This is a genomic window from Geobacillus uzenensis (assembly GCF_002217665.1).
Lineage (GTDB): Bacteria > Bacillota > Bacilli > Bacillales > Anoxybacillaceae > Geobacillus > Geobacillus subterraneus.
In genome coordinates this window covers 57,672-168,426 of sequence record NZ_NEWL01000007.1, presented here as the reverse complement: position 1 = coordinate 168,426, position 110,755 = coordinate 57,672, and the positions used below count along the sequence as shown (strand labels likewise).

Here is a 110,755-nt window from a genome sequence, read left to right as displayed (position 1 = left end):
TGAGTGTCTTATGCTCTAGCGGCGAAGTGGACACGCCTCAAAGAATAAGGATTGCTTGAAGCAGTCAAACTTCTTTGGAAGCCCCCACTTCAAATTTTCGCTAGAAAATTAAGTGGGGGTAGTTCACGGGCGTTTTGGGATCCGTACGGCCATTTAGATCAGTTGCCGGTCGCGGTCGTCAATGAAGATGAAGGGGCAGTGCTTGACGGCGAGAACATTCAGCTTGGCGACGACGTGGTGAAGCGGCTGAAGGAAAACGGCACGTTTGATTGGCGGTTCGTCAGCCGCAAGCAAGCGGACGACGGCTTGAAGAACCGGGCGTATTACATGGCCGTCATCATTCCTAACGATTTTTCCGCTAACGCAGCAACGGTGCAAAGCGGCAACCCGAAGCCGCTGAGACTCGTATACATCCCGAACGAAGGGGCGAACTATTTAGCTGGAAAGATTGGCGATTCCGCCATCGAGGCAATAAAAGAAGAAATTGCCAAAAACGTGACGAAAACGTACGCGGAAGCCATGTTAACGAAGATGAAGACAGCGGCTGACGGGTTTGGTGAGGCAAGTCAAGGAGCTGCCCAACTGCGCGATGGGCTCCAAACAGCAGAACAAGGAAGCCGTTCGCTTTCCGGCGGGATGGAGGAGGCGAAGAAAGGGAGCGCCCGTTTAGCCGCCGGAGCGGAAAAAGCCAAAGACGGGGCCGCTCGTTTGTCCCGTTATTTAACCGAGCTGGCTGAGCAATCATTGTCGTTTGAAAACGGCTTGCAAGCGGGAAACAATGGAGCGAAACAACTGCAAACTGGCGCAACAGCGCTGCAGGACGGGCTTGGAAAACTGGCTGCCGGCAGCCAACAGCTCGCTTCTGGCGCTCTAGCCGCCCAAAATGGGGCGACGTCGCTCACGAATGGATTGCATGCTTCGCTCAATAGCATGAAAGCACTGCAAGAGCGATTGCCGTCCCTAACTAGCGGGGCGAACGAGCTTCATGACGGGGTGGCTGAGTTGGAGAAGGGGGTGCAAGCGTGGCAACAAAAGGCGGGCGAAGCGGCCGCCGGAGCGGACGAAGTGAACAAAGGGCTGCAGCAATATGCCGCCCAACTCGAAAGGATGATCGAACAAACGGATGACCCGCAGCAAAAAGCGACGTTACAGATGCTGTATGAACAGCTTCAGCCGCTTGTAGCGGGAAGCGGGAACATAGCGACCGGCGTCCGCGGGCTAGCCGGCCAAGCGGGGCAGGTCCAAAACGGGGCTTCCCGCCTCGCTGACGGCGCAGCTGCGCTCGCTTCCGGGCAGCAGGCGGTGCAAGACGGCATCGAAAAACTCGTTAACGGGCAACAGCAGCTTGCTGATGGCGCCGCTCGCTTAGCGGACGGCCAACAAACAGTAGCGGATGGGGCGAAAGAGCTTGAGAACCAGCTTCAGGCTGCTTATCAAGGAGCACAAACGGTCGCTGACGGCAGCAGCAGACTGGCTGAAGGAATCAATCAGCTTGCTTCCGGTTCGAGCCGGCTCGTCTCGGGGACGAGCAAACTGGCGGATGGGGCAAACGAACTTTCCGACGGCGTGTCTGCTGTTGCCAAAGGAGCGGATTCACTCCACCAAGGATTTGACAGACTCCTTGGCGGCGGACGATCGTTGTCGGCGGGGCTTGCGCGTCTTGAACAAGGGGCGGGCGAGTTGGCTGACCGTTTAAGCGAAGGGGCGGAAAAGGCAGATCGTATTCAGGCAAACGAGCTTGTATCTGAGATGATCGCCGATCCGGTACAAAACGATAAGCGGCCGCTTCATCACGTGCCCAACTACGGAACTGGCTTTGCCCCGTACTTTTTATCGCCGCCGCTATGCGGTATGGACGGAAAGTGAAACCGCGGCTTAAGCGCGATTGTTTTCGGCCTGAAGCGTCTGACAACGTACCACCGATTCATTTCACGGACAAAGGGCTGGTCCCAAAAGGTTGTAAACATCCTTTTGAGATCAGCCCTTTTGTTTTTGTTTGACTTGAATGGTTTCTCGAGGGAATTCCCGTCCTGTTTTGGGTCGCCGACTTGTCTTTCTTTTTTGCGGCTGCATTGCGGTGTCTCAAAGTGCGTCAGAGATGCGAGGTGTGCATGGTGCAAAAAAAATGCCCCCTCAGTGGGAGGCGGTAAGAAAAAAGGCAGGCTGCATCGGGGAACAGCCTATCGCCGGCGGGGCGGCCGGCGAACGTGACGCAAGGGCAACGTCCGCTCACCTATTGGCGGTAAGCGGCGCCAAGGCAGTCAGAACACGTGTTGCCGTAACATTCATGCTGTTCATCCATTTCTTTGCCGCAATGCATGCATTTTTTGGGTGGCAGGTTTTTGAAAAATTCCAACACTTTCGTCAACATTTCGATCCCCTCCGTTGTCTTGGTAGTTTTATTGTATTATAACACAAAACAAAATGTCAATATGTGTTTTAAAACAAAAAATCGATAAAGATGAAAAAATGGACGCGATTGTGTATGATGAAGACAAAATGAATGAAAGGAGAGAACAGGAAATGAAAGTAACGGTCATCGGCTATTGGGGGGGATTTCCGGCCGCCAATGAGGCGACATCGGCGTATTTGTTCGAGCATGACGGCTTTCGCTTGCTCGTTGATTGCGGGAGCGGAGCGCTCGCCAAACTGCAAAACTACACAGCCGTGGAAAATTTGGATGCGGTCATCCTCTCTCATTACCACTACGACCATATCGCTGATATCGGCCCGCTTCAATACGCCCGCCTCATCTATAAAAAATCGGGAGTTGACTTGCCGGTGCTTCCGGTTTATGGCCATGCGGAAGATGAGGAGGCGTTTGCCCACCTGACGCATAACGGCATTACGGAAGGGATCGCCTATGATCCGAAAGGGACACTTGCTGTTGGACCATTTTCGCTTACGTTCCTAAAAACAGTTCATCCGGTGCCGTGCTATGCGATGCGCATCACCGCCGGCGGCAACACGATCGTGTACACGGCCGATTCGAGTTATATGCCGGAGTTTGTGCCGTTTGCTAAAGGAGCTGATTTGCTTATTGGCGAGTGCAACTTTTATGCCGGACAAAATGCGGCGCCCGCCGGGCACATGACGAGCGAAGAGGCGGCAATGATCGCTGAAGGGGCAGGCGTCGGCGAGCTATGGTTGACGCATTTGCCGCACGTTGGCCGCCATGGGCAGCTCATCGAAGAGGCGGGGAGGACGTTTCAAGGCGTCATTCGCCTCGCTCAAACTGGCCTCGTCTGGGCACGATAAGCCGGCCACCGAAAAAAGAACAGCAAAGGAAACGCTTTCTCTTGTCCTTTGCTGTTCTTTTTTTTATAATAAGTATAGTTCGAATTTTTTTACTTATAAAATGAATGGTCATTCATTCATTTTTTGGGGGGATGATGATGAATTTAACGGCGCGGTTGGCACAAGTGGCGCAACAACTGCCGGACAAAGATGCGTATGTGTTTATGGGGGAACGATGCACGTATCAACAATTGAATGCCGCCGTATCGAAGTTTGCCGACGGACTGGCGCAGCTTGGCGTCCGCCAAGGCGACCATATCGCCCTGCTGCTTGGCAATTCGCCTCAGTTTGTCATCGGTCTATACGGAGCGCTGCGGCTCGGGGCGACTGTGATTCCGATCAACCCGATTTATACGCCGGAGGAGATTGCCTACATTTTGCATAATGGCGATGTCAAAGCGGTGGTCGGCCTCGATTTGCTCGCGCCGCTGTTTGACGAGGCAAAAAAGCGGCTGCCGCTTTTCAAGCACGCCATCGTTTGCGAAACCCCGCAAGGGAAAGAAAAGGGCATTCCATTGTCAACAGAGATGAAACCGTTTGCAGAAGTGCTGGCTGCCGGCAGTCCGGATTTCACAGGGCCGGAGCTTAATGATGATGATGTCGCTGTTATTTTGTATACGTCCGGAACGACCGGCAAGCCAAAAGGGGCGATGCTTACGCATAAAAACTTGTACAGCAATGCGCAAGACACGGCTGATTATTTGGGCATCAATGAAAATGACCGCGTCATTGCCGCCCTGCCGATGTTCCACGTCTTTTGCCTGACGGTGGCGTTAAACGCCCCGCTTATGAATGGAGCGACGGTACTGATTATGCCGAAATTCAGCCCAGCGACCATGTTTGCGTTAACCCGCGAGGAAAAGGCGACGATTTTTGCCGGCGTGCCGACAATGTATAACTTTCTCTACCAGCATGAGGAAGGGAGCGCGGACGATTTACGCACGCTTCGGCTTTGCATCTCGGGTGGCGCTTCTATGCCGGTCGCACTACTGGAAAACTTTGAGAAAAAATTCAACGTGATCGTCTCGGAAGGGTACGGGCTGTCGGAGGCGTCGCCAGTTACGTGCTTCAACCCGCTTGACCGGCCGCGCAAGCCCGGCTCGATTGGGACGAATATTAAAAACGTTGAAAACAAAGTTGTCAATGAATATGGGGAAGAAGTGCCGGTCGGAGAAGTCGGCGAGCTTGTCGTCCGCGGCCCCAACGTCATGAAAGGGTATTACAAAATGCCGGAAGAAACGGCCGCCGCTTTGCGCGACGGTTGGCTGCACACCGGCGATTTGGCGCGCATGGATGAGGACGGCTATTTCTATATCGTCGACCGAAAAAAAGAGATGATCATCGTCGGCGGCTACAACGTATACCCGCGTGAAGTCGAGGAAGTGCTATACAGCCATCCGGATGTCGTTGAAGCTGCGGTGATCGGCGTGCCGGATCCAGATTACGGCGAGGCGGTGCGGGCGTTTGTCGTCGCGAAAAATCCGGAGCTGACTGAGGAGCAATTAATTGCCTACTGCCGCGAGCGGTTGGCGAAGTATAAAGTGCCGGGCGAAATCAGCTTTTTAAAGGAACTGCCAAAAAATGCGACAGGAAAAATTTTGCGGAGAGCCTTAAAAGAACGGTTAACCGCCTCCCATGCTTAACAGTGCTGAACATTCAGCACTTTTTCTTTTTTTTGAATAGTATATTGAAAATGAAGAAATAAACTTATATAATTTGACACATAAAAGCATAAACGTTCAAAAGGACTAAACTAATCTACATAGGGGGAATCGGATGATGGGCAAACATATGCGGCGGCTTGCCATGTTGTGCGCAGCCAGCTTTTTGCTGCTTAGCGGCTGCGGTGGAGCGAACGAAACAGGAAGCAGCCAAGGAAACGGCGGCGGGCAGGAAGCGAAGGAAAAGACATACAAAATCGGGGTGACACAAATCGTCGAGCATCCGTCGCTTGATGCGGCGCGCAAAGGATTTGAGCAGGCGTTAAAGGACAAGGGGTTGTCCGTCGAGTATGACGTGCAAATCGCCCAAGGAGACCAAAGCAACAACCAAACGATCGCCAACAATTTTGCCTCCGATGGCGTTGACTTGATTTTCGCCAACTCGACGCCAAGCGCGCAGGCAGCGCTCAATGCGACAAAAGACATTCCGATCGTTTTTACGTCAGTGACCGATCCGGTCGGCGCCCAGCTTGTCCAATCGATGGAGAAGCCGGGCGGCAATGTGACAGGCACGACGGACACGCATCCGGAGGCGATTCCGAAAACGGTGCAGTTTATTGATAAATATATCCAAGGCAACCGCGTCGGAATGGTGTATAACGCCGGCGAACAAAACTCGGTCGCACAGGTGGATCAAGTGAAAAAGGCGATGGAAGGAACCGATTTGAAAATCGTTTCCGCCTCGGTATCCACGTCGGCCGAAGTGAAGCAGGCGACCGAATCGCTGATCGGCAAGGTCGACTGCCTGTATATCATTACCGATAATACGGTTGTGTCAGCGCTTGAGTCAGTCATTCAAGTGGCCAATGAACACGACATTCCTCTGTTCGTCGGCGAGCTTGATTCAGTGAAGCGCGGCGGGTTTGCGGCGTACGGGTTTGATTATTATGACATCGGCTATGAAGCCGGTGAGATGGCGGCGCAAATTTTGCAAGAGGGGAAAAAGCCGGCCGATCTGCCGGTGCAATACCCGCAAAAATTGAAGCTGGCCATTAACAAAAAAGCAGCACAAGAAATGGGAATTGAACTCAACCCGGAATGGGATTCGATCGCTGAATATATCGAATAAACGGCCATCCCTCCTTCGGTGAAGGGGGGCGCCAAAAGGCAGGTGAGAATGGTGTGGGCAGCGATGTTTAGTTCTGTGGAAGCCGGCTTGATTTATGCCATCATGGCGCTTGGCGTCTACATGTCGTTTCGCATTTTGGATTTTCCCGATTTAACGGTCGATGGCAGCTTTGTCACCGGCGCGTCGGTCGCTGCCGTGATGATTGTCGGTGGAGCGAATCCGTTTGCCGCTTCGGCTGCAGCGCTGGTGGCCGGCTTTGCGGCTGGAGCGGTGACCGGGCTTTTGCACACAAAAGGGAAAATCAACCCACTTTTATCCGGCATTTTGATGATGATCGCTTTATATTCCATTAATCTGCGCATTATGGGGAAATCGAACGTGCCGCTGCTGCAGCAGGAGACGGTCATTACGAAGATCACAGCTGTCTGGCAGCAAACGGGATTGGATGCGGTGCTCAGTCAGCTGTTTTCCTTTACGGGCTTTGCGCCGCGGACATGGGCGATTTTATGTTCGATGGCGGTGCTGACGTTCGTGATCAAAGGGGTTCTCGACTGGCTGATGAAAACAGAGTTCGGAATCGCATTGCGGGCGGCCGGAGACAACAAACCGATGGTGGCGAGCTTTTCCGCCAACACGGACTGGCTCATTGTCTTCGGGCTCGGGCTGTCGAATGCGCTCGTCGCCTTTTCCGGGGCGCTTATCGCCCAGTACGGGGGGTTCAGTGATGTCAACATGGGGGTCGGGATGATTGTCATCGGTTTAGCTTCGGTGATTATCGGAGAGGCGTTGTTTGGTGCCCGTTCGGTCGTGCGCGCGACGTGGGCGGTCATCGGCGGCGCTGTCGTTTACCGCCTCATTTTGGCGATCGCCTTGCGCGTCGAGTTTTTGGAGACGGGCGATGTGAAATTGATTACCGCATTCATTGTCATGGCGGCGCTCATCGTGCCAAACGTGTGGGCGGCACAAAAAGAAAAGCGGCGGAAAAAGCGAAAAGCGCAGCAGTTGGAGAGGGGGGAGTCCATTGCTGGAGCTAAGACGAATTACAAAAGTATTTAACGAAGGGACGGCCGATGAGAAAATCGCTTTACAAGGCATTGATTTAACGCTTTCCCCCGGCGATTTCGTCACCGTCATCGGCAGCAACGGCGCCGGAAAATCAACGTTGATGAACATCATCGCCGGTCGGTTGTCTCCTGACACGGGCGAAGTGTGGATCAACGGCCGCAACGTGACCGCGCTTAAGGAGCACGTACGCGCCCGCTACATCGGCCGCGTCTTTCAAGATCCGATGGCCGGCACCGCACCGCATATGACGATTGAAGAAAACTTAGTGCTCGCCTACAATCGGACGAAGCGGCGCACGCTCCGCCTCGGCGTGACAAAGCAAAAGCGCGAATGGTTCCGGGAAACGCTGCAAACGCTCCATTTAGGGCTCGAAAACCGGCTTACCGCCAAAGTGGGGCTTCTCTCCGGTGGAGAGCGGCAAGCGCTCTCGTTATTGATGGCGACGTTTACGAAGCCGGATGTGCTTTTGCTTGACGAGCATACCGCCGCTCTCGATCCGGCGCGGGCCGAGCTTGTGACTGAACTGACGAAACAAATCGTCGCCCAACACAACTTGACGACGCTGATGGTGACGCACAATATGGAGCAGGCGATCCGCCTTGGCAACCGGCTCATTATGATGGACGGCGGACAAATCATCTTTGCCGCCGAAGGAAAGGAAAAGGAAGAGTTGACGGTCGAGCGGCTGCTTGAGGAATTTCAGCGCATCCGCGGCAGCCAGTTCGCCAGCGACCGCGCTGTGCTTAGCTCATAAATAAGGCGAGGTGTCCCAAAGGAGAATGATGGGACACCTCTTTTGTGTGGCGAAGCCGGTCAAGCGTTGCTTGCGGCCGGCTGCGTCGCCTTTTGATAGGCGGCTTGCAAGGATTTCGTCACCGCTCCTGGCCGGCCGTCGCCGATTGTTATGTCATCCACTTGGACGATCGGAGTAATAGCCGAGGTTGTGCTCGTCAAAAACAGTTCATCCGCCCTAGCGAGGTCGTGGACCGAAAACGCTTCTTCAATGAACGGGATGCCAAGCTCTCCACAAAACTGCTTCACTCTCGTGCGGACGATGCCGTTTAAAATCCGCTCCGTCGCTGGATGAGTGTACACCGTTTCGTCTTTGACAAGAAAAATATTCGATGAACTGCCCTCGGTCACGATGCCGTCGCGGTGGAGAATCGCTTCAAACGCACCGCGCTCGGCCGCTTCTTGTTTCGCCAGCACGTTTGGCAGCAAGTTCAAACTTTTAATATAGCAGTATTCCCAACGAACATCTTTCGTTAACGTGGCGTGCACACCGTGTGCTATTTCGTCTGTTTTCCGCGCCATCGGCTGGATGTAGGCGTACAAATTCGGCCGATTTTCCGTCGGGAACGTATGGCTGCGCGGAAAGCTGCCCCGCGTCACTTGCAAATACAAAATCGCATCTTCACGCACGTCGTTCATGCGGCGAAGCTGCTCAAGCCGCTCGGACAGCTCTTCGGGAGCGAACGGGACGGACAGGCGAATAGCGGCCGCCGAACGGTATAGGCGATCGAGATGCTCTTGGAGCCAAACGTACGCTCCGCTGTATAGGCGAACTACCTCATAGACGCCATCGCCAAACTGCAAGCCGCGTTCTTCCATCGGATACGTCACTTGCTCATAGCGAAAAATGCCACGTTCGGTCAATACGTGCGGTTTTACTGACATGATAGTGCACTCCTTTTCAATTGCGCAAATAATGAACCAATTCGATTATATCATAGATTGATTTTCTCCCCTACTCCCGCTTTGTGCCAAAGCGGGAGCTTCCTAGAAGGCCGGGCATTGAAAAGGAGAGGCCGCTTTCACGGAGCAGTTTTTAAATTGAGAAGTTTTGCGCCGCTGTAACGTTATTCCTTTCCATCTCCTGCAAATTAAGCGAATCCGTTGTTTTCGCTAGCCTCCTAGTTAAGAGGATAAAAGAACTGACCTATGTTCGGGTTGCGAAATGACAGCGATTTTTAGACAATAAACATATCAAACTAGTGAAACGGGGGAATGGATGGATGGAAACAACATGGACGGCTGGTAAAATGGCGCCGTTTCGCCAAGGAGTGCAGGCGGGGGTGGCGATCGCCATCGGTTATATGCCGATCGCGCTGACATTTGGCCTGCTCGCTAAGACGACCGGGCTGACGCTTGCAGAAACGGTGCTGATGAGCGTCGTCGTTTTTGCCGGCGCCTCGCAATATATTGCGCTCAGCTTGCTTTCCGTCGGTACCGGTATATTTGAAATCATTTTAACGACATTTATTTTAAACATTCGCCATTTTTTAATGTCCGCTTCGCTCAACGAAAAAGCGGAGGCGGATGCGCTTTGGAAAAAGGCGCTGTATGCGTTTGGCATTACGGATGAAACGTTTTCCGTTGCGGCCATGAAAGAGGGGACGGTTAGCGCTTCGTATATGTTTGGGCTGATCATGATGGCGTACGGCAGCTGGGTCGTCAATTCCGGCATCGGTTATGCTGTCGGGGCAAGCTTGCCGGAAAGCTTACAAGAGAGCATGTCGGTCGCTTTGTACGCCATGTTTATCGGCTTGCTCGTCCCAGCGCTGAAAAAGCAGCGGAAAACGGTATGGCTGGCAGGGTTAGCTGCCGTGTTCAACTCGCTCGGCACGCTTGTCTTTCATCTGTCTAAAGGCTGGTCGATCGTGCTGGCGACGCTTCTTTCGGCAGTCGTCGTCCAGTGGCTGGCGAAGAAGGGGGAGAATGAGGATGAATAACGCGATCGTTTGGATGATTCTCGGCATGGGGATCGTCACGTATTTGCCGCGCATGTTGCCGCTCGTGCTGCTTGGGCGCGTCCAGCTGCCGCCGTTTTGGCAAGGGGTGCTGAAAAATGTGCCGTATGCTGCACTTGGCGCGCTGATTATCCCTGATATTTTTTTCATTCAAGACGACATTCTCTTTGGGGTGATCGGTTTTGCGGCGGCGGTGACTGCCGCCTGGCTCGGTGCGAATGTTATTGTTGTCGTGCTTGCTGCGGTTGTGGTGCTTAGTTGCTATTCGATGCTGATGTAAAAGGTTCGGCAGTCAATGAAAAAAAGGGCAGACAATGCCCTCTTTTTTCTTTCCGCACGTTACACCTATTACCAAATCATCACGACAATTCATCCATAATCGTTTTGTATACTTCATCAACACGAAATCGTGACGCTCCCCCCATGTCGATCTGTTCGATGACCCGTCCGTCCCGATTGAGCAAGTAAGCGAGCGACGTATGCACAATCATGCCGTTTCCCGGGTCACGGTATTGGAAGTTGAAAGCGTCTGCCGTCGCTTTTGTCGCTACTTCGCTGCCGCGCAAAAACACCCATCCTTGCCCATCGCCAGTCACCCCAAACGTATTTGCGTATGTTTGCAGTTTTTCTTTCGTGTCGCGCGCGGGGTCAATAGTGATCGTGACGAATTCCACATCGCGCCCGAACACTCCGGCTTTTTGCAGCCGGTCGCGCAGCTTTGCCATCTGCATCGTCGTATTTGGGCAAATATCCGGGCAGTTCGTATAGATGAATTCGACGAGTCGAACTTTTGGCGGCAAGTCGTCAAAGGAATAAGGAGCTCCCCACGCTGTTTCCATCGTCACGTCATCCGGCAGACGCATAGCAGACGGCTTGTAGACGGCGAAGTAAAAGATGCCGGCACCGATGCCAACGAGCACAAGCGATGCGGCGATCATATACCATTTTTTCATCATCATCACTCCTCTACTATTGATCATACCAAAATGATGGACAGAAAAAATGCCGTTTTTATGAACGTTATGCGTCCATTTTCTTAATTGAGAAAAGTTTCAAAAAAAGGCTTGCATTTTTTCTTGTCTGTTATATAATAAAACCGTAAACAAAAATAATGTAATATAACAAGAGATGGGGGAAGGAAAAATGGCGTCATTTGCTGAACGTGTCCGACAATTAGAGGAAAGCTGGAAAAATGAAGAGCGTTGGAAAGGCGTTACCCGCCCGTACAGCGCTGAAGATGTCATTAAACTGCGCGGCTCGCTTGATATTGAGCATACGCTCGCTCGGCGCGGAGCCGAGAAGTTATGGCAGCTGTTAAATACGGAAGATTACGTTCATGCACTCGGTGCGCTGACTGGAAATCAAGCGGTGCAACAAGTGAAAGCAGGGCTGAAAGCCATTTATTTAAGCGGCTGGCAGGTGGCGGCCGACGCCAACCTCGCGGGGCACATGTATCCGGACCAAAGCTTGTATCCGTCCAACAGCGTTCCACATGTTGTCAAACGCATTAACCAGGCGTTGCAACGCGCAGATCAAATCCAATATTTAGAGGGCAGCGGCGATGTCGACTATTTTGTGCCGATCGTTGCTGATGCGGAGGCTGGATTCGGCGGCCAGCTGAACGTGTTTGAGCTCATGAAAGCGATGATTGAAGCGGGAGCGGCTGGCGTCCATTTCGAAGATCAGCTGTCGTCAGAGAAAAAATGCGGCCATTTAGGCGGCAAAGTGCTCTTGCCGACGCAAACGGCGGTGCGCAACTTGATCGCCGCGCGGCTTGCCGCTGACGTCATGGGTGTCCCGACGGTGCTCATTGCCCGCACCGATGCCAATGCTGCTGACTTGATCACAAGCGACATTGACCCGCGCGATCAACAGTTTATTACCGGCGAACGGACGTCGGAAGGGTTTTATCGCACGCGGGCAGGTCTCGACCAGGCGATCGCTCGTGGGCTTGCCTACGCGCCGTATGCCGACCTTATTTGGTGCGAAACGAGCGAACCGAATTTGGAGGAAGCACGCCGGTTCGCGGAAGCGATTCACGAGCAATTTCCAGGCAAGCTGCTTGCGTACAACTGTTCGCCGTCGTTTAACTGGAAGAAAAAACTGGACGACGAGACAATCGCCAAATTCCAGCAAGAGCTCGGTAAAATGGGATACAAGTTCCAATTCGTCACTCTCGCCGGCTTCCATGCGCTCAACTACAGCATGTTTGAGTTGGCGCGCGGCTACAAAGAGAGAGGCATGGCGGCATACGCTGAACTGCAGCAAGCTGAATTTGCCGCCGAAAAGTACGGCTACACAGCCACGCGCCATCAGCGCGAAGTCGGTACCGGCTACTTCGATGAGGTCGCCCAAGTGATCTCTGGCGGCCAATCGTCCACCGTCGCCTTAAAAGGATCAACCGAAGAGGAGCAGTTTACAACTGCTTAATATGAAATAACAGCGGACGCAAATGAAAGCCTGGCCTCCCCGGGCTTTTTTTTTTATGTATAAAAGGAAAAAGATGGCGCATCCTATAGGCGTAGGGAGGCGATGGGATGGAAAAGAGAAACGACGATCTGCCGGAGTTGATGCCCGCTGAATTTCGCGTCAGCACAGACCTCCACTTTGAGCAATGGTGGATGAATGAAGAAACGTATGCGGGCAATTCGGTCGGTGAACATACCGCGCTTGAGCAGGCCAATGAATATTTAGCGGCCAAGGAGATCGGCCAAACATTTGAAAACTCATAACACCCCCATGACGATTGTCATGGGATTTTTTTGTGCTAAAAAGCCCACTAATCTTTTTCAAAATATAGAAAAATATAACTTCTAGTGGTATGATAGGAATAGTGATCCAGTTGATAGGAAGGGGATGAACCGATGAAAGTGAATGAGTTTATCGTGTTGAAACATTTCGTCGTGAGCCGTTATACTATGGCGATTCTCCCGTACCTGTTGAACAGTGATGTCTATGCAAAGGTCATTGAGGAAGACGGCGAATATATTGTCAAAAAAACGCCAACCGATATCATTAAACATAGCTGCGACTATTACGGCTGCAGCTTCCAAGGCAGAAAAGAAGGAACAAAGGCGTTGATCGGCATCACCCACAAAGCGCCGATTGCCATCGAACCGGCCAATGGAATTTACGTCTTCCCGACTTCTTCCCCAAGAGATTCCGGCTGCGTTTGGCTGTCCCATATGCACGTCTATCAGTATGAACCTGCCAAATATGAGCGAACCGTCGTCTATTTCCGCAATGGAAAAAGCGTATCCCTCGATGTTTCCTATAAATCCTTTGTCAATCAATTATATCGAACAGCCCAACTGCGGACGAAATTGGCGGATCGAATGGAGGCGAGAGAACGCAAACTCCAATACCTATTCCGCATGCAGCAGGAAAAAGATGTGACAGAGCATGAATGATAAAAAATGGGTTTTCACAAAGAAGAGTTCAAATGGCACGGCCGGGCGTGTAAAATAAAAGTATAAACGGCATTTGAATGGAGAAAGATGCATGAATATGGAAACGCTCAAACAATGGTTCACGCTCGATCACGTGCTTTCCTTGCTTGAACATTACCGCTCATTTGGCGTGTTTCCCGGCATTGCCGCGACGCTGCTCGAGTCGTTTTTTCCGATTTTGCCGATGGTCGTTTTTGTGATGGCGAACGCCGCTGCATTCGGATTGTGGAAAGGGTTTTTCATTTCATGGCTCGGCGCCTCGCTCGGTTCGCTCATCGTGTTTTGGCTGACGCGAAGAATCGGCCAGCAGCGTTTCTTTCGTTTTGTCCGCCGCCACCAAAAAGTCCGCCGGTTCATGCACTGGATCGAACGGCACGGATTTGGCCCGCTGTTTTTGCTTTATTGTTTCCCTTTCACCCCATCGGCGCTCGTCAATATTGTCGCCGGGCTGTCGGGCATCAGCCGCCAGCAGTTTGTGCTCGCGGTGTTGCTCGGAAAGATGATCATGATTTTTACAATCAGTTTTATCGGCTATGACATCGTGGCGCTCGTTCGGCAGCCGTTGCGCACGGCTGGCATTGCCGCGGTCGTCTTGTTGCTTTGGTACGCAGGAAAACGGGTAGAGGCGAGATTTTCGCTGACGGAAAAACAAAGCAGCGAGGGGGGCGGGGAGTGACGAAAGAAAAGAAAAAGGAAAAACGAAGGCAGCGCTGGCCATGGCTGGCCGCCATTTGCTTCATCGCTGCGCTCCGTTTTTTTGTTTTCAGCAGCTATATGGTAGAGGGAAAATCGATGATGCCGACGCTGCAAAGCGGCAATTTGCTCATTGTCAATAAGCTGCGTTACGAAATCGGGTCGATCCACCGATTCGACATTGTCGTTTTTCATGCCAACCAAAAGAAAGATTATGTAAAACGGGTGATCGGGCTGCCAGGGGATCGAATTGAATATAAAAACGATATATTGTATATCAATGGAAAACAAGTGGAGGAACCGTATTTGCGGCCGTATAAGCAAACATTGATCAGCGGCAAGCTGACGGGCGATTTTACCCTTGAAGAGGTAACTGGGGAAAAACGGGTGCCGGCCGGCTGCATTTTCGTCCTCGGCGACAATCGGCTCGGCAGCTGGGACAGCCGCCATTTCGGCTTTGTCAAAATCAGCCAAGTCGTCGGTAAGGTCGACCTCCGTTATTGGCCGTTTGGACAGTTTGCTTTCCGCTTCTAGGGCAACGGCTTACTTTGGCACGGTAGCATTTTCGTGCTCAAAAGCCGGTGAGAGGAAAGCTTTTTTCTTTGCAGAAATTTGCCGTCCGGAGCTTGCGGTTGGCAACGAGGGGGAGGGCGGAGTTGCCTTGGGATCTTTTTTTGCTGTTTCATTGTTGTAATAGATGAGCGGGGTGGAAATCACTCGTCAAATACGAACGTTTGTGCTAAAATGGAATAAATATGAAGGAAATGAATGGTGGTGATTGCGATGTCGCTGCGGTTTTTGCTTGGGCGGTCGGGAAGTGGAAAAACGGCTTTCTGCCTTGAAGAAATTCGCCGCCAGCTGCAGGAAGATCCAAAGGGAAGGACGGTCGTCTATCTTGTCCCGGAACAAATGACGTTTCAATGTGAATACGCGCTAATACATACGGACGGAACAGAAGGGATGATCCGCGCCCAAGTGTTCAGCTTCCCGCGTCTCGCCTGGCGCGTGCTGCAAGAAACAGGAGGCATGAACCGTTACCACGTTCACGACGTTGGCGTGCAGATGATGATTCGAAAAATTATTGAACAGCGCAAACAAGAGCTGAAGCTGTTTGGACGTGCGGCAGAGAAAAGCGGTTTTGTCGAACAGATGCACGAGATGATCACAGAATGCAAGCGGTATTGCTTGACGCCGGATGAACTCCGCCGCCATGCCGGCGTGCTCGAGGGCGGATCAGGCCAGCCCGGCCGCCGGCTGCTAGCCGATAAGTTAAGCGATGTGGCGCTCGTTTATGAGGAGTTGGAACGAAGTCTTCTCGGCCATTATCTTGACTCAGAAGATTATTTGCGCCTGCTCGCCGAGCACATCCCCCGCTCCGGCTACTTGCACGGCGCCGACATTTATATCGACGGCTTTCATCATTTTTCCCCACAAGAATATATGGTTATTGAACAGCTGCTTCACCGCTGCCGGCGCGTCACCGTGTGCTTGACGGCTGACCGCCCTTACGATGAAGGGATGCCGGATGAGCTCGATCTTTTTTACTTGCCGGCGCAGACGTACCGCCAGTTGCGCGAGCTCGCTTTGGCCAATGATATTATGATCGAGCCGCCGGTCGTGCTTTCCGCAAACCGCCGCCATCAAGACGGGGCGCTCGCCCATCTTGAAGCGCAGTTTCACCGCCGTCCGCTGTTGCCGTATGAAGCGGAGACCGATGCGGTCCGCCTTTACGAGGCAGCCAACCGCCGCGCGGAAATCGAAGCGGTCGCCCGGGAAATCATCCGCCTCGTCCGCGATGAAGAGGCGCGCTATCGCGACATTGCGCTTATCATCCGCCAGACAGAAGCGTATCGCGACCTTGTGAAAACAGTGTTTTTTGACTTTGACATCCCGTATTTTATGGATGAAAAAGAGCCGATGCATCATCACCCGCTCATTGAACTCGTGCGCGCTGCTTTGGAGACGGTAGTGACGCGCTGGCGTTATGAGGCGGTTTTTCGTGCTGTCAAAACGGATTTGCTCTTTCCGGTTGACGGTGACTTGGCCATGTGGCGCGAGGCGGCTGACAAGCTCGAAAACTATGTGCTCGCCTATGGGGTGAAAGGCGAAAAGTGGACAAGCGGTGAACGTTGGACATACCGGCGCTATCAGGCGCTTGACGGGCTGAATGCGCCGCAGACGGATGAGGAGCGGCAGTTTGAGGACAAGCTTAATGAATGGCGTGACGCGCTGGCGGCCCCGCTCCGCCGGCTTGAGCGCCGTCTGCGCCGGGCTGCCGACGGGCGCGGTCTTTGCACGGCGTTATATCTCTTTTTAGAAGAGTTGCAAATTCCGAAAAAACTAGAACAAATGAGCGCGCAGGCGGAAGCGGACGGACGCCTTATCGAAGCGCGCCAGCACGAACAAGCGTGGAATGCGGTCGTCGACTTGCTCGACCAATACGTCGAAATGCTCGGGGCGGAACCGCTGCCGCTTGCCGAGTTTGCCAAAATTATCGAAGCCGGGCTCGACCGGCTGGAATTCGCCCTCGTTCCGCCAGCGATCGACCAAGTGATCGTCGCCCAGCTCGACCGTTCGCGCTTGATTGATGTCAAGTATGCGTTTATCATCGGCGCCAATGACGGCGTCATCCCGGCTAAAGCGAAAGAAGAAGGACTCATGGCCGAGGTTGAGCGGGAGCAATTGCGCGAACTCGGGGTAACGCTTGCGCCGGGAGGGCGGGAGCAGCTGTTTTACGATCCGTTTTTTGTTTACTTGGCTCTTGCCTGTCCGAGCCGACGGCTATACGTTACATATCCGCTTGCCGATGGCGAGGGGAAAGCGCTCATGCCGTCCCCGCTCATCAAGCAGCTCGTTCAATTGTTTCCACGTGTATCTGTTCATTTATGCGGCAATGATCCGTTCGATGCCCCCGAAGAGAAGCCGGAGGCGTTTGTCACCGCGCCGCGGGCGACACAGACGTATCTCATCAGCCAGCTGCGGGCGTGGAAGCGAAATTACAGCATCGCTCCGCTTTGGTGGGATGTATATAATGTGCTGATCAGTCATCCGGAATGGAAGGGGCGAGTAGGGCAGGCGGTGTCAGCGCTATTTTATACGAATCAGGCGGCGGCGCTCAAAAAACAATGGAGCCGGCGGCTGTACGGAAAAAAAATTCAGGCGAGCGTCTCGCGCATGGAGCAGTTTCAAAAATGCCCGTACGCTCATTTCGCCTCACACGGGCTGCGCTTGAAAGAGCGGAACGTCTTCCGCCTTGAGGCACCGGATGTCGGGCAATTGTTCCATGCGGCCATCAAGCAAATTGCCGACCGAGTGCGTGAACAGCATCTTGACTGGAAAAAGCTATCCAGATCGGAATGCGAGCGGCTGTCGGATGAGGCAGTCGAGCGGATCGCCCCGCTCATCCAGCAACAAGTGTTATCGAGCTCGAGCCGCTATGAATATATGAAACGGAAGCTGAAAAACGTTGTCTCTCGCACGGCGCACGTATTGAGCGAACATGCGCGGGCGAGCGGCTTTGCCCCGGTCGGATTTGAGTTGGCGTTCGGACCGGGCGGCGACTTGCCGCCGCTTCGCTTTCAGCTTCGCGATGGAACGGTGATGGAGCTTGTCGGGCGGATCGACCGCGTAGATCAGGCGGAAAGCAGCCAAGGCGTGCTCCTTCGCATCATCGATTACAAATCGAGCGCCAAAACGCTCGATTTGACGGAAGTTTATTACGGTTTAGCGCTGCAAATGTTCACGTATCTTGATATTGTGCTGACGTATGCTGAACAGCTTGTCGGCAAGCCAGCGTTGCCGGCCGGGGTGCTTTATTTTCATATTCACAATCCGATCATTCAAGCACGGCAATGGCTGGACGACGAAATGGAACTGGAGAGAAAGCTGCTTGAACCGTTTCGGATGCGCGGGCTGCTGCTTGCCGATGCCGAGGCGATCCGGCTGATGGACAGCCAAGCAGCAAACGGGCAATGGTCGCTTATTGTGCCCGCTCAGCTAACAAAAAACGGGGCGATCCACTCGCGTTCTTCGGTGGCCAGCGCCTCTGATTTTGCTGCGCTCCGTCAACATGTTCGCCGCTTGTTTACCGACATCGGCGAACAGATCGCCGACGGTGTCGTATCCATCGCCCCGTATAAGCTGAAAAACAAAACGGCGTGCGAGTTTTGCGCCTTTAAGCCAGTATGTCAATTCGATGAGGCGTTGCCTAGCAACGAATATCGGAAGCTTGCTCCGCAGACGAAGGATGCGGTGATCGAAACATTAGCGGAAGGGAAGGACGAAAAGTGAACGCTACGATTCGCCCGAAACCGGCCGGAAGCCGGTGGACAGATGAACAATGGAAGGCGATTGCGGCCGGCGGCCGGGACATTCTCGTCGCGGCGGCGGCCGGATCCGGAAAAACGGCCGTTCTCGTCGAGCGAATCATTCAAAAGGTGACGGCGGAAGAAGGAGCGGTCGATATTGACCGCCTGCTCGTCGTCACGTTTACGAATGCAGCGGCAGCCGAGATGAAAGCGAGAATTGGTGAAGCGCTCGAACGGGAGCTTGCCAAGCGTCCGCATTCGCTCCATTTGCGGCGTCAGCTCAGCCTGCTCAACCGCGCCTCAATTTCGACGCTCCATTCATTCTGTTTGGATGTGATCCGCAAGTATTATTACTTGCTCGATTTAGATCCGTCGTTTCGCATTGCCGATGAGACGGAAATCGAGCTGTTGAAGGAAGACGTCCTTGAGGAACTGCTCGAGGAACAATACGGGAAGGCGGACAACGAGCGCTTTTTCGCCGTTGTCGATGCTTACACTAGTGACCGGAGCGATGCCGAGTTGCAGGAGATGATTTTGGCGCTCTATGAATTCTCTCGTTCCCATCCGGCGCCGGATGAATGGCTGGCTAATCTAGTATCGATGTATGATGTCGATGAACAGACGCCCATCGAAACGCTGCCGCCGGCGCGCTATATCGCCCAGCACGCGGCGATGGAGCTGGCGGCGGCCAAGCGGCTTATCGGCTTGGCTTTGAAGCTTGCCGAGAAAGAAAGAGGACCGAAGCCGTACAAGAAACGGTTGGACGAAGATATGGACTTGATTGCCGATTTGGAAAAACGGCTGGCTGGGCCGTGGGATAGGCTGCATCATGCGCTGCAATCGCTGTCGTTCGGGCGGCTCCCGGCTTGCCGCGGCGACGGGTATGAGGCGCGGCTCATCGATGAAGCGAAATCGCTGCGCGATCAGGCGAAAAAGAAAATCGAAGCGCTGCGCGACAACGTGTTTTCGCTTCGCCCGTCTACTTGGCTTCGTCACATGCGCGAGATGAAGCCGGTCGTCGAAACGATCGTCGCTCTCGTCCGCCGCTTTTCCGCCATGTTTGAAGCTGCGAAACGGGAAAAAGGGATCGTTGATTTTTCCGACCTGGAGCATTACTGTTTGCGCGTTTTGCGGCAGCGCGACCCGGAAACAGGCGAATGGCAGCCGTCATCGGCCGCTTTGGAGTACCAGGCGCAGTTTGATGAAGTGCTTGTTGATGAATATCAAGATACGAACCTCGTCCAAGAAACGATGTTGCAGCTCGTCAAAAAAGGAAGCGAGCGAACGGGCAACTTGTTTATGGTCGGCGATGTCAAGCAATCGATTTACCGGTTCCGCCTTGCCGAGCCGATGTTGTTTCTTGATAAGTACAAGCGGTTTACCGGTGATGGGGAAGCAGGGGGAATGAAAATCGACTTGGCGAGCAACTTCCGCAGCCGCGCCGAGGTGCTCGATGGGACGAATTTTCTATTTGCACAAATCATGGGGGAAGCGGTCGGAGAAATGGCTTACGATGAGGCGGCGCAGCTTACGTACGGCGCCGATTATCCGGATGGGACGGATGCCGTTCCGGAGGTGATGATCATCGACCGGCAGCGCGCATCGGAAGAGGAAGAGGAGGAAGCGGCCGAGCTTGAGGCAGCGGAGCTTGAGGCTCGCCTGATGGCCGAAAAAATAAAGGAGATCGTTTCGCGTCCGTTTTATGTGTATGACCGTTCGAGCGGGCAACCGCGGCGTGCCATGTATCGCGATATCGTCGTGCTCGTCCGTTCGATGACAAATGCGCCGCAACTCATTGAACAGCTGCAGGCGCATGGCATTCCGGCAGCGGCTGATTTGTCATCCGGCTATTTCCAAGCGACGGAAATTTCGGTTATGTTGTCGCTGTTGAAAGTGATCGATAATCCATATCAAGATATTCCGCTGGCGGCTGTGCTCCGCTCACCGCTATTTCGGTTTGATGAAAACGAGCTCGCTATGATCCGCCTCAGCGACCCGAAAGGCGCATTTTTCGAGGCGCTGCAAGCGTTTTGCCAGAAGTCGGCGGAAACGGAGGAGGAGGAGAATGCCAAGAAAAAAGCCATGGCTTTTCTCGACCGGTTGGAAGAATGGCGAACGATGGCGCGCCGCCGTTCATTAGCGGATCTGATTTGGCAGCTGTACCGCGATACGCAGTTTTATGATTTTGTCGGCGCTTTGCCGGGCGGGAAGCAGCGGCAAGCCAATTTGCGCGCCCTATATGACCGCGCCCGGCAATACGAGTCGACGTCATTCCGCGGGCTGTTCCGCTTTCTCCGCTTCATCGAGCGGCTGCAAGAGCGCGGCGACGACTTAGGGGCGGCCCGTCCGCTCGGCGAGCAGGAAGATGTCGTGCGCGTCATGACGATCCATAGCAGCAAAGGGCTCGAATTTCCAATCGTGTTTCTTGCCGGACTCGCGCGCCCGTTTTATACGCGCGACTTGCATTCCCCGTATTTGCTTGATAAAGAGCTCGGATTTGCCGCCCGGTTTGTCCATCCGCGGCTGCGCATCAGCTATCCGACGCTGCCGCTGTTGGCCATTCAAGTGAAAAAGCGGCTTGAACTTCTTGCGGAGGAAATGCGCGTTTTGTACGTGGCGCTCACAAGGGCAAAAGAGAAGCTGTACTTGCTTGCTTCGGTCAATGATGCGGACAAGGAGATTGAAAAATGGAAAGGCATTGCCGCTGAAAGCGGCTGGCTCCTTCCTGACGATGTGCGGGCGTCGGCCCGTTCGTACTTAGATTGGATCGGCCGGGCGCTCATCCGCCATCGAGACGGGCGCGCCTTAATCGAAGTGGATGCGTCAGCGCCGCCGGAGATTGCCTCCCATCCGTCGGTGTGGCGTCTTGCGATCGTGCCGGCAGCCAATTTGCGCGGCGGGGAGATGTCAGCCGACCGGGAGGATGGTGGCACGCTTGCCGCGCTCGAACAAGGCCGCCCCGTTTCAATCGGCGGGGAATGGGAGGAGGAAGCAAGGCGCCGCCTGTTATGGCGGTATCGCTACGAAAAGGAGACGGCCGTGCGCGCGAAACAGTCAGTCTCAGAACTGAAAGAACAGCGGGTGCTGTTTGGCGAACAGGCGGACGAATGGCTGCCGCGCAAAGGGACGGCACCGCTGTTTGTCCGGCCGCGCTTTATGCAGGAAAAAACGTTGACACCCGCTGAAAAAGGAACCGCGCTTCATGTCGTCATGCGCCATCTCGATTTGCACGCACCGCTGGACGAATCGTCGATCCGCAACCAAATCATTCGACTTGTCGAAAAAGAACTGCTGTCGGCCGAGCAAGCTGAAGCGGTCGATGCCGCCGCGATCGTCGCCTTTTTCGCAACGGACATCGGCCGGCGCCTCTGCGCCGCCGGCGAAGTATACCGCGAAGTGCCGTTCAGCTTAGGGCTTCCGGCTGACGAACTCTACGGCGGCGAAGGGATGGATGGCGGCCGCCGCCTGCTCGTGCAAGGCGTGGTCGACTGCGTGTTTGCCGATGAACGCGGCTATGTGGTGATCGACTATAAGACGGATGAAGTGACGGGCCGCTTCGCCGGTCAAAAAGAGGCGGCCGCCCGCTTTTTGCTTGGCCGCTACGGGGCGCAAATGCGCCTCTATCGGCGAGCCATTGAGCAAATTTGGCGCGTGCCGGTGGCGGAATGTTACTTATACTCGTTTGACGGTGGATATTTTCTCGCAGTGGAGTGAAGCGGAGGGGGAGAGACGATGCGCATTTTGCATACGGCCGACTGGCATCTCGGGCGGACGCTCGAGGGCCGAAGCCGGCTGGCTGAGCAGGAAGCGTTTATCGACGAGCTTGTCGAAATCGTTAGGAACGAACAAATTGACGTCATCTTAATGGCCGGCGATGTGTTCGATTCCGTCAATCCGCCGGCGGCGGCGGAGCAATTGTTTTACGAAAGTTTAGCCCGCCTGTCCGACAAGGGACGCCGGCCGGTCGCCGTCATCAGCGGCAACCATGACCATCCGGACCGCATCAGCGCGGCTCGGACGCTGCTTTCCGATTATCATATTTTTCTTTTCGGCCGCCCGGAAGCTTCCGTTTGTCAGATTGACGTCCCATCGTGCGGAGAAACGATGATGCTTGCGCCGTTGGCCTATCCGTCTGAATCACGCCTCGCCGAACTGCTGTCGTCCGACCATCGGGAAACGGCGCTGCGCGACCGGTATGATGACCGCATCCGTGCGCTGTTAACGGCGATGGCCGCCTCATTCACCGAGAAGACGGTCAATATCGTGATGAGCCATCTTTACGTCGCCGGCGGCCATACGTCCGATTCCGAGCGGCCGATTGAAGTGGGCGGCGCTTATACAGTGGCGGCGGCGAGTTTGCCGAAGGCCGCCCAATATGTGGCGCTCGGCCATCTGCATCGGCCGCAGGACGTCAAACGGGCGGAGACGGCGGCGCGCTATTCCGGTTCTCCGCTTGCCTATAGCTTTTCTGAAGCGGGGCATGCCAAGTCGGTCACGGTTGTTGATGTCCATCCGGGCGGGGCGGCCAGCGTGACGGAAATTCCGCTTGCCGCCGGAAAGCCGCTCGTCCGTTGGAAAGCGACGGAAGGGCTCGCCCAGGTGTACCGCTGGTGCGAGGAAGGAAAAGACCCATCGTGCTGGGTTGATTTGGAGCTTCATGTGACCGAACCGCTAACCATGGAAGAAATTTATCGGCTGCGTAAACTTCATGCGGGTTTTGTCCATATCCGTCCGGTGTTTCCGCAGCGGGTGGAAGAGACGGCCGAAATGAGCCGCGAAACGCTCTCGCTCGAAGAGATGTTCTGCCGTTTTTACAAACGGCAAACCGGGGGGCAGACGCCGGATGAAGAGCTCGTCCGCCTCTTTTTAGAGCTGGCGGCGGAAGAAGAGAAAGAGGGGGGAGAGGAGTGAAGCCGATTTCACTGACGATCGCCGGGCTTCATAGCTTCCGCGAAAAACAGACGATCGATTTCACCACGCTATGTGATGGCGGCGTATTTGGCATTTTTGGTCCGACCGGAAGCGGCAAGTCAACGATTTTAGACGCCATTACGCTGGCGTTGTACGGCAGTGTTGTGCGGGCCGCCAACCGCACCCAAGCGATCATCAACCATGCTGAACAGGAGTTGTTCGTCTCGTTTACATTTGAGCTTGAACATGCGGCGGGGGCCAAACGGTATACGGTGGAGCGCAGTTTAAAAAAAGTGGATGAATGGCGGACGCGAAGCGCTGTCTGCCGGCTGATCGAGCATCGGCCGGAGCCGGTCGTGCTCGCTGACAAGCTGTCCGATGTGGACAAGGCGATTGGACAGTTGCTCGGTTTGACGATGGAGGATTTCACTCGGGCGGTCGTCTTGCCGCAAGGTAAATTTGCTGAATTTTTATCGCTGAAAGGGGCGGAGCGGCGGCAAATGCTGCAGCGCCTCTTCCACCTTGAGCGGTACGGCGACCAACTAAACAAAAAGTTAAAAGATCGGCTTGCCGTAGCTGAGCAAGAAGAGGAAAAAATCAAAGCGGAGAAGGCAGGGCTTGGCGATGCGTCAAAAGCCGCGCTCGAACAAGCGGAAGCGGAGGAGCGGGAGTTGACCACACTGCTTGCCAAGCGGAAAAAAGAGCTCGAGGACGTCGAAGCGGATGTTGAACGGACGAGACAGCTTTGGGCGTGGCAGCAAGAAAAAGAAGCGGTCGAGCGGGAGCTGGCCGAGCTGCGCCGGCGTGAGCCGGAAATCCGTGCGCTCGAAGAAAAAAAGGAACGCGCTGAGCAGGCGGAGCGCATTTGGCCGTACCGGGAACAATACGAACAGGCGCGGCGCTTGCGGGCAGAGGCGTCCAAGCGCTACGAAGAGCTGGCGCGAAAGCTCGAGGAAGCCAAGGCCGGCTACGAGGAAGCGGTGCGCCGCTACGAACAGGCGCGGCAGGAAAAAGCGAGCCGCGAACCGGAGCTGCTGGCGCAAACGGAGCGGCTGCGCCAGGCAGAACAGCTCGAGCGGCAAATGGAGGCGCTCACGCATGAGCTTGCTGCCCTCAATGAGGAACGAAATCGGCTAGCGGTTCGCGAGAAAGCGGCGCAACGCCGGTTCGAAGAAGCGGCTGCCTGGTATGAACGCGGCATGAAGCGACAGCAGGAGCTAAAAGAAGAATTGCAGCGGTATGCGGAGGCGCTAGCCGGTAAAGACGAAGTGGAGCAGGCGCATGGGGAGAAGCGGCAAATCGAGCAAGCGGCAGCCGCCATCGCCCGTGTTGATGCACAGCTCCGGCAAAAGGAAGCGATGTGGCGCCAGGCGGAAGAGGAACGGGCAAAGAGGGAACACCAGGCTGCCGCCGTCGGCGCCCGGCTTCAGCAGCTGTTTCGGCTCGTAGAGAAAACATACCATTCCGTCTGTCAGCGGCAGCAGGACGTCGAAAAACGGCTGTACGCGCTGCAGCAAGACATGGAGGCGGAGCGGAAGCGGATGGAAGAGGCGCGAACGGCGGAACTGGCGGCTGTGCTGGCCGAACGGCTCCGCCCTGGTGAGCCGTGCCCGGTGTGCGGGTCGCGCGAACATCCGCATTCGTCCACGATGCCGCATTCTTCCGGCCACGGGCAATTGCCTAACCTCGAGCAGGAGCGCCGGCAGTGTGAGCAAGATTTACAAGTCTTGTTCTCGCTAAAGGCGCAGCTTGAACAGCTCGCGGGGCTGGCCGCCGGCCATGGGGCGCCCCCTATCTTTGCCGCCGGCCGCCCGGCAGAAGAGGTGGACGATGTCACCGTTGAAGTGCGGGCGCTCGAGCAAGATGTCATTGAGCAAAAAGAATCTGTTTATCGGGCGCTCGCCCAATGGAACGAAGCGGAAACGGCGCGGCGCGAAGCGGAAAACGCCTGCCGGTGGGCGACCGCTGACAGGGAAGCGTTGCAAGCGGAAAGACAGCGTCTCGAAGAGGAGCGGCAGCAGCTTGAGCAGCAGTGGAGACACGCCTACCCTTCGTTTTCACTCGAGACGATCAATGCGGTATACGAGCAGCTGCGCGAACAAGAGAAAAGGTGGCGCGACGTGCAAAAACGGCTTGAGGATAGCGTGCCGTTTTTAGAAGAAAAACAGCGGGCCAAAGAAGAAGCGGCCGAAGAACAGCGCCGGATGGAGACGGAGCGCATACGCCTTGATTCGCTTATTAACGCTAAACAGCAGTTATCGGAAGAGTATGCACGGCAGCGGCGCGAGAAAGCCGGCCCCAGCCCGGCGGCTGTGCAGCTTCGGGAAGCGGAAGCTGAATGGCGCCGGCTGCAAAGCGGCGAGCAGCAGGCGTATGATGAATGGCAACGTGCGCAAAAACAGCACCAGACGCTAGAAAGCGAGACAAAGGCGGCCAAGCAGGCGTATGAAGAAGGGGTTCGCCGCGAAGAAGAGGCGCTCGCCCGCTGGCGCCGCGCCCTTGCCGATACGGCGTTTACCGATGCGGAAGAAGCTGAACGGGCGAGGGCGACAAAAGAGCAATGCGGTGAGTGGGACGAAGCCATCCGCCGCTATTGGCGCCAAGTGGAACAGGCGGAGCACCGCCGGGCTCAACTTGCGGCCGCCCTCGGCGAGGCGGTGGTGAGCGCTGAACAATGGGAGATGCTGCAGCGCGTATACGCCGAGCGAAAAGCACAAATGGAAACGATGACGCAACAACTTGGGGCCATTCAAGCCAAAGTGGCGGAGTTGAGAAAAAAACATGCCCGTTTTGTTGAACTTGAGGCGAAGCAAGCGCAGCTCAGCCGGCAGATCGAGCGGTATAAGCAACTGCAGACACTGCTTCGCGGCAATAGTTTTGTTGAGTTTATGGCGGAAGAGCAACTCGAACAAGTGACAGCCATCGCCGCGGAGCGGCTGCAACGGTTAACCAGGCACCGTTACTCGCTTGAACTCGATTCGCAAGGCGGATTTCTCATCCGCGATGATGCCAACGGCGGCGTCAGACGGCCGGTGGCGACGCTCTCCGGCGGGGAAACGTTTTTGACCTCACTGTCACTGGCGTTGGCGCTGTCGGCGCAAATTCAGCTGCGCGGCGAATATCCGCTCCGGTTTTTCTTTTTGGATGAAGGGTTTGGCACGCTTGATGCCGAACTGCTCGATATGGTCATTTCCGCTTTGGAAAAGCTGCATACACAACGGCTGGCGGTCGGCGTCATTAGCCATGTTCAAGAAATTCGCACGCGTCTGCCGCGGAGGCTCATCGTTGAGCCGGCTGAGCCGTCCGGCCGCGGCACGCGCGTCCGGCTGGAAACGATGTAAGGAGTGAACCGTTGAACAAAAAAACAAGTGCTCGGTAAAGAAAACAGGGGGCGATCTGCCCCCTTGTTTGTTTTTGACAATGTTCAGTTGTTAGCGGCGACGTTTTGGTCAAACACATCTGGGTCAAACGCGTTCGTAAAGCTAATGGCGTTGTTTGTCATCACAAAGTCGCCGGTGTTGAAACCGCCGGATCCGGCTTGTGTTTTTGTGGCGACTTTCGGCGCAATATACAGGCAATCCCCCATTTGGACGACGGCGCCGCTTCCAACGTTATTGATTTTAATCGGACCGACGAACGAAGGCATTATGAATCCCTCCCTCTTGGTTGCGCGCCCGGTGCAAAGTCAGCCAGCTGGCGAATATGTTTAATTCGTGCCTCCCCCTCTGCGGTGGAGGTTGAGCCGATATGGACGACAGCTGACGAAGAAATCCCAAGCACGCGAACTGACCGGACCGAAATGACCGGAGAGTGATGGAGCGTCCGCCGGGAAGCGACTGGCGGCGGGGAAGACCAGCGCGGGATCGGTTTTGTAAAAATCGGGAATGTTTGTTCTCCTTCCGGGCCAAAAAACAGCTCATATTGGCGCTGGACGGCCAAGGCGCGCGTACGGGCGGAAATCCGTTCCGAGTCACCGATTTGCAGTACGGAGCTAATGATCAGCGTTTCCGCATGAAATGCCTGCACTACTGACGTCCGTTTCACGGTGCTTCCCCTCGAGCTGGCACGAGCGGGACGAACGGGCCGATAATAAGCGATTCCGGCGGTGTGTCAAACGCTGATGACAAGTTGATCACATCAGCGTCGCCGATTAAAAACAGCGAGGCGCTGGCGACCGCTACGAGGCGGATATCGCCGACATGCACATCGCGGTTGATGACCGTATAATTCATGGTTCTTCTCCCCCCGTGGGCAAATGTTTGAGAAACGCGTCAAGGGATTGTTCAATATCAGCCTTTACCTTCTGGAAAATTTCATTTTCGACTGCTTCGTCGCGGCCGTCGGACGGAACGTAGCCTTGGTTCGCTTTTTCCTGCAAATAAAAGCGAATGCGGTCATCGGTCTGGCGGGCAATGTCTTGCAAAATAAATTGCCGATACGTGTCGTCAAGGCGGCGGCCGTATTGACGTTCAAGCTGTTTTAACGTTTCTGGCGCTTCCTTGTTGAGATAGGCGGCCACTTTTTCTTGAATGGGGCGCATCAGCACCGGTTCCGGTTTTGGAATCACCGTTTTTACCGGTTCAACGGCAAAGTCCTCAATCGTTCCCCCGGCTCCCGGCGGGGCAATCCCAATGTTTAATGTTCCTTCTAGCGTTTCCACTTTTAATTGATCAAACTTATATTCGATTCGTTCGATCGATGTGCGCGGTTGGGCCTCGATTTCCCGAAGCCGGACTTCGAGAAGGTGAAGGCGTTGTTCAAGCGCCTGTATTTTTTTTGTTTGCCATGATAAATAGCGGTGCAGCTTGACGAAATACTCGTATAAACTCATCGTGCACCATCATCCTCTCCCCAGAGCCCTCTTACTTCAATATATGGACGGCCTCTGGTCCTCATCACTGTTTTCTGTTGAATTTAGCGAGTGGCTGAATGGAGAGGGACGAGAGGGGCGGCCGCCTGCGCTTGCGGACCGAGCGGCACGGTCGCCTGCGGGACCGGGCCGGTGAATCCGCCGGTGTTGGCGAGCGTGGACAGCGCCTGAATGCTGCCGGCGCTGCCGATTTGCAAAACGGATGAATTCGTCACCGAACCGATCCGCAATTGATGGATGCAAATGCTTTGGCTGATATAAACGTTCAACCTCCTTCCCCTCCTCTATACGTTTCCGACGACATTTTCATCGGCGACATCAGCGTCGTTCGTATTTGTGTTGCTGTAATAGTTATAGACATGAAGCCCGTCGCCGGTGTTAAACGAACCGGCGCCAGCGAACGTTTTCGTCACGCTTTGTGGGGAAATCGCAAACACATCGCCAATATGGAACACGCCGCTGCTCCCGACGCTGTTCAGTTTCACGATTCCGACAAAAGCCGGCATGGGGGCATGCTCCTTTCCCTGCTTCGTAGTTACTACTAATGTATGGGCACAAGCCGGAAAACGTTCGCTCTAATTGTTCGCTGCATTATTCGAGTCCAAAATGTCAGGATCGCCGGTGTTGGTAAAGCTGACAAACGTATTCGTCTGCAAGAAATCCCCGTTGTTGCTGCCGCCCGCGCCGGTATGCGACTTGGCCGTGCTCTTTGGCGCGATTTGCAATACATCGCCAAAATTGACGGTTCCGTCTCCGCTCACATGGGTAATTTTAATCGGGCCGCTAATAAATGAAGGCATCAGAGCTCCTCCTTCCCCCCGTATCGTTACTGCATTGTATGAATGCGGAGAAAAATCGGTTCAATGCGGGACGGGTGTCCAAGTGGCAGACGGCTTGACAGCATATGATAAAAAAGAATGGCCAGAAAGGAAGGGGAAGGCGATGCCAGCGATCGTGATTGGCGGGATTAAGGTTACGAGCGTGGGCGGCAACGGCACCGTAAACATGGGGGATGTGTTACAAATCGCTCCAAAAAGCACATCAAAAACGAACTCCGGTGCCGGCGGCGGCAATACAGGTGACTTTTTGCAAACAAATACGTTTTGCAGCGTCACGAATACGGTGGATCCCGATGTGTTTGATGCGGGGGCGAAAGGAAACAACTAGACGGTCGATACGGGAAAAGGCCGTCTTTTTCTTTTGCCCATCTTCCTATATAATATAATTGTGAATTTTCTAAAATATATAGCCGGGGGGAGAGGGAGATGAACGTACCGCTTGTGCTTACCCATTTTTTAGACCGCGCTGTGGCCCTGTACGGGGACAAGCCGGCAATGATTTGTTCGGGGCGGACAGTGACGTACCGACAGCTTGGCGAGCGGGTGCGAAGGCTCGCCAATGGGCTGCGGGGACTTGGAGTTCGTAAAGGGGATCGCGTGGCATATTTAGCTCCTAACACGCTCGAAATGCTCGAAGGGTTTTATGGCGTATTTGAAGTGGGAGGAGTGATGGTGCCGCTCAATACGCGTTTGAAACCGGACGATTATGTTTTCATTTTGAACCATAGCGAAAGCAAAGTGTTGTTCGTTGATGAAGAGCTGTACGGGTTGATTGCGCCTGTCAAAGATCAACTTGAGACGGTCGAGGAGATCATCGTTCACCATAAAACAGATGCGGCAATCGCTGAAACCGCTTACGACGAATGGCTCGCCGCCCAATCGGCCGCGCCCGTTCCGCGCCCGATGATCGACGAAAACGACGTATGCAGCTTGCTGTATACGAGCGGGACGACGGGCAATCCGAAAGGAGTGATGTTGACCCATCGAAACAATTATTTGCATGCGCTCGTGACGATGCATCATCTATTTGTATCCGACCGTGATACGTATTTGCATGTGCTGCCGATGTTCCATGTCAACGGCTGGGGTTCGCCGTTTTACTACACCGCTAACGGAGCGACGCAGATCGGTTTGCGCAAAGTCGATCCGAAAACCATTTTTGACCTTGTCAACGAGCATCGTGTGACCGTTATGCATATGGCTCCGACCGTGCTTAACATGCTGCTGCAATATTACGAGCAACATAAGCCGGACGTTCCGGAACAGGTGCGGGTCGTCATTGCCGGTTCCGCACCGCCGCCCGCGTTTGTTGCGCGCGTCGAAGAAAAACTCGGCTGGAAATTCGTTCAAGTATACGGCATGACGGAATCGTCTCCGCTCAGCACCATTTCACTTATCCGCCCGCAGCTTGACGGGCTGCCTGCCGAACAAAAGCAGCGGCTGAAAGCGAAAGCCGGCTATCCGATGATCGGCTGCGAGGTGAAAGTCGTCGACGAGAATGGAGAGGAAGTGCCGAAGAATGGACGGGCGATCGGTGAGGTGATCGTCCGCAGCCACGGCGTCATGAAAGGGTATTGGAAAAACGATGAAGCGACGGCTGCAACGATTCGTGACGGTTGGCTGTATACAGGGGATATGGCGACAGTCGATGAATACGGGCATATTGATATCGTCGACCGGAAAAAGGATATTATTATTAGCGGAGGAGAAAACATTTCCTCGATTGAAGTCGAAGGGGCGCTTTATGAGCATCCGGCTGTGCTTGAAGCGGCCGTCATCGCCGTGCCGCATGAAAAATGGGGGGAAACGCCGCATGCGTTCGTCGTCGTTCGACCGGGGCATACGGTGAGCGAAGGGGAGCTGATCGCCTTTTCGCGGGAAAAGTTGGCCCATTTTAAAGCGATCACGGGTGTAACGTTTGTGGATGAGCTGCCGAAGACCGCGTCTGGAAAAATTCAAAAAGTGCATTTGCGCCGCCAATATTGGGATTCAATAGGAAAAACGGGGCGCTATGTCAACTGATGGCGTGACGTGCGCGCTTGCTGCTCTGACAACAGAGACAGAAAGCGAAAACGGCAGAAGGGCGGATCATGATATGTGGCGGAGGGCTTGGCGGTGCAAGGCTGACGACTGTTCCGTAATGGGGCGAAACGTTTGGCGATGACATGAGGGTGCCCGCTGAGTGAGCCGCCTCCTTCGGCATAGCGAAAAGATAGAAAGAAGGGGTTGTGTGACATCTTTATCGGCAGAACGGATCGCGGCGATTGACGTCCTGCGCGGGTTTGCCTTGTTTGGCATTTTGCTTGTCAACATGCGCTATTTCTCGTCGCCGGCGTTATATGTGGAAGACGTCGGCGGCAGCGCCCTCAACCGCGCGGTTGCCGCGGTCATCGATCTTTTGTTTGAAGCGAGCGCCTATCCGCTGTTTGCCTTTTTATTCGGATTCGGCACGGCCATCCTTTGCCACCGATTGCGCGAGCGCGGGAAGCGGCCGATTCCGATTTTGCTGCGCCGCTTCCTTCTTTTGTTGATGTTCGGCGCCATTCATGCGTTCGGCCTTTGGTTTGGTGATATTTTAATTCCGTACGCGCTTGCTGGGCTGATGTTGCTTTTGTTCATAAACGCCCCGCCGCGCTGGTGGCGGACGGCGGCGCTGGCCGGTTTTTTCCTTTTTCACAGCCTCGTAGCGTTGTTGCTGGCCATAAGTATGATGGCCGGATGGACGGGGGCAACTGAGGGCAAAGAGGCAGAGGCAGCTGCAGCCCTCCGCCATTACCAAAGTGGAACGTTTCGCGATGTGTTTTGGCAGCGATGGCACGATTGGTTGTATCTCAATAGCGATGGCGGGCTTCTATTTACGCTCTTGGCTGTATTGCCGTTTTGCCTTCTCGGCGCCTACGCCGCCAAAGAGCGTTGGCTTGAGGCCGAACGCTATCCGGCCGCGACGTTGCGCCGCTTCATGGGCGTGGCGCTATGCCTCGGCTTGGCGCTAAAAGCGATTCCGTACTGGATCGGGGCCAACACGTTGACGATGTATATCCAGGACAACGTTGGCGGCGCGGTTTTGGCGGTGTTCTACGCTGCTGCTGCTGTGTTTGTTTGCGGGAAAGCCAATGGGCGGCCGGCGTGGCGATGGCTGCAAGATGCTGGGAGAATGTCGCTCACCCACTATCTCGCTCAGTCGCTCATCTGCACGTCGCTTTTTTACAGCTATGGGCTCGGGTGGTACGGGCGGTTGAACGAATGGCAAGGAGCGCTATTGGCGATCGGGATCTATGCCGCTAGTTTATGGGCAAGCCGCCGCTGGTTCGCCCGATTTCGGTTTGGCCCGGTCGAATGGCTGTGGAGATGGGGAACGTACGGGATGCGTCCGCCTTTTCGGCGCCAGCCGGGCCAATAAAAAATCCGTCGCTTATTGGACGGATGGAGCAGGCGGTTCAAAAGCCATTGTTTGCCGCAAATATTGGTTGATCAATTGATCAAGTTCTTGGCTGCAGTGGATCGTTTCTTTTGCTGTAAACCCATGAGTGAGCGCCAATTCGATCATTTGTTGCCGTTTTTCTTCAATTAGCAAGAGAACCATTTCCTTCACCATCAATTCTATTGAAATGTTGGTTGAGGCTTGCTGCTGGGAGTGACCGAAGCAAGACCTTTGTTGTATGGCTAAGGTCGCAACCGACAGCCATAGTGGAAACTAAACATTATTATACATAGAACGACGGAAAAAGGAAGCGATTCGGGAAAATAAGTGGTAAATTTCCTAATTCAGACAAAATTCTACAAAAAACAGGACTTTTTCGCTTGGACGGCGAATAGAATGGGCGATGCGCCGCAATGGGGAGGGATGGACGGGTGCGGCCTGTATGCCCGTCCCTGTGTGCAGCGGAAGACTTAGGTAGAGAGGGAGAGGAAGCAATGAAATTCATTACGGCGGTTTTCAACGGAGAAACATGGGTCGGAGCGGTGCCGGAAGGGGAGGAGACGGCTATCCATTTGCGTCGTGCCGAACGAGCGATGGACGGCAAAGAGACGATTCCAGCGTCGATGCTAGAGGCCATCGCCCAAGGGGGCGCTTTTTTGGATCGGGCCCGGAAAGTCATCGATTGGGCGCTTCGCCACCCGGGGCCGGACTACGTCTATCGCCTTGGCGATGTTCGCCTCCTTGCCCCGATCCCACGGCCGGCGAAAAACGTTTTTTGCATCGGCAAAAACTATGTTGACCATGCGCTTGAATTAGGAGATGCCGCCGATGTGCCGAAACATGTAATCGTCTTCTCGAAAACGCCGACGACTGTCATTGGCCATGAGGAAACGATTTTGCGCCATGCGGATGTCACTGATGAAGTAGACTACGAAGGGGAGCTCGCCTTGATCATCGGCAAAAAAGGGCGGGCCATTCGCCGCGAAGAAGCGCTCGATTACGTATTTGGGTACACGATCATCAATGATGTGACCGCTCGTGATTTGCAGGAACGGCATCAACAATATTTGCTCGGCAAAAGCTTGGATACATTTTGTCCGATGGGGCCATGGATCGTGCCGAGCCAATGGGTTCCAAATCCGAACGATTTGCGCATCGAAACGCGGGTGAACGGCGAAGTGCGCCAGCAGGCGAGCACAAAACAGTTGATTTTTCCGATTGAATCGATCATTGAGACGATCTCAAAAGGCATAACGCTTGAGCCAGGCGATATTATTGCGACAGGAACGCCGGCTGGGGTCGGCAAAGGAATGCGTCCGCCGCGTTTTTTGCAAACGGGCGATGTCGTCGAAGTGACGATCGAAGGAATCGGCACGCTACGCAATAAAGTAGGGGAATGAGCCAAGGGAAAAGGAATCGTATGCAGATGAAAAGCGCCATCCAAAACGGAGGCGCTTTTCGCATTTCGTAATGTTTGTCAACGGCTCGCTGCCCATGCTATGATGAGGATGACCATGGAAAAGTTGGAGGGATCTCAATTGACGCATGTCCATATTACGAGCTGGATCATTATGATTATCTTGTTTTTGATCGCTGTGTCGATGCAGCGCTCAGGGGCGGCTAAAGCCAACATCGTACAAATGATTTTGCGGCTGTTTTATATTATAACGATCATCACCGGTTTGCTTTTGTTACATAGCATCGCCACGATTTCCGGACTTTACTTGTTGAAGGCGCTCGCTGGATTATGGGTAATCGGAGCGATGGAAATGGTGTTGATGGCGGGGAAAAAAGGAAAAAGCGCGGCGGCAGGATGGACGCAATGGGTGATTGCGCTCGTTGTGACGTTATTCCTCGGTTTGCTATTGCCGCTCGGCTTTGATGTGTTCTAAACAAAGCGGCAGCCTAACAGCGGGTTGCCGCTTTTTCTTGCGCAAAAAATGTGGTATGTTAAAACCAACGGTACTTTTCGAATGTTCAGAATGGTTTGATTAATAGAAGGAGGCGTCAATGGTTATGCGTTCGCTGCGCTGCCGCCATGCCGAGGAACTGCACCGGCTAGTCGAAGATGATTGTTCTGTGCCGCCCGAGTCGTTGTTCATCCAAGTCGCCGCTGACGATGAAGAAAAGGTGCGCCGCACGGTCGAGTTAGCGGCGCGCCGTTGGCCGGGCGCCCATCTTGTCGGGATGGCGGGGCCGTTGCCGATCATCGGCGAAACGACGTTTTTAGCCGACGTGATGTCAATGACGGAATCGAGCATTTCGTCGGTGGCATTCCCGGCGGTTGATGATGTCCATCCAGCCGAGCTGGCTGCAAAGATCGAAGAGGCGGCCATTCACGAAGAGACGGCATTGCTTTTGTTGTTTACCGATTGCCGTGCCGCTTTGCTCCCTCTTCTCCGCCATTTGCCGCTTGTGAACGAGCGGATGACCGTCGTCGGCTGCACCCTTCCGGACGGCTGCATTTTATTTTCGCGCGATGGCCGGCTTGATCAGGGAGTGGTCGCTGTCTCGTTCAGCGGTGCGTCACTTCGGGTTCGTTGTTTCTCCCCGTTTTTATGGGAACCGATCGGGTTGGCGTTTTTAATAACGAAAAGCGCTGGCCAACAGATTGACGAACTCGACGGGCAAAAAGCATCACTTTGTTTGGAACGGTATTTAGGGAAAGAGTTTATGGAGCGCTTACCGCTTTCCGGAATGGAGTTTCCGTTTGTTGTCGAGAGAAATGGGCAGTATGTTTGCCTGCCGATCACACGGGTGCGTGAAAACGGGGCGGTCGCGGTCAACGGTCATGTCAGCGAAGGGGAAAAAGTGAGGTTTGCCTACGTTCATGCTCCGTCGTTTTACTGGAGCATGCACGATCTGGCGGCGCAAGCGGCTAAGCAACCGATAGAAGAAATGATATTTTACTATAGTACGGCATTAGGAGGGTATACGCGCCCAATGCTCGAGGGGATGGTTTCAGCGTTCGGACAAGCCGCCCTCTTTCCGGCGATGGAAGTAATGGTCAAAGACGCGTATACAACCGTGCGGCTAGGGGCGTTTGCTGCCGTTTCGCTAGCGGAAGAGGCGGCGTCGGGACAGGGAGGGCCAGCTTTCGAAATGCCGCTGCCGCCGGAAGGGATCACGACATTAGCGCAGCTGATGTCGACATCGTCGCGCGATATGGAGCGGCTTTACGCCCGCCTGCAAATGTCTGAGCAGCGATATAAGTCGCTGTTTGAACATAATACCGATATCGTCTATTCCACCGATTTGCACGGCCGTTTTACGAGCGTCAATCCTGCTTTTGAACGAGTGCTTGGCTATAGGAAAGAAGACATTTTATATACCAATTCGCTCAAGTACGTTCACCCAAGTGACATTCCCCGCGTCACCCGCTATTTTTACCGGGCGCTGCGCGGAAATGTGCAAACATACCAGTTGGAAATTCCGACGAAGTCAGGAGAACAACTTCTTTTTCAAATGAAAAACATCCCGATTATTGTGGATGGAAAAAAAGTCGGCATTTACGGGATTGGGCACAACGTTACGGAGCAAAAGAAAGCAGAGGAGAAAATCGCCTACTTAGCGTACTACGATCCGGATACAAACTTGCCAAATCGGACGAAATGGATGGAGCTGTTTTCGAATCAACTGGAAAAAGCGAAACGGAAACAGCGGAAAGTAGCGGTCGCTTTCATCGATCTCGACCGGTTTAAATGGATTAACGACAGCGTTGGCCATTACGCCGGCGATGATATTTTGCGCCAACTAGTTGAGCGCATGAAGCGCGTACTGCCGGTCGGGGCGCAGCTCGGCCGGTTTCATGGCGATAAGTTTTGCTTGCTGTTTCCGTTAAAAACGAGCGCCGAGACGGCAGCCGAAACGGCGCTTCACCTCGTGCGCGAAGTGGCGAAACCGACAGTGTATGGCCAAAAAGAATTTTTTGTTACAGCCAGCATCGGGTTAGCCGTGTTTCCAGATGACGGAGCGGATGAACATACGCTGTTGCGCCATGCCGACATTGCAGTGAACAACGCGAAAAAAAGCGGCGGCAACCGGGTGGAGCGCTATTGCACACACATGAATGAGGAAGCAGTTCACCGGTTTGAAATGGGCAGCTCTTTGCGCAAGGCGATTGAAAAAAATGAACTGTTTCTTTGCTACCAGCCGATTGTCGATGTGCGTACCGGCGCGGTCATCGCCACAGAGGCGCTTATTCGTTGGCGGCACCCGGAGCTTGGACTGGTGCGGCCGGATGAGTTTATCCCGCTGGCTGAAGAGACCGGATGGATTCATGAAATCGGCCGGTGGGTGCTGCAAACCGCTTGCCGGCAGACGAAGCGGTGGCAGGACATAACGGGCAATGATCAATTAGCTGTTTTTGTCAATGTTTCTGCTGTACAATTTCAGCATGAACGATTTATTGATGATGTGAAACGAGCGCTCAAGCGGTCAACATTGCCGCCGTCATGCTTGCATCTCGAACTGACCGAACATTCAATGCTCCGTCATCTATCGAGCACGATGCGGACGCTCGATGAGCTAAAGCGGCTCGGCGTTGGCATCGCCGTTGATGATTTCGGGAGCGGTTATTCTTCATTCCATTATCTAAAGCAGCTGCCGGCGACCATTTTGAAAATTGACCGGGCGTTTATCGAACATTTGCATGCCAACGCGTCCGACGCAGCCATCGTTAGCGCGATGATTACAATGGGGCGCGGGTTAGGGCTGGAAACGATTGCTGAAGGGGTTGAGACGCCGGAGCAGCTCGAACGGCTCCGCGATTTGCAATGCAGCTACGCCCAAGGGTATGCGCTTTGCCCGCCGCTTGTGGCTGAAGAGGTGATGGCGTATATGTCAGAGAGGCAAAAAGAGCGGCAATAAGTAGTTGTTTCGACTCGACCAATGAAGGCTAAGCCGCCGCAGCATCCGGTAACGCAGTTGAGGCGAACGATCCGGTCAGCAGCAAAACGATGCAGCTGCCGACCGCTTTCGCCTTCAGCCGATTTGAGCGCAAATCGCTCGTTCACCGCTGTTAAACGTGATTTCAAATCGGTCGCTTGGCGCGTGGCCGCGCTCATAATAATGGTGGACATTGCCGATTTGCTCGGTGTTGTCATAAATGATGAAATTGACGCCGGCCGATTTGGCAAACAATAGACCGTTGTAGCAGTACAGGCAATCGTAAAGCGAAAACCCGAGGCTGTTCAGCCATTGAACGAACTGGAAAAAAGACGGATCAGGAAGCGAGGCAAGCCATTGCCGATACGCGTATGTCAGCCGTTTGCGGAAGCGGATACGGTCGCCGTTTGTCAGGGGAAAGATGCCGAGATCAGTAGCGATCGTGCCGGTGTCTTGCCATTGTCCGGACAGCCAGTGCCCATAGCGGAACAGCTCGATGCCTTGCTCGGCCATTTCTTCGACGAGAGCCGCTTCTTCCGCTTCTTCATCAAAAAATATCCATTCATTGTTCACAAACTCGACGGTTCCTTGCACGTAAGCTCGGGGCTGCTCCGCAATACATTGCAAGCGCTCTTCAATGCCCAATTTCTTTCATCCTCCTTGTATTTCTCTTTTTTTCCACTTTTTTGTTTGTTTATTCGTGTGGTTGTTGTCTTCGGACAATTCATCGAAATTACTGATAGTGCATAAAATGGAATCATGCCGATGCGGGGAGGGCTATCGCCCTGCTACGGAGAACGATAGCCGGAGATCGCCGCAAGGAAACAGAGGAACGGGCGATCGAAAGAACAATGTGAACAGTTCGGGCGAACAATCGTTATCTGCCATTTTTGATAAAGAAAGGATTGGTTCGTATGTGTGGCATCACTGGCTGGGTGCATTTCGGGCGCGATTTGCGCCGTGAGCAAGCGATTATTACCGGGATGACGGAGACGCTCGCCAAGCGCGGGCCGGACGATACAAATACATGGCTTGACACCCATGCCGCGTTCGGCCATAAGCGGCTCGTCGTTGTTGACCCGGCCGGCGGCAAACAGCCGATGATCCGGAACAAAAACGGACACCGCTACACGATCGTTTACAACGGTGAGCTGTACAATACGGAGGACATCCGTAAGGAGCTGCTGCGCAAAGGTTATCGGTTTGACGGCCATTCGGACACGGAAGTGCTGCTCGCCGCTTATATAGAATGGAAAGAACAATGTGTCGATTGGTTAAACGGCATTTTTGCCTTCGCCGTTTGGGATGAGGAGCGGGAGCTGGTATTTATGGCGCGCGACCGCCTCGGAGTCAAGCCGCTGTTTTACTGCCAACATGAAGAGGAACTGTTGTTCGGTTCTGAAGTCAAGGCCATTTTAGCCCACCCAGGCGTAAAAACGGAAGTCAGTTATGAAGGATTGGCAGAAGTGTTCGGGCTTGGACCGTCGCGCACCCCGGGGCACGGGGTGTTTTGCGGCATCCAAGAACTGCGCCCAGCACACGCGTTGACTTTCTCCCGCGCCGGGCTCCGCATCTGGCGGTACTGGAACGTTGAAAGCGACGTCCATCGCGATTCGCTCGAGGAAACGATCGAAAAGCTGCGCTTTTTATTGACCGATGCCGTCACACGCCAGCTCGTTTCCGATGTGCCGGTATGCACGTTTTTATCAGGCGGAGTCGATTCAAGCGCCATTACGGCGATTGCCGCCACCGCTTTCGCCGCCGACGGAAAAGGGCCGCTCCATACGTACTCGATCGATTATGAAGGGAACGATCGATATTTTCAAGCAAATGATTTTCAGCCAAATACGGACGCACCGTTTATCGAGCAAGTATCAAACAAGTTTCAAACGATCCACCACCGCTGCGTGATCACCCAAGAAGAGCTGTTCCATCATTTGCATGACGCGGTAATCGTCCGCGACGTTCCGGGCATGGCTGATGTGGACTCGTCGCTTCTTTGGTTTTGTAAACAAATTCGCGAGCAGTTTGTCGTCAGCTTATCCGGAGAATGCGCCGATGAAATTTTCGGCGGTTATCCGTGGTTTCATCGTCCGGACGACTTAGCGAGAAAAGGATTTCCGTGGATGCGTTCGATTGAAGCGCGCATCGGCTTGTTAAAAGACGAATGGCGGCAAAAACTGCGCCTTGACGACTACGTGCAAATGCGTTATGAAGAAACGCTTGCCGAAGTGCCGCGTCTTGAAGGAGAAAGCGCTGAGGCGGCGAAGCGGCGTGAGCTGTTTTACTTAAATATGATTTGGTTTATGACGACACTGCTTGATCGGAAAGACCGGATGAGCATGGGGGCAAGCCTCGAGGTGCGCGTGCCGTTTGCTGACCACCGGCTCGTTGAATACGTCTGGAATATCCCGTGGGAAATGAAAATGTACGGCGGACGCGAAAAAGGCATTTTGCGCAAAGCGCTGGAAGGGCTGCTCCCAGAGGATGTGCTCTACCGGAAGAAAAGCCCGTACCCGAAAACGCACCATCCGCAGTATACGAAGCTGGTGAAACAATGGCTCGAGCAGCTGCTTCGCGACCGTTCTTCCATCTTGCACGAGTTTTTCGATCAAGAAAAACTGACGGCGCTCGTCGAATCGGAAGGGAAGTCGTTCCAAGTGCCGTGGTTCGGGCAACTCATGACCGGGCCGCAGCTGCTTGCGTACCTTGGCCAAGTGCACGTTTGGTTTGACCATTACGGCATCCATATTAAAGAATAAGAGCTGCGCTGCAAGGCGCAGCTCTTATTCTATTTGATAGCGTGGAAAGTGGGATTACGCCATTTTTGCTTCCGGCGCCACCGCTTTTTTCATCCAGGTGCGCGACCGCCAGCGCCAAAGCATCAATAGCCCGCGCAGCCATTCATCAGCGATGAACGACAGCCAAATGCCGACAAGGCCAAAGCCGAAGGCAATGCCAAATACATACGCCACGGTCACACCGACTCCCCACATGGACAAAATGCCCATATAGACGGGGAATTGCACATCCCCGGCCGCTCGGAGCGAGCTGATGATGACTAAATTAAAAGAGCGCCCCGGTTCTAGGATGATCGTCAACAGCAATAGCTTGCGACCAAGGTCAATCATCGATCGGTCATCAGTAAAGAGCGAGAGCAGCGGCTCGGCGAACCAATAGGAAGCAGCGGCCAACAGCACCGAGATAGCGATCGCGCTATATAAACTTTTTAAGCAGCGGTCGTACGCTTCTTCGTATCGTCCGGCGCCAACGAAATGGCCGACAAGAATTTGCGTCCCTTGGCTGACGGCGATGCCGAACAAAAACACGAACATCATAATGTTTTGTGTATACACCCTAACGGTCAGCGCCTCGGCGCCGAGCCATGTGATGAAATAAGTGATGGCCATTTGCGCGGTATTGTAGGAAAGATGTTCCCCGGCTGCCGGAACACCGATTTTCAGCAGTGATCGCAAATGATAAAACGGCAGTGCGCGAAACGCTCGTGGGGCTAGGGAAATGCCCGTTCGTTTGTACAATAAAGCAACCAATACCGCCAAACCAATCAGCCGGCTTACTGCCGTGGAAATGGCCGCCCCTTCCGCCCCGAGGGGAGGAAGGCCAAACGACCCGAAAATAAGGAAATAGTTCCCAATGATATTCAAGATGTTCATGCCGATCGTGACATACATCGTGTCGCGCGTAAAGCCATAGCTTTTTAAGACAGCGCCGACCGTCATCATGAGCGCCTGAATGAATAAAAACCCGCCGACAATGGCCAAATAACGGTTCCCTTCATCAAGCAGCTCCGCCGGCAAATCCATCATTCGCAAAATCGACCGGCTAAACGCAGCTAAACTAGCGCTCAACAGCAGCCCAAACAACAAGTTCGCAGCGATGGAGACAAGCGATACTTCGATCGCTGCCTGTTCTCGCCGGGCGCCTAAATATTGCGCGACGAGAACTGCCGTCGCTAAGGCGACGAAGTTGAACAACACGATCGTCAAGGCGATAATTTGATTGGCGACCCCGACGGCGGCGACCGCATGATCCGAGTACTGGCTGAGCATGAGCGTGTCGGCGTTTCCCATCACCATATACAACATCGTTTCAATAAAAATAGGCCACGTCAATGAAAACAGTGACCACGTTTTGGCCTCACGGCGCATGTTGAGACAACTCCTTTTTCTTATTCCGACTTGAACGATATATCAAGTTTAGCCAGTTTGTTGCATAATGGAAAGAGAAAGAAACGATTTCACTTGTACTTTTCCGATAAGAAAAGAGGGACGATGATGGACTATGTCGCGTTTTCGCTGCCGCCGTTGCCTGTGTTCATTAAAGGGGCGGAAAGTGTATTCCCGACAGGAAAGCGCCATTTCCGCCGTACATTTACGGTCTTCGATTTGCTTTACGTCAAACAAGGCTGCTTATATATGACGGAAAACGGGCGTGAATTTGCTGTTGGCAGTGGGCAATATTTGTTGTTGATCCCGGGTCGGGAACATTACGGACATCGCCCGTGCCGTGAACGGACGGAACTCGTTTGGCTTCACTTTTCACTCCCGGATTATGACATTGTCGCTGATCATATCGCAAGTCGGCAAACGGTGGTGGAAAAAGAGGCAACGTACACTGAGCCGATCCAATATCGGCTCTCGATTCGCCAATATGGGGAACTAAAACAGCGGGAGCGGGCCGAACAGCTGCTCAGCCAGATCGTTGAGCCGAACGTGGAACGGGATCTCGACCGGCCGCTTCGGCAGCTGCTTTTGTTCGTTGAATTCCTTTGGCACTTGCAAAAGCAAGAGCTTTCCGTCCCGAACGCTTCCGAACAAGTCAGCGCCGCAGCGGTTGCGTATATCGAAAAGCACTTTCACGAGTCAGTGACGTTGGAGAGGCTCGCTCGCGAGCTTCGCTTTCACCCGGATTACATCACCCGGTGCATGCAGAAAACGATCGGGATGGGCTTCAGCCATTATTTGGCGTATTATCGGTTGTCAAAGGCGAAACAATGGCTGGCGGAAACGAATGAAACGATTGAGGCCATCGCGAAACGGGTGGGCATTGATGACAGTGCTTATTTTTCACGTTTATTTAAAAAAATGGAGGGGATGACGCCGACTGAGTACCGGCGCATCGCCCAGCGCGTGTAACGCCGGTACTCAGTCGGCAGCTGCACCGGTATTCACTGATTGGCTGCGGATCTTAGTTGCCTGCGAAACAGGCTCACCAGTGCTCCACCGCATAGAGGACAAACCCGTATGGCGGCAAAACGGCGCAAAGCGTTTCCGCCTCAGCCGCAAACCGTTCCCCGGTCAAGAGGTTGACGAGCCATTTTCCTCTTACGTCAAGCGGGATCGGGATATCGGCTTTTTCGCCGCTCCGATTAATAATGACCAACACGGTTTCGTTGCCATCTGTTTTTTCATAAATAAGAGAGTTTGTTTCGTCATCGGCATGAAGAAAGGTGATTTCCCCGCGCCGCAGCGCCTGATGCTGTTTGCGCAGCGCGATCAGCTGCTTGACGTGCTGGCGCAGTTCTTTGTTTTGTTGCTCCGGATCCCACACCATGCATTTCCGGCACTCTGGGTCGTTTCCGCCCGTCATGCCGATCTCGTCTCCATAATAAATGCACGGCGAACCTGTGAACGTCAGCTGAAACAAAAATAACAGTTTTGCTTTGCGGACATCGCCGCCGCAAACGGTGAGGATTCTTGGCGTGTCATGGCTGCCGAGCAAATTGAACGCGGCCTCATTGACGTTGTTTGGGTACGAATGAAGCACACGCACCATTCGATCGGCAAACTGGCGCGCGCCCATCTCTTCTTTGGCGAAAAAACGGAGCGCCCCGTCCGTAAACGGGTAGTTCATGACGGCATCAAACTGATCGCCGCGCAACCATGGCATCGCGTCATGCCAAATTTCCCCAAGGATGTATATGTCCGGTTTCTGCGCCTTCACCACCCGGCGGAACTCGCGCCAAAACTCGTGATCGATTTCATTGGCAACATCCAACCGCCAGCCATCAATATCAAATTCGCGAATCCAATATGTCGCGACATCAAGCAAATAACGCTTCACTTCCGGATGGGCGGTGTTCAGCTTTGGCATTTGCGGAACGAACGCGAACGTGTCGTAATTCGGCCGCGGCTCGGTTTGCAGCGGAAATTCACGAATGTGAAACCAATCCTTATATGTTGAGGACTCGCCGTTTTTTAACACATCTTGAAACGGGGCGAACTCGTAGCCGCAATGGTTGAATACGGCATCAAGCATGACGCGGATGCCTTTTTCATGGCAGCGTTGGACGAGTGTTTTCAACGTTTCTTTGTCCCCAAAATGCGGATCGATCTCAAAATAATCGGCGGTATCGTATTTATGGTTGGACGGCGCGCGAAAAATCGGCGTCAAGTAAATGCCGGTCACACCAAGGTCAACAAGGTAATCGAGATGGTCGATAATCCCCTGCAAATCGCCGCCAAAAAAGCTCGTCGGCGTCGGATCTTCGCTCCCCCATGGGCGCGCTCCTTCCGGGCTGATCGCCGGATTGCCGTTGGCGAACCGCTCAGGGAAAATTTGATACCAGACTGTATCCTTGACCCAATCCGGCGCCTCAAACAAGTCGCCCCGATGAACAAAGGGAAAACAAAAGTAGTAAGCCGTGTCATCGATTGGCGCCTCAACGTAAAACCCTTTTTCGGTATAAATGAGCTTCTCCTCTCCTGAGTGCAGCATAAACCCGTAGCGCAGCCGGCGGTATGGCGGTTTGACTTCGGCGAACCAATAGTCAAACAACTCGTCGCTTCCCGTTTTTCGCATCGGCATCGTTTGAAACTGCCAAGCGCCGTTCCGCCATTCGTATGGGTCGCCGTGCAGCAGCTCCACCTTGTCGACATCCCCTTTTTTGGTCCGAAGCCGAAGATGAAGCGTTTCGCCATCATAGGCATAGGCGAAGTTATCGGTCGGTCGGTGGTGGATTGCTTCTTTCCTCATTTGGCCTCTCCTCCTTCATATTTTCAAAAGCAATCGTTTGCATCATTATTATCCTCTGATTCAAGAGTACGAAAAGGGAGGGGAAAAGTCAAATTTAGTAGAAAAAAAGCTTGTAAAATGAAAATTAGGAGGTATAATAGAGATAAGCAGTGCAATCGTTTTCATAGAAATGGTTTTGGTTTGTTTGTGCAAACGATTTCCTTATGATTGGACTGCGAAGATTCTGTCATGGTAAATAGGAGGGGGATTATGAGAAAAGCGTTGTCGTTGTTTCTCATGGCGGTGCTCTTTGTCGGTCTGCTTTCCGCCTGCGGGCCGAAGCGGGATGCGGAGCAGCCAAAACAGACCAACAATGGGACCGAAGAAGCGAAGAAACCGGAAAAGCTGGTCGTTTGGGTGAACGATGATGAAAAACAAAAACAAGCATTGAAGGATATTTTCCAAAAGTACACGGAAAAAACCGGAATCAAAATCGAAATGGTCGCCGTCAACATGCTTGACCAAACGAAAAAATTGGCGCTTGACGGCCCAGCCGGCAAAGGGCCGGACGTGTTCTACCAGCCGCATGACCGCATCGGCGACATTGTGCTGCAAGGCTTGGCCGATCCGGTTGATCTTGGCGATGCGAAAGACGAGTACAGCGAGACCGCTGTCAATGCGGTGACGTATGACGGCCAAACGTACGGTGTGCCGGCGGTCGTGGAAACATACGGCGTGTTCTATAACAAAAATTTAGTGCCGGAAGCGCCGAAAACGATGGATGAGTTGATGAAGATCGCCAAAGAAAAAACGAATGCGGCCAAAGACCAATACGGCTTTTTAATGGAAGCGACGAACTTCTACTTCGTTTATCCGTTCTTCGCCGGCTATGGCGGCTATGTGTTCAAAAATGAAAACGGCAAATACGATACGAGCGACATCGGCTTGGCCAACGACGGGGCGGTTAAAGGAGCGGAGCTTGTCCAATCGTGGTTTAAAAACGGATACATTCCGAAAGAAATTACCGGCGATATTATGAACGGGCTGTTTACGAAAGGGAACGTAGCGGTCGCCATCACCGGCCCGTGGAACATTGCTTCGTACAAGGAAGCGTTAGGCGACAAGCTGGCGACAGCGCCGCTGCCGGTGCTCGACAACGGCGAACATCCGAAATCGTTTGTGGGTGCCAAAACATGGATGTTGTCCGCTTATTCGAAAAACAAAGAGTGGGCAGTCGATTTCATGAAGTTTGTGACGAACGAGGAAAATTCACTTCATTACTATGAAGTCGCCGGGGAAATGCCGGCAAACGAAAAAGCGTTGACGAACGAAAAAATCACGAACGACCCGCTGATCGCCGGCTTTGCCGAGCAAATCCAATACGGCGAGCCGATGCCGAACGTGCCGGAAATGTCGCAAGTATGGGAGCCGATGGGCAACGCGCTGCAATTTATCGCGAAAGGCGATAATCCGAAAGCAGTGCTCAGCGAAGCGGTCAAAACGATTCAAGACAAAATCGCGGCTAGCGGTGCTGGAAAATAATACGTCATATGGCGGTGGATAGGATCATCCCTATCCACCGTTCTTATCCATCGATAGGAGGGAGTTCCGATGCCGGAAGCGAACGTCCGTCATCGGCCGGCGGTGGCGATGGCGCTGTCATTGCTGTTTGCCGGCCTTGGACAATTGTACAACCGCCGCTATATCAAAGGAATTTTGTTCCTCATCATCGAAGCGGCGTTCCTTATCACCTTTTATAACTTTTTGAACATCGGGCTGTGGGGACTGGTGACCCTCGGCGAAATTCCGATGCTCGATCATTCGATTTTCTTGTTGATTCAAGGGCTTGTTTCCGTGATCATCATCGCTTTTGCCGTTGCGTTGCACGTTGCCAACGTCATTGACGCCCGCAACGACGCCCGCCGGCGGCAGCGCGGCGAGCCGTTTCCCTCGCTTGTTGAATCGTGCCGGAACGCATGGGACCGAGGGTTTCCGTACATCTTTGTCACGCCTGGGCTTGTCATGCTTTTGTTTATCGTTGTGCTGCCGCTGTTGTTCATGGTGTCGCTCGCCTTTACGGACTACAACTTGTATCATTCGCCGCCGCGGCATTTGTTGAATTGGGTCGGATTTGAAAACTTCAAAAACTTAGTCTCCATCCCGATTTGGAAAAGCACGTTTTTCAGCGTCCTTGCATGGACGATCGTCTGGACGGTCGTAGCGACGACGATGCAAATTGCACTTGGGCTGTTTTTGGCGCTGCTCGTCAACGATCCGCGCATTAAGTTTAAACGATTCATCCGCACGGTGCTCATTTTGCCGTGGGCCGTGCCGGCGTTTGTTACGATTTTAGTGTTTGCCGCGATGTTTAACGATAAATTCGGGGCGATCAACCGTGAGGTGTTGAGCTTGTTCGGGTTGTCGGTTCCGTGGATGACTGACCCGTTTTGGACGAAAGTGGCGCTCATCTTGATTCAAACATGGCTTGGTTTCCCGTTTGTCTTTGCGTTATTTACCGGTGTCTTGCAAAGCATTTCCCGCGATTGGTACGAAGCGGCCGATATCGACGGGGCGACGCGCTGGCAAAAGTTCAAATCGATCACCTTGCCGCATGTGCTGTACGCCACCGCACCGCTGTTGATTATGCAATACGCGGGGAATTTTAATAACTTTAACATCATTTACTTATTTAATGATGGCGGTCCGGCGGTGCGCGGACAAAATGCCGGCGGAACGGACATTCTCATTTCGTGGGTGTACGATTTGACGTTTACGACGAACAACTACAATATGGCAGCTGCGATCTCGCTCATCATCGGCTTGATCGTCAGCGGATTTGCTATTTACCAATTCCGGCGCACCCGTTCCTTTAAAGAGGAGGGGAACATGTAATGAACCGCAAATGGAAATCGCATATTGAAGTCACGCTCATTTACTTGTTTATTGCGTTTATGTTTGTTGTCATTGCCTATCCGCTTCTTTGGACCATCAGCATGTCGCTCAATCCGGGCACGAGCTTGTACTCGGCGTCGATCATTCCGGAAAAATGGACGCTCGAGCATTACAAGTGGCTGTTTACCAGCCCGCAAAGCGATTACTTGCTTTGGTATAAAAACAGCTTGTTTGTTGCGGCGGTGAACGCGGTGTTGTCCGTTTTCTTTACGGCGCTCATCGCTTATGCGTTTTCACGCTACAAATTCGTCGGGCGGAAAACGGGGCTGTATTTGTTTTTAGTCTTGCAAATGTTTCCCTCGCTTATGGCGATGGTGGCGCTGTATATTTTGCTGAACATGCTCCACCTGCTTGATTCGCTTTGGGGGCTCATTCTCATTTATGTCGGCGGGCAAATCCCGTTTAACGCCTGGCTTGTGAAAGGCTATTTTGACACGATCCCGCGCGAATTGGACGAGGCGGCACGCATGGACGGAGCCGGCCATTTCGGCGTCTTTTTCCGCATCATGCTGCCTCTAGCCAAGCCGATTTTGGCCGTTGTCGCCTTGTTTAATTTCATGGCGCCGTTTACGGACTTTTTGCTGCCGTCGATCGTCTTGCGCGATCCGGACAAATTTACACTGGCGGTCGGATTGTTCAATTTCATCAGCGACCGGTTTGCCAACAATTTCACCCGCTTTGCCGCCGGTTCGATTTTGATTGCCGCTCCGATTGCCATCGTCTTTTTGTTCTTGCAGCGATATTTGATTTCCGGCTTAACAGCAGGTGGCACAAAAGGGTAAGAACCGCTATCATAAATAGTGGGCTTACCCGTTTCCAAGCGGACAAACGGACAGTAAAGGAGGGAAACGGAAATGGGGAACCGTCTTGTTGTACTGTTCATCCTTCCGTTCCTTCTTTTTTATGCCATGCCGGCTACGGCGGCGGAAAAAGAAGAACGGACGTGGCAAGATGAAGCGATTTATTTCATTATGGTCGACCGTTTCAACAATATGGATCCGACGAACGACCAAGACATCAATGTCAACGACCCAAAAGGATATTTTGGCGGTGATTTAAAAGGGGTGACAGCGAAGCTCGATTATATTAAGGAAATGGGGTTTACCGCCATTTGGCTGACGCCGATTTTTGAAAACATGCCGGGCGGCTATCATGGGTATTGGATCAAAGATTTTTATCGCGTTGATCCGCATTTCGGCACGCTGGATGATTTGAAGACGCTTGTCAAAGAAGCGCACAAGCGCCATATGAAAGTCATCTTGGACTTTGTCGCCAACCATGTCGGCTACGACCATCCATGGCTTCGCGACCCGGCGAAAAAAGATTGGTTCCATCCGAAAAAAGAGATTTTCGACTGGAATGATCAAACACAACTAGAAAACGGATGGGTGTATGGGCTGCCGGATTTAGCGCAGGAAAATCCAGAAGTCAAGAAATATTTAATCGATGCGGCCAAATGGTGGATCAAAGAAACGGACATTGACGGCTATCGCCTCGATACGGTGCGCCATGTGCCAAAATCATTTTGGCAGGAGTTCGCCAAAGAAGTGAAATCGGTGAAACAAGACTTTTTCCTTCTTGGCGAAGTGTGGAGCGACGATCCGCGCTATATTGCCGAGTACGGCCAATACGGCATCGACGGTTTTGTCGATTATCCGCTGTATGGCGCGGTGAAGCAGTCGCTTGCTAGGCGCGATGCATCGCTCCGGCCGTTGTATGACGCCTGGGAATACAACAAAACGTTTTACGACCGCCCGTACTTGCTCGGGACGTTTTTGGACAATCACGATACCGTGCGGTTTACGAAACTTTCGATTGACAACCGCAACAATCCGATTTCGCGCATTAAGGTAGCGATGACGTATTTGTTCACTGCTCCGGGCATTCCGATCATGTACTACGGAACGGAAATCGCGATGAACGGTGGTCCGGACCCGGATAACCGCCGATTGATGGACTTCCGGGCTGATCCGGAAATTATCGATTATTTAAAGAAAATCGGCCCGCTCCGCCAGCAGCTGCCGTCGTTGCGGCGCGGCGATTTTACGCTCTTGTATGAGAAAGACGGCATGGCGGTGTTTCAACGCCGGTACAAAGAGGAAACGACGGTCATTGCCATTAACAACACGGGCGAAACGCAGCACGTCCATTTAACGAATGACCAGCTGCCAAAAAACAAGGAATTGCGCGGTTTTTTGCTCGATGACCTCGTCCGCGGCGATGAAGACGGCTACGATCTTGTATTGGAACGCGAAACGGCGGAAGTGTACAAGCTGCGGGAAAAAACGGGGGTGAACGTGCCGTTTATCGCCACGCTAGTCGCGGTTTACGCGCTATTCATCTTGTTTTTATACATGGTGAAAAAACGAGCCAAACGGGCAGATGAATAAGGAAAGCCGCGATGCATCAACATTTCTAGAGAGGAGGGAGTCTATGACCGTTACGATTAAAGATGTCGCCAAGCGGGCCAATGTCGCGCCGTCGACCGTATCGCGGGTGATCGCTGACAGCCCGCGCATCAGCGAGAAAACGAAGCAGCGAGTGCGCGAGGCGATGAAAGAGCTCGGCTACCATCCGAATTTTATCGCCCGCAGCCTCGCCAGCCAAGCGACGCAAGTGATCGGCATCGTCATGCCGAGCTCCGCCGACCAAGCGCTGCAAAACCCGTTTTTCCCGGAAGTCATCCGCGGCATCAGCAAAGCCGCCCATGAAAAGCGGTACGCCTTGCAAATGTCGACCGGGGAAAAAGAGAGTGACATTTACGAGCGGGTTGTCGAGATGCTGCAAGGGCGGCGCGTTGACGGCGTCATTTTGCTTTATTCAAGGCAAAACGACAAGCTGATGAAATACTTGCAAAAACATGACTTCCCATTCGTCGTCATCGGCAAGCCGCACCAAAAGGCGGACCAAGTGACCCATGTCGACAACGACAACGTGCAGGCAGGAAAAGACGCCACGACCTATTTAATCGCCCACGGCCATGAACGCATCGCCTTTGTCGGCGGCAATCCGCAATATTTGGTGACCATCGACCGCCAAACCGGCTATGAAGAGGCGCTCCGTGAAGCCGGGCTGCCGTACCGACCGGAATATGTTGTTCATGAAGAGTTTTTGCAAGAAGGCGGCCAAGAGGCGATGAAAGAGCTGCTTTCTTTGCCTGAGCCGCCGACCGGGCTGGTGGTCGCCGACGATCTCATGGCGCTCGGGATGGTCAAAACGCTCGATGAAATCGGCCTGCGCGTTCCGGAAGATGTGTCGATCGTCAGCTTTAACAACACCTTGCTCGCCGAAATGTCGCGCCCGCCGCTTACATCCGTTGACATTCACATTTTCCAGCTCGGTTATGAAGCAACAAAAAGTTTAATCGAAAAAATCGCCAACCCAAATGAACCAGTCAAGCGCATTATTATTCCGCATCGCATTGTTGAGCGTTTTTCGTGCAACGATGGCAGGAAATAAAGCTTCCCCTAGCCGCGAAAAGGCGGTTAGGGGGGATAATATGCTCAAAACGGGAGTTACCTATAAGGTAAAAATCTTGAACGGGGTTAGCGGGTGGCTGCCCTTAGCAAAAAAATCGATTTCGATACTTACTAGATAAAGTAAATTGTCGATCGTTTCTTCACTCACAAGATATAGCGATTGGACGTACTTCATCACGTGTATCTCTATAACTTAAGAAGCTTATCGCTCCCTCTTTATTGGGATACAGAAAAGATGGACCAATAAAATAGATAAGGTTTTAAGTCATTGGAGAAATTTAGTTGGTTACGTACAAAATCGAAAAATGAAAAAATCGTTTTGATTATTTTCTTATATTTTAAAGGTCAATCTGCAAAACAATCCTTTTTATTGGTAATTGGTTCCCACTATAGAGTCTGGTGCCATAAACAATGATTCGCATGCGCTCCTCATAGGTGTTGATAAGAACTCCCTTTTCCCTTGGTACATGAACACCATTTGAAATGAATCATCAACATTAGCCAGGTTGACAAAAGTCTTTGATGTGAACACGGGTTCCTTATGACGGAATCTCGTGATTGAAATCCCGCCTTCTTTGCAAGAGAGTCCAAAATGGCAACCGAAAATTTAAATGGATTTTCAGCCGTATCTGCTTGTTTGAATCTCACATTTCGCACCCTAACAAGGTCAAAACAAAGGATTTTTTATTTAGTTTTTCAGAATAACTTTTTGACCAACACGACGAGCGATGGCTATCCTTTTTTTACCATCGCTGGTCGTTCCGTATGACTTGTAGATGATGGCCTGAACGGCATCGCTGACTCGAGTCTGGCACTGTGGATCAACGGGAACGAGATGGTCAATCAATTGGGGCAGGCCCAGTTTCTTGAATAGGGCACTTATTATATTCAAATAATCATTACGATAGACCTTTTTGACTTGAACGTTCATGAGAGAAAAACTCCTTCACTTTCCTTGTGTGTCAAGGATTCATTCGACATCGGAACGAAAAAATCCTCCCGATTTTCGTTGGGAGGGTGCGAAATGTGAGTTGAATGTAGAGATCATGGGTATATCGATTATTAGTGATATCTAAGTGATTGGCTTTGATGGATTGTCATCGAGTCAATGCAGATTCCTGCCTTTATAATTTTTAGTCAGAATATTATAACAAATTAACGAGTGACGGTTAGTTTATTGACTTCTTAAATAGATCAAAATGAGATGCTCAATGAATAGGAGGTGGTGTTGCCCATAGAAATGTCATAAGAAAAAGTATATCAGTAAGAAGGTAGTTTTTTTACGTCATATTATTTTAAAAGAAAGGAAGAAATGGCATGTGGAAGGTTCCAAAATTCATTAAACAATCATATCTCGTTTTTCTTCTTGCTCTATTGCTCTATTCTTCATTTGGTTTTTCGTTTTCCAGGACTGAGGCGACTACATCTACAGGAGCTTTAGGACCAGTTACCCCGAAAGACACAATATATCAGATCGTGACGGACCGTTTTTTTGATGGCGACCCATCAAATAACAAGCCTCCTGGTTTTGATCCTACCCTGTTTGATGATCCGGACGGCAATAACCAGGGGAACGGAAAAGATTTAAAGTTGTATCAAGGCGGTGATTTCCAAGGAATCATAGATAAAATTCCTTATTTAAAAAATATGGGGATAACTGCCGTTTGGATTTCCGCTCCTTATGAAAATAGGGACACTGTGATAGAAGATTATCAATCAGATGGAAGTATTAATCGTTGGACCAGTTTCCACGGTTACCATGCAAGAAATTATTTTGCAACTAACAAACATTTTGGTACTATGAAAGATTTTATTAGACTACGCGATGCTTTGCATCAAAATGGAATTAAACTAGTGATAGATTTTGTATCCAATCATTCGAGTCGTTGGCAAAACCCGACATTGAATTTTGCGCCTGAAGATGGTAAATTATATGAACCTGACAAGGATGCGAATGGCAATTACGTATTTGATGCTAATGGAGAGCCTGCGGATTACAACGGTGATGGAAAAGTTGAGAATCTCCTGGCGGATCCACATAACGACGTGAATGGTTTTTTCCATGGTCTGGGTGACCGGGGCAACGATACTTCTCGTTTTGGCTACCGTTACAAAGATCTAGGTTCTTTGGCTGATTATTCTCAGGAAAATGCACTAGTGGTTGAACATTTGGAGAAAGCAGCTAAATTTTGGAAATCAAAAGGGATCGATGGTTTTCGACATGATGCCACTTTGCATATGAATCCTGCATTTGTGAAGGGATTTAAAGATGCAATTGATTCAGATGCAGGTGGCCCGGTTACCCATTTTGGTGAATTTTTCATTGGAAGACCGGATCCCAAGTATGATGAGTACCGGACATTTCCTGAACGAACAGGAGTCAACAACTTGGATTTTGAATATTTCCGTGCGGCCACAAACGCATTTGGGAACTTTTCTGAAACGATGAGTTCCTTTGGTGATATGATGATCAAGACAAGTAATGATTACATTTATGAAAATCAAACAGTTACTTTCTTGGATAATCATGATGTAACAAGATTTCGCTATATTCAACCAAACGATAAACCTTATCATGCAGCTCTCGCTGTCTTGATGACATCACGTGGGATTCCTAACATTTATTACGGAACAGAGCAATATCTGATGCCGTCAGACTCAAGTGACATTGCGGGTCGGATGTTTATGCAGACTTCTACTAACTTCGATGAAAATACCACTGCATATAAAGTCATTCAAAAGCTTTCAAACTTAAGAAAAAATAATGAAGCTATTGCCTATGGAACCACAGAAATTTTATACAGCACAAATGATGTACTGGTCTTTAAAAGACAGTTCTATGATAAACAAGTAATTGTAGCGGTAAACCGACAACCGGATCAAACGTTTACCATTCCGGAGTTAGATACGACTCTTCCAGTAGGAACCTATAGTGATGTACTGGGTGGACTGTTATATGGGAGTTCAATGAGCGTAAATAATGTCAACGGTCAAAACAAAATTTCTAGCTTTACCTTGTCTGGAGGAGAGGTCAATGTCTGGTCGTATAACCCATCATTGGGGACTTTAACTCCAAGGATTGGCGACGTTATTTCCACCATGGGACGTCCCGGTAATACCGTTTACATTTACGGTACTGGATTAGGAGGAAGCGTAACAGTCAAATTCGGTTCTACTGTTGCTACTGTGGTGTCAAACAGCGATCAAATGATTGAGGCTATAGTTCCAAACACTAATCCTGGAATTCAAAATATTACAGTTACAAAAGGATCTGTAACCAGTAATCCTTTCCGATATGAGGTCCTATCCGGCGATCAGGTGCAAGTAATTTTTCATGTGAATGCCACAACGAATTGGGGGGAAAACATTTATGTTGTCGGAAACATTCCAGAGTTGGGAAACTGGGATCCGAACCAATCGTCTGAGGCGATGTTAAATCCGAACTATCCAGAATGGTTCTTGCCAGTGAGTGTGCCCAAGGGAGCTACTTTTGAATTCAAGTTTATCAAAAAAGATAACAATGGAAATGTCATTTGGGAAAGCAGGAGCAACAGAGTATTTACCGCACCGAACAGTTCGACCGGTACTATTGACACCCCTTTATATTTTTGGGATAACTAAAAGCTGAATTAAGGTAATATATTGGATCCGGCATAGTTGTCGGCTCCTTTTTTTGTGACATAAAATTTAATTAGCAATCAGCATAGTTACAAAAACTGTTATGTAATATTGATTTGTAGGATGATGTATAAAATTTTGTGTAAAGCATTTTGCTAGAACAAAAGAAAAAAGGTAGGGTATTCTCTGATTTGGCCATAACACATTCCAGAGAAAGGAGAACCCTACCTATGTCTAAAAGTATACCGAATGTAGACTGGGCTCATCAACTGGAAAGTGCGATTCGCCAGTTTATAAAGGAAAAATTAGAGCTGATTATGCGTGAAGAAATAAAAAATTTCCTCGAAATAGAACAGGCTGGAACGTCGAATACGAGAAACGGCTACTATCAGCGAAATCTAGATACGCAATACGGTCGGATTGAAGGTCTTTTGGTCCCTAGAGACCGAAACGGAGAATTTCAAACCCAATTGTTCGCTCCCTACCAACGCCACACCGGCTGGCTCGAGGAAGCGATCATTAAGATGTATCAAAGTGGCATGAGTACGCGTGAAATTGGCAAGTTTATTGAACGAATTCTAGGAAATGCCTACTCCCCAACAACGATTAGTCATATCACGGATGTGGTAAAGGAAGACATTGTGAAATGGCATACACGTCCCCTACCCAAGCGATATTCGGTCTTATATTTGGATGGCTTGTACGTGAAACTTCGTCGCGATACCGTGGAGAAAGAGGTTATTTATGTGGTGTTAGGTGTAAACGAAGAAGGGTATCGTGAAATTCTCGATTTCTTCGTAGGTGGACAAGAAAGTGCCTACGGATGGCAAGAGATTCTTCAACAGCTCTACAAAAGAGGGGTACAAGAAGTGCTTCTGGGCGTATTCGATGGCCTTCCGGGCCTGGAGGAGGCCTTTAAAGCCGTTTATCCGAAAGCCGATGTACAGCGCTGTGTCGTTCACAAAGTCCGTAATACCTTAAATCGTGTTCGGAAAAAAGATCAATTTGAAGTGGCAGAGGATCTCAAACTGATTTATCGCGCACCGAATAAGGAAATTGCGTTACAGATGTTTCAACAGTTTGAGTCGAAATGGTCCAGCAAGTATCCGAGAGAAGCTCAATCTTGGGCCAATGAGTTGGATGTCCTCCTTACATTTATGGATTATCCAAGCAGTATTCGAAGTGTGATTTATACGACGAATGCCATCGAACGAACAATCAAGGAGATTCGGAAACGTCTAAAGCCGATGAACAGCCTGAGTAGTTTAGAAGCCGCTGAAAAAGTCGTGTATTTGACCATCCAAGACTTTAATGAGAAATGGGCAGGACGAAAGTTAAGAGGATTTGCCGAAGCACAGGAAGCCCTCCAGCGAATGTTTGAAGAACGTTACAATTAACCATATATTGTAAATAAGGGGATTCACCCTTTCCACACAGGAGACTGAATATTCAGTCTCCTGTGTGGAGGAAACAGCCCCACTCTATTCTAAATCCATTTCAGAGATACCCTATCTATCTTACATTACACAAAATTCTTGACGGTACCATTTGTAGACTAGAATTTAATTTTTTTAATTTAATTTTTTGTAAATTTATCAAACGTTTGCACTTCATTGACTATATAAAAAATTATTGCTTTTTTGTTTCTAGGCTTTTATAATTAAGGTAAAATACCATTGAAACCCCTTACATATACGTATTATTTTTTTAAATATATATGCAAACGATTGCTCAAAAGTATTTGTTTATGGGTTTTATTATGGGTTTTAATGGTATGAATGATTTAGCCATATGGAAGGAGAGGGAAAATGAAGAAAAAGAGAAGGGGTATCTCAATTTTGGCAGTGATGGTGCTGGTATTCAGTTTGCTGGCGGCTTGCGGACCAACATCATCCCACAAAAGTGTCGGGAAGAATGAACCGGCAAGTACAAATGAAGGAGATAGTAAAGAAATTAAACCAGAAAAAGGTGCTAAACTGAAAGTCTGGGAATCTGGCGGAGCAATTGGTGAATGGACCAAATATGTGGCTGAAGAATTTACCAAAAAGTATGGGGTGCCGGTAACTTTTGAAGAAGTAGGACATACTGATGCGCCTGAAAAGCTCAAAACGGATGGTCCGGCTGGACTTGCGGCAGATGTGTTTGCTGCTCCACACGATCATCTAGGATCTATGGTATCAGCAGGATTGGTTTTAGAAAACTTTTTCCCAGAAGAGTATCAAGATAAGTTTATGAAATCTGCTATTGAGGGGACGACAGTTGATGGAACTCTTTACGGCTATCCTACGTCTATTGAAACATATGCTTTATTCTACAACAAAGATCTGGTAAAGAAATTACCTAAAACCATGGATGAACTGATTACACAAGCTAAAGAATTGACTGATATTAGAAACAATAAATATGGATTCATGATGGAAGTAGCGAACTTGTATTTTGTATACTCATTTATCGGCGGATACGGTGGTTATGTATTCGGTGATAACAATACCAATCCGAAAGACATTGGTTTGAATAATGAAGGAGCTGTAAAAGCAGGAAAGTTAATGCAACGTATTCATAAAGAAATCTTGCCTTTGAAGGTGGAAGATATTACTTATGATGTGAAACAATCTTTATTTAACGAAGGAAAACTAGCTTTCAATATTGATGGACCTTGGGCTGTAGCGGGCCATCGCGATGCTGGCGTGAACTTCGGTGTCATACCGTTGCCTAAATTGGAGAACGGTCAAACACCTACAAGTTTTTCTGGTATTCGCACATTTTATGTAAATGCTTATACAAAGTATCCGAACGCAGCCTCCTTATTCGCCAAATTTGCAACGAGTGAAGAAATGCTACTAAAACGTTTTGAAATGACTGGGCAATTGCCACCGGTTCAATCTCTTCTAGACAATGAAACTATAAAAAATGATGAAATTGCATCGGCATTCTTGGAGCAAGCAAAATATGCAGTGCCAATGCCAAACATTCCACAAATGCCAATGGTCTGGGAACCTATGGCATCTGCTCTCACTACGATTTGGAATGATGGAAAAGATCCAAAAGAAGCTCTGGATGCGGCGGTTGACCAGATTAAAGCGGGAATTGCCACTCAGGGTCAGTAGCAACGAGATAGAAAATTGAATCAATGCTCTCTGTTTCGGAGGGCATTGATTCTTAATGTGAAAAAAAACGGAAAGGGGATCTTTGCATGTCTCCAACACCCAATTTAGTTGCAGAACCAGAACGCCGCCAAACCAAGAAAGCAAGTACAGCTGCGGTATTATCCTTCCTTTTTATGGGTCTGGGACAAATTTATAATCGGCAGTACATCAAAGGAATTTTATATGCTCTGGTAGAAATATATGTAATTGTTTTTTTGACAAACCCGATTGTGAACGGTTTATGGGGCTTGATCACCTTAGGTGAGCAAGCTCAGGTTCGAAGAAGGGGAAGGGTAGTCATAGAAGGAGATCATTCCATCTTCTTGATGATAGAGGGATTGATAATTGTTATAGTCCTTGTTATTTTCCTGTTATTTTATATCTATAATATTCGTGATGCCTATAAAACAGGCAAACTTCACGAGACCGGAGAAAAAGTAAACAGTTTTATAGAATCATTGAAAAAATCATGGGAGTATGGATATGCTTACATTCTTTTGACTCCTGCTGCAATCTTTACTCTCTTTCTTTCCGTTCTTCCATTGACTTTTGGTATTCTGATTGCATTTACTAACTTTTCTTCCCCCAATCATTTGCCTCCAAAAAACCTAGTGGATTGGGTGGGGTTCCAGAATTTTATTGATTTATTTAGATTACAAGCATGGAGCAAGACATTTTATGGGATAGCGACTTGGAACATCATATGGGCTATTCTAGCTACTTTCACCACGTTTTTTGTGGGGATGTTCTTTGCTTTAATTATTAATCATAATAAAGTTCGCCTGAAACGAATGTGGAGAACAATATTCATATTGCCCTGGGCTGTTCCCCAATTTATTTCTATCCTTGTTTTTCGAAATATTTTCAACGGTCAATTCGGTCCTTTGAACCAGTATTTATCCACTTTAGGAATTGATCCTATTCCTTGGCTGTCCGATCCATTTTGGGCAAAAGTAGCTCTAGTGACCATAAATATTTGGTTGGGATTCCCGTTCTGGATGGCATTAATTGCAGGTGTGTTGACGAATATTGACAAGGAATTATACGAAGCGGCAGAAGTAGACGGAGCAAGCACATTTCAAAAATTTCGCTCAATTACTTTTCCTTTATTAATGTACTATACTTCTCCACTTTTAATCATGAGCTTTGCTGGAAACATCAATAACTTTAACGTCATCTACCTCTTTACCCAAGGGGGACCTGCCGATGGCAAATATACTTATGCAGGTTCAACTGATTTGTTAATATCTTGGATCTATAAGCTGACTTTGAACCATAGCCAATTTTATATGGCTTCCGTACTTTCCATTCTGATTTTTATTGTAGTAGCAGTATTTTCAATTTGGAACTTCCGACAAACAAAAGCATTTAAAGAAGAGGAAATGATGTAAAGATGAGTGCAAAACCATTACGTACAAAAAAATTGTCCGGTGCAAAGTTCAAGGAAGCTGTGGTTACCGTTCTAATCTATGCTTTTCTGATCATTTCAGCTATTTTGGTTTTGTATCCAATCGTCTGGATTTTCATTGGGGCGTTAAATCCAGGAGACACATTGTATAGTTCAACTCTTATGCCTGAGAAAATTACAATGAAGCATTACACACATCTATGGTATGAAACTGATTATGTCAAATGGTTTAAAAATACTTTATTCGTTGCAACGATGAATATGATCTTGTCCACGTTTTTAATCGTGTCATCGGCTTATGCTTTCTCACGTTTTCGATTTCCTGGCCGCCGCCAAGGTTTGATGGCGATGCTGATTCTGCAGATGTTTCCTAGCTTTATGGGAATGATTGCTATATATATTCTTCTTCTCCAGATTGGCCTATTGGACAATTTGTGGGGATTGATTCTTGTATATGCAGGCGGTTCTATACCATTTGGAGCATGGCTGGTCAAAGGATATTTTGATGGATTGCCAAGAAGCTTGGAGGAAGCAGCTAAAATCGACGGTGCATCCCACACCACCATCTTTTTCAAAGTGATGATGCCTCTGTCAGTGCCTATTTTAACCTTTATTGCGATTAACAATTTTATCGGGCCATGGATGGATTTTATTTTCGCCCGATTGGTTCTACGCTCCAACGAAAATAAAACTCTAGCAATTGGGTTGTTTGAGATGGTTACCGGTCGCGGAAATACTGAATTTACAACTTTTGCGGCAGGAGCCATTATTGTAGCGATCCCGATCACTATTCTGTTCTTGTTACTGCAAAAATACATTATTGCAGGCTTAAGCGCAGGTGCAAACAAGGGGTAATCGAAGTACGGAGATGAGGTGCAGAGCATTGAGTAAAAGAATAATATCTGATCCAGCTGGATGTTTATGAGGATGTGATTTTAGTTTAAAAAAAGGAGTCGTCATCATGCATACATTAACCGATTTAAGAGAAGTTACCATTACGGAAACAGCAGTTGAACTGTACTATGCATTTCAAGCCAAGGTTCTGATTCGCTCCCCACAGGAAGGAACCGTCCAGGTCCAGTTCCTGAAAGTGACCGATTGGAGCGAAGAGGTTCCGGAACCTTCCTATTCGGTTCTGCTAAAAGAGTTTCTTCCGCTTCAGGCGGAAGAGAGAGAAAATGAGATTACTGTTTCCATCCCGAAGGGGAGAGCGGTAATTTCCAAAGTGCCCTTCGGAATTCGCTTTTTTAATGAAACAGGCCGGGAGGTAACGAGAAGCGCTGATACTGCGGCGTATCAGTTTGACGGTTGGAAGAGCCGCATTTCCTTTCAATTTTCCGGTGACGAACGCATCTACGGGTTGGGGGAATCAGATCTCAATCAGGATGATGTTCGCCTCAATCACCGTGGTACAATCCGACCGATCTGGAACAAACATCTGCCTTCGCCTTCACGATTGATGATACCAGTTATCTACAGTTCAGAGGGGTACGGTCTCTTCGTTGATAATCCTTGGGTCGCCCGTTTTGATTTCGGTGTGGAGAAGGAAGATATCTGGTTCTATGAAGCCGAGGGTGGGACGATCACCTATTATCTATTCTTGGGGCAAGAGCTGAAAGATTTGGTCAGTCAGTATGTGGAATTGACGGGTCGCCCGGAGATTCCTCCACTCTGGACTTTTGGTTATTTGCAGTCCAAATTTGGATACAAGAGTCGTCAGGAAGTGGAGGAATTGGCAGAAACTTTCCGTCAAAAACGGATTCCGTGCGATTCAATCATTCTAGATCTCTACTGGTTTAAGAAGATGGGGGATATGTGCTTTGACCGTATCGCCTTCCCGCAGCCGGAAAAGATGATTGCGGGATTGCGCGGCAAAGGGTTTCATCCCATCGTAATTGAAGAGCCTTATGTGACAAAAGAAAGCCGTTTGTTCCCAGAAGGAGACAGGATTAAAGTATTTGCCAAAAAGCAAAATGGAGAAACCTATCTATTCCCATTTTGGGCAGGAGAATCGGCGTTGGTTGATTTCACAGATCCGCTTGCCAAACAGTGGTGGGCCGACCAACACAAGGAATTGATTGAGATGGGTATAGAGGGTTGGTGGACCGACTTGAACGAGCCGGAGGTTCACTTCCCGGATATGGTCCATCACGACGGCCCTGCTCAAAAGGTCCATAACATTTTTGCCTTGGAAATGCATAAATCATTGGCCTTGGCGCATGAACAAAACTGTCCAGAGCGCCGACTGTTTATCATGAGTCGCTCGGGATGGGCAGGCAGTCAGCGTTATGGCGTGGGGGTCTGGTCCGGCGATGTGGAGAGCACTTGGACCGACTTGAAGAAGCAACTGTCTGTAGCTTTAAGCATGAGCCTTGTCGGCCTCCCACTCTGGAACAGCGACATCGGTGGATTTAAAGGGAATGAACCGTCACCTGAACTCTATGTGCGCTGGATACAATTTGGAGCCTTTACCCCTATCATGCGCCCCCATGGTGCTCATCAAAATCGTGAGCCTTGGGCTTTTGGTGAAGAAACGGAAAAAATCGTAAAGAATTTCATCGAGTGGCGTTACCGCTTTCTGCCTTACATCTATTCCTGTGCATTTGAAACCTATCGCACCGGGATACCTTACATGCGTCCAATGGTTATGGAGGTGCCGGAGGATCTCAATTGTACCGAGATCTGTGATCAATTCTTCTTTGGATCCAATTTGCTGGTGGCTCCCGTTTTGGAAGAAGGAGCAACATCCCGCAAGGTTTACCTGCCAGAAGGTCTTTGGTATGATGTTTGGACGTGGCAGTCGGTTGAGGGGGGGAGAACGATCGAAGCTGATGCGCCTCTGGATCGTATTCCTATCTATGCCAAAGCGGGGTCGATCATCCCTACATTGCCTGTAATGCAACATGCAGAGGAACGATCATGGGATAAGATGACCATTATCGTCTATCCCGGTCGGAATGGTGAGTTCCTGCTATATGAAGATGATGGAAAGACAACAGCTTATAAACGGGGAGAATACCGCACTATGTTGTTCAGTCAGAAGAACTTGGACGGCAAGATAATTGTAAATATTGGAGCAGGAACTGGTTCCTATCCTGAGTCGGTTGAACAACGGACCTACCACATTCTGATACCAGGTGTCACCGCTTCCGAGGTAAGAATGAACGGGAAATCTGTACATTCTATCAAGCAAGAAGAAGGTTGTTTGGCGTTTACTTTGGAGGATCAGCCCGTAAAATGCGAGATTAATGTAGAGATAGTGATAAATAAGTAAGGAACTTTCGATAAATATGAAATTCCAAATGTCATCAATTTCTCCTGTATTGTTGACATTATGTTAAGAATTTTCCAGCTCGGCTATGAAGCGACGAAAAGTTTAATCGAAAAAATCGCCAACCCGAACGAACCGGTAAAACGAATCATTATTCCACACCGAATCGTCAAACGGTTTTCATGTGATTATTATCGGAAATAAAAAGCTGACACAAGCGGTCACCTTGCATGTGATCGTTTGGAGTCGGCTTTTTTTATGGGAAGTTCGTTTACCATGAACCGATAGTTTGGAAGTTTCTGATCGTAGCTGAAAACGGTCTGCATGCGAAAAAAGATTATCATCAAATTCAGGAAAAATGAAACTACCTGTCTCCTGTAGAGTTCAGGAAAACAGGTAGTTTGGATGTAGAGCCGCATTTTAAGATAGCTGATCGCTAACAGGCAAGAAAACGTTATTTAGATAACCGTTTCATGAGAGCTGCTTTTTCATCTTCAAACCCCGGTTTGCCAAAACGGTTTATTTCTTCTCATTTTTTTCTACAGCATGTCCGCCAAATTCGTTGCGGAGGGCGGCTACCACTTTGCCTGTAAATGTATCGTTTTCTAATGAACGATACCGCATCAATAAGGCCATGGCGATGACAGGAGTGGCAGTTTGCAGATCTAAAGCTGTTTCGACCGTCCATTTCCCTTCGCCGGAAGAATGCATAATTCCTTTGATTTCCTCTAATTTTGCATCTTTTGAAAATGCGCGTTCGGTTAATTCCATGAGCCATGAACGAATAACCGAACCATTATTCCACACTCTTGCTACTTTTTCATAGTCATAATTGAATTCGCTTTTCTCTAATATTTCGAATCCTTCGCCAATGGCAGCCATCATTCCATATTCAATCCCATTGTGGACCATTTTTAAGAAATGTCCGCTACCTGCTTTTCCTGTATATAAATACCCATTTTCTACAGCGGTATCTCGGAAAAGAGGCTCGACAATGTTCCAAGCTTCAGAATCCCCTCCAACCATGTAACACGCTCCGTTGCGAGCGCCTTCCACCCCGCCAGAGGTTCCAGCATCCATAAAGTGAATTCCCATCTCCTTTAGCTCGTTATAACGCCGAATCGATTCTTTATAGTTAGAATTGCCCCCATCAATTACAATGTCGCCTTTGCTTAAAAATGGTGTAATTTCATTAATCACCGAATCAACAACGGTGTGTGGAACCATCAGCCAAAGAATTCTAGGGGTTTCTAATGATCGAACGAGTTCCTTTAAACTGGATGCGCCTTTGGCCCCGTATTTTTTTATTTCTTCAACCGCATTTGCGTTTATATCGAATGCCACTACTTCGTGCTTATGGTCAATGAGATTTTTACCTAAGTTTAACCCCATTTTTCCTAAACCGATTAAACCGACTCTCATGCTGACTACCTCCTAAAAATATCTTGATCCAAAGAAGACTTGCTGGTAAAATAATATATTCCTATTTCATATATTGACAACTTCATCTAGAATTATGAAGTGCTTACCTATCGCCAATAAAATCCGTCTTCTTTCAATAATTGATAAGAAGCATCTGGTCCCATCGAGCCTGAACGATATGAGTGAAGAGGAAGGAGATTTTCCGCAAACGCCTCTAAAACAGGCTGCACCCATTTCCAAGATAGTTCAACTTCCTTCCAATGGGCAAAGAAAGTCGAATCGCCATGCAAAGCGTCAAAAATTAAGAGTTCATAGGCTTCGGGCGTCTCTTTCTGATTAGTCGCAAAGTGCATACGGACAGGTTCCATCTTTCCATTGAGGAATACATTTTTACTATTGAATTGCAGCGAAACGCCTTCGTTCGGATTGATTTGAATCACCAAAAGATTAGGAGCTGTTTCCTCATTTTTCGGTAAATACCATTCCTTTAGCGGATTTTTGAATTCAATCACAATGCGTGTGGACTTTTCCTTCATTCTTTTACCTGTACGGATATAGAATGGCACTCCGCTCCAATTTTCATCATCAATCCACAAACGAGCAGCAACAAATGTCTCTGTTGTTGAAGAAGCATCGATTCCAGGTTCTTCTTTATATCCAACAACTGGTTTGCCATTGATTTCTCCAGGACCGTATTGGCCGCGAACGACGTGCAAGCCTACTTCTTCTTTCTGTATTGGCCGAAGAGATTCCATGATTTTTCTTTTCTCATTACGGATGTCTTTTGCGCTAATCTGTTTTGGCAGGTGCATGGCTGTCATCATCAACAATTGCAGCATATGGTTTTGAAACATGTCGCGAATGGCTCCTGCCTGATCATAATAGCTTGCTCTTTGTTCTACTCCAACCGTCTCACTTGCCGTAATTTGCACATTGGCTATATATTGATTGTTCCATATTGCCTGAAACACAGGGTTGGCAAATTTTAAAACTTCAAGGTTTTGGACCATCGGCTTTCCAAGGTAATGATCTACCCGATAAATTTCGTCTTCTGCGAAAGCTTGGCTTAACTTTTCGTTTAAATTTTGGGCCGATTTTATATCGCGCCCAAACGGTTTTTCGATAATCAGACGTTTCCATCCCTTGGCGGATCCTAATCCACTTTCTTTGATGTTCGACGCGATCACATCAAAAAATTCCGGCGCAACCGATAAATAAAACATACGGTTTTCAGGAATATTCAATTCTTTTTCACGTTGTTGAACCATTTCAAGCAACTTTTTATACCCTTGTGCATTCGTTACATCTAAAGAGGTATAACGAAACGCACGGAGAAACTCTTTCATTTTGGAACGGTCATTTGTCAAACGTCTGGAAAAGGTTTTGATCGAATTTTCCACATATATTTGAAATTCATCATCGGATAATTCTCTTTTGCTTACGTGTTTTCTGCAAAGAAAAAATACAGAGTTTCGCAACGAAAAGTGCAGAGAATTACAACTTGACATGGAGCCTCTGGGGGCGTGATGAAAAAGCCAGGAAGCCAGCAATATCAAGGGCTGGCTATGCCTAAAAAGGCTATCACGCCCCCCTCTCCATGTAAAGTTGGCCTAAGCCAAATTCTCTGCAGATCTCTGCATTTTTATTTTGCAATAAACACTTACGCCAATAATGGAAAATGGCTGAGGCATTTTTTGATCGAGAAATAAATTATATAATGCAGGGAAAATTTTTCGTTTCGCTAAATCACCTGTAGCCCCAAACAAGACAAAGGTCATCGAATCCAATGTGATTCCCCCCTGTCTTTTCGAATCATTTTTCAAAAGCAGATACGTTTACTACATTGCGCGAATTGGTATTTTTATGAATAATGCACATTTCAGGGAGAAAGTCTTGTTCTTGTATTTTTTCGTTCATGAAAGCTCAACCAAATCGTCCACTAAAAACTGTTTTTCTTGACGGCGCCGCCAATGATGAGGGCAGCTTTTGTTCCTTCCAGCGTTTTTAAAGCAGCGAGAGCATTCTCTCCGAGATAAATATCGCGTGGAATAGCAAAACGATTCATGCCGCTCAGTGCTCATGATTTGGTTCACAGATGCTAGTATAATGCGTATAAAATTTATTGAGAAGTACGCACTTTATTATCATGTAGTGATAAAAATATAATATAGTGCAAAAAAATATACTTAATGATATAAAAGGTATTGTAGATACAATGAACGGGATGAATCATGAAAAGGCCTTTACCATCCAGAAGGAATGAATGGGGTCTGCTATGTGTGAGAATAAATATGTATAACATTTATTTGTGGGTATGTGCTTTATTAGTGTGAGTAAAATATTTGTGGGTGACATTCCGAAATGATCCCCGACGAGGGTTGCGAACTTTTGTTCGCGACGCTCGTCGGGGCCACCAAGCGAAGCGCGGTAGAAAAAGCAAATGTCGTGAAAAAAGGACTCTCTCCCTGCTATGATGGTGATTGGCAAACCAACCGAAAACAGGAGGGAGAGAGTCCATGAAACATCTTACCACAGAATGGCTTTTATTAAAAGAGCTGGAGGAGCAATTAGTAAGAACTCTTCAAAAGGTGTTCGCTGTCTTGTTGGCGGCCCTTTTGGAGGAGATTGATCAACAACTGGCGGAAGCGCGGGACAAGCGGCGGTATCAGCTGAAAGATAAACGGCCGACCACGATCCAAACGCTGTTTGGAGAAGTGACGTTTCGACGGAACTACTACTATGATCGGCAGGCGGGGGCCTATACCTTCTTGCTGGATGCCGAACTGGGCTTTGATGGAGCGCAGTCGATCAGTCCGTGCCTCGAGGAAACGGCGGTCGAGTTGGCCGTGGAGTGCTCTTCCTACCGCAAAGCAGCTCGCACACTCGAGTCGATCGTGGGGTATGCGGTCCTCAGCCATGAGGCGATTCGCCAGTTGGTGCTCGAGGCCCCTGTCTCGCTGCATCGCCCTGTTTCTCAACGGCACGGCCGAGTGCTGTTTGTCGAGGCGGATGGACTCTGTTTCCCGCCAGGGGAAAGGGAAACGAGCGAAAGAAGAGAAAATCCTGGCGATTCACGAGGGATGGAAACGAAACGGTTCGCAGCTCGAGCTCGTGAACCGGCGCTGCTGCCTCCATGAAGGGGAGGGAGACGTGTGGGAACGGTTTGAAGAGTGGCTGATGAAGGAATATGCCTATGACCCGTGCCGGGACCTGTTGATCATCAACGGCGACGCGGCGCCATGGATCACGGCCTGCTGGGAGTATTTTGGAAAGCGAGCCTGCTTTCAGTTGGATCGATTTCATGTGGCGCGGGAGCTGCGCCAATGCCTCTCCGGCCATCCGCGTTGGCGGGAGGTGCGGAGGAAGCTGGCGAAACAAGACGAAGAAGGACTTTTGGTCGAGCTGAACAGCGCGGTCGGCACGTTGGGGGACGAAGGCAAAGAACAACAGCTGGCCGCCTTGATTCGCCGGATCGAGTCGATGCCGGGATGCATCCGGGACTACCGGGAGTGGCTGTCGGAGCAAGGGGTGGAGACGACCGGCATGCGTCCGATGGGCCACGCCGAGAGCGTGATGAGCCGGTTTGCGCATCGGGTGAAATCCCGCCGCAGCTGGAAAGACCAAGGGCTTCGGGCGTTTCTGAGGGCGATGGCGGCCCGAATCGACGGGATCGGGTGGAGAAAGGGACGGTGGGAGGAGCAAGAGCCCCAGTCGGCCGTCTCGGCCTCAACAAAGTCCAAGCGGATCGAACAGGCCAAACGGAAGGCCGGACGGTTATGGGCAGATGTGGTGCGTCAGAATCTACCGTGTCTGCAGCGGTCATCCGGGACGCCGATCCATCAAGCGTTGTCGGCGCTCCGGGATGGTGGTTGGGTGTAAAAAAATGGAATATCGTATCATCGCCTCAAGATGAGGGATGAGAGTCCGAAAGCGCTTACGATATTAATTCCTGAAAATGGTTCGCTAACTAGTGATTGACAACGCCCGTAGTGAACCGAAAAAATGTTCTCCACAAAGTCTTGACTGACTCGCTTTATTATCATAAAGTGACAGAGAGTATACTATAGGTTATAATCAGCATGGGGGGTGAAACGATGGGACACGTTTGTGGCAAGACGTATAACTGTGAAAAAGAATTAACACTCGCTGTTATTGGCGGTAAATGGAAAATGCTTATTTTATGGCATCTAGGAAAAGGGGGAAAGAAGCGGTTTAGCGAACTAAAAGCTCTCATGCCGGGGATCACCCAAAGAATGCTGGTTAACCAGTTGCGAGAGCTGGAGCAAGATCAAATTGTTCATCGCGAAGTCTATCCTGTTGTTCCGCCAAAAGTGGAATATTCACTGACCGAGCATGGAAAAAGCCTGATGCCAATTCTTGATGCCATGTATGAATGGGGCAAAAACTATATGGAGACGGTCGTAAAAGGTCAAGTAAAAATCAATGAGGCCGCCAAATAGAAAAGCTCTTCCTCCGTTAAAGCTTCGCAAACTCCCTGCTTGCCTTATTACTGGCAGGAAAAATTTTATAGAAAATATACGCTCATTAAGATGCAAGTTAAAACCAACGGACAACAATCTTTTATGAAAGATCCGCTGTCCGTTGGTTTTTCTGTATGTACGTTGATGACTGTTTGGATGTGAGACCGGTCTGACAGAAACTCTCCTGAAATTTCGTCAGTAGGGGATTCATTTACATAAGTTAAGGAGAGAAGACTCCTGCTTCTAATGTGCGGGGGATTCCCATAGAAGCGGCAGTAGGTTAAGAGTGGTTGCAGCTCACAAAACATTATCTCCATCATTAGATCCCTCATCGTTTCTGCAGACTTCTTTTTTTATTCTCCTTTTTCGTTTATCCTCTTTTAGTATACTTTTTCACACTATGTAACAAGAAAGTGTGTACTTGTTAAATTGAATGATGTGTCTAATAATATCAGTAACGCCACATGACTGAGGCGAAACGTTACTAGATGGATAACAAGAGAGGGGGATACTATGAAACTGAGGGTTTCAGCGGTTCAATATCATCTCCATACCATCCAATCGTTTGAGGAATTTGCCAAACAAGTAGAACATTATATTAAAACAGCGGAAGAGTTTGGAGCGGATTTTGTCTTGTTTCCAGAATTTTTTACCACCCAGCTAATGTCTATTGGCAACCAGCAAGGGCAGCCTTTGACCATTCAAGATCTTCCTGATTTTACAGAACAATATCGGTCTTTATTTATTAATTTGGCTAAACAAACAAAGATGCATATTATTGGAGGAACCCATGTCATCCGTAAAGGCGGACGATTATACAACGTGGCTCATTTATTCTATCCAGACGGAAGAGTCGCCGAACAGCCAAAGCTTCATATCACTCCGACGGAAGTAAAAGAATGGAACATGTCTCCTGGAGAAAGCCTGCAGGTGTTCGAGACCGACAAAGGAACCATTGCGATGTTGACTTGCTATGACATCGAATTTCCAGAAATTGTTCGAATGGCAAAGGCCAAGGGTGCTGATGTCATTTTCTGTCCTTCTTGCACCGATGATCGTCACGGATTTCATCGTGTCCGTTACACCAGTCATGCGAGAGCAATCGAAAATCAAGTCTATGTCGTCACCACTGGTACGGTAGGTTCCCTTCCTACGGTTGATTTTATGCGGGCAAATTTTGGGCAAGCGGCGGTGATTACACCGAACGACATCCCGTTTCCTCCACGCGGCATCTTGGTAGAAGGGGAAATCAACCATGATATGATTGTAACCGCTGATCTCGATTTAGAGCTGTTATATCAGGTTCGCGAAAGTGGTTCCGTCACTACGTGGCGTGATCGGCGCACGGATCTTTATCCGGACTGGAAATAAGATGTGACTAGCTGCTCTATGAGGAGGGTGAAGAATGTATCGAAAGGAGTTTTACGTCTTTGACCAAGATCGTCCTGTCCCAGCGGTAATCCGAAATTATGAAGAAAAGGACTTCCCTGGCTTAATCCGCATTCAACAGGAAAGTTTTCCTCCGCCATTCCCGTCTGAATTATGGTGGAATACGGAACAGCTGAAAAATCATGTTACACTGTTTCCAGAGGGAGCCTTATGTGTTGAGGTGAATGGTGAAATTGCGGGGTCGATGACGGGACTTATTGTTGACTTTGATCCCAGCCATCCGGATCATACATGGGAAGAGATCACGGATAATGGATATATCCGTAACCATAACCCAAACGGGAATACGCTCTATGTTGTTGATATTGGCGTGCGTCCTGCCTACCGCAAATTAGGGCTGGGAAAATGGCTGATGTTATCCATGTATGAAGTGGTTGTTCATTTGGGATTAGAACGGCTGTTAGGCGGAGGGAGAATGCCTGGCTATCATAAAAAAGCTCATGAGATGACAGCGGAACAATATCTCGAAGCTGTAGTAAAAGGCGAATTGAAGGACCCTGTTATTACCTTCCTGCTCCGTTGCGGCCGTACACCTGTTAAAGTGGTGGCGAACTATTTAGAGGATGAAGAATCGTGCAATTATGCAGCACTGATGGAATGGAAAAATCCTTTTTATAGACCAAAATCTTAACAAGGAGAATGATGAAGATGGAATATCGCAGAATTACGAGTATTGAAGACCCTTTGTTTAAAAAAATGCACCAATTGATGCAAAATGTATTTCCTCCTGAAGAAGTATTAGCATTCGATTTATGGAAAGAGCCTCTGGAAGATCCGGGAATTCGTGTTTGTGTTGCCGTTCACGAAGGAGAGGTAGTAGGCGCGACTGAGTACCGCTATTATGAAGATTTAAATGTCGCGATGACAGATTTCACCATTATCGGCCAAGCAGGACTAGGGATCGGCCGGTTTTTAGCCAAAAAGCGGTTAGAGGATTTGAACAACTGGGCTGGAGCAAATGGAAAGCAGTTATATGGCATGTTCGCCGAGATTTATGATCCTTACCGGGTAGAGCATTATGAATTTGGCGGGATTAAGCCGATGGATCCATATGTTCGTCGTGAGGTATTATCTCATTTGGGATATAAGCGGCTTGACTTCCCTTATGTCCATCCATCTTGGAACAATGATGGAGAAGCCGTAACTGGTCTTGATCTTTGTTTTCTTCCGATGGACGATAGCGTGAATGAACTTCCAGCAGATCTTGTTGTGAAGTTTTTGAAACGTTATTATTCTGTCTTATCGAATAAACCGAATTCTTGGTATGAAATGATTGAAAATCTGGAAGCGAAAGATACCGTCACACTATTACCGATTTAAACCCTATAGAAACGCAATGCTCATGAAACCTTAAAAAATTTTTCCGGATTTAGCGGCATCCTTTATTGTTTCTCTATCGAAAGCAGCAAGAATGCTATTCGATATCTGAAAGATGAAGGATGCTTTATCTTAATAGCACATTACAACTAGAACTTATTTCAAAATTCGAATAAAGGAGAGAGGACTTTTACAGGATGGAGATGGAACTGTGGTATACAGAAAAACAAACTCTCGATCATGGAATCACAACCAAGATTCGTCGTACTTTACACCATGAAAAAACGGAATTTCAAACCCTTGATGTAATTGAAACAGTCCAATTTGGCAACATGCTTGTTTTAGATGGCATGGTAATGACTACCGATGTTGATGAGTTTGTATACCATGAAATGATTACCCATGTGGCGATGAATACCCATCCTAATCCGGAACATGTGCTTGTTGTTGGCGGTGGAGATGGGGGAGCCATTCGTGAGATTTTAAAATATCCTTCGGTAAAAACAGCTACTTTGGCAGAGATTGATGGCAAAGTGATCGAAGCTTCCAAAACTTATTTCCCCAAAATCGCGGGTGCTTTAGATGATCCACGCGTCAAAATTGAAGTAGTTGACGGAATTAAACATGTTGAAGAAAACAAAGGAAAATATGATGTGATTTTGGTGGATTCCACCGAGCCTGTGGGACTAGCTGTTGGCTTGTTCCAAAAGCCGTTTTATCAATCGATTTTTGAAGCACTAAAAGAAGACGGAATCATGGTTGCACAAACGGAATCTCCTTGGTTTAACCGTGATCTGATTCGTCGAGTATTTAAGGATATCTCTTCGCTCTTCCCAATTACGCGCCTTTATACTGCGAGCATTCCTACCTATCCAAGCGGGTTGTGGAGCTTTACGATTGGTTCTAAAAAGTATGATCCTATGGAAGTGGATGAGACGAGGTTCCATCAAGTTGATACCCGCTATTATCATCCGAGAATGCACAAAGCCCTTTTCCAGTTGCCTGTGTTCGTGCAAGAGTTGATCACTGTGGAGAGAAAATAAGTGCGCTTTGATGAGACATGCTCGGGAAACGTATATATTGATGCTAGCAGCGACTTAGAGCGGTCGCAAGCAGTTTTATGGAAAAATGATCTGAATGGGAATCGTGATGGTCACGAAGAAAAAACCATTGAAGACATGTAGCCGGATGCTTGTTAGACCCACACTAAGAAGACAACAGACAAACATTCCAAAAACGTTTGAACCACCACGTATGTTTTCTCGGCGATCGCTGAAAACTAAGGAAGTCGTGGCGAAATGCGTCTCTACTCTTTTACTCTTTTAGAGCGAAAGGAGTGGTACCTATGTCGACAATAGGTATTGCTGCGGAAAACCGTCGGATCGACGCGCTTCTGCTTCGTGCACTCTACTTCGGTCCCAAATCTTACTGGGAGCTGATGCGGGCAGCGCAAGCCCAGACCCACCAGGTGCTGAAGGCCCTGCAGTCGCTCCTGGAGGGCGAACTGGTGGTCTACGACGGCGATCGCTTCGTGATCACCGAGGCGGGGCGTCAGCAGGCGGAAACTCTGAGTCTGGAACGGGTGGCCGAACAGCGTTGTGAGGCTTGCGCGGGGCGCGGCATTGTTCTGAGGCCGCCTTTTGACAGCGTCCTTGCTGCTTTCCAAGATATCGCAGCCATGCGGCCCAAGGCGACGCCCGACTTTGATCAAGGGTACGTGACGCCCGAGACAACCGTGCGACGGCTGGCCCTGATGGCCCAACAGGGAGATCTGATGGGACGAGACATTCTGCTACTGGGCGATGATGACCTTACAAGCATTGCGGCCGCGCTCTCGGGGCTGCCGCGGCGCATCTGCGTCCTGGATGTGGACGAGCGCATCATCACCTTCATTCGCGACGTGGCTCGGGACCGTGGTTGGGACCACGTCCACGCTGAGGTCTACGACGTGCGGGATGAATTGCCGTCCCATCTCCGCGGCCAGTTTGATGTGTTCTTCACGGACCCGGTCGACACCGTCAAGGGCCTCCTGCTTTTTTTAAGCCGCTGCACAGAGGGGCTGCGTGGGCCCGGTGCCGCGGGCTACTTTGGCCTCTCTTACCTGGAGGCCTCTTGGCGGAAATGGCGGCAGATCCAGCAGGGCATTCTCGACATGGGCTATGCCATCACTGACATGCTGGGCGCCTTCCAGGACTACCTGTTGGAGGACATTGTGGCCCTAGACTGGGCACGCATGGCACCGGTGCCGGTCAAGGAGCCCGATATCCCCTTCTACGTCAGCACCGTCTACCGCCTGGAGCTGGTCGAGGAGCCTCAGCCCCTCTTTTTCGGCCGAGTGGAGCTTGGGCAGGACCTCTACTACGACGAAGAGTTCTGCGTTCCCCTGCAAGAATAGCCTCCAAAGGCTGCGCGCCCCCGGTAGCGGGTGTTCCCGCCGCCGGGGGCGCTTGCGTTCGGGCGCCGTTTTCCGACACCCACAACAAGGAGCTGCGTTCTTCAAGGTTAATGAATGAACCTTATCACAGGCTTTTACTGATGTATTATGGCAGGCAACAGACTTTTTAAAGTACTTGGATGAAAGGTTAATCTCCGCTGACTAATTGGGAGAGAGATCCTAAAAGTTATTCCCGGGATGAGCTCCTTCTTTTTACAGGTGAGTTCGTACTTGCTGTTGTACAATGTCCCTTAGTTTCTGCGTATACGTTGTAGGTTAGTGTTAACAACATAATATGTTTTACTATCCCATTTCCAAAAGTATGACTTCAAAGATAAGATGTTTATGGATACAACTTCACACATGAAGATATGATCATCTCCATTCTAAACCTCTCTCGTTGTGTAATTCCATAGTTACTTAAGGGAGTGATCATCGATTTTGAAAGAGTTCTGACAAAAGATCGTTCCAACTGTAACCGATTTTATTTGCATCCTTTAAGAATGCAGGTGATGATGGAGGTACCGCTGATCGAGGGAGAGCGATCTTATGTATACGCAGAGAATGATGATGATCAAACTGTTGGAAATGGTTGATACTATATGATCACACATGGTTGGCATTGGCATGAATCCAATCTCCCGCTCAAAAATCAGTTCATAAAAAGACCGCAAAGCGTTTTTTAAGGAAAGCTCTGCGGTCTTTTCCCCTTTCCCCCGTGGTTTTTAAGTTGAAAATTCAGTTTGAATAGTTTAAAATTTTAAATGGTTTAAGATTGTCTGCGCAAGAGTCCTTATACTCTATTCCAGATTGGCATGTCTTTTAAACATGGTATTGGAGTCCAATCCTTTTTTCTCCATACATCTTAATATGATAGCATCATAGAATAGTAAGAGGGTTTGCTCAAATAGTGATCCCATCGGCTGTATGGTTTTGTATCCATTGTCTGATTGGTCTTTAGGTGAGCCAGGTAATTTGACCGTGATATCAGCTAATTGTCCAATGGTCGATTCAGGGGAAATGGTCACTAACGCTATTGTTGCACCTAATCTTTTGGCTTTTTCGGCCATGGAAACTAAACTTCTCGTTTCCCCTGAACCCGATCCGATGATCAAAATGTCATCTTGTTCTAGGTTAGGGGTTATGGTTTCGCCTACTACATAAGCGTCTAACCCCATGTGCATCATTCGCATCGCAAAAGATTTGGACATAAATCCAGATCTACCTGCGCCGGCTACAAAAATTTTCTTTGATTCGAGAATCGCATTTACCAATTTTTCAGCTTCTTCATCAGCGATGAAATCGACTGTCCGATTTAACTCTTTTATGATTTCACCTAAATATTGCGTAGTCTGCATAATTTCATTCACCTTGTTGGATCATTTTTTTCATTTCAGCAGCTACAGCTCGTTTATCTTCTTGACCAGTAATACCGCCACCTACAATGATAAGATCAGGTTTTGCTTTAATGACTTCAGGCAATGTGTTTAATTTAATGCCGCCTGCGATCGCAGTTTTTGCGTTTTTCACGACACGTTTGATTGTTGCAAGGTCTTCAAGAGAGTTTTTTCCGACTGCTTGAAGATCATAACCTGTGTGTACACAAATATAGTCGACTCCAAACTCATCTACTTCTTTCGCTCGTTCTTCTAAATTCTTCACCCCGATCATGTCCACCAAGATTTTTTTGCCTTGTTTTTTAGCTTCTTCCACGGCGCCTTTGATGGACAAATCTTCAGCAACTCCAAGTATAGTGATAATGTCAGCACCAGCTTCGGATGCTTTCATGACTTCATATGCGGCTGCATCCATGATTTTTAAGTCTGCCAATACTTTTAAGTGAGGGAATTCTTGTTTGATTTCCTTTACGGCTCTAAGACCTTCATTAATAATAACTGGAGTGCCGATTTCTACAATATCAACATACTCCTCGACCTCTTTTACCAGCTCTTTCGCTTCTGGAATGTTTACAAGATCCAATGCTAATTGTAATTCCATGAATTCTTCACCCCTCAAAAAATTTATTGTTGGTTGTATAAGTAGTAGTATTTTTTGTGTTTTTATCTCTTACACACTGATGAGTATACTATGTATGATTTATCTTTAGAAGTACGCACTTTATTTTTACATAGTGTCAAAAAATATACTATTGGTTATGATTTATACTCTTTTACTTTTTCATGTAACTTGGAAGAGAGTCTCCCGTTTCTAACCAAAACGAAAGCGAGAGAAGAATGCCGATGAGGCGGGATTTTACTTGAGTTGATGTAACCTTATTTGAAATGGCCAAAAATACATAAAAAAAGTAAGGGGATGGGGGAAGAGGATTGGACATGTTATCAATTGCGGTTGTATCTAACAAAAGAACAAGAACAGTTCATTATATAAAAAAGAGCTATCTCATCTTTAAGAGACAGCCCCAGAACGCCGAATGTAAAATTATATTAATTGTTGAAAAAAAGAGTTTTATTATTTTATTGATCTTCTAACGTTAAAACAACCCGTCCGTTAATTTCACCTTTTAGCATTCTGTCAAATACTTCATTAATTTTTTCAAGAGGTTGCATTTCAATAATGGTTTTTACTTTACCTTCCGCAGCGAATTGGAGAGCTTCTTGCAAGTCCTTCCGTGTACCGACAATAGAGCCAATAATTTTAATTCCGTTTAGTACGGTATCAAAAATTGGAATAGGCATTTCTTCCGGCGGCAATCCGACAAGAACGCACGTACCGCCTCTGCGAATAGAATTGTACGCAGATTTAAAGGCTGGTTTAGATACAGCTGTTACAACTGCCGCGTGAACTCCGCCAACTTTCTCTTTCATAAATTGCGTCGCATCTTCTTTCATAGGGTTTACAACAAGATCAGCGCCAAGCTCTTTTGCAAGTTTAAGTTTTTCATCGCCGATATCCACTGCAACGACATTAAGTCCCATCGCTTTAGCGTATTGAACGGCAACGTGCCCAAGGCCGCCGATACCGTAGATCGCTACCCATTCTCCAGGTTTTGTACCTGTTACTTTTAACGCTTTATAGGTAGTAACTCCGGCACAGAAAATTGGAGCAGCTTCTTCAAACGATAAGTTGTCAGGAATTTTGACCACATAGTCTGCCGCAGCTCTACAATATTCTGCATACCCCCCATCGACTGAGTAGCCAGCGTTTTCTTGGTGCTCGCATAATGTTTCTTGTCCGCTTAAACAATATTCACAATGTCCGCAAGCAGAATATAACCAAGGAATTCCAACGCGATCCCCCACTTTTAAATGGGTTACGCCCGGACCTACTTCTTCGATAATCCCAACTCCTTCATGTCCGGGGATTAAAGGGAGTTTTGGTTTTACTGGCCAATCACCGTGAGCGGCATGCAAGTCCGTATGGCATACACCGCATGCTTTAATGCGGACTAATACTTCTCCATATGAAATGGTTGGTTTTTTCACCTCTTTTATTTTTAATGGTTCCTTAAATTGTTCCACTACAGCAGCTTTCATAACTATTCCCCTCCCATGTGCTTTCCAACAGGAAATCCTTCGTAAATTATCATAAGAGATTTGGCTTTTTGCATAAAGCTACAGTACGACAAGTTCAAAAAGCTTTCGAAAATGTTTGTCTAAAATATTAATATTTAAATAAAGTATCAACAATAATGAAATAATATGTTATCTTCAATCGTTTAAAGTGTGTTTTAATAAACAGTATTTCATTAATGAGATTAAGAAGAAAAAAGGATGAAATTTATGAAGGAGACATCGACATGTTTCAAGGCTGCCGCCATCGGAATCATCGCCATACACAAAAAAACTTGCAACAAATTGTTGCAAGTCAAGGAAAGAGAGGGCACCTTTCGCATATGTGCAAAAGGTTGAGGAACTTGGATCAGAAGCAGCATGTATTTTTATCATAGCGGTTATATACCGGCAGCTCAACAAACATGTTAGAAAATATTACATAAAATTTACATGGTGCTGAAGAACGCTCCATTTTCCGCTGCTTTCTATCCATTGACAATCTTCCCGCCATTCACATGAATCATTTGCCCCGTAATATAGGATGCCTCCTCGCTGGCTAAAAAGACATAGCTTGGAGCGACTTCGCACGGTTGGCCGGGACGTTTCATCGGCGTGTTGGCGCCGAATGTGGCGACTTGCTCGCTTTTGAACGTCGACGGGATGAGCGGCGTCCAAATCGGGCCTGGGGCGACGCCGTTGACGCGAATGCCTTGGCCGACGAGCGCTTTGGCGAGCGACCGGGTGAAGGCGACGATCGCGCCTTTTGTCGCCGAGTAGTCGATGAGCTGCTCATTTCCTTCGTAGGCGGTGATCGAAGCGGTGTTAATAATCGCGCTTCCGCTTTTTAAGTGTGGGAGCGCCGCTTTCGTTAGGAAAAAGCAGCCGAATACGTTCGTGCGAAACGTTTTTTCCAGCTGCGCGGCAGTGATGTTGAGAAAATTCGGCTGCGGGTGCTGCTCGGCGGCGTTGTTGACGACGATGTCAAGCTTGCCGAACGCTTCGATCGTCTGTTTCACCGCCTCTTTGCAAAACGCTTCATCGCCAATGTCTCCCGCAATGGCCAGACACCGTCTTCCTTCCTGCTCGACGAGCCGTTTCGTTTCGTCGGCATCTTCATGTTCGTTGAGATAGAGAATCGCCACATCGGCCCCTTCTTTGGCGAAATGAACCGCGACCGCGCGGCCGATGCCGCTGTCGCCGCCGCTGATGATGGCGGTTTTGTTTTTGAGCTTGCCGCTTCCTTTATAACTATCTTTGATCGTGACCGGCTGCGGGTTCATCTCCGTTTGCAGGCCGGGCTGGCGCGTCTGGTGCTGCGGGGGCAGCGTTGTTTGTTGCTTTGTGACCATCGTGGTCCCTCCTTGACGGATATTGTCACCGTTAGTATGGGACGGAGGAGGAGAATTATGTGTGAAGAGGGAGGGATCATGAACAATGAAGAAGCCGTTGGTCATCGTTTTTCCGCCCACGTTTCCATCCGCATCGCGATTTTCCCAGAGCGCCAATCCCCCGTCTTTTTTTGCTGCAAAACGGGAAACGTTCCAATGGAGCGGCCGAGGGTTGGTGCGTAAAAAAGCAAACGAGCTGGTTCACATAGCCCAGCTCGTTTCTCATTTCGCTTATAACACATTGAAATACCGTGCCTCTGGATGGGCGAAGACGATCGCCGAAACTGATGCTTCGGGCTCCATCATGTAGCCGTCGGTGAGGCGGATGCCGATGTCTTCTGGATGAAGCAGGCGGAACAGCTTTTCTTGATCTTCCAAGTTCGGACAGGCCGGGTAGCCGAACGAGTAGCGCTGGCCTTGGTATTTGGCGGCGAAGCGCTCTTCCATCGTGAAATCCGGGTCGTCCGGGAAGCCCCAGCGGTCGCGCATAATTTGGTGGATGCGCTCGGCGAATCCTTCGGCAATCTCGAGCGCCAACGCTTGGATGGCATGGCTTTTCAAAAATTCGCCTTCGTCTTTCCACTGTTGGGCGAGTTCGCGGACGCCATGCCCGGCCGTGACGGCGAACAAGCCGACGTAATCCATTTCGCCGCTTTCTTTCGATTTCAAATAATCGGCGAGGCAAAGATGCGGCGCCCGCGGTTGGCGCGGGAAGTCGAATGTCTCGAGCACGGTTTTGTGATCAACCGGATCGTAAACGTAGACGCGGTTGCCGTCGCTTTGCGCCGGGAAGAAGCGGTAGACGCCGGCGGGTTGAATCCAGCCGCGTTCTTTCGCTTCGGCAACGAGTTCGTCGACGACCGCTTTTAACGCCAACGCTTTTTCGTCCCGTTCTTCAAGCAGCCGCTTCACTTTTCCTTTCAAGCCGAGGTGGTGGCCGAGCACCATTTGCCAGTTGACGTACGGCAACACATGGTCAAGCGGCACGTTTCGCAGCACGTGGCGCTCGAGGTCGGCCGGGATGTAGACGGGAACGTCGGTCGAGACGTTCGATTTGAACGCGGTGGCGACCGCCGTTGGCCGTGTCGGCTCGTTTTCGGTCGCTTCTTTTTTCTTGTAGTCAATTTCGCCTTGCTGGAGTTGGTTGGCGAGCGCGAGCCCGTCCATGGCGTCTTTCGCGTACAAGACGATGCCGTCGTATTCGGGTGCGATTTTGTTTTCGGTAAATTTGCGCGTCAAGGCGGCGCCGCCGACTAAAATGGGCGTTGAGATGCCGGCTTGCCGCAAATCTTGGGCGGTGACGACCATCTGTTGGGCCGATTTGACAAGCAAGCCCGACAACCCGATGATGTCGGGCTGATGTTCGCGCACCGCTTCAATGAGTTGCTGCGGAGCGACTTTAATGCCGAGGTCGATCACCTCGTAGCCGTTGTTGCTTAAAATGATGTCGACCAAGTTTTTGCCGATGTCATGGACATCGCCTTTGACGGTGGCGAGAATGACTTTTCCTTTTGTGCTTCCTTCTTTCTTTTCCATATACGGCTCTAAAAAGGCGACGGCCGCTTTCATCACTTCCGCGCTTTGCAATACTTCGGCGACGATGAGCTGGTTGTTGTTGAACAGCCGCCCGACTTCATCCATGCCGGCCATAAGCGGACCGTTGATGATCGACAGCGGATCGGAGTAGGTCTCAAGCGCCTTCTCTAAATCGGGAATGAGTCCGTCCTTCGACCCTTCAATGACGTAGCGGGCGAGCCGCTCTTCCAAGCTCAAGTTCTCCTCAGCCGGCTTGGCGGCGGTGATTTTGCTTCGGTAAAATTCGATAAAGGTGTTTAATGTTTCATCGCTCGTGTCAAACAAAAGCGCTTCGGCCATCCGCACTTCCTCTTCCGGAATCGAGGCGAACCGCTCAAGCTTCTCAGTGTTGACGATCGCATAATCGAGCCCAGCTTGCGTGCAATGGTACAAAAAGACGGAGTTGAGCACCTCGCGCCCGGCCGGCGGCAAGCCGAACGAGACGTTGCTGATGCCGAGCATCGTTAAACAATGAGGAAGCCGCTCTTTAATGAGGCGGATCCCTTCGATCGTTTCTTTCGCCGCGCCGATGTATTGCTCATCACCGGTGCCGACCGGGAAGACGAGCGGATCGAAAATGATGTCGCGCGCCGGCACCCCGTAGCGGTTAACGAGCAAGTCATACGAACGCAAGGCAATTTCCAGCTTCCGTTCGGCGGTGACCGCCATTCCTTGTTCATCGATCGTGCCGACGACGACAGCGGCGCCGTATTTGTGCAAGAGAGGAACGACTTTCGCAAACCGCTCCTCGCCGTCTTCCAAGTTGATCGAATTGATGATCGCTTTCCCTTGCGAGTAGGTGAGGGCGCGCTCGATGACGCGCTCGTCGGTTGAATCGATGACAAGCGGCACTTTCACTTTTTTCACGACTTCGCGGACGAACTGCTCCATGTCATGGAGTTCGTCGCGGTCTGGGTCGGCGAGGCAAATGTCGATGACATGGGCGCCGTTTTTCACTTGTGCGCGGGCGATTTCCGCCGCTTCTTCGTATTTCCCTTCGGCGATGAGGCGCTTGAATTTGCGCGAGCCGATGACGTTTGTCCGCTCGCCGACAAAGAGCGGGCGCATCGTTTCCTCATAAATGAGCGCCTCGATGCCGGAGACGGCGTGGACGTCAAACGAAGACGGGATCGCCCGCGGCGGGATGCCGCGCACCGCTTCGGCGATGGCGCGAATATGGTCCGGCGTCGTGCCGCAACACCCGCCGACGATGTTGATCCATCCCTTTTCGGCAAAGCGGCGGATTTTCTCTGCCAACATCTCCGGCGTTTCATGGTAGCGGCCTTCTTCATCCGGCAGCCCGGCGTTCGGATAGCAGCTGACCGCCGTATCCGCAAGCGAGGCGAGCGTCCGCAAATGGTCGGTCATAAACTCCGGGCCGGTCGCGCAGTTTAAGCCGACGGCGATCGGCTTCATATGGCGCACCGAGATGAAAAACGCATCGATCGCCTGGCCGGCGAGCGTCGTGCCCATCGGCTCGATCGTGCCGGAAATCATGAGCGGCACGCGGCGGCCGACCGCCTCAAACGCCTTGGAAATGCCGAGAAATCCAGCTTTTACGTTCAACGTATCTTGGCACGTCTCCAGCAACAGAAGATCGACGCCGCCCAACAGCAGCCCGCGCGCTTGTTCTTCATAGGCGGCGACGAGTTCCTCAAAGGTCGCGCCGCCTGTCACCGACAACGTCTTCGTCGTCGGCCCCATCGACCCGGCGACAAAGCGCGGCCAGTCGGGAGTTGAGAACGCCTCCGCCGCTTGTTTGGCGAGCTTGGCCGCTTCGATGTTCAACTCGAGCGCCAAATGCCCGAGGTTGTATTCATCGAGCACAATGCGCGTCGCCCCGAACGTGTTCGTTTCGATGATGTCAGCGCCCGCTTCCAAATACGCTTCGTGAATGCGGCGGATGACAGGCGGGGCGGTGAGGGTCAAATATTCGTTGCACCCTTCATACGCCTCGCCGCCAAAATCGGCGGCTGATAGGTTGGCGCTTTGGATCATCGTCCCCATCGCGCCGTCAATGACGAGAATTTTTCGCTGCAGCTGCTGTTCTAAGGTGATGTTAGCCATGAACAACCTTCCTTTCTTTGGCGGCCGCTTCTTTTTCATGGATGTAGCGGACGAGCTCGACTGTCATGTCATAGCGCAAAAACGGCGTGATCAAATAAATGCCGTTAAACAAATCAAACGCCGCGTCAATGAGCGATTTGGCGATGGCAATTCCTTCGCGCGCCGCTTCTACTGGGTCGCTGCCGCAGGCGGCCATGCGGGCGCGAATCTCGTCCGACAGGGTGATCCCCGGCACTTCATGGTGCAAAAACTCGGCGTTGCGCGCGCTTACCAGCGGCATAATGCCAATGTAGATCGGCGTGGCGAGATGTTTCGTTGCTTCATATATTTGCAAGATTTTTTCTTCCGAGTAAACCGGTTGGGTCAAGAAATAGTGAGCGCCGCATTGAATTTTTTTCTCCATTCGCTCGACCGCTTTATCCAAATGGCGGACGTTCGGATTGAAGGCCGCACCGATCGAGAAGTTCGTTTTTTGCCCGAGCGGTTTGCCCGAGTACGATAATCCCTCGTTGAATTGGCTGATCAAGCGGATGAGATCGAATGACGACACATCATACACGGACGTCGCTCCCGGGAAATCGCCGATTTTCGACGGGTCGCCGGTAATGGCGAGCACGTCGGTGATGCCGAGCGTATGCAACCCCATCAAATGCGACTGCAGGCCGATCAAGTTGCGGTCGCGGCACGTAATATGCACGAGCGGGCGGACGCCGAGCCGCTCTTTCACGATCGTGGCGACGGCGGCGTTGCTGATGCGCGGCGTGGCAAGTGAGTTGTCAGCTAACGTCAGCGCGTCGATGCCGGCGTCATGGAGCGCTTTCGCCCCAGCGAGAAACTTGTCAATGCCGAGTTGCTTCGGCGGATCGAGTTCGACAATGACCGAGCGGCGCGTGCGGGCGAGCTCGGGAAGCGGAGTCGGCGCGGGCCGATCGGCTTGCACCGATACAGATGCCGTGCGCCGCTTCACCGTTTTTTCCGTCACCGGCGTCCGGTCGGCGAGCGCCTTTGCCATTGCCTCAATATGTTTCGGCGTCGTGCCGCAGCACCCGCCGATCAAGCGCACCCCTTGATCGCGGAACGCTTTGGCCGCCTCTTCAAAATATTCCGCGTTCGTTTCATAGACAAGCCGGCCGTCGCGGTAATCCGGGAGGCTCGCGTTCGGATACGCCGACAAAAATGCGCGATTGGGCAGGGGCACTTCCTCAAGCGACTGAATCATATAGTGCGGACCAAGCCGGCAGTTGAGCCCGACAACATCGGCCCCGAGCGCCTCCAGGCGGCTAAGGGCGTCCGCGAGCGGCGTGCCGTCTTGCAAAACGCCGACTTCATGGAGCGACACATGGGCGATAATCGGCAAGTCCGTCTCTTTGCGCGCGATGGCAAGCACCGTCTCCAACTCTTCCAAATCGTAATACGTCTCCAGCAGCACACCATCAACCCCTTCGGCAAGCAGCACAAACAGCTGCTCGCGAAACGTCCGCTTCACTTCGTCAAGCGGTACGACGCTTTTGTTCAATGTGCGCAGCCCTCCGATCGTTCCGAGCACGTACGCCCCCCCATTGGCTGCTTGCTTCGCCAGTCTTACAGCGGCGCGATTGATCGCCGGCACCTCGTCTTGCAAGCCGTAGCGCGCGAGTTTCACATAGTTGGCGCCGTATGTATTCGTCTGAATGACATCGGCGCCCGCCGCGATATACGCTTCATGAATATGAATGATTTCGTCTGGATTCGATAGATTCAATTCTTCAAAACAACGGTCGACGCCATGCGAATATAACAGCGTCCCCATCGCTCCGTCGGCGATGAGAATGCGTTGTTTCAACTCATCGAGCAGCCCCACGTTTGATTCCCCCATTTCGTTGTAGTAAAAGAAAAAAGCCTTCTAAGAAGAAGACTTTTCATTCGCTTCTTCTTATCTTCCAGGCTGTTGCCTGTCTGGATTTAGCACCTTGGCCGCGGGCCAGGTTGCTGAGGGTTCACCGGGCCAGTCCCTCCCCCTCTCTTGATAAGAATGTCCGTATGCGGTTGTTTATTTCGTCTTGACTATTACTATATAATTTAATGTATTTTTTGAAATTATTCAATACGGTGAAGCAAGGAAATTTGAAAAAACGATCAATGAGACAGCGGCTTTCCGCATTGCGGGCAAAATTGGAAGCTGTTCTGCGGAATAGTCAGCCGCTTTTTGTTTTTTAGTCGCCGACATGGCGGAAAGCATATTTTTCCGTTGCACTTTCTACTCTCCTATGTTCTAATTAGGAATAGTGAACATCAAGAAGATGGGGGGCTGAAAGTGAACGGAGAAATCATCCGCTTCGAGCGAGTGACGAAGGAATACGACGGCGCAGCCGTACTGGATGATGTCAGTTTTGCGATGGAGCGCGGGAAGTTTTATACGCTGCTTGGACCATCGGGTTGTGGGAAGACAACGATTTTGCGGCTGATTGCCGGGTTTATCGAGCCGACGGAAGGAACGATTTATTTCCACGGAAAGCCGATTCAAAACGTCCCGCCGAACAAACGGCAAGTCAACACTGTTTTTCAAGACTATGCATTGTTCCCTCATCTCGATGTGTTTGAAAACGTTGCGTTTGGTTTGCGCGTGAAAAAGATGAAAGAAACCGACATTCGCGAGAAAGTGAGGGAAGCGCTTCGGTTTGTCAACTTAGACGGCTATGAGCGCCGCCGCATTCAAGAAATGTCAGGCGGCCAGCGTCAGCGCGTCGCCATTGCCCGGGCGATTGTCAATGAACCTGAGGTGCTGCTCTTGGATGAACCGCTGTCAGCCTTGGATTTGAAACTGCGCACGGAAATGCAGTATGAACTTCGTGAATTGCAGCGCCGATTGGGCATTACGTTTATTTTTGTCACGCATGATCAAGAAGAAGCGCTGGCGATGTCCGATTACATTTTTGTTCTGAATAAAGGGAAAATTCAGCAGTTTGGGACGCCGAAAGACATTTACGACGAGCCTGTCAATCGATTCGTCGCCGATTTCATTGGCGAATCGAACATTTTGTCAGGGCGCATGATCGACGATTTCCTCGTCGAATTTGCCGGCAAACAGTTTGCGTGTGTTGACCGCGGCTTCGCGCCAAACGAACCGGTCGATGTCGTCATCCGCCCGGAAGATTTGGAGCTCGCGGCGCCGGAAGACGGGCAGATCGTCATCCGCGTCGATTCGCTCTTATTCCGCGGTGTCCATTATGAAATTTGCGGCTATGACGAAAACGGCAACGAATGGCTTGTCCATTCGACGAAAAAGGCCGAAGTCGGGGAAACGGTCGGCCTTCGTTTTGAACCGGAAGCGATTCACGTCATGCGACTCGAAAAGGAGGATGAGGACGCATGACGGAACGGGCGTGGCGGAACTGGTATTTAATCCCTTATGGCATTTGGCTTGTGCTGTTTGTCGTGGCCCCGATTGTCTTTTTGGTGTATGAATCGTTTTTGGATCTTGACGGCCATTGGACGTTGTCCAACTACAAATCCGTGTGGACGCCCATTTATTTGAAAATGATGGCGTATTCGTTTTGGTATGCGTTTTTAATCACGCTTGTGTCGCTGCTCATCGGCTATCCGACCGCCTATTGGCTGACGAAGACGCGGCACAAGCAGCTATGGCTGTTGTTGCTTATTTTGCCGATGTGGGTGAATTTGCTGCTGAAGGTGTATGCGTTTTTAGGGCTGTTCGGCACGTACGGGCTGGCCAACGCTTTGTTGAAAGCGCTGGGCGTCGGGCCGCGGCAGCTGTTGTTCACCGATTTCAGTTTTGTCTTTGTGTCGGTGTACATTTTTATTCCGTTTATGGTGCTGCCGATTTTCAACGCGCTGGAGGAGCTGCCGCCATCGCTTGTCGATGCCGCCCGCGATTTGGGCGCTTCGGCTTGGACGACGTTCCGCCGCGTCGTCTTTCCGCTCACGCTTGGCGGAGTGAAGGCCGGCTGCCAAGCGGTATTCATCCCGGCGCTGTCGCTGTTTATGATTACACGCCTTGTCGCTGGCAACCGCGTCATTACGCTCGGCACCGCCATTGAGCAGCATTTTCTTGTCACCCAAAACTGGGGGATGGGGGCGACGATCGCTGTTGTGTTAATGATCGCCATGGCGGTCATCGTCATCCTGACAGGAAGCGGAAGAAAAGAGGGAAGCCGATGAAACGGATGCAGGCGTGGGGACGTGTGTACTTGTTAGTCGTGTTTGCCGTGATGTATATGCCGATTGTGTATTTGATGTATTATTCTTTCAACAGCGGCGGGGCGATGCACGATTTTCAATCGTTCACGCTCAAGTGGTACCGCGACGTGCTGTCCGACGACCGCTTGCTCATCATCGTTTTGAATACAATCGTCGTTGCGCTGCTGTCGGCGGCGGTTGCGACGATACTTGGGGTCATCGGAGCGCTCGCCGTTTACTATGTCAAGCGGCAGCGAACGAAAAACGCTCTTCTCGCCCTCAACAACGTGCTGATCGTCAGCCCCGATGTCATCATCGGCGCTTCGTTTTTGCTGCTGTTTACAATCGCTGGCATCAAGCTCGGCTTTACGTCCGTGCTGTTGTCTCATATCGCGTTCAGCGTGCCGATTGTCGTGTTGATGGTGCTGCCGAAACTGGAAGAAATGAGCCCGACGCTGATTGATGCGGCTAGAGATTTAGGAGCCAGTCATTGGCAAGTGCTGTCCGGTGTGGTGCTGCCGTTTTTGGCTCCGAGCATATGGGCGGGCTTTTTCATGGCGCTCACGTATTCGCTCGATGACTTTGCCGTGACCTTTTTTGTCACGGGAAATGGGTTCTCGACGCTGTCCGTGGAAATTTATTCGCGGGCGCGCCAAGGCATTTCCTTGTCGATCAACGCATTGTCGACGCTTCTGTTTTTATTTACCATGTTGCTCGTTATCGGCTATTACGTGCTTAGCCAAAAAGGCGGCCGCTTGTACGGGATAGGGGGGCGAAAGTAGGTGAGACGGCTTGTCCAAGGATTTGCGGCCGTGTTTATCGCCGCGTTCGTCCTGATGTTTGTCACTCATCGGCTGAACGAAGCGGAAGGGTACGGCGGAGGCAAAACGGTGACGGTCTACAACTGGGGCGATTACATTGACCCCGCGCTCATTCGCGAATTTGAAAAAGAGACAGGGTGGAAAGTGATTTACCAAACGTTTGATTCCAATGAGGCGATGATGGCGAAAATCGCCCAAGGCGGGGCAACGTTTGACGTCGCCGTTCCATCCGATTACGCCATCAGCAAAATGATCGAAGAAAAGCTGCTTCTGCCGCTTGATTACCGAAAGCTTCCCAATTTGCAATATATCGAGCCGCGGTTTCTCAACTTGCCGTTTGATCCGCACAACCGGTATTCCGTGCCGTATTTTTGGGGGACGGTCGGCATCGTCTACAACCGCGAGATGCTTGGCGGCAAGACCATCACAAGCTGGAACGACTTATGGGATCCAAGCTTGCGCAATCAAATTTTGCTTGTCGACGGGGCGCGCGAAGTGATGGGGATGGCGTTAAACAGCCTCGGCTATTCGCTCAATGATACGAACAAAGCCCACTTGCAAGAAGCCAAGCGGAAGCTCGATCGGCTCATGCCGAACGTGAAGGCGATTGTCGGCGATGAAATCAAGCTGCTGCTTGCCAATGAAGAAGCAGCCATCGGCGTCGTCTGGTCGGGCGATGCGGCCGAAATCATCGCGGAAAACGACAAGCTCGACTATGTCGTGCCGAAAGAAGGCTCCAACTTATGGTTTGACAACATGGTCATTCCGAAAACAGCGAAAAACATCGAAGGAGCGCACGCGTTCATCAACTTTATGCTCGACCCAAAACACGCGGCGCAAAACGCCGAGTATGTCGGCTATTCGACGCCGAATAAAAAGGCGCTTGCCTATTTGCCAAAAGACATCGCGGGCGATCGGCGCTTTTACCCCGATTTGGATTCAGCTGGGCATCTCGAAGTGTACGAAAACTTAGGGAAACACATGCTCGCCTACTACAACGAACTGTTTTTGCAGTTTAAGATGCAGCAAAAGTAACCATATAGATGCAACGAAATCGTTTCACATATCCTTGACGGAAAAAGTGGCTTATCCATTTTTGACTGTCGAAGGCAAGCCACAGGCTTGCCTCCGTCACGCTTTAGCGTGACGGAAGACCGAACAACGACTCGCTTCACAGACCCATTCATGGGTCTGGAAGCGGCGTTGTTCGGTCACTCGACAGTCGGATGCAATGACCGGTAAAAACGAAAAGTGTTAAAGCTTTACATTGCATCTATACAATCAGAGCAGGCGCCGCCCTCTGCAATAGGGAGATGGGCGCCTGCTTGGCGTTTGCGTAAAGGGTTGCGCCGCTTCCCTAGCGCGCGGGAACGAAGAAGCCCATGGGCGGCTTCACATACAAGAAGGGATCGGACGCAGGGAAGAAGAATAGGAAGACATGATATGATGAAAAAGAGGAGGTGGGAACGTTGCCCAATCATTTGCCTATGGAGGAAAATGTGATGGATATGCTCATCGGCGGCTTTTCGGTTGTGATGTTGATCGCGGTTGCGACAATCGTTTTTCTTTGGCGAAGGAATCGAGAGGGGCGGGCGTTTCTGTGGATATTGGCCCATTTCTTGTTGCTGTCTCTGGCTGTTTCATTTGCGCTGAAGGCGATTTCCTTTGATCTTACCCATGTGCAGGCATCCGAAGAAATCTCCCTCCTTCTTGGCAAGGCGGGGTTGGCATGGGGAGTGGGGATGGTTTGTTTGTTGGTCGGTATTGTGAAACTTTCCAGACGATGACTGCGATCCCGATAGGTATGATTGGGAAGGAACAACAAACAACAAAAAGAAGCCATCCACCTTTATCGGCTGACGGTTCCGAGGGGCGGATGGCGTTTGCATGATCATTCGAATAAGGAGTTGCCTATGTTGTTTTTCGATTTCTTGGTATGGTCAATGTTTTCCAGTTGTTTGCGTTCAGCTGTTTCGCGATATAGACGATTTGCCCGATATGATACGAATAATGGTACATTTGCCGCTCAATGGCTTCGATGACGGAATGGGGTTCGCCGCGGATCGTGACCGTCCGCAACAAATCCGTTTCTTGCAGTTCGTTCAGCGTCTGAAAGAAAGCAGACCACCCCTTTTCCCAGCAAGCCATGACTTCTTTGCGCGTATGGAAGTCGTTGATAAACTCATCATCGCGGTTTCGGTCCGGTTTTTCCCCATCCGACGACAAAAAGTCTGTCCAGCGCGACACCATATTTCCGCTCATATGTTTGACAATGATGGCGATGCTGTTGGCCTCCTCATGAAAGCAATGGAACAGCTGTTCCTCCGAACATTGGTCCATAGCCCGTTCGGCGGTCTTTTTCATGTCAACAAAGCGTGCGCGCACCACTCGCAAATATTCTTGGCCGATGTTCATTCACACACCTCCGTCAAAGAAATGCCATCTCTTTTATTCGCCGTCGATGCTGTGATTTCTTTCTATGTGACGGCAAAAAGCAAAAAAAGCAACGCCTTGGGCGGACATGACTATGGGTCATGTTTTCGAAGCAGGCGAGTGAATAATCAGATCATAGCGGCACTCTTCGTTGCCTGTGTTCATAAATTGATGTTCGCAGGCGGCGTTGTAATAAAGAGAGTCCCCTTCGTGCAAGACGTCCGTGTTATGAAACCTCCTTTGCTTTCCTTGATTGTCGAAGATGCATTCGGCATGGTCGCGAAAACATCCTCTCGATTTTCGCCGAAAGGGTGCGAAATGTGAGGGATAACGTCCGCTCTTTTATACGTAGCTTCCGATTTTTCCGTTTTTTCTCGCCCAATGCCATTGTTGCTTCAAGACCAATGAGCCCATGGCCAGCCATAATAGCGAGATGCCGAGAGCAGGAAAGAATACGGGCCATCCTTCATTCACTCCTTGCACGGCCCAAGAAAGGGGAGAAAAGTAGTTGAGAATATGAAAGGCTGTCGGCAATAAATTTGAAGATAGAAAAAAACCTGAGAAGATTAATAAATAATAAAGCAGCACCTCGGTAACGGCTCCGACTTGTTTTAAGCGAAGGGACAGTCCTAAAATGAACACACCGATTCCCGTCATCCCGATTAGGCTTACGCCGCCAAATACGACGATCTCCGTTATCATGGATAATATTCCCGAGAGAATTTCGGAAAATCCAATCATCAAAGCCGCACAGATGAAAAAGAGCACTACCCACACGGATGATAATGCGATTTCCGCGATCACTACGCCCATTAAAACTTGCCATGGGGGAGTCTTGGTGGAAAGTACCTGCTCTGCCGTGCCGAGATACGCTTCCTCGATCACCGTGTTGCCGAGCTTTGAGATCAAATGAGCGCTTAAGTACCAAAGGCTGAAACCGAACAGTTTGAGCGTCGCTTCCTTTCCGGTTTGTATCGGGCTTGCGTACAGCGTACCGAGAAAAAAGACAAATTTAATGATAAGGCCAACGGTAAAATCGAACCAATACCGACGATACTCTGCCCTTTTTTTCAAAAAGGAAGCCAATACTACATTCAAGATTTGCAGGGGCAACCGACTCACCTCCTTAGACGGATAGGTTGGAACGAATAGCGGCCAAAAAATGAGCTTCAAGGTCGGCTGGAGTTGAAAAATGTTCTTTCGTGCCGCTCCAAACGATTTTTCCGCCTTGAATAAAGACAAACTTATTTCCAACGGCGTGGGCAAAAGGAATGTCGTGGGTGGTGATGAGAACGGCTTTCCACCATTGGTTTTCTTCCGTTAACATGGTTCGGATATGATGTTGCGACTCAACATCAAGGCCAAGAGTTGGCTCATCAAGGAACAAAAACGGCGCTCCTTTCATTAAGGCGATCGCAAATGCCAGTTTTTGTTTCATCCCACGTGAAAGGGTTTGGGTAAGACGCTCAGCGTATGGGGTTAGATTCAACACGGCCATCATTCGTTCGGCTCTTCGTTTTGCTTCAGCACGACTCCATTTGTTCAGCAAGCCGAAGTATAAGAGATTTTCCAAAACAGTTAAATAAGAATAGGAGTTGTCAGCTTCTTCAAATACGACCGCAATCGACTCGCGCGCTTCATCTGGATGGCGGACAACATCTACTCCATTGACATAGATGCTGCCGCTGTCTGGTGCAGTAAGCCCGATGATGCATCTTATTAAAGTAGTTTTTCCGGCTCCATTCGGCCCTAAAAGAATAAGTCGATCCCCTTCAACCAGTTCAAGGGAAACATTATGTAATACTTGGCGGTTTGGCGGATAGATTTTGTTTACGTCTTGCACGGCAATCATTTTTTTCTACCCTTTCCATTTAATAAGCTAGGGTGGTCTTGAAAAATCTTGAGGACCACCCGAAAGGATTATTACCAACTCGCTGGGACTTGAGACGGAGCATGTTTTAGTATGTCGTCACTTGTTGGAATAGGAGGGACCACAGTAAGAGAACCATGTCCTTCCAGTCGATAGAAAAGCTCTGTAGAAATACTGGTGGAAAGTTCAATAGCTATATCAATTTTGCACCACATATTAAATGGTCTATGATTTTTTCCACCCATATTCTCTTTCCCCTTTAGTGTATTATACAAAAAAAACAAAAAAATGTAAATATTTAAAATTAACGTGACATTAGAAACCGATCAAAAATACACGCCAAGACAGGGATTCCGTGAGCTTGTGTAAAAAGAGGGGCGTTTTCCGTGAAGTCGTCGTCAACACCATGCTTTTTTGAGCAGTTTTACTCCAAGATCAATATCCTCGAGCGACAAGCCGCTAAAACCGAGCTTGATCATGGGTCGGTCTGGCCGTTGGTTCACAAAATAGCGCGAAGTGGGATACACTTTTACCCCACACGATAGGGCGCGTTGAAGTAGCTGTTCTTCTGAACAATCGGAATGAACTTTGATTAACACGTATAAACCGGACTGTTCGCCAATAATGGAGATCATATCCCCAAATGCTTTTCGCAGTAGTGATGTTAAATGCTCCATTTTTCGTTTGTACACGAGGCGCATGCGTTTAATATGGCGGCCCCATTCCCCCTCCTCCATAAATTTGGCCATCGCCAATTGGCTGAGGATGGACGCAGTGCTTTCGAAAAGGCGAAACTGCTGCTGATAACGGTACAAAAGCGACGGCGGCAACACCATGTAGCTTAAGCGAATCCCAGGCAGAAACGATTTTGAGAAATTGCCCAGATAAATGACTTTTGTGGAATCAATGGAAGCAAGAGCAGGAAACGGCTTTTGCGTGTAACGGAATTCGCTGTCGTAATCGTCCTCGATAATATAGCCATCGACGTTGTTCACCCATTGAATGAGCCTGTGCCGTTGCTGGATCGGCATGCTGACTCCCATCGGGCTTTGATGTGAAGGGGTGACATAGATGAGCCGCGATCGCCTGTTCTCGAGCGGTGAAAGATCGATGCCGGTTTCGGAAACAGGCACCGTTTCCAGCTGAAAGCGGTGAAACAAAAACGCTTCTCTGGCGCCGTCATAACCAGGGTCTTCGACGATCACGCTGTTGAATTCATCTTTTAGAATATAGCCAAGGGAGAGAAGCATTTGCTGCGTGCTGCTTCCGATGATGATGGCGTTTGGCTCTGTGATCACCCCGCGGGATTCGAGAAGGTAGATGGCGATTTGCTTGCGCAAGCATAATTCCCCAAACGGATCCCCATAGCGGAAACATCCTTTGGCCGTCAATACTTGATTGGAAATTCTTCTCCATGCTTTAACGGGAAAATGATCGGCATCGACGGTATCGGCGCGAAAATCGACAACAACGGACGTTGCTGCTTCCCTTGCCGATTGGCGTGCAGAAATGCGGGCTTTTGGAATGAAAAGAGGTTCCACTTCATTGGCAAAATACCCTTTTCGTTTTTCCGCGCGAATATATCCTTCCGCTACCAGCTGTTCGTAAGCCATTAAAGTTGTGTTCCGGCTGACATTCAATGATTCGGCGAGTTGGCGAATGGAAGGTAGCGGCTCATTGGCTTGAATGTCGCCTTGTTCAATCAATGATTTCAATTTTTCGTAGATTTGCTTGTATTTAGGCGAGCCGTCCTTCAAGTCAAAAATGATCGTCTTCATGTTCATCCTCCTGACATGTTTATTTTTTTGTTATTGTCACTTTTTTTATGTCAGTTTTGATTATATTATACATTGTGAAGAATGGAATGCTGTAATTGAAAAGATGGGGGAGAGGACTGATGTATATTCCGAAGCATTTTGCCATCAACGATATGTCTGTCGTCTATGAGGTGATCGAGGAGAACAGTTTTGCCACCTTGGTGTCGATGCATCAAGGGGAGCTGTTTGCTACCCATTTGCCGCTGTTGCTCGATCGGGAGAAAACGTGTTTGTACGGCCATTTTGCCCGTTCTAATCCGCAATGGAACGACATTCAACGTCAGACGGTCTTGGCGATTTTCCACGGTCCGCATTGTTATATTTCTCCTTCCTGGTATGAAACGAACCAAGCAGTGCCGACATGGAATTATGTGGTCGTCCATGTGTATGGCAATGTGGAGCTTATCCATGATGAAGGGGAAATCATGCGGTCGCTACACGATATGGTAGAAAAGTACGAAGCGCCGGACAGCCGTTACCAGCTGTCAGAGGTCGATGCCGGGATGCTGTCCGGCATGAACAAAGGAATTCAAGCCTTCAAAATCATCATCAAGCGAATCGAGGGAAAAGCCAAGTTAAGCCAAAATCATCCTGCATACCGACAAGAACGGATCATCAAGCAACTCGAGCAAATGCCATTTGAAAACGAAAAGCGAATCGCTTCCCTGATGAAAAAGCAACAGCAGTGAAATAGAAAATGAAGGAGTGAGATGTGAGGATGGGGCTTTCGACGATCGGTGTGTTTATAGTGGCAGCCGCGGCACTGCTCATCGTCCCCGGACCGGCGGTATTGTACATTGTGTCTAGAAGCATCGGTCAAGGAACGAAAGCAGGAGTTGTAGCGGTGTTTGGCGTGGCATTGGGTGGCGCTGTCCATGTTGTCCTTGGAGCCGTGGGCGTTTCCGCGATTTTGATGACATCGGCGGCTGCCTTTACGATGATCAAATATTTAGGAGCCGTTTATCTTATCTATTTGGGGGGCAAAACGTTATTTTTTGCTTCCACCAAGGATGAGGAAATCCCGAACACGAAGGCCAAGGAGAAAACATTGGCGCAAGTGTTTTACGAATCTCTATTTGTCGAAGTGACCAATCCAAAAACAGCGCTCTTTTTTCTCGCCTTTTTTCCGCAATTTATCTCGCCTTCTGCTGGATTGGTGGCTGGTCAATTTTTGCTTTTAGGGGCGATATTTGTTGTTCTCGCCTTGCTAAATGACAGCTTGTACGCCATGTTGGCCGCGGGCATCCGCAAACGGCTGGCTGCCAAGAAGGGAAGCATGAAGGTGATGAACCGGGTGGCGGGCTGTTGCTATATCTTGTTAGGACTATTCTCCGCCTTGGCGAGCCCTTCAAAACCGTAAGAGAATGGAGGAGTGGATGATGACACGTTTTGTTGTTGAAGACGATGTTTGGGCCATATTTCCCCACGCCAAAATCGGTGTGGTCGTTGCCCAAGGGATTGACAACGGCATCAAGAATGCCAGCGTTTACGAACAAATGCTGCGAGAGGCGGAGAAAGAGGCGCGGAAATTCCTGGAGTTTGAAGAATTGAGCCGCAACCCCGTCATCGTTGTTTGGCGAGAGGCGTTTCGGCGATTCAAAACGAAAAAAGGGGCGCGTTGTTCGGTTGAAGCGCTGCTGAAACGAGTGAAAAACGGTCAGCACATCCGAACGATCAACCCGCTTGTGGATATTTATAATTCTGTTTCATTGCGTTACGGGCTTCCATGCGGAGGGGAGGATATCGACACGTTTGTCGGCGACATCCGGCTGGCGCTGGCGGATGGTCATGAACCGTTCATCCCGTTGGGAGGCGAGGAAAACGACCCGCCGTATGAAGGAGAAATCGTGTATAAAGATGACGTGGGCGCCATATGCCGCTGCTGGAATTGGCGGGAAGCCCAACGAACGATGCTCACCGAACAGACGAAGCACGCCTTCCTTTGCATCGAATCGATTGATGAAACAAGGAATGAGGTTCTTTACCAAGCGCTGGAAGAATTGGCTTCCTCCATACGCCGTCATCTCGGGGGCACAGTGAAGACGCACATCGTGGATATTCACCATCCAGAAATATTGATAACGGATTAAGGACCATTTTATCCGTTTTGCTTTAATTGCTGCGGCGCTTGGCCGCTCCGGTGGGGAAGGAGAAGCGATGCGACTCGCCGAGCCGATTGTCGACATGGCACTCGCCTTCATTGTGTTTGGTGTGCTCGTTGGGCGGTGGTTAGCATGTAGAGGCCGCCTGCTTACAGACCTGCGAGCGAGAAAGCCCACTCCTTTAGGGGTGGGATGAAAGCGAGCCGTTTTCTTATATTGAATGATGATGAAAAAAACGGTATCATGTAATCGTCGCAAGGAGGTGAATCCATGCCGACGATCACACTAAGGCTGGAACTGCACAACCCAACGAAAGTCAAACAGGACATGTATGAACGGATGACAGAAGTGAATACCGCGTTTGCGAATTGGCTGTTGGATCATCCCGAGCTGAATCAAGCGACGAGCAAAATTTTTAAAGCGTTTTCGTCGCAGCGGTTTCCTTCCGCTGTCGTGAATCAGACGATTCGAGAAGTGAAGTCCCAAAAGAAAAACCAGAAAACAAAGAAGTTTCGAACATTATGGTGTTGCTTTAACAATCAAAACGTGAAGGTGGAAAAGAAAGGAGCGTTCTACACGGTTTCCTTCCCCACACTGGAGAAGCGAATTGGCGTGCCGGTCGTCACGCGCCCCTATCAAGAAGCATGGCTGAATCGGCTGCTCGATGGAACCGCTAAACAAGGGGCCGCCAAGCTCTACAAAAAGAGAAAGAAATGGTACTTGGCGATCGCGATCACCTTTGACGTGAAGCCGCGGCACGAAACAAAGGTGATGGGCGTTGACGTTGGGCTTCGCTATATCGCTGTGGCCAGCGTGGGAACGAAATCGTGGTTTTTCAAAGGGAACCAATGCGCCTTTGTACGCCGACGATATGCGGCTTTGCGAAGGAGATTAGGAAAAGCCAAGAAGCTCCATATGATTCGCAAAATCGGCCGTAAAGAGTCCCGCTGGATGAAGGATCAAAATCACAAAATCAGCCGTCAAATCGTGAATTTTGCGCTCGCCAACGGTGTTGGCGTGATTCGGATGGAAGCGTTGACGGGGATTCGCAAGCGGGCAAAATCGGCCAAAGAAGCGGGGCGAAGCCTCCATGCTTGGGCGTTCCACCAACTGCAAACGATGATTGCCTACAAGGCGGAAATGGCGGGCATTCGTGTTGAGTGGGTGAATCCAACCTACACGAGCCAAACGTGTAAATGTGGACATCGGGAAAAGGGAAATCGCAATGGCATCCACTTTCAGTGTAAAAAATGCGGATACACCCTCCACGCCGACTTGAATGGCGCGATCAACATCGCCAAAGCGATTTCGGGCTTGAGCGCCTAGCGCACTGGTCACAGGTGCGCCGCCCATGGGGGTACATCCTAACCCGATGGGATGGGGTGATGACACACCCCTGAACTTGGGCGTTGTCCGAACCAGAAATGGATGAGGACGCAAACGACCCAAGAATCCCACGCCTTTAGGTGTGCGGAGTGTCAATTCAGTCCCTGATATCATGCGCTCGCTTTTCCCAAAAAATGAGCTGTTTTTTTCTTGCTATAAGAATTATAGGGAGCTTGCCAGCTGGCTTCTCCTTCAAATTTTCTATCGTTCTGCTTGTAAAACAAAAAGCGGATGGAGGCTTGCCTCATCCGCTTATCGATAATTCACAAACTGCACGTCAATCGGCAAATCGGCTTCGCGAATGGCGGCGATCACCTTTTGCAAGTCGTCTTTGCTTTTGCCGCTGACGCGAATTTGGTCATCTTGCACTTGGCTTTTCACTTTCAAGCCGGTGTTTTTGATGATCGTGGTGATTTTTTTCGCGTTTTCTTTGTCGATCCCTTGGACAAGCTTGGCGCGCTGGCGCACCGTGCCGCCTGATGCCGGCTCGATTTTGCCGTATTGGATGTTTTTCGTCGCCACCCCGCGCTTAATGAGCTTGCCGATGAGCACATCTTTCAGCTGCTCAAGCTTAAACTCGTCGTCGGAGATGAGAACGAGCTCGTCTTTCTCGAGCGAAATGTCGCTTTTGCTTCCTTTGAAGTCGTAGCGTGTTTTGATTTCTTTCATGGCGATGTTAATCGCGTTCGCCACTTCCGACAAATCGACTTTGGATACGATATCGAACGAACTTTCTTTTGACATACGTGACCTCCCGGGCGTGTGATGTACTTTCATTATAGAAAAAGGTGGGAGGAAAGACAACAATGATCAAAGGGGCAAGAAGGTTAGTTTCGTCCTTTATCCGGAAGAGGCCGGCATGTAGCACCATGCTGAAAGCGGGACTTGATGCAGGGGAACAATGTGAAAAAGGCGGTGTTTCGGCCGCCTTTTTTGTCATTTTGCTCACAAATGATCCGTCTTCTTCGAATACGCGAACTTCCCGGCTTCGCGGTTTTTCTCGCGCATCATGTTTTTCTCATGGCGCTTCGCTTGGTTGTCGCGCGCTTTTTTGTCGTTGTCGCTCGTGTTTGGCATCGGTAGCCCTCCCTTGTTTTGATCGTCCATCATTAGTATGCGGTAAATGGAAATGAACTATATGGAAATAGGGGAAGGTAGTTTGTGGAAAGATAAATTGAGAATTTTTCTTAACAAATGGTTCGCTTCAGAGTATAATTAAGTACAAAAATAGAGATAAATGTTTGTAATAGGGTAGATATAGGTGTTTAACGATCATTTTTTATCTAAAATGTTCGTAAAGGGGAATGAAAAATGAAACGAAAACCGTTTGTCCCCTTCAAGCTTCCTCTTAGCGAAGATGTCGTGAATCAAATGCGTTTTCTTCGCGAATTGATCGAAGCGAATAAGGCGATGGTGGAGTATCAAACGATGCTGCGGCATTCAAAGCTACATCCGCGATTTCTGCTCAGGCCGATCATGCTGAAGGAGGCGGTGCAGTCGACGAAAATTGAAGGGACACAAGTGACATTGGATGAAGTGATGGAGACTGAAGCACAAAGCAGAAAAGCGAACAGCGATGTGCGAGAAGCATTAAACTATTATGAAGCATTAGTGGCAGGGATGGATGCGCTGAAAGAGATCCCCATTTCGACTCGGTTGTTTAAGCAGTTGCATCGAATTTTGTTGTCAAACGATGTACGCGGATCCCATCGGTCGCCAGGGGAATTCCGAAGGGTGCAAAATTTCCTCGGTCCGGAAGGATGCACGATTGAAACAGCCGCTTACATTCCTCCGGAGCCGCATCTTGTCAATGAGTATATGTCAAATTTAGAGAAATACATTCATGAACCGAACGATGATTATGATGAATTAGTGAGAGTAGCCATAATTCATGCGCAGTTCGAAACGATTCATCCGTTTCTTGACGGAAACGGTCGGATTGGAAGAATTTTGATTCCACTCTATTTGTATAGTAAGGGTGTCATCGATTACCCGAACTTTTTTGTCAGCGATGTGCTTGAACGGGATAAGCACAAGTATTACCGCTATTTGAATGATACCCGCTACAAAGGCGACTGGACGCAATGGATTCAGTTTTTCTTGCAATGCGTCCATTTACAAGCGAAACAAAATGTTCGATTGATTCAAAAAGTAAACGATTTGTATGAAGAAGATTTGGAAAAGGCAAGTGCGCTTGTGAACAGCCATAATATTCGAACCGTTGTCAATGTCATGTTCCAGCACCCGATTTTTACCGCGAACATGATGGCGGAGTTGACCGGTTTGCCGGAAGCAACGGTTCGGCGCTATTTGAATCGGTTTGAGGAACAGCAACTCATTTTCTCGGATGGCCGGATGCGGTCCAAAACGTACTACTACTACAACCTTCTTGATCAACTTCGGTGATGAGGACAGGCGCCTGTGTTGTGCAGGCGCCCGTGTTTCGTCCGGCGGGAAAGGCGTCAGATCTCAATATATTTGTTCAGAAAAAAGAGGGCAATCGTCCCCGGTCCGGCGTGTGCGCCGATGGCGCTGCCGATGTCGGAGAGGAAAAAGCGCGTGCAGCCGTGCGTTTCTTCGATCATTTGTTTCAGCTCCAAGGCGGTTTCTTCGTCATCGGCATGGCTGATGCCGATCGTTTGCTTTTGCAGATCGTCGCCGCGCTCGCCCATCAACTCGACCATGCGCTTTAACACTTTTTTTCGCCCGCGCCATTTTTCGAGCGGAATAAGCGCCCCGTCTTCGACATGGAGAAGCGGTTTAATGTTCAGCAGCCCGCCGAACGCCGCGGCGGCTTTACTGATGCGGCCGCCGCGCGCCAAGTAATCCAAGTTGTCAACGGTGAAAATGTGTTCCATATGGCGGCAATACGCCTCGATCGTTTCACAAAGCAAGTTGTACGGTGTGTTTTGTTTCGCCAGCTCGACTGCCTTCATGACGGCGAGCCCTTGGCCAAGAGAGGCACATTTCGAGTCGATGATCGTCAGGCGAAATTCCGGATATTCATCAAGCAGCTCGCTGCGGACGGCCATCGCCGTTTGGTATGTACCGGATAATTTCGATGAAAAGGCAATGTAAAGGCATGGCCGGTTTTCTTTGGCATACGGCAAAAACAGCTCCTTCATCGCCAGTGGGCTTGGCTGTGCCGTTTTCACCGTATGCCCTTGGCGCATGGCGTCATATACTTGCTTCGGCTCGATCGTGATGCCGTCTTCGTAATCTTGGCCGTTCCAATGAACGACAAGCGGCAAAAAGGCGATTTGATGCTCGCGGATGTACGATTGCGGCAAATCGGCTCCGCTGTCGGTGATGATTTGAATGGGCATGGTTCGTCCCCCTTTTTGTGAACAAAAATGAATATAGTATAGCCGCATCGAATGAACGGACGATTTTGGCCGGTGAACAGCGATTCATTATCTTCTCTTAGTGTAGCGGTTTTTCGGACGGAATACAATGGAAAATCTCGAGCGGGCGAAAGAAACAGCTGCGGGAAGCCCGCAGCCGTTTAGTGGGTGAGCTCGTCAAGCTCAGCTTGAAATTGACGCAACTGCGCTTTTTCCGCCGTGTTGGAATGCGCATAGGCAGATGACAAGGCGTTTTTGGCGATGGCAATGGCGCGGTCGACGTTCATGTCGATTTCGCCGTTAGCCGCTTGTTTGGCCTGCGCGACCGCTTTGCGCGCCTCTTGGAACAGGCGGTTGCCCATCGCTACGCTCCTCCAAGCGACGTTTCCATCGCTTTTTCCGCTTTGCGCGCTTCCGCCTCGGCGTACGTTAAATGATAAGGGATTCGCTTGTCATGCCGTTCAACCGCATCGACGCTTTGTTGGACGAAACGCTTCGATTTGTTTCGTTTGCCCATGACGGATTCCCCCTTTAAAATATGAAGACGCGCGTTGCGTCACGTATAGTGTAACCACACGGGGGGAACAGTAGTAAGGAAATTCGTTACAACACAAGTCGCTCTACAAAGCGGCAAGGCGGTTGGAGCAAGGCGAAAAGAGAAGCATCAGCCAGCGTTTAGATTGTAGGAAGCAGATAAGGCTGGTGATGGAACGCGGAAAACGCTCCAGCAAAGCGTTCGCCAACGGAGCAGCATCGAAACAGTTCTTTTTTATGTTCATGAACATTTTGGAGAAACGCGCTTTTTCATCCACCTTAATGGACGGCGTCAAAAAAGGCGGCTCGGAAGCCGCCGCGATGGAAACTACAAACGAAGCAAATCCTGCAAATATGCACCGACGCCGTCTTCTTCATTGGTTTTTGCCACATCGTCGGCAATGGTTTTCAACGGTTCGATGGCGTTGCCCATCGCAACACCGAGACCGGCCCAGTCGATCATCTCGAGGTCGTTGTCTTCATCGCCAAAAGCAATGACGCGCTCCCTTGGGATGCCGAAATAGTCGGCGACTTGTTTTAAGCCTGCAGCCTTATGGACGCCATGGCGGATGATTTCAATGACATGCCACGGTTCGCTCCAGCGCCGTTGGTGGATGACGTTGGCGTACACATTCGCTAAGTGTGATTGAATCCGCTCGATATGATCATCGTCCGTGTACACGAGCACGCTCGTCGGATCTTTGCCGAGCGAGCGGCGCAAATCACCGATTTCCACGGTCGGGTTGCCAAGGCGGACGATGTCAAGCAACACCTCGTCATGTTGGTGGAAATAGACATCGTCTAACACTTCGGCCATCATATTCTTGATTCCATAGGATTCGCTGATTTCAACAATGTCTTTGACGATCGCAAGCGGCAGCGGGTAATGGTGCATGCCCCACGACGGCTGGCGCGGATGGTGGACAAACGCGCCGTTGAAATTGACGATCGGCGTTGCAAGGCCAAGTTCTTCGTAGTACATGGAGCTTGCCCGGTACGGGCGGCCGGTGGCGATGACAACAAAATGGCCGGTGTCGATGGCGCGGCGGATGACGTCTTTGGTAAATGGAGAAATCGTTTTATCCCCTTTGAGCAACGTTCCATCCAAATCCAACGCGATTAAATACGGCTTCATGTCCGACTCCTTTGCCCTCGTTATTCTTTACACTACATAGTGTAACTCTTTTCCAAAATCGCTGTCCATATGGTAAACTATACAGCGATGGAAAAAGAAAAGGGGTTTGTGCAACCATGGTGATCATTGAACAGGAACAGTTGGCCGGCGTGCCGGTTCTTCACGTTGTCAAGCCGGAAAAGCGGGACGAACGGCTGCCGCTGATTTTCTTTATCCACGGCTTTACGAGCGCCAAAGAACATAATTTGCATTTCGGCTACTTGCTCGCCGAGGCGGGCTACCGCGCTGTGCTTCCCGACGCGCTGTTTCACGGTGAACGGGACGAAGGCTTGAGCGAACGGAAATTGCAGCTGTCGTTTTGGGACATTGTTGTGCGCACGATCACCGAAATCGAGGAGATGAAAAACGACCTTGTAAGCCGCGGGCTGGCTGACCGAGAACGGATTGGGCTCGCTGGGACATCGATGGGCGGAATCGTCACGTTCGGCGCGCTCGCCGTCTATCCGTGGGTGAGGGCGGCGGTGGCGCTCATGGGCTGCCCGAACTACAGCGCCTTTTTTGATGAGATGATTGAAGAAGGAAAGCGGCGCCAAATCGACATTCCGCTGCCGCCGACGCTGCTTGCGCTCGAAAAAGAAAAGCTCGCCCGCTACGATTTATCCAAGCAGCCGGAAAAACTCGACGGCCGGCCGCTGTTCATCTGGCACGGGAAAGCCGACCAAGTCGTCCCGTATGCTTATACATATGAGTTTTACAAGCAAATTAAACCACTTTATGAAGGAAACGAAGACCGGCTGCAATTCATCGCCGACCCGCACGCCGGCCATAAAGTGACGCGTGAAGCGTTTTTGGAGACGGTGCGCTGGTTTCGCGAGCATGTGTAAGCAAAATCGGCAATGAGGAAACGAACATGTTTGTGGTCAGCTAAAGCGTGCTTCACAAGAGGGAATCCGCCTTTTAAAAACAAAAAAGGCGGATTTTTCGTTTGAACACATTTTTTATTCAAATGAATATTTGAATATAAGGGGGAGATATGCTATTCTATATTCAAACGAATATTTGAATATTGACAAGGAGCGAGAAGGAATGCACCGTCATGATGTGTGCGACGTTTACTGTTATGACGACGAGAAGGTCGAGCGGGTTCAGCGGCGGCTTCGCGATGAACCAATTGCCGAGATTGTCCCTTTTTTTAAGGCGCTTGCCGATGAAAACCGGGCGAAGATCGTGTATGCGCTTTGCGGTGAAGAGGAGCTGTGCGTCTGTGACCTCGCAAACGTGATTGGGGCGACAGTGGCGACGGCATCACATCATTTGCGCATTTTGTATAAGCAAGGAATTGTGAAATATCGAAAAGAGGGGAAACTGGCCTTTTACTCGCTGGATGACGACCATATTCGCGAGCTGCTGCTTGTCGCGCTCGCCCATCGGAAAGAGGGGGACGGCCGTGGGGAATGAACAAACATTAGATCGGCTCGAGGCCAAAACATACCGCGTGCAAGGACTGACGTGCACAAACTGCGCAGCTAAGTTTGAGCAAAACGTGAAATCCTTGCCCGGCGTGAAAGAGGCGAAAGTGAATTTCGGCGCCGCCAAGCTCACCGTTTGGGGCGAGGCGACGATTGATGAGCTTGAACAAGCGGGAGCGTTTGAACGCCTGAAAATTCGTGAAGAACGCGAGCGCACGGTTCAGCGAGAGCCGTTTTGGAAGCGAAAAGAAAATCGAAATGTCTTCGCCTCTGTGGCACTGCTTCTGTTTGGCGTTGCGGCGGATGCGGCAGACAAGGGGATGCTGGCGATTGCGATGTATTTGGCGGCGATCGTGATCGGCGGCTACTCCCTGTTCTGGACGGGGCTCCGGAATCTGGCCCGCTGGCAGTTTGATATGAAAACATTAATGACGATCGCTATTCTCGGTGCGGCGGCGATCGGCGAATGGCAAGAGGGAGCAGTCGTTGTCATTTTATTTGCCATCAGCGAAGCGCTCGAGAGCTACTCGATGGATCGAGCACGGCGGTCGATCGCCTCGTTGATGGAGATGGCGCCCGCTGCAGCGACGATTCGGCGCGGTGCGGAGGAGGTGACCGTTCCGGTCGAAGACGTTCGCGTCGGGGATGTCATGATCGTCAAGCCGGGTGGAAAAATCGCTTTGGACGGCATTGTCATAAGCGGCGCCTCCACAGTGAATGAAGCGGCGATCACCGGCGAAAGTCTGCCGGTGGAAAAAGCAGTGGGGGATGCAGTGTTTGCCGGGACGCTGAATGGAGAAGGATTCCTCGAAGTTGAAGTGACAAAGCGGGCGGATGAAACGACATTGGCGAAAATGATTGATCTTGTAGAAGAGGCGCAAGCGGAGCGGGCGCCGTCGCAAGCGTTCGTCGACCGGTTTGCTCGCTATTATACGCCGTTTATTATCGTGACCGCGCTTCTGATCGCCATCGTTCCGCCGCTCGTGATGGGCGGGGAGTGGCTTGATTGGATTTACCGCGGTCTTGCCGTTCTTGTCATCGGCTGCCCGTGCGCGCTCGTCATCTCCACCCCGGTGGCGATTGTGACGGCCATCGGAAACGCGGCTCGGCGCGGCGTGCTCATCAAAGGCGGCGTGCATCTCGAACAAATCGGCCGGCTGCGTGCCGTTGCTTTTGACAAAACCGGGACGTTGACGAAAGGGAAACCAGCCGTGACCGATGTCGTCGTGTATGAAGGAACACGTGAGCAGCTGTTGGCCATCGCCGCCGCCATCGAAAAACGGTCGCAGCACCCTTTGGCTTCGGCTATCGTCCGCCGGGCGGAAGAAGAGGGAGCACCGTTTCTTGATGTGGCCGTCGAGGAGTTTCAATCGCTCACCGGCCAAGGAGTGAAGGCGGTGATTGCGGGGAACACGTACTATATCGGCAGCCCCGCTTTGTTTACCAGTTGGATCGGGAAGTTGCCCGATGAAGCGGAAAAGCAAATCTCTGCCTTTCGGGACGAAGGAAAAACCGTGATGGCCGTCGGCACGGCCGATCGGCTGTTGGGGCTTGTCGCCGCGGCCGATCAACTGCGGCTGTCCGCCCCGGAAACGGTTGCCGCGCTGCGGCGCCTTGGGGTGGCGGAAGTGGTGATGGTGACGGGCGACCACGAGCAAACCGCACAGGCCATCGGCCGTCAAGCGGGCGTATCCGATATTCGCGCCGAGCTCCTTCCGGAACAGAAGCTGGCGGCGATCCGCGAGCTGAAAGAACGTTGCGGCATGACCGCCATGGTCGGCGACGGGGTGAATGACGCCCCTGCCTTGGCCGCGGCCGATATTGGTGTGGCGATGGGCGGGGCGGGGACGGATGCCGCCTTGGAAACAGCCGATGTTGTGCTCATGGCCGACGATTTGCGCCAGCTGCCGTACACCGTCCACCTTGGGCGCCGAACGCTTGCCGTCATCCGGCAAAACATCGCCGTCGCCTTAGGGCTTAAAGTGCTGGCACTCGTGGCCGCCGTCCCGGGCTGGCTCACCCTTTGGCTCGCGGTGTTCGCCGATATGGGCGCGACGCTGCTCGTGACATTCAACAGCATGCGCCTGCTGCGGGTGAAGGAATGAACGGGGGCTCCGGGCAACGGGGAACGGACCGTTTTCCGCCCCTCTGGGGGATTTGTCCTCCTTCGTGGAAAATAGTGGTGCTTTCTGACAACGAGAGACGGTATAATGCAGAGGAAAACAGCAAAGCGGATTCGGTTGGATGTTTGGGATGGCGGTTGTTAGATGTTTTGTTCTGTTTAGGAAAATCATAGGGAAGAGGGGGCGTCATGAAGGGATCTCGAGAAGAAGAGAGGCATGAAACGCAACGGATAGAAGAGGTTCAACGGGTGGACGACCGGGTGTTTTCGCCGACCGAAGAGTTGGATCGGATCGCTGCGGGAGGGGCGATGAAGCGGGAAGCCCTCGATTGGCGAGGATTTCCCCGGTGGATTCGATATGTCGGATACATCGCCTTCGCTTTTTTTGTCATCGTTCCTTTGATGGCGTGGTTGTGGAACGTGTTGCTTGAATAGCCGATCAAATGCCAACCTTAGAATTGGAGCAAGAAAGACACGGAATCATGTCCACTTCCGTGTCTTTTTCTTGTACTGTTTCATTCGTCTTCCATCCCTAACGCGTACAAATAGTGGCGCAAGCTTTCTTCGACACATGCGGCGATCAGTTGAATGAACGGAGTAACCTCACCCTCGACGCTCGCTTTTTCCAGCGTTTCGTAATACTTCCGGCGCTGTTCTGGGTTTGCTTTCACAATAGCGGGCGGATAGCCATGCTGCATTAAAATGAAATTCATCATTAAGCGGGCAGTTCGTCCATTTCCGTCAGCAAATGGATGAATGGATACGAGCTGAAAATGGAAACGAGCCGCCAGTTCGATTGGATGAAGAGCATATTGATTCGTTTCATACCAAGAAAACAATTGATTCATTTCATCTTGTATATGCAAAAAGTGAGGGGGGGTGTACGAGCTGCCGGAAATGCGCACATTGTATGTTCGATATTTCCCGGCATTTTCATTGTCAATGCTCTTTAAGACTAAATAATGGACCTGTTTCAACACGTGCTCAGTCAAATGTTCTTTGTTTGCGACTAACTCTTCAATAAAGTCAATCGCCTCCGCATGGTTAATAGCTTCCAAATGTTCCTTAAGCCGTTTCCCGCCAATGGTAATCCCTTCTTCTATGACTAGCTTTGTTTCCAGCAAGGTTAACGTATTGCCTTCGATGGCGTTCGAATGGTACGTCCATTCGATCCGAAATGATTCCCGCAAGTTTTTCACCAACCCTGGAGGCAAAGGGCGCAACGCATCCAACCGTTGTTTCAGCTCGTCGATTTTAGCAAACATCGCTCTCACCTCTTGGTATATGATTCGCGGCCTCGATTCGTTTTTCCTTTAAATAGCCAAGCGATGGTTCTTGTTTTTTCTATATGATACAAAAATAAAGGGTGGGGAGTGTTCAGCAGTTGCAGGACAATGAAACAACCGTCCGCCCAACGCGGGCGGACGGCGAAAAGGGGATGAACAGCGGCCCGTTTCAGGAAAAATGCCCAAGCTGCCGGAGCGCGTCTTCGCTCATCCGCTCCGGCGTCCATGGCGGATTCCATGTCACTTGGACGCGCACGTCGCGGACGCCGTCGATTTGTTCAAGCACCCGTTTGACGCCGCCGGCGATCGAGTCGTGAAGCGGGCAGCCCGGGGTCGTGAGCGTCATCAGGACATTGATATGCCCATCCTCGATTTTTAAGTCATAAATCAATCCTAAATCGACAACGTTAATGCCAAGCTCCGGATCTATGACTGTTTTCAGCTGTTGCAGGGCAAGTTCGCGGACATCCATCGTTTTTTTCCTCCTCATTCGCTTATTTTCGGAAAACTGCTAACATCGTGCCGGCAAAGGCGATGCTTAATCCAGCCAGCAGTGTTTGAGCGACGGCCAACAGCGGCACGCTCGCGGTCGCAAGGGAGACCGCCGCCAGCGTCAGGGCGGCGAGCCATAGGCGGCATTGAACGGCGACGGCCCGCTCGTTCATCATTTGCTTTAACGTCGGCACGTGTTGTTGGCCGACTTTTTCGCTGTAGCGGTGCGTCCACCATAAAAACGGCACGATTTTAAACAAATAGCCGATGATGCTAAACAGAATCCAGCCAACAATGAATAGATAAACAATGATGCCAAGCCACCGTCCACTGCCGACAACGATGGCGGCAAAGGCGGCAACGTGCAGCGCAAGGCCGATGGCCACCGCCGCCAAGGAAAATTGGAACGGGCGGTCAAGCGTTTTTTTCATCCGCTTTTGCAAAATGGCGCGGATATGCCAGGCGAAAACGGCGAATCCGCCCATGAGCAAGGCTGCACCGGCTGCAAGCCATGCGTGGCTTCGCAAGAATAAGCTGGCGAACGCCACAGCAATCCCGCTGATGTACAGCGCATAGACGTAACGCGCCGGCCGCAGCGAAAAGCCGTGGGCGAGCGAGAACATCGGCACCATTTTGTACGAAAAGCCTATGATGAGCAGTGTGAACCAGCCGCACAGCCCAAACAGCACATGCAAGCCGAACACCACTTCATGGTTGTTAGCGCCTTTGGCGGCGAAAAAGTGAAACGCCAAGAGCCCCCCGGCAGCTGCCGTCAGCAATAAAAACAACAGCGATGTGGCGACAAACAGCGTCATGACGGTTTTCGTTTCTTGTTTTCTTAACGTCATCGCCATTTGCCAGACGAATAGGATGATGCCAAAAAGCAGAAGCAAGCCGGGGAGAAACGCCCGGTTTGGCGCCGCCGCTAGACTTACGGCAAATGCGACAATGCCGACGGCGGTCACGGCAAACTGCCAAAAACCGAGCCGCTCGCTCCAAATCGGTGTCAAAAAGGCGACCGGAACGAGCTGGTACATCGCCCCCATGGCCGTCATCAATGCAAAGCCAAGCAACGCCAGGTGGGCCGCCGCCCACACGAACGGCAGCCGGAACGCGCCGCTGCTAAGTGAGGGAATCGCTCCAAGCAACATAAGCTGCGACGCGGCGAACGCCAACACGGCGAACATGATAAACGAGAACGGAAGACGGACGTCTGTTTCCGTCCCCGTGCGAGTAGGAAACACGTTGCTCATCCTTTCGTAATGCGGATTTCAAAACTGCCGTCTTCACGTGCGACCGTCTCGTGCCGGTAGCCAAGCTCGTCAAGCTGTTCGTACAAAAACATCGGTCGGCGATCGTTAATGATCGTCAGCGTCTCCCCAGGGTTCAGCTTAGCGAGGGCAGCGAGCGTCCGCATCATCGGCTGCGGCGGCTCGAGTCCGCGGTTATCGAGGATCATCGGTCATCCCCCCTGTTTGACAAACGTTACTCTCCAATGTTTTTTCTCGATTTGTTCGGCCTCGTACGTAAATCCTTTCGCTTTCATAATCGGAAACAACGGCAGCGGCTTGAACGGGGCGTGTAAAATGAACGTATCGCCCGGCTGCAGCGGCTTGATGGCGTTCATAATTTTTTCAAACGGTTCCCGCTTTTGCCGCAAATCTTCGCGTACATCGAGTTCAATCGTCACACCCATGCGCTTTCCCTCCTTTTTGACTATCATGATAATCATTTTCACTGTGGAATGTTGTGATATAGCTCACATCTTTCGGCCGAAACATGACATATTCCACTTTGGAAAAAAGGTTTCGTTTTCGTTTGAAAGGGCGGAATAGCATGTTCCAGAAAGATGGGCTTGCCGAAATGTTTGAAAGGAAACCCCATCAGCTCCATTGCGCATCCCGACCGGTGCCGGACGATGGGGAAAAAGGAGTTAGAAAAAGATTTCTTGTTCGAGCCCTTCGCGGTCAATCAAATAAAAGCCGTGTTCGTCGACGTCAATCAGCCCTTTCCGTTTCAGCTGGCTCAACGTCCGGCTGACCGTTTCGCGGGCGGTGCCGATCATATTGGCCAGCTCACGGTTTGTCACATGGGCGGTGAGACGGTGCCATTTCCCTTGTTTGACGGCATTCGTCCGCGTCAGCCGCAGCAAAAGCAGCACGATTTGTTCGTACGTATTATGGAGCACTTGCGCTTCGAGCCGATTTTGCAAGTCAACGATTTTTTCGCCCATGACGCGAAACAGTTTCATGCACAGCTCAGGGCTGGCCATCAGCACTTGTTCGAAATCATGGATCGGAATGGCGATCAATGTCGCTTCCTCGACCACTTCGGCGTGGGCCGGATAGGTGCCTTTTAAGAAAAAGCCGGCATGCGGAAACATTTCTCCCGTCTGCAAAATCGAAACGATTTGTTCTTTCCCGCTGAAGTCCGTTTTATAAATTTTTACCGTGCCGGAATGAATGAAATAGACTCGCTCGAGCGGGTCGCCTTGCATAAAGACAAACGTCCGCGGCTTGTAAACGCGCACGTGGGAAATGGCAACCAGCGAATCAAGCTCGTAATCGGACAGTTCACGAAACAACGGAACAGCTTTTAAGCGGTCTTTCATCCAATGGTTCGCCATGGCGTTCTCTCCTTTAACAAGGTGACAAACATGTGACAGCTGAGGAAATGTGACAAATATGTGACAGCTGTTTGTTGGAACAGACGGCGACGGTTTTCGAAAATCCGCGCCGTTTGGCCCTTTCTGCCTTCATTGTATAAATTCTCACACGTTGAAGCTGTGATATAAATCATAGTTGACATTTGTCTCGGCTCACAAACCGCCAAACGATCAGCGCGCTACAATGGGGTCGAACAAACGAGAAGGAGGTTGCCTCACATGGAAGTGAACCGAACGGTCCGTCCCAACATCCGGCCTGGGCGGCAAACGACCAACAGTTTTCTTAAATCGATTCTCATTTTCACTATTTTAATTAGCTTTACCGTCCTGCTCGTCGGCGGGTATTGGATTTTCAAAGAAATGGCGCCAAGGCCGAAAGAAGTGCGCAGTGAAAGCGGCCAAGTGTTGATGACGAAAGAAACGATCGTCGGCGGGCAAGCTGTCTTCCAAAAATACGGATTGATGGATTATGGCACGGTGCTTGGCCATGGATCGTATATGGGGCCGGACTATACGGCGGAAGCGCTGAAAGTGTACACGGAAGGCATGCAAGATTACAAAGCGAAAGAGCGGTATAACAAACCGTTTGCCGATTTAACGGACGATGAGAAGTCGATCATCCGTGAACAAGTGATGAAAGAGATGCGGAAAAACCGTTACAACCCGGTAACCGATGTGCTTGTCCTAACAGATGCGCAAGTCTACGGGTTGGAAAAAGTGCGTGACTATTACCGCGACGTTTTCACCAATGGTGACGGCTGGGGATTGAAAAAAGGATTGATCAACGAAAGCGACATGCCAAAAGCGGATCGCGCTTGGGTTGCGAATGGGGATCAAATCCAGCAAATTGCCGACTTTTTCTTCTGGACCGCCTGGTTGTCGAGCACGCTAAGAATTGGCGACGAGATTACGTATACGAACAACTGGCCGTACTATGAGGACGCCGGCAATACGATGTCGTTTTCTGCGGTATGGTGGAGCGGCGTCAGCGTCACGGTTTTGATTTTGTTTGTCGGGATCATTTTGTATGTGTTCTATCGTTACCAATTAAGCATGCAAGAAGCGTATGCCGCAGGGAAGTTTCCGGTCATCGATTTGCGGCGGCAGCCGCTGACTCCGTCGCAGGTGAAAGCGGGCAAATATTTCGTCGTCGTATCGGCGCTCTTTTTCGTCCAAACGATGTTCGGGGCATTGCTTGCCCACTACTATACGGAACCAGACAGCTTTTTTGGCATCAAATGGATCTACGACATATTACCGTTTAACATTGCCAAAGGGTATCATTTGCAGCTGGCGATTTTCTGGATTGCGACCGCATGGCTCGGCATGG

Annotated in this window: 97 protein-coding genes, 4 pseudogenes and 1 riboswitch (1 of these 102 running past the window's edge); of the genes and pseudogenes, 60 read left to right on the top strand and 41 right to left on the bottom strand. The window is 50.4% G+C overall.

Features of this window, described 5'->3' with window-relative positions; all coding sequences use genetic code 11:
• Window positions 1-51 precede the first annotated feature (51 nt).
• A complete protein-coding gene (locus tag B9L21_RS12600; RefSeq protein ID WP_225995667.1) occupies window positions 52-1,866 on the top strand; it encodes a YhgE/Pip domain-containing protein in 1,815 nt (604 codons plus the stop codon).
• A gap of 367 nt (window positions 1,867-2,233) precedes the next feature.
• Here B9L21_RS12600 and yhfH read toward each other — a convergent pair whose 3' ends face one another.
• Window positions 2,234-2,371, bottom strand: a complete 138-nt coding sequence (gene yhfH, locus B9L21_RS12595; RefSeq protein WP_082816575.1) for a protein YhfH — start codon at window positions 2,369-2,371, stop codon at window positions 2,234-2,236.
• A 152-nt stretch (window positions 2,372-2,523) separates the two neighbouring features.
• On the opposite strand from yhfH, the gene B9L21_RS12590 reads away from it, so the two are divergent.
• From B9L21_RS12590 to B9L21_RS12570, 5 genes are all read left to right on the top strand, one after another.
• Window positions 2,524-3,258, top strand: a complete 735-nt coding sequence (locus B9L21_RS12590) for an MBL fold metallo-hydrolase (RefSeq protein WP_063167410.1) — start codon at window positions 2,524-2,526, stop codon at window positions 3,256-3,258.
• Between the two features lie 137 nt (window positions 3,259-3,395).
• A complete protein-coding gene (locus B9L21_RS12585; RefSeq protein ID WP_063166643.1) occupies window positions 3,396-4,940 on the top strand; it encodes a fatty acid--CoA ligase family protein in 1,545 nt (514 codons plus the stop codon).
• Window positions 4,941-5,076: 136 nt separating this feature from the next.
• Complete coding sequence (locus tag B9L21_RS12580) at window positions 5,077-6,087, top strand: ABC transporter substrate-binding protein (RefSeq protein ID WP_063166642.1); 1,011 nt, start codon at window positions 5,077-5,079, stop codon at window positions 6,085-6,087.
• A gap of 63 nt (window positions 6,088-6,150) precedes the next feature.
• Window positions 6,151-7,143: an ABC transporter permease gene (locus B9L21_RS12575; protein ID WP_063167409.1), complete on the top strand. Its 993-nt coding sequence runs from the start codon at window positions 6,151-6,153 to the stop codon at window positions 7,141-7,143.
• A complete protein-coding gene (locus B9L21_RS12570) occupies window positions 7,109-7,906 on the top strand; it encodes an ABC transporter ATP-binding protein (RefSeq protein WP_063166641.1) in 798 nt (265 codons plus the stop codon). Before B9L21_RS12575 ends, B9L21_RS12570 begins: the two co-directional genes overlap by 35 nt.
• A gap of 59 nt (window positions 7,907-7,965) precedes the next feature.
• On the opposite strand, the gene dat is transcribed toward B9L21_RS12570, so the two are convergent.
• Window positions 7,966-8,829: a D-amino-acid transaminase gene (gene dat / locus B9L21_RS12565; RefSeq protein ID WP_063166640.1), complete on the bottom strand. Its 864-nt coding sequence runs from the start codon at window positions 8,827-8,829 to the stop codon at window positions 7,966-7,968.
• A gap of 338 nt (window positions 8,830-9,167) precedes the next feature.
• On the opposite strand from dat, the gene B9L21_RS12560 reads away from it, so the two are divergent.
• The gene (locus tag B9L21_RS12560; protein WP_020958819.1) at window positions 9,168-9,884 is read left to right on the top strand and encodes an AzlC family ABC transporter permease; all 717 of its coding nucleotides are present in this window, start codon (window positions 9,168-9,170) and stop codon (window positions 9,882-9,884) included.
• Window positions 9,877-10,182 carry an AzlD domain-containing protein gene (locus B9L21_RS12555; RefSeq protein WP_020958820.1) on the top strand — a complete coding sequence of 102 codons (306 nt, stop codon included), beginning with the start codon at window positions 9,877-9,879 and terminating at the stop codon, window positions 10,180-10,182. The genes B9L21_RS12560 and B9L21_RS12555 overlap by 8 nt, the downstream gene beginning before the upstream one ends.
• Before the next feature lie 79 nt (window positions 10,183-10,261).
• Here B9L21_RS12555 and B9L21_RS12550 read toward each other — a convergent pair whose 3' ends face one another.
• A complete protein-coding gene (locus B9L21_RS12550; protein ID WP_063166639.1) occupies window positions 10,262-10,855 on the bottom strand; it encodes an SCO family protein in 594 nt (197 codons plus the stop codon).
• Between the two features lie 190 nt (window positions 10,856-11,045).
• Between B9L21_RS12550 and aceA the strand changes: the two genes are divergently transcribed.
• From aceA to B9L21_RS12505, 9 genes are all read left to right on the top strand, one after another.
• Window positions 11,046-12,332 (top strand): isocitrate lyase, encoded by a 1,287-nt coding sequence (aceA, locus tag B9L21_RS12545; protein ID WP_063166638.1) that lies wholly within the window; start codon window positions 11,046-11,048, stop codon window positions 12,330-12,332.
• Between the two features lie 107 nt (window positions 12,333-12,439).
• Window positions 12,440-12,634 (top strand): hypothetical protein, encoded by a 195-nt coding sequence (locus B9L21_RS12540; protein ID WP_063166637.1) that lies wholly within the window; start codon window positions 12,440-12,442, stop codon window positions 12,632-12,634.
• 132 nt (window positions 12,635-12,766) lie between these two features.
• Complete coding sequence (locus tag B9L21_RS12535; protein ID WP_063166636.1) at window positions 12,767-13,312, top strand: competence protein ComK; 546 nt, start codon at window positions 12,767-12,769, stop codon at window positions 13,310-13,312.
• A 91-nt stretch (window positions 13,313-13,403) separates the two neighbouring features.
• A complete protein-coding gene (locus B9L21_RS12530) occupies window positions 13,404-14,027 on the top strand; it encodes a TVP38/TMEM64 family protein (protein WP_063166635.1) in 624 nt (207 codons plus the stop codon).
• Between the two features lie 44 nt (window positions 14,028-14,071).
• Window positions 14,072-14,578: a signal peptidase I gene (gene lepB, locus B9L21_RS12525; RefSeq protein WP_063167408.1), complete on the top strand. Its 507-nt coding sequence runs from the start codon at window positions 14,072-14,074 to the stop codon at window positions 14,576-14,578.
• Window positions 14,579-14,827: 249 nt separating this feature from the next.
• On the top strand, window positions 14,828-18,334 hold the full coding sequence (gene addB / locus B9L21_RS12520) for a helicase-exonuclease AddAB subunit AddB (protein ID WP_280527132.1): 3,507 nt from the start codon (window positions 14,828-14,830) through the stop codon (window positions 18,332-18,334).
• The gene (gene addA, locus B9L21_RS12515) at window positions 18,331-22,065 is read left to right on the top strand and encodes a helicase-exonuclease AddAB subunit AddA (protein WP_063166633.1); all 3,735 of its coding nucleotides are present in this window, start codon (window positions 18,331-18,333) and stop codon (window positions 22,063-22,065) included. Before addB ends, addA begins: the two co-directional genes overlap by 4 nt.
• An 18-nt stretch (window positions 22,066-22,083) precedes the next feature.
• On the top strand, window positions 22,084-23,262 hold the full coding sequence (locus B9L21_RS12510) for an exonuclease SbcCD subunit D (protein ID WP_063166632.1): 1,179 nt from the start codon (window positions 22,084-22,086) through the stop codon (window positions 23,260-23,262).
• Complete coding sequence (locus tag B9L21_RS12505; protein ID WP_063166631.1) at window positions 23,259-26,603, top strand: SbcC/MukB-like Walker B domain-containing protein; 3,345 nt, start codon at window positions 23,259-23,261, stop codon at window positions 26,601-26,603. The genes B9L21_RS12510 and B9L21_RS12505 overlap by 4 nt, the downstream gene beginning before the upstream one ends.
• Before the next feature lie 83 nt (window positions 26,604-26,686).
• On the opposite strand, the gene B9L21_RS12500 is transcribed toward B9L21_RS12505, so the two are convergent.
• The 7 genes from B9L21_RS12500 to B9L21_RS12470 all read right to left on the bottom strand — a co-directional run bounded on the left by B9L21_RS12500 (window position 26,687) and on the right by B9L21_RS12470 (window position 28,932).
• Window positions 26,687-26,908 (bottom strand): spore germination protein, encoded by a 222-nt coding sequence (locus B9L21_RS12500; RefSeq protein WP_063166630.1) that lies wholly within the window; start codon window positions 26,906-26,908, stop codon window positions 26,687-26,689.
• On the bottom strand, window positions 26,908-27,306 hold the full coding sequence (locus B9L21_RS12495) for a spore germination protein GerPE (RefSeq protein ID WP_063166629.1): 399 nt from the start codon (window positions 27,304-27,306) through the stop codon (window positions 26,908-26,910). The genes B9L21_RS12500 and B9L21_RS12495 overlap by 1 nt, the downstream gene beginning before the upstream one ends.
• Window positions 27,303-27,494 (bottom strand): hypothetical protein, encoded by a 192-nt coding sequence (locus B9L21_RS12490; protein WP_063166628.1) that lies wholly within the window; start codon window positions 27,492-27,494, stop codon window positions 27,303-27,305. Before B9L21_RS12490 ends, B9L21_RS12495 begins: the two co-directional genes overlap by 4 nt.
• Window positions 27,491-28,093: a spore germination protein GerPC gene (locus B9L21_RS12485; protein WP_063166627.1), complete on the bottom strand. Its 603-nt coding sequence runs from the start codon at window positions 28,091-28,093 to the stop codon at window positions 27,491-27,493. The genes B9L21_RS12490 and B9L21_RS12485 overlap by 4 nt, the downstream gene beginning before the upstream one ends.
• 83 nt (window positions 28,094-28,176) lie before the next feature.
• On the bottom strand, window positions 28,177-28,401 hold the full coding sequence (locus B9L21_RS12480; protein ID WP_063166626.1) for a spore germination protein GerPB: 225 nt from the start codon (window positions 28,399-28,401) through the stop codon (window positions 28,177-28,179).
• 15 nt (window positions 28,402-28,416) lie between these two features.
• Window positions 28,417-28,638, bottom strand: a complete 222-nt coding sequence (locus B9L21_RS12475) for a spore germination protein (protein ID WP_063166625.1) — start codon at window positions 28,636-28,638, stop codon at window positions 28,417-28,419.
• 69 nt (window positions 28,639-28,707) lie between these two features.
• On the bottom strand, window positions 28,708-28,932 hold the full coding sequence (locus B9L21_RS12470; RefSeq protein WP_063166624.1) for a spore germination protein: 225 nt from the start codon (window positions 28,930-28,932) through the stop codon (window positions 28,708-28,710).
• A 142-nt stretch (window positions 28,933-29,074) separates the two neighbouring features.
• Between B9L21_RS12470 and B9L21_RS12465 the strand changes: the two genes are divergently transcribed.
• The 3 genes from B9L21_RS12465 (at window position 29,075) to B9L21_RS12455 (ending at window position 32,371) form a co-directional block, all read left to right on the top strand.
• On the top strand, window positions 29,075-29,299 hold the full coding sequence (locus B9L21_RS12465; RefSeq protein ID WP_033013815.1) for a spore germination protein: 225 nt from the start codon (window positions 29,075-29,077) through the stop codon (window positions 29,297-29,299).
• A gap of 98 nt (window positions 29,300-29,397) precedes the next feature.
• Window positions 29,398-30,993: a fatty acid--CoA ligase gene (locus B9L21_RS12460; RefSeq protein WP_063166623.1), complete on the top strand. Its 1,596-nt coding sequence runs from the start codon at window positions 29,398-29,400 to the stop codon at window positions 30,991-30,993.
• Window positions 30,994-31,201: 208 nt separating this feature from the next.
• On the top strand, window positions 31,202-32,371 hold the full coding sequence (locus B9L21_RS12455) for a DUF418 domain-containing protein (protein ID WP_063166622.1): 1,170 nt from the start codon (window positions 31,202-31,204) through the stop codon (window positions 32,369-32,371).
• 12 nt (window positions 32,372-32,383) lie between these two features.
• Here the strand turns inward: B9L21_RS12455 and B9L21_RS12450 are convergent, their stop codons facing one another.
• Window positions 32,384-32,554 carry an aspartyl-phosphate phosphatase Spo0E family protein gene (locus tag B9L21_RS12450; protein ID WP_063166621.1) on the bottom strand — a complete coding sequence of 57 codons (171 nt, stop codon included), beginning with the start codon at window positions 32,552-32,554 and terminating at the stop codon, window positions 32,384-32,386.
• 332 nt (window positions 32,555-32,886) lie between these two features.
• Between B9L21_RS12450 and B9L21_RS12445 the strand changes: the two genes are divergently transcribed.
• From B9L21_RS12445 to B9L21_RS12435, 3 genes are all read left to right on the top strand, one after another.
• Window positions 32,887-33,792: a fumarylacetoacetate hydrolase family protein gene (locus B9L21_RS12445; RefSeq protein ID WP_063166620.1), complete on the top strand. Its 906-nt coding sequence runs from the start codon at window positions 32,887-32,889 to the stop codon at window positions 33,790-33,792.
• Between the two features lie 138 nt (window positions 33,793-33,930).
• Window positions 33,931-34,284: a YisL family protein gene (locus B9L21_RS12440; RefSeq protein ID WP_063166619.1), complete on the top strand. Its 354-nt coding sequence runs from the start codon at window positions 33,931-33,933 to the stop codon at window positions 34,282-34,284.
• A 124-nt stretch (window positions 34,285-34,408) separates the two neighbouring features.
• Entirely contained in the window at window positions 34,409-37,261 is a 2,853-nt protein-coding gene (locus B9L21_RS12435; RefSeq protein ID WP_063167407.1) for an EAL domain-containing protein, read from the top strand.
• A gap of 114 nt (window positions 37,262-37,375) precedes the next feature.
• On the opposite strand, the gene B9L21_RS12430 is transcribed toward B9L21_RS12435, so the two are convergent.
• A complete protein-coding gene (locus B9L21_RS12430) occupies window positions 37,376-37,924 on the bottom strand; it encodes a DUF2777 domain-containing protein (protein ID WP_063166618.1) in 549 nt (182 codons plus the stop codon).
• A 269-nt stretch (window positions 37,925-38,193) separates the two neighbouring features.
• Here B9L21_RS12430 and asnB point away from each other — a divergent pair, with 269 nt between their 5' ends.
• Window positions 38,194-40,041, top strand: a complete 1,848-nt coding sequence (gene asnB / locus B9L21_RS12425; protein ID WP_063166617.1) for an asparagine synthase (glutamine-hydrolyzing) — start codon at window positions 38,194-38,196, stop codon at window positions 40,039-40,041.
• 54 nt (window positions 40,042-40,095) lie between these two features.
• Here asnB and B9L21_RS12420 read toward each other — a convergent pair whose 3' ends face one another.
• Complete coding sequence (locus B9L21_RS12420; protein WP_063166616.1) at window positions 40,096-41,448, bottom strand: MATE family efflux transporter; 1,353 nt, start codon at window positions 41,446-41,448, stop codon at window positions 40,096-40,098.
• A gap of 126 nt (window positions 41,449-41,574) precedes the next feature.
• On the opposite strand from B9L21_RS12420, the gene B9L21_RS12415 reads away from it, so the two are divergent.
• Complete coding sequence (locus B9L21_RS12415; protein WP_063166615.1) at window positions 41,575-42,435, top strand: helix-turn-helix transcriptional regulator; 861 nt, start codon at window positions 41,575-41,577, stop codon at window positions 42,433-42,435.
• Window positions 42,436-42,508: 73 nt separating this feature from the next.
• Here the strand turns inward: B9L21_RS12415 and B9L21_RS12410 are convergent, their stop codons facing one another.
• On the bottom strand, window positions 42,509-44,275 hold the full coding sequence (locus B9L21_RS12410; RefSeq protein ID WP_063166614.1) for an alpha-glycosidase: 1,767 nt from the start codon (window positions 44,273-44,275) through the stop codon (window positions 42,509-42,511).
• A gap of 249 nt (window positions 44,276-44,524) precedes the next feature.
• On the opposite strand from B9L21_RS12410, the gene B9L21_RS12405 reads away from it, so the two are divergent.
• From B9L21_RS12405 to B9L21_RS12385, 5 genes are all read left to right on the top strand, one after another.
• Window positions 44,525-45,796 carry an extracellular solute-binding protein gene (locus tag B9L21_RS12405; RefSeq protein ID WP_063166613.1) on the top strand — a complete coding sequence of 424 codons (1,272 nt, stop codon included), beginning with the start codon at window positions 44,525-44,527 and terminating at the stop codon, window positions 45,794-45,796.
• 69 nt (window positions 45,797-45,865) lie between these two features.
• Entirely contained in the window at window positions 45,866-47,146 is a 1,281-nt protein-coding gene (locus B9L21_RS12400) for a carbohydrate ABC transporter permease (RefSeq protein ID WP_063166612.1), read from the top strand.
• Window positions 47,146-47,988: a sugar ABC transporter permease gene (locus tag B9L21_RS12395; protein WP_063166611.1), complete on the top strand. Its 843-nt coding sequence runs from the start codon at window positions 47,146-47,148 to the stop codon at window positions 47,986-47,988. Before B9L21_RS12400 ends, B9L21_RS12395 begins: the two co-directional genes overlap by 1 nt.
• Window positions 47,989-48,060: 72 nt before the next feature.
• Window positions 48,061-49,596, top strand: a complete 1,536-nt coding sequence (locus tag B9L21_RS12390; RefSeq protein ID WP_063166610.1) for an alpha-amylase family glycosyl hydrolase — start codon at window positions 48,061-48,063, stop codon at window positions 49,594-49,596.
• A gap of 43 nt (window positions 49,597-49,639) precedes the next feature.
• Window positions 49,640-50,665, top strand: coding sequence for a LacI family DNA-binding transcriptional regulator (locus tag B9L21_RS12385; RefSeq protein WP_063166609.1), 1,026 nt, complete (start codon window positions 49,640-49,642; stop codon window positions 50,663-50,665).
• Between the two features lie 791 nt (window positions 50,666-51,456).
• Here B9L21_RS12385 and B9L21_RS12380 read toward each other — a convergent pair.
• Window positions 51,457-51,616: pseudogene (locus B9L21_RS12380) on the bottom strand (DUF4277 domain-containing protein); the annotation flags it as partial.
• Between the two features lie 386 nt (window positions 51,617-52,002).
• Between B9L21_RS12380 and B9L21_RS12375 the strand changes: the two are divergent.
• The 7 genes and pseudogenes from B9L21_RS12375 to B9L21_RS17380 form a co-directional block, all read left to right on the top strand.
• On the top strand, window positions 52,003-54,306 hold the full coding sequence (locus B9L21_RS12375; protein WP_063166607.1) for an alpha-amylase family glycosyl hydrolase: 2,304 nt from the start codon (window positions 52,003-52,005) through the stop codon (window positions 54,304-54,306).
• A gap of 227 nt (window positions 54,307-54,533) precedes the next feature.
• Window positions 54,534-55,700, top strand: a complete 1,167-nt coding sequence (locus B9L21_RS12370; RefSeq protein WP_063166606.1) for an IS256 family transposase — start codon at window positions 54,534-54,536, stop codon at window positions 55,698-55,700.
• Between the two features lie 411 nt (window positions 55,701-56,111).
• A complete protein-coding gene (locus B9L21_RS12365; RefSeq protein ID WP_063166605.1) occupies window positions 56,112-57,410 on the top strand; it encodes a maltose ABC transporter substrate-binding protein in 1,299 nt (432 codons plus the stop codon).
• An 86-nt stretch (window positions 57,411-57,496) separates the two neighbouring features.
• Window positions 57,497-58,840: a sugar ABC transporter permease gene (locus tag B9L21_RS12360; RefSeq protein ID WP_012749395.1), complete on the top strand. Its 1,344-nt coding sequence runs from the start codon at window positions 57,497-57,499 to the stop codon at window positions 58,838-58,840.
• A 2-nt stretch (window positions 58,841-58,842) separates the two neighbouring features.
• On the top strand, window positions 58,843-59,712 hold the full coding sequence (locus B9L21_RS12355; protein WP_012749396.1) for a sugar ABC transporter permease: 870 nt from the start codon (window positions 58,843-58,845) through the stop codon (window positions 59,710-59,712).
• Window positions 59,713-59,818: 106 nt separating this feature from the next.
• Window positions 59,819-62,131: a TIM-barrel domain-containing protein gene (locus B9L21_RS12350; RefSeq protein WP_063166604.1), complete on the top strand. Its 2,313-nt coding sequence runs from the start codon at window positions 59,819-59,821 to the stop codon at window positions 62,129-62,131.
• Between the two features lie 66 nt (window positions 62,132-62,197).
• Window positions 62,198-62,332 (top strand): annotated as a pseudogene (locus B9L21_RS17380) (LacI family transcriptional regulator); the annotation flags it as partial.
• A 315-nt stretch (window positions 62,333-62,647) separates the two neighbouring features.
• Here the strand turns inward: B9L21_RS17380 and gnd are convergent.
• The 4 genes and pseudogenes from gnd to B9L21_RS18110 form a co-directional block, all read right to left on the bottom strand.
• Entirely contained in the window at window positions 62,648-63,550 is a 903-nt protein-coding gene (gnd, locus tag B9L21_RS12345) for a phosphogluconate dehydrogenase (NAD(+)-dependent, decarboxylating) (RefSeq protein ID WP_063166603.1), read from the bottom strand.
• Window positions 63,551-63,657: 107 nt separating this feature from the next.
• On the bottom strand, window positions 63,658-65,028 hold the full coding sequence (gene zwf / locus B9L21_RS12340; RefSeq protein WP_413229276.1) for a glucose-6-phosphate dehydrogenase: 1,371 nt from the start codon (window positions 65,026-65,028) through the stop codon (window positions 63,658-63,660).
• 186 nt (window positions 65,029-65,214) lie between these two features.
• Window positions 65,215-65,337, bottom strand: a pseudogene (locus B9L21_RS12335) (hypothetical protein); the annotation flags it as partial.
• Window positions 65,338-65,489: 152 nt separating this feature from the next.
• Window positions 65,490-65,615 carry a hypothetical protein gene (locus B9L21_RS18110; RefSeq protein ID WP_257722310.1) on the bottom strand — a complete coding sequence of 42 codons (126 nt, stop codon included), beginning with the start codon at window positions 65,613-65,615 and terminating at the stop codon, window positions 65,490-65,492.
• A gap of 451 nt (window positions 65,616-66,066) precedes the next feature.
• On the opposite strand from B9L21_RS18110, the pseudogene B9L21_RS12325 reads away from it, so the two are divergent.
• The 7 genes and pseudogenes from B9L21_RS12325 to B9L21_RS12295 all read left to right on the top strand — a co-directional run bounded on the left by B9L21_RS12325 (window position 66,067) and on the right by B9L21_RS12295 (window position 73,192).
• Window positions 66,067-67,429: pseudogene (locus B9L21_RS12325) on the top strand (ISLre2 family transposase).
• A 215-nt stretch (window positions 67,430-67,644) separates the two neighbouring features.
• The gene (locus tag B9L21_RS12320; RefSeq protein WP_003252445.1) at window positions 67,645-68,010 is read left to right on the top strand and encodes a winged helix-turn-helix transcriptional regulator; all 366 of its coding nucleotides are present in this window, start codon (window positions 67,645-67,647) and stop codon (window positions 68,008-68,010) included.
• Window positions 68,011-68,544: 534 nt separating this feature from the next.
• Window positions 68,545-69,402, top strand: a complete 858-nt coding sequence (locus B9L21_RS12315) for a carbon-nitrogen hydrolase family protein (RefSeq protein ID WP_033010864.1) — start codon at window positions 68,545-68,547, stop codon at window positions 69,400-69,402.
• Between the two features lie 34 nt (window positions 69,403-69,436).
• The gene (locus B9L21_RS12310) at window positions 69,437-70,111 is read left to right on the top strand and encodes a GNAT family N-acetyltransferase (protein ID WP_033010867.1); all 675 of its coding nucleotides are present in this window, start codon (window positions 69,437-69,439) and stop codon (window positions 70,109-70,111) included.
• 17 nt (window positions 70,112-70,128) lie between these two features.
• A complete protein-coding gene (locus tag B9L21_RS12305; RefSeq protein WP_063166601.1) occupies window positions 70,129-70,800 on the top strand; it encodes a hypothetical protein in 672 nt (223 codons plus the stop codon).
• Between the two features lie 200 nt (window positions 70,801-71,000).
• Entirely contained in the window at window positions 71,001-71,840 is an 840-nt protein-coding gene (speE, locus tag B9L21_RS12300) for a polyamine aminopropyltransferase (RefSeq protein WP_063167404.1), read from the top strand.
• A 302-nt stretch (window positions 71,841-72,142) separates the two neighbouring features.
• Window positions 72,143-73,192, top strand: a complete 1,050-nt coding sequence (locus tag B9L21_RS12295; protein WP_063166600.1) for a bis-aminopropyl spermidine synthase family protein — start codon at window positions 72,143-72,145, stop codon at window positions 73,190-73,192.
• An 839-nt stretch (window positions 73,193-74,031) separates the two neighbouring features.
• On the opposite strand, the gene hxlB is transcribed toward B9L21_RS12295, so the two are convergent.
• The 4 genes from hxlB to B9L21_RS12275 all read right to left on the bottom strand — a co-directional run bounded on the left by hxlB (window position 74,032) and on the right by B9L21_RS12275 (window position 78,092).
• The gene (gene hxlB, locus B9L21_RS12290) at window positions 74,032-74,589 is read right to left on the bottom strand and encodes a 6-phospho-3-hexuloisomerase (protein WP_033010876.1); all 558 of its coding nucleotides are present in this window, start codon (window positions 74,587-74,589) and stop codon (window positions 74,032-74,034) included.
• Between the two features lie 4 nt (window positions 74,590-74,593).
• Window positions 74,594-75,229, bottom strand: a complete 636-nt coding sequence (gene hxlA / locus B9L21_RS12285; RefSeq protein WP_033010879.1) for a 3-hexulose-6-phosphate synthase — start codon at window positions 75,227-75,229, stop codon at window positions 74,594-74,596.
• Window positions 75,230-75,705: 476 nt separating this feature from the next.
• The gene (gene adhP / locus B9L21_RS12280; protein WP_063166599.1) at window positions 75,706-76,725 is read right to left on the bottom strand and encodes an alcohol dehydrogenase AdhP; all 1,020 of its coding nucleotides are present in this window, start codon (window positions 76,723-76,725) and stop codon (window positions 75,706-75,708) included.
• Window positions 76,726-77,228: 503 nt separating this feature from the next.
• Window positions 77,229-78,092 (bottom strand): SDR family oxidoreductase, encoded by an 864-nt coding sequence (locus B9L21_RS12275; protein ID WP_033010560.1) that lies wholly within the window; start codon window positions 78,090-78,092, stop codon window positions 77,229-77,231.
• A gap of 78 nt (window positions 78,093-78,170) precedes the next feature.
• Between B9L21_RS12275 and B9L21_RS17725 the strand changes: the two genes are divergently transcribed.
• Window positions 78,171-78,314 carry a hypothetical protein gene (locus B9L21_RS17725; RefSeq protein WP_156485826.1) on the top strand — a complete coding sequence of 48 codons (144 nt, stop codon included), beginning with the start codon at window positions 78,171-78,173 and terminating at the stop codon, window positions 78,312-78,314.
• 48 nt (window positions 78,315-78,362) lie between these two features.
• Here B9L21_RS17725 and metH read toward each other — a convergent pair whose 3' ends face one another.
• The gene (gene metH / locus B9L21_RS12270; RefSeq protein WP_063166598.1) at window positions 78,363-81,773 is read right to left on the bottom strand and encodes a methionine synthase; all 3,411 of its coding nucleotides are present in this window, start codon (window positions 81,771-81,773) and stop codon (window positions 78,363-78,365) included.
• The gene (locus B9L21_RS12265) at window positions 81,766-83,613 is read right to left on the bottom strand and encodes a bifunctional homocysteine S-methyltransferase/methylenetetrahydrofolate reductase (protein WP_063166597.1); all 1,848 of its coding nucleotides are present in this window, start codon (window positions 83,611-83,613) and stop codon (window positions 81,766-81,768) included. The genes metH and B9L21_RS12265 overlap by 8 nt, the downstream gene beginning before the upstream one ends.
• A 69-nt stretch (window positions 83,614-83,682) precedes the next feature.
• A riboswitch (SAM riboswitch) is annotated at window positions 83,683-83,785 on the bottom strand.
• A 281-nt stretch (window positions 83,786-84,066) separates the two neighbouring features.
• On the opposite strand from B9L21_RS12265, the gene B9L21_RS12260 reads away from it, so the two are divergent.
• The 5 genes from B9L21_RS12260 (at window position 84,067) to B9L21_RS12235 (ending at window position 88,557) form a co-directional block, all read left to right on the top strand.
• A complete protein-coding gene (locus tag B9L21_RS12260) occupies window positions 84,067-85,125 on the top strand; it encodes an ABC transporter ATP-binding protein (protein ID WP_023633937.1) in 1,059 nt (352 codons plus the stop codon).
• A complete protein-coding gene (locus B9L21_RS12255; protein ID WP_023633936.1) occupies window positions 85,122-85,931 on the top strand; it encodes an ABC transporter permease in 810 nt (269 codons plus the stop codon). The genes B9L21_RS12260 and B9L21_RS12255 overlap by 4 nt, the downstream gene beginning before the upstream one ends.
• Entirely contained in the window at window positions 85,928-86,731 is an 804-nt protein-coding gene (locus tag B9L21_RS12250) for an ABC transporter permease (protein WP_011230228.1), read from the top strand. The genes B9L21_RS12255 and B9L21_RS12250 overlap by 4 nt, the downstream gene beginning before the upstream one ends.
• Entirely contained in the window at window positions 86,732-87,805 is a 1,074-nt protein-coding gene (locus B9L21_RS12245; protein WP_063166596.1) for an ABC transporter substrate-binding protein, read from the top strand.
• Window positions 87,806-88,239: 434 nt separating this feature from the next.
• Window positions 88,240-88,557 (top strand): hypothetical protein, encoded by a 318-nt coding sequence (locus B9L21_RS12235; RefSeq protein WP_089135005.1) that lies wholly within the window; start codon window positions 88,240-88,242, stop codon window positions 88,555-88,557.
• 124 nt (window positions 88,558-88,681) lie between these two features.
• Here the strand turns inward: B9L21_RS12235 and B9L21_RS12230 are convergent, their stop codons facing one another.
• The 4 genes from B9L21_RS12230 to B9L21_RS12215 form a co-directional block, all read right to left on the bottom strand.
• Window positions 88,682-89,185 carry a DUF1572 domain-containing protein gene (locus tag B9L21_RS12230; RefSeq protein ID WP_023633933.1) on the bottom strand — a complete coding sequence of 168 codons (504 nt, stop codon included), beginning with the start codon at window positions 89,183-89,185 and terminating at the stop codon, window positions 88,682-88,684.
• Window positions 89,186-89,545: 360 nt separating this feature from the next.
• The gene (locus B9L21_RS12225) at window positions 89,546-90,325 is read right to left on the bottom strand and encodes an ABC transporter permease (protein WP_223812640.1); all 780 of its coding nucleotides are present in this window, start codon (window positions 90,323-90,325) and stop codon (window positions 89,546-89,548) included.
• A 4-nt stretch (window positions 90,326-90,329) separates the two neighbouring features.
• Window positions 90,330-91,055: an ABC transporter ATP-binding protein gene (locus B9L21_RS12220; protein WP_063166595.1), complete on the bottom strand. Its 726-nt coding sequence runs from the start codon at window positions 91,053-91,055 to the stop codon at window positions 90,330-90,332.
• A 416-nt stretch (window positions 91,056-91,471) separates the two neighbouring features.
• On the bottom strand, window positions 91,472-92,851 hold the full coding sequence (locus B9L21_RS12215) for a PLP-dependent aminotransferase family protein (protein ID WP_063166594.1): 1,380 nt from the start codon (window positions 92,849-92,851) through the stop codon (window positions 91,472-91,474).
• Window positions 92,852-92,970: 119 nt separating this feature from the next.
• Between B9L21_RS12215 and B9L21_RS12210 the strand changes: the two genes are divergently transcribed.
• From B9L21_RS12210 to B9L21_RS12195, 4 genes are all read left to right on the top strand, one after another.
• Window positions 92,971-93,579, top strand: coding sequence for an FMN-binding negative transcriptional regulator (locus tag B9L21_RS12210; RefSeq protein WP_063166593.1), 609 nt, complete (start codon window positions 92,971-92,973; stop codon window positions 93,577-93,579).
• 29 nt (window positions 93,580-93,608) lie between these two features.
• Window positions 93,609-94,250: a LysE family translocator gene (locus tag B9L21_RS12205; protein ID WP_014195068.1), complete on the top strand. Its 642-nt coding sequence runs from the start codon at window positions 93,609-93,611 to the stop codon at window positions 94,248-94,250.
• A 19-nt stretch (window positions 94,251-94,269) separates the two neighbouring features.
• Complete coding sequence (locus B9L21_RS12200; protein WP_063166592.1) at window positions 94,270-94,980, top strand: B3/4 domain-containing protein; 711 nt, start codon at window positions 94,270-94,272, stop codon at window positions 94,978-94,980.
• Window positions 94,981-95,262: 282 nt separating this feature from the next.
• A complete protein-coding gene (locus B9L21_RS12195; RefSeq protein WP_063166591.1) occupies window positions 95,263-96,318 on the top strand; it encodes an RNA-guided endonuclease TnpB family protein in 1,056 nt (351 codons plus the stop codon).
• A 312-nt stretch (window positions 96,319-96,630) separates the two neighbouring features.
• On the opposite strand, the gene B9L21_RS12190 is transcribed toward B9L21_RS12195, so the two are convergent.
• Both B9L21_RS12190 and B9L21_RS12185 read right to left on the bottom strand, forming a co-directional pair.
• The gene (locus B9L21_RS12190; RefSeq protein WP_014195072.1) at window positions 96,631-97,122 is read right to left on the bottom strand and encodes a YajQ family cyclic di-GMP-binding protein; all 492 of its coding nucleotides are present in this window, start codon (window positions 97,120-97,122) and stop codon (window positions 96,631-96,633) included.
• A gap of 201 nt (window positions 97,123-97,323) precedes the next feature.
• Window positions 97,324-97,455 carry a DUF3941 domain-containing protein gene (locus tag B9L21_RS12185; protein WP_008879040.1) on the bottom strand — a complete coding sequence of 44 codons (132 nt, stop codon included), beginning with the start codon at window positions 97,453-97,455 and terminating at the stop codon, window positions 97,324-97,326.
• 234 nt (window positions 97,456-97,689) lie between these two features.
• On the opposite strand from B9L21_RS12185, the gene B9L21_RS12180 reads away from it, so the two are divergent.
• Complete coding sequence (locus B9L21_RS12180) at window positions 97,690-98,784, top strand: Fic family protein (protein WP_011230246.1); 1,095 nt, start codon at window positions 97,690-97,692, stop codon at window positions 98,782-98,784.
• A 56-nt stretch (window positions 98,785-98,840) separates the two neighbouring features.
• Here the strand turns inward: B9L21_RS12180 and B9L21_RS12175 are convergent, their stop codons facing one another.
• The 4 genes from B9L21_RS12175 to B9L21_RS12165 form a co-directional block, all read right to left on the bottom strand.
• Window positions 98,841-99,704 (bottom strand): DegV family protein, encoded by an 864-nt coding sequence (locus tag B9L21_RS12175; protein ID WP_020279201.1) that lies wholly within the window; start codon window positions 99,702-99,704, stop codon window positions 98,841-98,843.
• 179 nt (window positions 99,705-99,883) lie between these two features.
• Window positions 99,884-100,084, bottom strand: coding sequence for a DUF3813 domain-containing protein (locus B9L21_RS12170; RefSeq protein WP_014195081.1), 201 nt, complete (start codon window positions 100,082-100,084; stop codon window positions 99,884-99,886).
• A 2-nt stretch (window positions 100,085-100,086) separates the two neighbouring features.
• Complete coding sequence (locus B9L21_RS17720) at window positions 100,087-100,239, bottom strand: hypothetical protein (protein WP_011230248.1); 153 nt, start codon at window positions 100,237-100,239, stop codon at window positions 100,087-100,089.
• A 345-nt stretch (window positions 100,240-100,584) separates the two neighbouring features.
• Window positions 100,585-101,391 (bottom strand): Cof-type HAD-IIB family hydrolase, encoded by an 807-nt coding sequence (locus B9L21_RS12165; protein ID WP_011230249.1) that lies wholly within the window; start codon window positions 101,389-101,391, stop codon window positions 100,585-100,587.
• 116 nt (window positions 101,392-101,507) lie between these two features.
• Here B9L21_RS12165 and B9L21_RS12160 point away from each other — a divergent pair, with 116 nt between their 5' ends.
• The 4 genes from B9L21_RS12160 to B9L21_RS12145 all read left to right on the top strand — a co-directional run bounded on the left by B9L21_RS12160 (window position 101,508) and on the right by B9L21_RS12145 (window position 105,417).
• Window positions 101,508-102,275, top strand: coding sequence for an alpha/beta fold hydrolase (locus B9L21_RS12160; RefSeq protein ID WP_011230250.1), 768 nt, complete (start codon window positions 101,508-101,510; stop codon window positions 102,273-102,275).
• Between the two features lie 202 nt (window positions 102,276-102,477).
• Window positions 102,478-102,849, top strand: a complete 372-nt coding sequence (locus tag B9L21_RS12155) for an ArsR/SmtB family transcription factor (RefSeq protein ID WP_033005425.1) — start codon at window positions 102,478-102,480, stop codon at window positions 102,847-102,849.
• Complete coding sequence (locus B9L21_RS12150) at window positions 102,839-104,965, top strand: heavy metal translocating P-type ATPase (protein ID WP_063166590.1); 2,127 nt, start codon at window positions 102,839-102,841, stop codon at window positions 104,963-104,965. The genes B9L21_RS12155 and B9L21_RS12150 overlap by 11 nt, the downstream gene beginning before the upstream one ends.
• Window positions 104,966-105,231: 266 nt before the next feature.
• Entirely contained in the window at window positions 105,232-105,417 is a 186-nt protein-coding gene (locus B9L21_RS12145) for a hypothetical protein (protein ID WP_225995665.1), read from the top strand.
• Between the two features lie 80 nt (window positions 105,418-105,497).
• Here B9L21_RS12145 and B9L21_RS12140 read toward each other — a convergent pair whose 3' ends face one another.
• From B9L21_RS12140 to B9L21_RS12115, 6 genes are all read right to left on the bottom strand, one after another.
• Window positions 105,498-106,247: a Fic family protein gene (locus tag B9L21_RS12140; RefSeq protein WP_063166589.1), complete on the bottom strand. Its 750-nt coding sequence runs from the start codon at window positions 106,245-106,247 to the stop codon at window positions 105,498-105,500.
• Window positions 106,248-106,437: 190 nt separating this feature from the next.
• On the bottom strand, window positions 106,438-106,740 hold the full coding sequence (locus B9L21_RS12135; RefSeq protein ID WP_063166588.1) for a metal-sulfur cluster assembly factor: 303 nt from the start codon (window positions 106,738-106,740) through the stop codon (window positions 106,438-106,440).
• A 22-nt stretch (window positions 106,741-106,762) separates the two neighbouring features.
• A complete protein-coding gene (locus B9L21_RS12130; RefSeq protein WP_063166587.1) occupies window positions 106,763-108,013 on the bottom strand; it encodes a hypothetical protein in 1,251 nt (416 codons plus the stop codon).
• The gene (locus B9L21_RS12125) at window positions 108,010-108,219 is read right to left on the bottom strand and encodes a DUF2249 domain-containing protein (protein WP_013146125.1); all 210 of its coding nucleotides are present in this window, start codon (window positions 108,217-108,219) and stop codon (window positions 108,010-108,012) included. The genes B9L21_RS12130 and B9L21_RS12125 overlap by 4 nt, the downstream gene beginning before the upstream one ends.
• Window positions 108,220-108,222: 3 nt before the next feature.
• Window positions 108,223-108,456 (bottom strand): DUF2249 domain-containing protein, encoded by a 234-nt coding sequence (locus tag B9L21_RS12120; protein WP_014195085.1) that lies wholly within the window; start codon window positions 108,454-108,456, stop codon window positions 108,223-108,225.
• Between the two features lie 237 nt (window positions 108,457-108,693).
• Window positions 108,694-109,386 carry a Crp/Fnr family transcriptional regulator gene (locus B9L21_RS12115; RefSeq protein ID WP_063166586.1) on the bottom strand — a complete coding sequence of 231 codons (693 nt, stop codon included), beginning with the start codon at window positions 109,384-109,386 and terminating at the stop codon, window positions 108,694-108,696.
• A 258-nt stretch (window positions 109,387-109,644) separates the two neighbouring features.
• Here B9L21_RS12115 and B9L21_RS12110 point away from each other — a divergent pair, with 258 nt between their 5' ends.
• Window positions 109,645-110,755: the start of a nitric-oxide reductase large subunit gene (locus B9L21_RS12110; RefSeq protein ID WP_063166585.1), read on the top strand. The gene runs 1,253 nt beyond the window's last position; only the first 1,111 of its 2,364 coding nucleotides appear in the window; its start codon is at window positions 109,645-109,647; its stop codon lies beyond the right edge, outside the window.

Coding starts and splice junctions, on each gene's coding strand:
- yhfH (WP_082816575.1), bottom strand. CDS start 2,371: ATGTTGACGAAAGTGTTGGAATTTTTCAAAAACCTGCCACCCAAAAAA.
- B9L21_RS12590 (WP_063167410.1), top strand. CDS start 2,524: ATGAAAGTAACGGTCATCGGCTATTGGGGGGGATTTCCGGCCGCCAAT.
- B9L21_RS12585 (WP_063166643.1), top strand. CDS start 3,396: ATGAATTTAACGGCGCGGTTGGCACAAGTGGCGCAACAACTGCCGGAC.
- B9L21_RS12580 (WP_063166642.1), top strand. CDS start 5,077: ATGGGCAAACATATGCGGCGGCTTGCCATGTTGTGCGCAGCCAGCTTT.
- B9L21_RS12575 (WP_063167409.1), top strand. CDS start 6,151: ATGTTTAGTTCTGTGGAAGCCGGCTTGATTTATGCCATCATGGCGCTT.
- dat (WP_063166640.1), bottom strand. CDS start 8,829: ATGTCAGTAAAACCGCACGTATTGACCGAACGTGGCATTTTTCGCTAT.
- B9L21_RS12560 (WP_020958819.1), top strand. CDS start 9,168: ATGGAAACAACATGGACGGCTGGTAAAATGGCGCCGTTTCGCCAAGGA.
- B9L21_RS12555 (WP_020958820.1), top strand. CDS start 9,877: ATGAATAACGCGATCGTTTGGATGATTCTCGGCATGGGGATCGTCACG.
- B9L21_RS12550 (WP_063166639.1), bottom strand. CDS start 10,855: ATGAAAAAATGGTATATGATCGCCGCATCGCTTGTGCTCGTTGGCATC.
- aceA (WP_063166638.1), top strand. CDS start 11,046: ATGGCGTCATTTGCTGAACGTGTCCGACAATTAGAGGAAAGCTGGAAA.
- B9L21_RS12540 (WP_063166637.1), top strand. CDS start 12,440: ATGGAAAAGAGAAACGACGATCTGCCGGAGTTGATGCCCGCTGAATTT.
- B9L21_RS12535 (WP_063166636.1), top strand. CDS start 12,767: ATGAAAGTGAATGAGTTTATCGTGTTGAAACATTTCGTCGTGAGCCGT.
- B9L21_RS12530 (WP_063166635.1), top strand. CDS start 13,404: ATGAATATGGAAACGCTCAAACAATGGTTCACGCTCGATCACGTGCTT.
- addB (WP_280527132.1), top strand. CDS start 14,828: ATGTCGCTGCGGTTTTTGCTTGGGCGGTCGGGAAGTGGAAAAACGGCT.
- B9L21_RS12510 (WP_063166632.1), top strand. CDS start 22,084: ATGCGCATTTTGCATACGGCCGACTGGCATCTCGGGCGGACGCTCGAG.
- B9L21_RS12500 (WP_063166630.1), bottom strand. CDS start 26,908: ATGCCTTCGTTCGTCGGTCCGATTAAAATCAATAACGTTGGAAGCGGC.
- B9L21_RS12490 (WP_063166628.1), bottom strand. CDS start 27,494: ATGAATTATACGGTCATCAACCGCGATGTGCATGTCGGCGATATCCGC.
- B9L21_RS12485 (WP_063166627.1), bottom strand. CDS start 28,093: ATGAGTTTATACGAGTATTTCGTCAAGCTGCACCGCTATTTATCATGG.
- B9L21_RS12475 (WP_063166625.1), bottom strand. CDS start 28,638: ATGCCGGCTTTTGTCGGAATCGTGAAACTGAACAGCGTCGGGAGCAGC.
- B9L21_RS12470 (WP_063166624.1), bottom strand. CDS start 28,932: ATGCCTTCATTTATTAGCGGCCCGATTAAAATTACCCATGTGAGCGGA.
- B9L21_RS12465 (WP_033013815.1), top strand. CDS start 29,075: ATGCCAGCGATCGTGATTGGCGGGATTAAGGTTACGAGCGTGGGCGGC.
- B9L21_RS12460 (WP_063166623.1), top strand. CDS start 29,398: ATGAACGTACCGCTTGTGCTTACCCATTTTTTAGACCGCGCTGTGGCC.
- B9L21_RS12450 (WP_063166621.1), bottom strand. CDS start 32,554: ATGGTTCTCTTGCTAATTGAAGAAAAACGGCAACAAATGATCGAATTG.
- B9L21_RS12445 (WP_063166620.1), top strand. CDS start 32,887: ATGAAATTCATTACGGCGGTTTTCAACGGAGAAACATGGGTCGGAGCG.
- B9L21_RS12435 (WP_063167407.1), top strand. CDS start 34,409: ATGCGTTCGCTGCGCTGCCGCCATGCCGAGGAACTGCACCGGCTAGTC.
- asnB (WP_063166617.1), top strand. CDS start 38,194: ATGTGTGGCATCACTGGCTGGGTGCATTTCGGGCGCGATTTGCGCCGT.
- B9L21_RS12420 (WP_063166616.1), bottom strand. CDS start 41,448: ATGCGCCGTGAGGCCAAAACGTGGTCACTGTTTTCATTGACGTGGCCT.
- B9L21_RS12415 (WP_063166615.1), top strand. CDS start 41,575: ATGGACTATGTCGCGTTTTCGCTGCCGCCGTTGCCTGTGTTCATTAAA.
- B9L21_RS12410 (WP_063166614.1), bottom strand. CDS start 44,275: ATGAGGAAAGAAGCAATCCACCACCGACCGACCGATAACTTCGCCTAT.
- B9L21_RS12405 (WP_063166613.1), top strand. CDS start 44,525: ATGAGAAAAGCGTTGTCGTTGTTTCTCATGGCGGTGCTCTTTGTCGGT.
- B9L21_RS12400 (WP_063166612.1), top strand. CDS start 45,866: ATGCCGGAAGCGAACGTCCGTCATCGGCCGGCGGTGGCGATGGCGCTG.
- B9L21_RS12395 (WP_063166611.1), top strand. CDS start 47,146: ATGAACCGCAAATGGAAATCGCATATTGAAGTCACGCTCATTTACTTG.
- B9L21_RS12390 (WP_063166610.1), top strand. CDS start 48,061: ATGGGGAACCGTCTTGTTGTACTGTTCATCCTTCCGTTCCTTCTTTTT.
- B9L21_RS12385 (WP_063166609.1), top strand. CDS start 49,640: ATGACCGTTACGATTAAAGATGTCGCCAAGCGGGCCAATGTCGCGCCG.
- B9L21_RS12375 (WP_063166607.1), top strand. CDS start 52,003: ATGTGGAAGGTTCCAAAATTCATTAAACAATCATATCTCGTTTTTCTT.
- B9L21_RS12370 (WP_063166606.1), top strand. CDS start 54,534: ATGTCTAAAAGTATACCGAATGTAGACTGGGCTCATCAACTGGAAAGT.
- B9L21_RS12365 (WP_063166605.1), top strand. CDS start 56,112: ATGAAGAAAAAGAGAAGGGGTATCTCAATTTTGGCAGTGATGGTGCTG.
- B9L21_RS12360 (WP_012749395.1), top strand. CDS start 57,497: ATGTCTCCAACACCCAATTTAGTTGCAGAACCAGAACGCCGCCAAACC.
- B9L21_RS12355 (WP_012749396.1), top strand. CDS start 58,843: ATGAGTGCAAAACCATTACGTACAAAAAAATTGTCCGGTGCAAAGTTC.
- B9L21_RS12350 (WP_063166604.1), top strand. CDS start 59,819: ATGCATACATTAACCGATTTAAGAGAAGTTACCATTACGGAAACAGCA.
- gnd (WP_063166603.1), bottom strand. CDS start 63,550: ATGAGAGTCGGTTTAATCGGTTTAGGAAAAATGGGGTTAAACTTAGGT.
- B9L21_RS18110 (WP_257722310.1), bottom strand. CDS start 65,615: ATGAATCGTTTTGCTATTCCACGCGATATTTATCTCGGAGAGAATGCT.
- B9L21_RS12320 (WP_003252445.1), top strand. CDS start 67,645: ATGGGACACGTTTGTGGCAAGACGTATAACTGTGAAAAAGAATTAACA.
- B9L21_RS12315 (WP_033010864.1), top strand. CDS start 68,545: ATGAAACTGAGGGTTTCAGCGGTTCAATATCATCTCCATACCATCCAA.
- B9L21_RS12310 (WP_033010867.1), top strand. CDS start 69,437: ATGTATCGAAAGGAGTTTTACGTCTTTGACCAAGATCGTCCTGTCCCA.
- B9L21_RS12305 (WP_063166601.1), top strand. CDS start 70,129: ATGGAATATCGCAGAATTACGAGTATTGAAGACCCTTTGTTTAAAAAA.
- speE (WP_063167404.1), top strand. CDS start 71,001: ATGGAACTGTGGTATACAGAAAAACAAACTCTCGATCATGGAATCACA.
- B9L21_RS12295 (WP_063166600.1), top strand. CDS start 72,143: ATGTCGACAATAGGTATTGCTGCGGAAAACCGTCGGATCGACGCGCTT.
- hxlB (WP_033010876.1), bottom strand. CDS start 74,589: ATGCAGACTACGCAATATTTAGGTGAAATCATAAAAGAGTTAAATCGG.
- hxlA (WP_033010879.1), bottom strand. CDS start 75,229: ATGGAATTACAATTAGCATTGGATCTTGTAAACATTCCAGAAGCGAAA.
- adhP (WP_063166599.1), bottom strand. CDS start 76,725: ATGAAAGCTGCTGTAGTGGAACAATTTAAGGAACCATTAAAAATAAAA.
- B9L21_RS12275 (WP_033010560.1), bottom strand. CDS start 78,092: ATGGTCACAAAGCAACAAACAACGCTGCCCCCGCAGCACCAGACGCGC.
- B9L21_RS17725 (WP_156485826.1), top strand. CDS start 78,171: ATGAACAATGAAGAAGCCGTTGGTCATCGTTTTTCCGCCCACGTTTCC.
- metH (WP_063166598.1), bottom strand. CDS start 81,773: ATGGCTAACATCACCTTAGAACAGCAGCTGCAGCGAAAAATTCTCGTC.
- B9L21_RS12255 (WP_023633936.1), top strand. CDS start 85,122: ATGACGGAACGGGCGTGGCGGAACTGGTATTTAATCCCTTATGGCATT.
- B9L21_RS12250 (WP_011230228.1), top strand. CDS start 85,928: ATGAAACGGATGCAGGCGTGGGGACGTGTGTACTTGTTAGTCGTGTTT.
- B9L21_RS12230 (WP_023633933.1), bottom strand. CDS start 89,185: ATGAACATCGGCCAAGAATATTTGCGAGTGGTGCGCGCACGCTTTGTT.
- B9L21_RS12220 (WP_063166595.1), bottom strand. CDS start 91,055: ATGATTGCCGTGCAAGACGTAAACAAAATCTATCCGCCAAACCGCCAA.
- B9L21_RS12215 (WP_063166594.1), bottom strand. CDS start 92,851: ATGAAGACGATCATTTTTGACTTGAAGGACGGCTCGCCTAAATACAAG.
- B9L21_RS12210 (WP_063166593.1), top strand. CDS start 92,971: ATGTATATTCCGAAGCATTTTGCCATCAACGATATGTCTGTCGTCTAT.
- B9L21_RS12205 (WP_014195068.1), top strand. CDS start 93,609: ATGGGGCTTTCGACGATCGGTGTGTTTATAGTGGCAGCCGCGGCACTG.
- B9L21_RS12200 (WP_063166592.1), top strand. CDS start 94,270: ATGACACGTTTTGTTGTTGAAGACGATGTTTGGGCCATATTTCCCCAC.
- B9L21_RS12195 (WP_063166591.1), top strand. CDS start 95,263: ATGCCGACGATCACACTAAGGCTGGAACTGCACAACCCAACGAAAGTC.
- B9L21_RS12190 (WP_014195072.1), bottom strand. CDS start 97,122: ATGTCAAAAGAAAGTTCGTTCGATATCGTATCCAAAGTCGATTTGTCG.
- B9L21_RS12185 (WP_008879040.1), bottom strand. CDS start 97,455: ATGCCAAACACGAGCGACAACGACAAAAAAGCGCGCGACAACCAAGCG.
- B9L21_RS12180 (WP_011230246.1), top strand. CDS start 97,690: ATGAAACGAAAACCGTTTGTCCCCTTCAAGCTTCCTCTTAGCGAAGAT.
- B9L21_RS12175 (WP_020279201.1), bottom strand. CDS start 99,704: ATGCCCATTCAAATCATCACCGACAGCGGAGCCGATTTGCCGCAATCG.
- B9L21_RS12170 (WP_014195081.1), bottom strand. CDS start 100,084: ATGGGCAACCGCCTGTTCCAAGAGGCGCGCAAAGCGGTCGCGCAGGCC.
- B9L21_RS17720 (WP_011230248.1), bottom strand. CDS start 100,239: ATGGGCAAACGAAACAAATCGAAGCGTTTCGTCCAACAAAGCGTCGAT.
- B9L21_RS12165 (WP_011230249.1), bottom strand. CDS start 101,391: ATGAAGCCGTATTTAATCGCGTTGGATTTGGATGGAACGTTGCTCAAA.
- B9L21_RS12160 (WP_011230250.1), top strand. CDS start 101,508: ATGGTGATCATTGAACAGGAACAGTTGGCCGGCGTGCCGGTTCTTCAC.
- B9L21_RS12155 (WP_033005425.1), top strand. CDS start 102,478: ATGCACCGTCATGATGTGTGCGACGTTTACTGTTATGACGACGAGAAG.
- B9L21_RS12140 (WP_063166589.1), bottom strand. CDS start 106,247: ATGTTTGCTAAAATCGACGAGCTGAAACAACGGTTGGATGCGTTGCGC.
- B9L21_RS12135 (WP_063166588.1), bottom strand. CDS start 106,740: ATGGATGTCCGCGAACTTGCCCTGCAACAGCTGAAAACAGTCATAGAT.
- B9L21_RS12130 (WP_063166587.1), bottom strand. CDS start 108,013: ATGAGCAACGTGTTTCCTACTCGCACGGGGACGGAAACAGACGTCCGT.
- B9L21_RS12125 (WP_013146125.1), bottom strand. CDS start 108,219: ATGATCCTCGATAACCGCGGACTCGAGCCGCCGCAGCCGATGATGCGG.
- B9L21_RS12120 (WP_014195085.1), bottom strand. CDS start 108,456: ATGGGTGTGACGATTGAACTCGATGTACGCGAAGATTTGCGGCAAAAG.
- B9L21_RS12115 (WP_063166586.1), bottom strand. CDS start 109,386: ATGGCGAACCATTGGATGAAAGACCGCTTAAAAGCTGTTCCGTTGTTT.